Annotated in this window: 103 protein-coding genes and 1 pseudogene (2 of these 104 cut by a window edge); 42 read left to right on the top strand and 62 right to left on the bottom strand. The window is 40.6% G+C overall.

From position 1 onward, the window contains the following. On the top strand, nt 1–213 hold the final stretch of the coding sequence (locus DS2_RS01045; RefSeq protein ID WP_035012722.1) for a DUF2062 domain-containing protein. 315 nt of this gene lie to the left of the window's left edge; the window shows 213 of its 528 coding nt (coding positions 316–528); its start codon lies off the left edge, out of view; its stop codon occupies nt 211–213. A 1-nt stretch (nt 214) separates the two neighbouring features. Here the strand turns inward: DS2_RS01045 and xerD are convergent, their stop codons facing one another. Both xerD and DS2_RS01035 read right to left on the bottom strand, forming a co-directional pair. Beyond that, nucleotides 215–1,126, bottom strand: coding sequence for a site-specific tyrosine recombinase XerD (gene xerD, locus DS2_RS01040; protein ID WP_035012721.1), 912 nt, complete (start codon nt 1,124–1,126; stop codon nt 215–217). Beyond that, nucleotides 1,095–1,586 (bottom strand): methylated-DNA--[protein]-cysteine S-methyltransferase, encoded by a 492-nt coding sequence (locus DS2_RS01035; RefSeq protein WP_035012720.1) that lies wholly within the window; start codon nt 1,584–1,586, stop codon nt 1,095–1,097. The genes xerD and DS2_RS01035 overlap by 32 nt, the downstream gene beginning before the upstream one ends. A gap of 69 nt (nt 1,587–1,655) precedes the next feature. Between DS2_RS01035 and fldB the strand changes: the two genes are divergently transcribed. The 3 genes from fldB to DS2_RS01020 are packed head-to-tail and all read left to right on the top strand — an operon-like array spanning nt 1,656 to nt 3,722. Beyond that, a complete protein-coding gene (gene fldB, locus DS2_RS01030) occupies nt 1,656–2,168 on the top strand; it encodes a flavodoxin FldB (protein ID WP_035012719.1) in 513 nt (170 codons plus the stop codon). A gap of 39 nt (nt 2,169–2,207) precedes the next feature. After that, nucleotides 2,208–3,224, top strand: a complete 1,017-nt coding sequence (locus DS2_RS01025) for an ATP-dependent 6-phosphofructokinase (RefSeq protein WP_200870104.1) — start codon at nt 2,208–2,210, stop codon at nt 3,222–3,224. A 12-nt stretch (nt 3,225–3,236) separates the two neighbouring features. Continuing rightward, nucleotides 3,237–3,722, top strand: coding sequence for a YchJ family protein (locus DS2_RS01020; protein WP_035012718.1), 486 nt, complete (start codon nt 3,237–3,239; stop codon nt 3,720–3,722). Here the strand turns inward: DS2_RS01020 and DS2_RS01015 are convergent. The 3 genes from DS2_RS01015 to DS2_RS01005 are packed head-to-tail and all read right to left on the bottom strand — an operon-like array spanning nt 3,719 to nt 9,439. Continuing rightward, entirely contained in the window at nt 3,719–6,826 is a 3,108-nt protein-coding gene (locus tag DS2_RS01015) for an efflux RND transporter permease subunit (protein WP_035012716.1), read from the bottom strand. The genes DS2_RS01020 and DS2_RS01015 overlap by 4 nt on opposite strands. Further along, nucleotides 6,823–8,040 carry an efflux RND transporter periplasmic adaptor subunit gene (locus DS2_RS01010; protein ID WP_035012714.1) on the bottom strand — a complete coding sequence of 406 codons (1,218 nt, stop codon included), beginning with the start codon at nt 8,038–8,040 and terminating at the stop codon, nt 6,823–6,825. Before DS2_RS01010 ends, DS2_RS01015 begins: the two co-directional genes overlap by 4 nt. Further along, nucleotides 8,033–9,439 (bottom strand): TolC family protein, encoded by a 1,407-nt coding sequence (locus DS2_RS01005; protein WP_051479499.1) that lies wholly within the window; start codon nt 9,437–9,439, stop codon nt 8,033–8,035. The genes DS2_RS01010 and DS2_RS01005 overlap by 8 nt, the downstream gene beginning before the upstream one ends. Before the next feature lie 342 nt (nt 9,440–9,781). Between DS2_RS01005 and nhaD the strand changes: the two genes are divergently transcribed. Both nhaD and DS2_RS00990 read left to right on the top strand, forming a co-directional pair. Continuing rightward, complete coding sequence (gene nhaD / locus DS2_RS00995) at nt 9,782–11,245, top strand: sodium:proton antiporter NhaD (RefSeq protein ID WP_051479512.1); 1,464 nt, start codon at nt 9,782–9,784, stop codon at nt 11,243–11,245. A gap of 97 nt (nt 11,246–11,342) precedes the next feature. Then, on the top strand, nt 11,343–12,374 hold the full coding sequence (locus DS2_RS00990; protein WP_035012707.1) for a succinylglutamate desuccinylase/aspartoacylase family protein: 1,032 nt from the start codon (nt 11,343–11,345) through the stop codon (nt 12,372–12,374). 40 nt (nt 12,375–12,414) lie between these two features. On the opposite strand, the gene parE is transcribed toward DS2_RS00990, so the two are convergent. From parE to nudF, 5 genes are read right to left on the bottom strand one after another with little or no spacing between them, the layout of a single operon-like run. Then, complete coding sequence (gene parE, locus DS2_RS00985) at nt 12,415–14,316, bottom strand: DNA topoisomerase IV subunit B (protein WP_035012706.1); 1,902 nt, start codon at nt 14,314–14,316, stop codon at nt 12,415–12,417. A gap of 21 nt (nt 14,317–14,337) precedes the next feature. Beyond that, nucleotides 14,338–14,925 (bottom strand): YqiA/YcfP family alpha/beta fold hydrolase, encoded by a 588-nt coding sequence (locus DS2_RS00980; protein WP_035012704.1) that lies wholly within the window; start codon nt 14,923–14,925, stop codon nt 14,338–14,340. 12 nt (nt 14,926–14,937) lie between these two features. Continuing rightward, nucleotides 14,938–15,708 carry a metallophosphoesterase family protein gene (locus DS2_RS00975; protein ID WP_035012703.1) on the bottom strand — a complete coding sequence of 257 codons (771 nt, stop codon included), beginning with the start codon at nt 15,706–15,708 and terminating at the stop codon, nt 14,938–14,940. Beyond that, nucleotides 15,709–16,149, bottom strand: a complete 441-nt coding sequence (locus tag DS2_RS00970) for a DUF1249 domain-containing protein (RefSeq protein ID WP_035012702.1) — start codon at nt 16,147–16,149, stop codon at nt 15,709–15,711. It abuts the gene before it with no gap. Continuing rightward, on the bottom strand, nt 16,150–16,791 hold the full coding sequence (nudF, locus tag DS2_RS00965; RefSeq protein WP_035012701.1) for an ADP-ribose diphosphatase: 642 nt from the start codon (nt 16,789–16,791) through the stop codon (nt 16,150–16,152). A gap of 145 nt (nt 16,792–16,936) precedes the next feature. Between nudF and DS2_RS00960 the strand changes: the two genes are divergently transcribed. Further along, entirely contained in the window at nt 16,937–18,223 is a 1,287-nt protein-coding gene (locus tag DS2_RS00960; protein WP_035012700.1) for a TolC family outer membrane protein, read from the top strand. On the opposite strand, the gene DS2_RS00955 is transcribed toward DS2_RS00960, so the two are convergent. The 16 genes from DS2_RS00955 to hemA all read right to left on the bottom strand — a co-directional run bounded on the left by DS2_RS00955 (nt 18,201) and on the right by hemA (nt 40,835). Further along, nucleotides 18,201–20,084 carry a response regulator gene (locus DS2_RS00955; RefSeq protein ID WP_051479498.1) on the bottom strand — a complete coding sequence of 628 codons (1,884 nt, stop codon included), beginning with the start codon at nt 20,082–20,084 and terminating at the stop codon, nt 18,201–18,203. The genes DS2_RS00960 and DS2_RS00955 overlap by 23 nt on opposite strands. A 67-nt stretch (nt 20,085–20,151) precedes the next feature. Continuing rightward, on the bottom strand, nt 20,152–21,099 hold the full coding sequence (locus DS2_RS00950) for a diguanylate cyclase domain-containing protein (RefSeq protein WP_051479497.1): 948 nt from the start codon (nt 21,097–21,099) through the stop codon (nt 20,152–20,154). A 6-nt stretch (nt 21,100–21,105) separates the two neighbouring features. Further along, on the bottom strand, nt 21,106–24,495 hold the full coding sequence (locus tag DS2_RS00945) for a response regulator (protein ID WP_160168526.1): 3,390 nt from the start codon (nt 24,493–24,495) through the stop codon (nt 21,106–21,108). A gap of 89 nt (nt 24,496–24,584) precedes the next feature. Then, nucleotides 24,585–26,798 carry a TonB-dependent receptor gene (locus DS2_RS00940; RefSeq protein WP_051479495.1) on the bottom strand — a complete coding sequence of 738 codons (2,214 nt, stop codon included), beginning with the start codon at nt 26,796–26,798 and terminating at the stop codon, nt 24,585–24,587. Nucleotides 26,799–26,898: 100 nt separating this feature from the next. After that, on the bottom strand, nt 26,899–29,070 hold the full coding sequence (locus DS2_RS00935; protein ID WP_035012697.1) for an NAD(P)-binding protein: 2,172 nt from the start codon (nt 29,068–29,070) through the stop codon (nt 26,899–26,901). A gap of 8 nt (nt 29,071–29,078) precedes the next feature. Next, nucleotides 29,079–30,029 (bottom strand): acetoacetate decarboxylase, encoded by a 951-nt coding sequence (locus DS2_RS00930; RefSeq protein WP_035012696.1) that lies wholly within the window; start codon nt 30,027–30,029, stop codon nt 29,079–29,081. A 184-nt stretch (nt 30,030–30,213) separates the two neighbouring features. Then, nucleotides 30,214–31,086, bottom strand: coding sequence for a protease HtpX (htpX, locus tag DS2_RS00925; protein ID WP_035012695.1), 873 nt, complete (start codon nt 31,084–31,086; stop codon nt 30,214–30,216). A gap of 218 nt (nt 31,087–31,304) precedes the next feature. Continuing rightward, nucleotides 31,305–32,735 carry a deoxyribodipyrimidine photo-lyase gene (phrB, locus tag DS2_RS00920; protein ID WP_035012694.1) on the bottom strand — a complete coding sequence of 477 codons (1,431 nt, stop codon included), beginning with the start codon at nt 32,733–32,735 and terminating at the stop codon, nt 31,305–31,307. Further along, on the bottom strand, nt 32,735–33,688 hold the full coding sequence (locus DS2_RS00915) for a YbgA family protein (RefSeq protein ID WP_035012693.1): 954 nt from the start codon (nt 33,686–33,688) through the stop codon (nt 32,735–32,737). Before DS2_RS00915 ends, phrB begins: the two co-directional genes overlap by 1 nt. A 115-nt stretch (nt 33,689–33,803) precedes the next feature. Further along, on the bottom strand, nt 33,804–34,352 hold the full coding sequence (locus DS2_RS00910) for an NAD(P)H nitroreductase (protein ID WP_035012692.1): 549 nt from the start codon (nt 34,350–34,352) through the stop codon (nt 33,804–33,806). Nucleotides 34,353–34,361: 9 nt separating this feature from the next. Then, on the bottom strand, nt 34,362–35,108 hold the full coding sequence (locus tag DS2_RS00905) for a BPSS1780 family membrane protein (RefSeq protein ID WP_035012690.1): 747 nt from the start codon (nt 35,106–35,108) through the stop codon (nt 34,362–34,364). Nucleotides 35,109–35,126: 18 nt separating this feature from the next. After that, nucleotides 35,127–35,897 (bottom strand): tetratricopeptide repeat protein, encoded by a 771-nt coding sequence (locus DS2_RS19545; protein ID WP_051479494.1) that lies wholly within the window; start codon nt 35,895–35,897, stop codon nt 35,127–35,129. A gap of 68 nt (nt 35,898–35,965) precedes the next feature. After that, nucleotides 35,966–37,507, bottom strand: coding sequence for a DUF3369 domain-containing protein (locus DS2_RS00895; RefSeq protein WP_035012689.1), 1,542 nt, complete (start codon nt 37,505–37,507; stop codon nt 35,966–35,968). 82 nt (nt 37,508–37,589) lie between these two features. Next, entirely contained in the window at nt 37,590–38,471 is an 882-nt protein-coding gene (gene prmC, locus DS2_RS00890) for a peptide chain release factor N(5)-glutamine methyltransferase (RefSeq protein ID WP_035012688.1), read from the bottom strand. Between the two features lie 12 nt (nt 38,472–38,483). Further along, nucleotides 38,484–39,569 carry a peptide chain release factor 1 gene (gene prfA, locus DS2_RS00885; RefSeq protein ID WP_035012687.1) on the bottom strand — a complete coding sequence of 362 codons (1,086 nt, stop codon included), beginning with the start codon at nt 39,567–39,569 and terminating at the stop codon, nt 38,484–38,486. A gap of 9 nt (nt 39,570–39,578) precedes the next feature. Next, nucleotides 39,579–40,835 (bottom strand): glutamyl-tRNA reductase, encoded by a 1,257-nt coding sequence (gene hemA, locus DS2_RS00880; RefSeq protein ID WP_035012686.1) that lies wholly within the window; start codon nt 40,833–40,835, stop codon nt 39,579–39,581. A 75-nt stretch (nt 40,836–40,910) separates the two neighbouring features. Here hemA and lolB point away from each other — a divergent pair, with 75 nt between their 5' ends. The 4 genes from lolB (at nt 40,911) to DS2_RS00860 (ending at nt 44,281) form a co-directional block, all read left to right on the top strand. Then, the gene (gene lolB / locus DS2_RS00875; RefSeq protein WP_035012685.1) at nt 40,911–41,540 is read left to right on the top strand and encodes a lipoprotein insertase outer membrane protein LolB; all 630 of its coding nucleotides are present in this window, start codon (nt 40,911–40,913) and stop codon (nt 41,538–41,540) included. After that, nucleotides 41,537–42,391 carry a 4-(cytidine 5'-diphospho)-2-C-methyl-D-erythritol kinase gene (ispE, locus tag DS2_RS00870; RefSeq protein ID WP_035012856.1) on the top strand — a complete coding sequence of 285 codons (855 nt, stop codon included), beginning with the start codon at nt 41,537–41,539 and terminating at the stop codon, nt 42,389–42,391. Before lolB ends, ispE begins: the two co-directional genes overlap by 4 nt. A 67-nt stretch (nt 42,392–42,458) precedes the next feature. Beyond that, the gene (locus DS2_RS00865) at nt 42,459–43,406 is read left to right on the top strand and encodes a ribose-phosphate pyrophosphokinase (RefSeq protein WP_035012684.1); all 948 of its coding nucleotides are present in this window, start codon (nt 42,459–42,461) and stop codon (nt 43,404–43,406) included. A 128-nt stretch (nt 43,407–43,534) separates the two neighbouring features. Then, nucleotides 43,535–44,281, top strand: coding sequence for a substrate-binding periplasmic protein (locus tag DS2_RS00860; RefSeq protein WP_035012683.1), 747 nt, complete (start codon nt 43,535–43,537; stop codon nt 44,279–44,281). A gap of 16 nt (nt 44,282–44,297) precedes the next feature. Here the strand turns inward: DS2_RS00860 and DS2_RS00855 are convergent, their stop codons facing one another. After that, nucleotides 44,298–45,410, bottom strand: a complete 1,113-nt coding sequence (locus tag DS2_RS00855) for a PilT/PilU family type 4a pilus ATPase (protein WP_035012682.1) — start codon at nt 45,408–45,410, stop codon at nt 44,298–44,300. Nucleotides 45,411–45,419: 9 nt separating this feature from the next. Then, entirely contained in the window at nt 45,420–46,454 is a 1,035-nt protein-coding gene (locus DS2_RS00850; RefSeq protein ID WP_035012681.1) for a type IV pilus twitching motility protein PilT, read from the bottom strand. 165 nt (nt 46,455–46,619) lie between these two features. On the opposite strand from DS2_RS00850, the gene DS2_RS00845 reads away from it, so the two are divergent. The 4 genes from DS2_RS00845 to DS2_RS00830 all read left to right on the top strand — a co-directional run bounded on the left by DS2_RS00845 (nt 46,620) and on the right by DS2_RS00830 (nt 49,537). Then, complete coding sequence (locus DS2_RS00845) at nt 46,620–47,297, top strand: YggS family pyridoxal phosphate-dependent enzyme (RefSeq protein WP_035012680.1); 678 nt, start codon at nt 46,620–46,622, stop codon at nt 47,295–47,297. A 32-nt stretch (nt 47,298–47,329) separates the two neighbouring features. Beyond that, on the top strand, nt 47,330–48,160 hold the full coding sequence (gene proC, locus DS2_RS00840; RefSeq protein ID WP_035012679.1) for a pyrroline-5-carboxylate reductase: 831 nt from the start codon (nt 47,330–47,332) through the stop codon (nt 48,158–48,160). 17 nt (nt 48,161–48,177) lie between these two features. Continuing rightward, complete coding sequence (locus DS2_RS00835; RefSeq protein ID WP_035012678.1) at nt 48,178–48,720, top strand: YggT family protein; 543 nt, start codon at nt 48,178–48,180, stop codon at nt 48,718–48,720. Between the two features lie 334 nt (nt 48,721–49,054). Continuing rightward, a complete protein-coding gene (locus DS2_RS00830) occupies nt 49,055–49,537 on the top strand; it encodes a DUF4426 domain-containing protein (RefSeq protein WP_035012677.1) in 483 nt (160 codons plus the stop codon). A gap of 1 nt (nt 49,538) precedes the next feature. Here DS2_RS00830 and dinB read toward each other — a convergent pair whose 3' ends face one another. From dinB to ccmA, 12 genes are all read right to left on the bottom strand, one after another. Then, entirely contained in the window at nt 49,539–50,615 is a 1,077-nt protein-coding gene (gene dinB, locus DS2_RS00825; protein ID WP_035012676.1) for a DNA polymerase IV, read from the bottom strand. 68 nt (nt 50,616–50,683) lie between these two features. After that, on the bottom strand, nt 50,684–51,478 hold the full coding sequence (locus tag DS2_RS00820; RefSeq protein ID WP_035012675.1) for a VacJ family lipoprotein: 795 nt from the start codon (nt 51,476–51,478) through the stop codon (nt 50,684–50,686). 17 nt (nt 51,479–51,495) lie between these two features. Further along, entirely contained in the window at nt 51,496–51,765 is a 270-nt protein-coding gene (locus DS2_RS00815; protein WP_051479493.1) for a hypothetical protein, read from the bottom strand. Nucleotides 51,766–51,873: 108 nt separating this feature from the next. Further along, the gene (gene ccmI / locus DS2_RS00810) at nt 51,874–53,103 is read right to left on the bottom strand and encodes a c-type cytochrome biogenesis protein CcmI (RefSeq protein WP_035012673.1); all 1,230 of its coding nucleotides are present in this window, start codon (nt 53,101–53,103) and stop codon (nt 51,874–51,876) included. Beyond that, complete coding sequence (locus DS2_RS00805) at nt 53,100–53,573, bottom strand: cytochrome c-type biogenesis protein (RefSeq protein ID WP_051479492.1); 474 nt, start codon at nt 53,571–53,573, stop codon at nt 53,100–53,102. Before DS2_RS00805 ends, ccmI begins: the two co-directional genes overlap by 4 nt. Then, nucleotides 53,570–54,160, bottom strand: coding sequence for a DsbE family thiol:disulfide interchange protein (locus DS2_RS00800; RefSeq protein ID WP_035012672.1), 591 nt, complete (start codon nt 54,158–54,160; stop codon nt 53,570–53,572). Before DS2_RS00800 ends, DS2_RS00805 begins: the two co-directional genes overlap by 4 nt. Further along, a complete protein-coding gene (locus tag DS2_RS00795) occupies nt 54,157–56,151 on the bottom strand; it encodes a heme lyase CcmF/NrfE family subunit (protein WP_035012671.1) in 1,995 nt (664 codons plus the stop codon). The genes DS2_RS00800 and DS2_RS00795 overlap by 4 nt, the downstream gene beginning before the upstream one ends. Further along, on the bottom strand, nt 56,151–56,633 hold the full coding sequence (gene ccmE / locus DS2_RS00790) for a cytochrome c maturation protein CcmE (protein ID WP_035012670.1): 483 nt from the start codon (nt 56,631–56,633) through the stop codon (nt 56,151–56,153). The genes DS2_RS00795 and ccmE overlap by 1 nt, the downstream gene beginning before the upstream one ends. Further along, on the bottom strand, nt 56,630–56,839 hold the full coding sequence (ccmD, locus tag DS2_RS00785) for a heme exporter protein CcmD (RefSeq protein ID WP_035012669.1): 210 nt from the start codon (nt 56,837–56,839) through the stop codon (nt 56,630–56,632). Before ccmD ends, ccmE begins: the two co-directional genes overlap by 4 nt. 3 nt (nt 56,840–56,842) lie before the next feature. Further along, entirely contained in the window at nt 56,843–57,577 is a 735-nt protein-coding gene (locus tag DS2_RS00780; protein WP_035012668.1) for a heme ABC transporter permease, read from the bottom strand. Nucleotides 57,578–57,581: 4 nt separating this feature from the next. After that, the gene (gene ccmB / locus DS2_RS00775) at nt 57,582–58,256 is read right to left on the bottom strand and encodes a heme exporter protein CcmB (RefSeq protein ID WP_035012667.1); all 675 of its coding nucleotides are present in this window, start codon (nt 58,254–58,256) and stop codon (nt 57,582–57,584) included. Next, a complete protein-coding gene (ccmA, locus tag DS2_RS00770; RefSeq protein ID WP_081754142.1) occupies nt 58,256–58,855 on the bottom strand; it encodes a cytochrome c biogenesis heme-transporting ATPase CcmA in 600 nt (199 codons plus the stop codon). The genes ccmB and ccmA overlap by 1 nt, the downstream gene beginning before the upstream one ends. Nucleotides 58,856–58,984: 129 nt before the next feature. Between ccmA and DS2_RS00765 the strand changes: the two genes are divergently transcribed. Both DS2_RS00765 and DS2_RS00760 read left to right on the top strand, forming a co-directional pair. Further along, complete coding sequence (locus tag DS2_RS00765; protein ID WP_035012666.1) at nt 58,985–61,324, top strand: flagellar hook-length control protein FliK; 2,340 nt, start codon at nt 58,985–58,987, stop codon at nt 61,322–61,324. A 2-nt stretch (nt 61,325–61,326) separates the two neighbouring features. Further along, nucleotides 61,327–61,629: an EscU/YscU/HrcU family type III secretion system export apparatus switch protein gene (locus tag DS2_RS00760; RefSeq protein ID WP_035012665.1), complete on the top strand. Its 303-nt coding sequence runs from the start codon at nt 61,327–61,329 to the stop codon at nt 61,627–61,629. 3 nt (nt 61,630–61,632) lie between these two features. Here DS2_RS00760 and DS2_RS00755 read toward each other — a convergent pair whose 3' ends face one another. Together DS2_RS00755 and glnS are read right to left on the bottom strand one after the other, a co-directional pair. Continuing rightward, complete coding sequence (locus DS2_RS00755; protein ID WP_035012664.1) at nt 61,633–62,190, bottom strand: YaeQ family protein; 558 nt, start codon at nt 62,188–62,190, stop codon at nt 61,633–61,635. Between the two features lie 134 nt (nt 62,191–62,324). Beyond that, nucleotides 62,325–63,998, bottom strand: coding sequence for a glutamine--tRNA ligase (glnS, locus tag DS2_RS00750; protein WP_035012663.1), 1,674 nt, complete (start codon nt 63,996–63,998; stop codon nt 62,325–62,327). A gap of 213 nt (nt 63,999–64,211) precedes the next feature. Between glnS and DS2_RS00745 the strand changes: the two genes are divergently transcribed. Then, complete coding sequence (locus tag DS2_RS00745) at nt 64,212–66,302, top strand: EAL domain-containing protein (protein ID WP_035012661.1); 2,091 nt, start codon at nt 64,212–64,214, stop codon at nt 66,300–66,302. On the opposite strand, the gene DS2_RS19540 is transcribed toward DS2_RS00745, so the two are convergent. Both DS2_RS19540 and DS2_RS00735 read right to left on the bottom strand, forming a co-directional pair. Then, on the bottom strand, nt 66,299–66,739 hold the full coding sequence (locus tag DS2_RS19540; RefSeq protein WP_051479490.1) for a hypothetical protein: 441 nt from the start codon (nt 66,737–66,739) through the stop codon (nt 66,299–66,301). The two genes, DS2_RS00745 and DS2_RS19540, sit on opposite strands and share 4 nt — an antisense overlap. Then, a complete protein-coding gene (locus DS2_RS00735; protein WP_035012660.1) occupies nt 66,727–67,929 on the bottom strand; it encodes a hypothetical protein in 1,203 nt (400 codons plus the stop codon). Before DS2_RS00735 ends, DS2_RS19540 begins: the two co-directional genes overlap by 13 nt. Nucleotides 67,930–68,132: 203 nt before the next feature. On the opposite strand from DS2_RS00735, the gene DS2_RS00730 reads away from it, so the two are divergent. From DS2_RS00730 to DS2_RS00715, 4 genes and pseudogenes are all read left to right on the top strand, one after another. Then, nucleotides 68,133–68,723 (top strand): peptidylprolyl isomerase, encoded by a 591-nt coding sequence (locus DS2_RS00730; RefSeq protein ID WP_035012659.1) that lies wholly within the window; start codon nt 68,133–68,135, stop codon nt 68,721–68,723. A gap of 45 nt (nt 68,724–68,768) precedes the next feature. Continuing rightward, nucleotides 68,769–69,092 (top strand): hypothetical protein, encoded by a 324-nt coding sequence (locus tag DS2_RS00725; protein ID WP_035012850.1) that lies wholly within the window; start codon nt 68,769–68,771, stop codon nt 69,090–69,092. 84 nt (nt 69,093–69,176) lie between these two features. Next, on the top strand, nt 69,177–70,013 hold the full coding sequence (locus DS2_RS00720) for a hypothetical protein (protein ID WP_051479488.1): 837 nt from the start codon (nt 69,177–69,179) through the stop codon (nt 70,011–70,013). 118 nt (nt 70,014–70,131) lie between these two features. Beyond that, nucleotides 70,132–70,806: pseudogene (locus DS2_RS00715) on the top strand (MFS transporter permease); the annotation flags it as partial. Nucleotides 70,807–71,119: 313 nt separating this feature from the next. On the opposite strand, the gene DS2_RS20515 reads toward DS2_RS00715, so the two are convergent. Further along, entirely contained in the window at nt 71,120–71,278 is a 159-nt protein-coding gene (locus tag DS2_RS20515; RefSeq protein ID WP_160168524.1) for a hypothetical protein, read from the bottom strand. 447 nt (nt 71,279–71,725) lie between these two features. Here DS2_RS20515 and DS2_RS00710 point away from each other — a divergent pair, with 447 nt between their 5' ends. The 9 genes from DS2_RS00710 to DS2_RS00670 all read left to right on the top strand — a co-directional run bounded on the left by DS2_RS00710 (nt 71,726) and on the right by DS2_RS00670 (nt 79,508). After that, on the top strand, nt 71,726–73,051 hold the full coding sequence (locus tag DS2_RS00710; protein WP_035012658.1) for an alkaline phosphatase: 1,326 nt from the start codon (nt 71,726–71,728) through the stop codon (nt 73,049–73,051). 275 nt (nt 73,052–73,326) lie between these two features. After that, nucleotides 73,327–74,232 carry a transporter substrate-binding domain-containing protein gene (locus tag DS2_RS00705; protein WP_081754141.1) on the top strand — a complete coding sequence of 302 codons (906 nt, stop codon included), beginning with the start codon at nt 73,327–73,329 and terminating at the stop codon, nt 74,230–74,232. Between the two features lie 58 nt (nt 74,233–74,290). Next, a complete protein-coding gene (locus DS2_RS00700; protein ID WP_035012656.1) occupies nt 74,291–74,950 on the top strand; it encodes a ceramidase domain-containing protein in 660 nt (219 codons plus the stop codon). 82 nt (nt 74,951–75,032) lie between these two features. Next, entirely contained in the window at nt 75,033–75,866 is an 834-nt protein-coding gene (locus DS2_RS00695; RefSeq protein ID WP_035012655.1) for a mechanosensitive ion channel family protein, read from the top strand. A 53-nt stretch (nt 75,867–75,919) separates the two neighbouring features. After that, nucleotides 75,920–76,927: a protein-methionine-sulfoxide reductase catalytic subunit MsrP gene (msrP, locus tag DS2_RS00690; protein WP_035012654.1), complete on the top strand. Its 1,008-nt coding sequence runs from the start codon at nt 75,920–75,922 to the stop codon at nt 76,925–76,927. Further along, nucleotides 76,927–77,511 carry a protein-methionine-sulfoxide reductase heme-binding subunit MsrQ gene (locus DS2_RS00685; RefSeq protein WP_035012653.1) on the top strand — a complete coding sequence of 195 codons (585 nt, stop codon included), beginning with the start codon at nt 76,927–76,929 and terminating at the stop codon, nt 77,509–77,511. Before msrP ends, DS2_RS00685 begins: the two co-directional genes overlap by 1 nt. 94 nt (nt 77,512–77,605) lie before the next feature. Beyond that, nucleotides 77,606–78,025 (top strand): hypothetical protein, encoded by a 420-nt coding sequence (locus DS2_RS00680; RefSeq protein ID WP_035012652.1) that lies wholly within the window; start codon nt 77,606–77,608, stop codon nt 78,023–78,025. Nucleotides 78,026–78,067: 42 nt separating this feature from the next. Beyond that, nucleotides 78,068–78,895: an SDR family NAD(P)-dependent oxidoreductase gene (locus tag DS2_RS00675; RefSeq protein WP_035012651.1), complete on the top strand. Its 828-nt coding sequence runs from the start codon at nt 78,068–78,070 to the stop codon at nt 78,893–78,895. Between the two features lie 166 nt (nt 78,896–79,061). Continuing rightward, on the top strand, nt 79,062–79,508 hold the full coding sequence (locus DS2_RS00670; protein WP_326979536.1) for an FKBP-type peptidyl-prolyl cis-trans isomerase: 447 nt from the start codon (nt 79,062–79,064) through the stop codon (nt 79,506–79,508). Nucleotides 79,509–79,597: 89 nt separating this feature from the next. Here the strand turns inward: DS2_RS00670 and DS2_RS00665 are convergent, their stop codons facing one another. Beyond that, nucleotides 79,598–82,609, bottom strand: coding sequence for an EAL domain-containing protein (locus DS2_RS00665; RefSeq protein ID WP_051479485.1), 3,012 nt, complete (start codon nt 82,607–82,609; stop codon nt 79,598–79,600). A gap of 299 nt (nt 82,610–82,908) precedes the next feature. Here DS2_RS00665 and ettA point away from each other — a divergent pair, with 299 nt between their 5' ends. Both ettA and DS2_RS00655 read left to right on the top strand, forming a co-directional pair. After that, nucleotides 82,909–84,576, top strand: a complete 1,668-nt coding sequence (gene ettA, locus DS2_RS00660; RefSeq protein WP_035012845.1) for an energy-dependent translational throttle protein EttA — start codon at nt 82,909–82,911, stop codon at nt 84,574–84,576. An 87-nt stretch (nt 84,577–84,663) separates the two neighbouring features. After that, entirely contained in the window at nt 84,664–85,038 is a 375-nt protein-coding gene (locus DS2_RS00655) for a PilZ domain-containing protein (RefSeq protein ID WP_035012649.1), read from the top strand. Nucleotides 85,039–85,097: 59 nt separating this feature from the next. On the opposite strand, the gene grpE is transcribed toward DS2_RS00655, so the two are convergent. After that, complete coding sequence (grpE, locus tag DS2_RS00650) at nt 85,098–85,700, bottom strand: nucleotide exchange factor GrpE (RefSeq protein ID WP_035012648.1); 603 nt, start codon at nt 85,698–85,700, stop codon at nt 85,098–85,100. A 208-nt stretch (nt 85,701–85,908) separates the two neighbouring features. Between grpE and nadK the strand changes: the two genes are divergently transcribed. Beyond that, the gene (nadK, locus tag DS2_RS00645) at nt 85,909–86,790 is read left to right on the top strand and encodes an NAD(+) kinase (RefSeq protein WP_035012647.1); all 882 of its coding nucleotides are present in this window, start codon (nt 85,909–85,911) and stop codon (nt 86,788–86,790) included. A 95-nt stretch (nt 86,791–86,885) separates the two neighbouring features. Here the strand turns inward: nadK and DS2_RS00640 are convergent, their stop codons facing one another. Genes DS2_RS00640 through DS2_RS00625 form a run of 4 tightly spaced genes read right to left on the bottom strand, consistent with a single transcriptional unit; the run spans nt 86,886 to nt 91,906 of the window. Then, nucleotides 86,886–89,666: a DUF349 domain-containing protein gene (locus tag DS2_RS00640; protein ID WP_081754139.1), complete on the bottom strand. Its 2,781-nt coding sequence runs from the start codon at nt 89,664–89,666 to the stop codon at nt 86,886–86,888. Next, nucleotides 89,653–89,931: a YeaC family protein gene (locus tag DS2_RS00635; RefSeq protein WP_035012645.1), complete on the bottom strand. Its 279-nt coding sequence runs from the start codon at nt 89,929–89,931 to the stop codon at nt 89,653–89,655. The genes DS2_RS00640 and DS2_RS00635 overlap by 14 nt, the downstream gene beginning before the upstream one ends. Further along, nucleotides 89,928–90,257 (bottom strand): zinc ribbon domain-containing protein, encoded by a 330-nt coding sequence (locus tag DS2_RS00630; protein ID WP_035012644.1) that lies wholly within the window; start codon nt 90,255–90,257, stop codon nt 89,928–89,930. The genes DS2_RS00635 and DS2_RS00630 overlap by 4 nt, the downstream gene beginning before the upstream one ends. Further along, nucleotides 90,257–91,906 (bottom strand): alanine/glycine:cation symporter family protein, encoded by a 1,650-nt coding sequence (locus DS2_RS00625; RefSeq protein ID WP_035012642.1) that lies wholly within the window; start codon nt 91,904–91,906, stop codon nt 90,257–90,259. The genes DS2_RS00630 and DS2_RS00625 overlap by 1 nt, the downstream gene beginning before the upstream one ends. 131 nt (nt 91,907–92,037) lie before the next feature. Between DS2_RS00625 and DS2_RS00620 the strand changes: the two genes are divergently transcribed. Then, entirely contained in the window at nt 92,038–93,714 is a 1,677-nt protein-coding gene (locus DS2_RS00620; protein ID WP_035012641.1) for a GGDEF domain-containing protein, read from the top strand. On the opposite strand, the gene DS2_RS00615 is transcribed toward DS2_RS00620, so the two are convergent. After that, nucleotides 93,711–96,263: an EAL domain-containing protein gene (locus DS2_RS00615; RefSeq protein WP_081754138.1), complete on the bottom strand. Its 2,553-nt coding sequence runs from the start codon at nt 96,261–96,263 to the stop codon at nt 93,711–93,713. The two genes, DS2_RS00620 and DS2_RS00615, sit on opposite strands and share 4 nt — an antisense overlap. Before the next feature lie 292 nt (nt 96,264–96,555). Between DS2_RS00615 and pheA the strand changes: the two genes are divergently transcribed. From pheA to DS2_RS00595, 4 genes are read left to right on the top strand one after another with little or no spacing between them, the layout of a single operon-like run. Continuing rightward, nucleotides 96,556–97,713, top strand: a complete 1,158-nt coding sequence (pheA, locus tag DS2_RS00610; protein ID WP_035012640.1) for a prephenate dehydratase — start codon at nt 96,556–96,558, stop codon at nt 97,711–97,713. A gap of 27 nt (nt 97,714–97,740) precedes the next feature. Continuing rightward, nucleotides 97,741–98,847, top strand: coding sequence for an efflux RND transporter periplasmic adaptor subunit (locus tag DS2_RS00605; RefSeq protein WP_035012639.1), 1,107 nt, complete (start codon nt 97,741–97,743; stop codon nt 98,845–98,847). A 15-nt stretch (nt 98,848–98,862) separates the two neighbouring features. Beyond that, nucleotides 98,863–101,901 (top strand): efflux RND transporter permease subunit, encoded by a 3,039-nt coding sequence (locus tag DS2_RS00600; RefSeq protein WP_035012638.1) that lies wholly within the window; start codon nt 98,863–98,865, stop codon nt 101,899–101,901. A 2-nt stretch (nt 101,902–101,903) separates the two neighbouring features. Next, nucleotides 101,904–102,554: an RluA family pseudouridine synthase gene (locus DS2_RS00595; protein ID WP_035012637.1), complete on the top strand. Its 651-nt coding sequence runs from the start codon at nt 101,904–101,906 to the stop codon at nt 102,552–102,554. 15 nt (nt 102,555–102,569) lie between these two features. Here DS2_RS00595 and DS2_RS00590 read toward each other — a convergent pair whose 3' ends face one another. Continuing rightward, nucleotides 102,570–103,457, bottom strand: a complete 888-nt coding sequence (locus DS2_RS00590; protein WP_035012636.1) for an aspartoacylase — start codon at nt 103,455–103,457, stop codon at nt 102,570–102,572. A gap of 277 nt (nt 103,458–103,734) precedes the next feature. On the opposite strand from DS2_RS00590, the gene DS2_RS00585 reads away from it, so the two are divergent. Then, nucleotides 103,735–103,962, top strand: a complete 228-nt coding sequence (locus DS2_RS00585; RefSeq protein WP_035012635.1) for a hypothetical protein — start codon at nt 103,735–103,737, stop codon at nt 103,960–103,962. A 47-nt stretch (nt 103,963–104,009) separates the two neighbouring features. Next, entirely contained in the window at nt 104,010–106,400 is a 2,391-nt protein-coding gene (locus DS2_RS00580) for a PilZ domain-containing protein (RefSeq protein WP_035012634.1), read from the top strand. Between the two features lie 12 nt (nt 106,401–106,412). Here DS2_RS00580 and DS2_RS00575 read toward each other — a convergent pair whose 3' ends face one another. From DS2_RS00575 to DS2_RS00560, 4 genes are all read right to left on the bottom strand, one after another. Then, complete coding sequence (locus tag DS2_RS00575) at nt 106,413–106,781, bottom strand: rhodanese-like domain-containing protein (RefSeq protein ID WP_035012633.1); 369 nt, start codon at nt 106,779–106,781, stop codon at nt 106,413–106,415. 11 nt (nt 106,782–106,792) lie between these two features. Further along, entirely contained in the window at nt 106,793–107,131 is a 339-nt protein-coding gene (gene glnB / locus DS2_RS00570) for a nitrogen regulatory protein P-II (RefSeq protein WP_035012632.1), read from the bottom strand. Nucleotides 107,132–107,148: 17 nt separating this feature from the next. Then, nucleotides 107,149–108,747, bottom strand: coding sequence for an NAD+ synthase (locus DS2_RS00565; protein ID WP_035012631.1), 1,599 nt, complete (start codon nt 108,745–108,747; stop codon nt 107,149–107,151). Between the two features lie 137 nt (nt 108,748–108,884). Beyond that, nucleotides 108,885–109,082: a DUF4250 domain-containing protein gene (locus DS2_RS00560; protein WP_035012630.1), complete on the bottom strand. Its 198-nt coding sequence runs from the start codon at nt 109,080–109,082 to the stop codon at nt 108,885–108,887. Nucleotides 109,083–109,282: 200 nt separating this feature from the next. Here DS2_RS00560 and dnaB point away from each other — a divergent pair, with 200 nt between their 5' ends. Then, entirely contained in the window at nt 109,283–110,686 is a 1,404-nt protein-coding gene (gene dnaB / locus DS2_RS00555) for a replicative DNA helicase (RefSeq protein WP_035012629.1), read from the top strand. 57 nt (nt 110,687–110,743) lie between these two features. On the opposite strand, the gene DS2_RS00550 is transcribed toward dnaB, so the two are convergent. The 5 genes in view from DS2_RS00550 to DS2_RS19535 are tightly spaced (at most 40 nt apart) and all read right to left on the bottom strand, a layout consistent with a single transcriptional unit that may run on beyond the window. Then, entirely contained in the window at nt 110,744–111,151 is a 408-nt protein-coding gene (locus DS2_RS00550; protein ID WP_035012627.1) for a globin family protein, read from the bottom strand. A gap of 10 nt (nt 111,152–111,161) precedes the next feature. Continuing rightward, nucleotides 111,162–111,497, bottom strand: coding sequence for a c-type cytochrome (locus DS2_RS00545; protein WP_035012625.1), 336 nt, complete (start codon nt 111,495–111,497; stop codon nt 111,162–111,164). A 40-nt stretch (nt 111,498–111,537) separates the two neighbouring features. After that, nucleotides 111,538–112,104 carry a Tll0287-like domain-containing protein gene (locus DS2_RS00540; RefSeq protein WP_035012624.1) on the bottom strand — a complete coding sequence of 189 codons (567 nt, stop codon included), beginning with the start codon at nt 112,102–112,104 and terminating at the stop codon, nt 111,538–111,540. Nucleotides 112,105–112,131: 27 nt separating this feature from the next. Beyond that, nucleotides 112,132–113,448, bottom strand: a complete 1,317-nt coding sequence (locus tag DS2_RS00535) for an ammonia-forming cytochrome c nitrite reductase subunit c552 (RefSeq protein WP_035012623.1) — start codon at nt 113,446–113,448, stop codon at nt 112,132–112,134. A gap of 12 nt (nt 113,449–113,460) precedes the next feature. Next, nucleotides 113,461–115,343, bottom strand: partial view of an FAD-dependent oxidoreductase gene (locus DS2_RS19535; protein WP_051479483.1) — the 3' portion only. 52 nt of this gene lie beyond the right edge of the window; the window shows 1,883 of its 1,935 coding nt (coding positions 53–1,935); the start codon falls outside the window, past its right edge; it ends in the stop codon at nt 113,461–113,463.

Genomic DNA, 115,343 nt, shown 5'->3' with positions numbered 1-115,343 from the left:
GGACAAGAAACTCAAAATTTCAAGTTTGAATTGAGTTGGGATTTTTTAGCCGAAAGTATGTCGACCATAGGCCCAGCACTGATGACCGGCAGCTTTATATGTGCGGTGACCTTTTCGACATTAGGTTATTTAGTGATGAACGTCATTTGGCGTTCCACAGTTAAATCCAACTGGCAAAAACGCCTAGAAACACGCCAACAAAAGCAAGATTAACTCAGGCCCTAGGATGATGCTGTTGATGCAATTGTTGCAAGCGTAACTTAGCAACATGGGTATAAATTTGCGTCGTCGACAAATCGCTGTGCCCCAACAAAGACTGAACCACGCGCAAATCAGCACCATGATTGACCAAATGGGTAGCAAATGCGTGGCGTAAAGTATGTGGAGACACTTCAGAGCTAATCCCCACTTTTAAACAATAGTGCTTGATTCGATGCCAAAAGGTTTGTCGGGTCATCTGACCACCGCGTTTACTTAAGAACAAAATCTCACTGTTATGTTTATTTAATTCAGCGCGTGCATAATTTAAATATTGTTCAATTAAATCTTGTGCCAACTCCCCCATAGGCACTAAACGCTCTTTATTGCCCTTACCGATAACCCTAACAACACCTAACTCGATATTGACTTGCTGAAAGGTTAAGCTAACTAATTCAGTTACCCGAAGCCCAGTTGCATACAGTAACTCAAGCATGGCTTTATCACGCAACTCAATTGGGTCATCTTCACAAGGCGCATCAAGTAACGAACTTACGTCCGCTTCAGACAAAGTTTTTGGCAGATATACGGATAGCTTGGGCGGTTTTACAAACTGACATGGGTCTTGTTGAATAAGTTTTTCTGCCAATAAATATTTAAATAATTTTTTAATGCTGCTAAATTTCCTCGCAGCACTGCGCTCAGAAATTCCTTGGTCTATTAAATCAGCAACATAGGCAGTAACAAGTTCTTGCGTTACCTCAACAAGCGTTAGTTGCTGGGCACCACAATAACGCGCAAACTGAATGAGATCGGATTGATAGGCCTGACGAGTATTGTCGCTTAACCCTTTTTCAAACAATAAAAACTGTACAAATGTTTCGATGACAAACAAATCATCTTGATTGACGTTCTTCACTTTGCTCATGCTTTAACAACCAGCGTTTAATATCTACTTTTCGACCCAATCGCCATTGCCCAGAATAACCACCAATACCGTTTGCTGCAACAATTCGGTGGCATGGGATCACAATTGGAATTGGGTTATTTCTGCATGCTCCGCCAATAGCGCGAGCACTTGTTTCAATATGCGTGGCTAATTCTCCATAAGTCAAACATTTGCCAAATGGAATATCGCCCAGAGCTCGCCAGACTTTTTCTTGAAATTGAGTGCCTTTAACATCTATCGGCAATTCAAAAGTTTCAATTTCTTTCGCAAAATAAGCATTAATTTGCTCAACTATTATCGAGGTTAAGCTATTTGCTGCCGCCAACTGGTAAGGTACACTCTGTGCTTGCAAGTCAATTTGAGTTAAGGCTTGCTCTGTATTCATCACGGCAATTTTGCCAATTGGTGTCATGATTATCGCTTGAGCTATTGGTCGCATATTATTGCCCTATTCTCCCTTTGAGTTTGATACTATAGCGCGAATTTTATTATCGGGTTATGAAATAATATGAAAATAGGTTTATTTTACGGCTCCACCACATGTTACACCGAAATGACCGCTGAAAAAATTCAGCAATTTATCGGTGAAGACATAGTCGATATATACAATATTAAAGACGTAGCATTAAGCAACTGTCTAAACTATGAATACATCATTTTTGGTATTTCAACTTGGGACTTTGGCGAATTACAAGAAGACTGGGAGTCGATTTGGTCTGACGTTGCCGAGCTTGATTTAACTGGCAAAACCATAGCGTTATATGGCCAGGGAGACCAAGAAGACTACGGAGAATGGTTTCAAGACGCATTGGGCATGTTGTACCAAGCTATTATCCACAACGATTGTAACATAATAGGTTTCTGGCCCAATCAAGGTTATGAGTTTATTGCATCAAAAGCGCTAACAGAAGACAAAAATCATTTTGTTGGACTAAGCTTAGATGACGAACGTCAGTTTGACCTAAGCCAACAGCGTATCGAAGATTGGTGTGTGCAAATATTGCAACAAATAGCCGAGTAAACTTGATACCTAACGCCTACTTGTTAACGGATGATGAATATGAAAAAAACAATTGCAGTAATAACCAGTGGCGGTGATGCCCCGGGGATGAACGCATGTATCAGAGCGATTGTATTAACCGCGAATCGCTTTGGCCATCAAGTAATTGGTTTTAAACATGGATACAATGGTCTTATCGAAAATGAAAAAGTTTTGCTTTCACCATTTGATGTACAACACACCATTCAATTAGGCGGCACGATTTTAAAAAGCGCCCGCTGTCTTGCTTTCACCACAGACAAAGGCCTGATAGCTGCAGTAGAAAACTTAAATAAAAATGAAGTTGATGCTTTGGTGGTGATTGGTGGTGATGGCTCACTGCGAGGGCTAGACCGCTTACAAAAACACTGGGACGGACAAGTTATTGGCGTACCTGGCACAATAGACAATGATTTAAACGGAACCGACAACACAATAGGTTACCAAACCGCAATAGATACTGCATTAGACTCAATTGATAAATTACGCGATACCGCAGACGCATTTGAACGCATCTTTTTGGTTGAAGTAATGGGTCGTCACGCAGGTTTTATTGCATTAGCAAGTGCAGTGGCAAGTGGCGCTGAACAAGCCTTATTTCCAGAAAGCATTGACGACCCACACACTGAATTAGAAAGTATTGTTCAGCATGTAGAGTGTCTGCGACAAGTTAAAGGCAAATCAAGCATCATTATGGTAATTGCTGAACACTTATGGCCAGGTGGCGTGTCTGATTTAGCCGAAACCTTAACCAACCAAATTGGCATTGAGTGTCGGCCGTGTATCCTCGGGCATATTCAGCGCGGTGGAGCTCCGGTTGCTTATGATCGCATTTTAGCTACAAAACTGGGCAGCTATGCTGTAGAAATTATTAACGAAGGTCAATCAGGTGTAATGGTGGGTGAAATTAACAACCGTCAATGTGCCCACAAGCTCAACTATGTCTATTCAGAGCAAAAGGAACTTGACCCCTACTTGGTAAAAATTCAGCAAAATCTGTTCGACGTTGTACAATGCTTAAATCTTAGTAAAAAATAACCACACTATTAAATGAATAAGATTGAAGGCAAAAATAAATGCCCTTGTGGCAGCGAGCTTAGCTTTGAGCAGTGCTGCCAACCGTTTATCAGCGGCAGCAAGCTTGCACAAAATGCCGAACAGCTGATGCGCTCACGTTATAGCGCCTATGCCACCCAAGCGGTCGACTATATCTACCAGACTCAAGCGCCTGCTACGCGTGAGCAAAACTTAAAACAAGATATTCAAACGTTTGCGCAACAATCAAAGTTTGTTCAACTAACTGTACACGAACACAAAATTCTCTCTGACCAACAACAGCAAGTAGCATTCACTGCAATATACCGGGTAGAAAATCAATTCCATTTGCTTAAAGAGTTGTCTGACTTCGTGTATCTGCAAGGACGTTGGTATTATCAAAGTGGGTTGAGTGAGTTTCAGACTTTAAAGCTAGGCCGCAACGATCCGTGTCCGTGCCTATCGGGGAAAAAATTTAAAAAATGTTGTGGCGCGGCTTAAGCCTGCGCCCACATTTGTTTTTGTTGGGTAAACCACTGTTTAATTTGGTAGCTGGCTAAGTAGTTAACAGGCACCAGTAACAAAGTAATCAGAGTTGCAAATATAATCCCAAACGCCAACGACACTGCCATAGGGATCAAAAACTGTGCTTGGGTCGATTTTTCGAACAACAAAGGCAATAAGCCAAAAAAGGTTGTCAAAGACGTTAATATAACCGGTCTAAAGCGCGCTGCGCCAGCAGACAAAACCGCCTCATATACATCTACACCTTGTTTTCTAACTTTGCCGATATAATCAACCAAAACCAGTGAATCGTTAACCACAACGCCTAACAGGGCGAGCAAACCTAGTATACTCATAATGGTTAAATCCATGCCCATTATCCAATGGCCAACCATGGAGCCAATCGCGCCAAATGGAATAATAGACATGACCACCAAAGGTTTTGCGTAAGATCCTAACGGAATAGCTAATAATGCATAAATGGCAAAAAATACCCCAAACAAACCAATCGCCAATGAATTAAATGATTCAGCTTGTTCTTTGGCTTCCCCATCCATTACGTACGTCACACTTGGATACTGATCGACTAAACCTCTAATGTATTGGTTTAAGTCGTCAAACAATACCGTCATATTCGTTTGTTCTTTGTCCACATCCGCTAAAACATTCAATACTCGGTTGCCATCAATACGATAAATTGCCGTCGGGCTTGTCCCTGGCACAAAATACGCAACATGCGACAATGGAATCTGTTTACCTTGATTAGTGGTAATCAACATCGAAGATAACTGTGCAATGGAATCACGCTCTTCAATTGGAAAGCGCACCATTACTCGAATATCATCACGGCCTCGTTGAATACGCTGTGCTTGAATACCAAAAAAAGCTTGTCGAACTTGACGAATCACGTCAGAGCGACTAATTCCCAACAAATGCGCCTCAGGTTTAAGTTCAATTTGCAACTCCTCTTTGCCGTCGGCCATTGAATCACGAATATCAAATACGGTTGGATAAGTTGCCAGCCTGTCTTTAATTGCTTCCGCTACTTTATTCAATTGAACAAAATTATTGCCACGTAACTGAATGTCAATTGGATCGCTCGAACGACCAATCTCTGATCTAAATGTTAGTTCTTCCGCTCCAGGAATTTCGCCAATTAAACTCCGCCATTCACGTGCTAAGTCTTGACTCGAAATATCCATTGAACGTTTTTCTGGTGGTGTGATTTCAAAGCGGACACGGCCATTTGCAGCGCTGCCTCCATTACCTGTTTGTGACAATATATGCACCACAATGCTTTCACCCGTATCTGGGTCGATGTATTTTTCTTGCAATTGCCGCGCTAGTTTAGTCATGCGATCAATATGTCTATCTGTCACTTCAAATGGTGTACCACTTGGCATCACCACAGAGGCGGTAACGGTTTCAGAGGGCACACGTGGGAAGAAAGTAAATTTAGTATACCCTTGGGTCGCGGCAACAATAATAATTAATAACACGCCAACAAAACTGACAACTGTGGTCAATTTATTGGATAAACACTTAGTCAGTGCTGGTTGGTAATATTTTAAAATACCAGCTTCAAACCCATCGGCAAACCTTTGCTGGAACTTAGCAATTCGACCCGAATTATTTCGCTGAGAGCGCACTCGCAAATATTTAAGATGCGCAGGCAATACAAACTTAGATTCAATTAACGAAAACAATAAAACCGGAATAACCACGGCCGGAATTTGCGCAAATATTTTACCTCTGCCCCCTTCCATAAATAATATCGGTACAAACGCGACCACAGTCGTTAACACCCCAAAGGTCACAGGAACAGAAACCTCTTGCGTACCACGAATAGCAGCTTGCAAACCGTTTTCTGCTTTTTCTAAATGTTTATACACGTTTTCGCCGGTCACTATCGCATCATCAACAACAATCCCGAGCACAACAATAAAGCCAAACAAGCTAACAATATTTAACGTCACCCCTAATAGCGGCATCAAAGAAAAAGCGCCTAAAAAACTAATAGGTATGCCCAAAAATACCCAAAAAGCTACCGACGGACGTAAAAACAACCCAAGCAAGATTAAAACTAAAATACCACCTTGTACCGCATTGCTAACCAAGGTTGAAATACGATTCTTAACAATCACTGAGTCATCATCCCAATAACTCAATTTTATGCCTTGCGGCAATTTATCTTGCATTGAATCTATGTACTGTTTAACTTTTTCAGCTACTTCGATCGCACTTTGATTACCAACGCGAGACACGCCAATCATGGCAGCAAGCTCACCATCAAAGCGAGTTCGCAATGAAGTTTCTTCAAAACCATCGGTAATTTTAGCTACATCACCTAAGGTTAAAATAGAACCGTCAGCATGTTGCTTCAGGACGATTTTAGCAAAATCATCTTGCTGATAGGCTTGGCCTTTCGAACGAATTAGAATATCGCCACCCAAGGTTCGAATATTACCAGCTGACAAATCAAGAGAGCTGCTTTGTATCGCTTGAGAGACTTGGCTTAACGTTAAGTTATAGCTGCGTAAAGTATCTTGAGTTAATTCAACCGCAATTTCATAATTGCGAACCGCTTCTAATTCAACCTGAGTAATACCATCAATACGCAATAAGTCATCACGCACACGCTCACCGAGTTGACGGATTTCTCGCTCAGAAACATTGCCGGAAATCGTCACGTCAATGACATCTCGCAAACGAACGGCAAGAGAAATAATCGGTCGTTCAGCTTCAACAGGTAAAGTATTTATTGCATCAACACGCATCTTAACGTCATCGAGCAAGACTCTTGGGTCGTAGCCATCTTCAACTTCAACAGTGACCGACACGCCACCTTCGGTACTACGACTACGGATTTCTTCAATACCTTGCAAATCCATCAAAGATTCTTCGATACGGCTAGCAACCGACAATTCTGAATCTTCAGGGGTTGAGCCGCGTAATGTTACCTTAACATTAATGGTATCAGCCGAGAAAGTAGGAAAAACCTCAAGTGGAATACGATTAAATAAACTAAACAAACCCGCTGAAGCAATACAAATCAGCAAAATATTTGCAGCAACATGATTTCGAGCAAACCAAGCTATCATTGATTTTCTCCAACTTGTTTACCTGCTTTACGTTTGCCAGCTTTCCCTTGCTTGTCAGAGCTCAATTTAACCTGAGTGCCTGAAGGTAATTGACCTAATGAAGTGGTCACCAACAAATCGCCTCGGTTTAAACCACTGCTGATCACTGACACATCTGCATTTTGCCACAGTATTTCAATTGGTTTGCGTTCTATGGTTCCATCTTGGTACACGTAAACATATTGGCCTTGATAAATTACTTGGTTATCAACAACTATGGCCTGTTCAATCGTATTGCCATAAATTTTAGCTTTGACATATTGAGCTATCTTTAGCGGCATTTTACCCTGATGCTGCTCAGAAAATGGTTGAGCTATTTGTGCAACCACATTCAACTGGCGGCTTTCACTATCAATCGCCGCTGCGGTACGGACAATTTGCGCTGACCAGCGTTGAGGATTCTTTTCACTAACCAAGGTATTCAAAATGTCAGCTTGTATCGGCTCGCTTTTAACTGAATTTGGCTCGGGTAAATCAAGCAACGCTATCTCATTATTTTTAATTGGTAGTCTAACTTCATAAACATCTGTGGCATAAATTTCCGCCAGCGCTGAGTTCGCGCCAACGACTTTTGCGATATCCACATTCAAGCTCAGAGCCCGACCATCAAATGGCGCGGTAATTTTGGTTCGTGCTAAATCAAGTTGTGCTTTTTTATGCATGGCAGCAGCTGAATTTAATTTAGCTTTTGCTGCTGCGAGTTGTGGCTTTCTCAACACTAAATCCGACGGCTCGCCTGCTTTGCCTAATCTTTGCCAATCGAGCTTAGCTTGCTCGGCCAAAGCGAGTTGTTGTTGATAGCTTTGTTCGGCTTCAATGAAACTTGCATAGGCAGCCTGCAGTGAAGCTTGGTAATCAACATCTTCAATTTCAATTAATAAATCACCTTTATTAAAAAAGCCACCGCTGCGAATCGCATCAGCCACAAATACAACTTTGCCACTGACTTGAGAGGAGAGTTGCGTTTGGATACGCGGTTTAACTAATCCATAAGACTCAATTTCAATTCGATAGTTGGTCGGTTTAACCTCTAACACATCCACGCTAATATTCACATTAGCCGGCGGACGTCCACGTTTAGCAACTGGTTTGAACACGTTTAGACCGACAATGATCAGCGCAATCACAATGGCCAGTATCAATGGCAAAGCATACTTCTTAGAATTGTTAACCACCTAGATCCCCTTGTAATTTATCAATGGTATAGTCTCCACCTAAGGCTTGATGAAGCTTAATTTGATTTAAAATAATGTCTCGCTTTAAACTTATCACTTGGGTATTTGCATTAAATGCGCGCCGTTGCGCTTCTAGATAGGTTGAGTAACTACTAATACCCGCTAAATACTGTTCAAATGCCAACTGTTCTGCTTTTTCCGCATTAATCTTGGAGTTTTCACTATGAATCAATCGTTGGCGCAAACTCTCGTGCTCAGCTAATGCCAGCTCAACCGATTCGAATGCGTTATACAAAGCTTGTACATAGCGCACTTCACTTTGCTGCAAATTTAAATCGGCAATCATTTGTGCGGCCTTTAACTCGCCCGCCCTAAATAACGGCTGGCTCACCGAAGCCGCTATCGACCAAGCTAAGCTACCACTAAATAAATCAGCTAAACTGCTTTGTGAATCAGAAACCGAAGCGCGCAAAGAGATACTTGGAAAACGGTTTTTATGCGCAATCGCTAATGACGCATCATCAATTAATACATTTATCCAAGCCTGTTGCACATCAGGACGCGCTTTAATTAAATCGGACGGTAGTTCAGTTGGAAATTGATAATCAAGCTTGGTTAAGTCTATGTCGGTCTGTAGATATTTACTTGGATACTCACCCAATAATAATTGTAACCTGCGGTTAGTTGCTTCAATAGCTTGCTGCTGACTGACCAGTGTTGATTTTTCACTTTCTAAGCTATTTCGTGTTAAATACACGTCTAAAGCACTGTTTAAACCACTTTTATAACCATTTTCAATAATATCCAAATTGCTTTGCACATTGTCGAAACGCTTTTGTAATAATTGATAAGTTTGAACTTGCGCCGCTTTGGTAAACCAAAGTTGAGTTAGCTGACTCACCAAGTTCAGTTCGGCGTTTTGTAAGTCAATTTTGGCCTTTTGATAATTTAGTTGGGCAATTTGTTCAGCCCTTGACAACTTTCCCCAAATATCGACTTCATAGTTCGCATTTACCGATAGATTATGATTGGTAGAGTTACCACTATTACGGCTGCTTGAAAATGCCAAATTGACATCAGGCCACAAGTTGCTGCCAGCTTGCACTAACCTCTGCTGTGCTTTTTCTAACTCTAAACGCTTTAGCTGAACATCAAAATTATCCTGCAACGCCTTTGTCAATAAATCTTTCAACACTGGGGATTTAAGCCAATCGGCTAAATGTAAATAGGCTTGCGCATTTTCTTGTGCAGGCAAACTGGTCTGCCAAGCGTCAGGTTGATTAACTGTTTTAGATAATTGATATTCACTCGTTTGTTGGCAAGCAGCTAACACTGCACAAACGCCAATAGTGAGTAATTTTTTGGTCATTAAGTGGCACTTATCGATTTTTATTGTCATGTTGTAATTATCCTATTCAACCCTTGATTTTTTTAAACCCTGTCAGCTTAAGTTTACGCAATCTTTACATTTTTGCTGAGCTGTTTTTAATCGCAAATTCAATTAATTTACTTTACTATTTTGTTAACAAAATTAACGCACCAAAATCAAGCAAAGTAACATTAAAAACACAAATAAACTGAGTAAACTCATAACAATTAACCTTCTGGTGCATTGCACCAAAAAAGTGCCAACAAATTCATAAAAATGTCAAAATAGCCATACCGTGCCCTTAGTGAGTGTGGTAAAGTCGCGCGCCATACAAATAAGTTCAACTAAATGTTTGAGGCAGTAACATTCGATATGTCAAAGCACAATTTACATGATCAAACTTGGCGTAATAATTTGATATACGCTTTTGCTGCAATTGCAGCTTTTGTCTCTCCCAATCTATGGGCAGCCGCTGCAGGCCACGAACAAGCTTTAGACCTAACCAATCACACTATCGGTTATTTAGCCGTAGGCATATTTGTGTTGGCATACAGCTTGGTTATTGCCGAAGACTATTTACACATGCGCAAGTCTAAACCTGTGCTGGTTGCAGCTGGGATCATTTGGTTTATGTTGGGATGGATATATAGCCAACACGGCCTGCAAGACATCGCAAAAGAAGTATTTGAACACAACCTGTTAGAGTATGCTGAACTGTTGCTATTTTTACTTGTGGCAATGACCTACATAAATGCAATGGAAGAGCGCAGAGTTTTTGATGCTATTCGCGTGTGGATGATATCCAAAGGTTTGAGCTTACGTAGCCTTTTCTGGTTAACTGGAGTTATGGCATTTGCTATTTCGTCTTTTGCAAATAACCTGACCACGGCAATGCTTATGTGTGCCATTGTGCTTAAAGTCGCCAAAGGCAATAAGCAATTCATTAATATTGCCTGTATTAACATAGTTGTTGCGTCTAACGCTGGTGGTGCATTCAGTCCGTTTGGCGACATTACCACACTAATGGTTTGGCAAGCAGGAATCGTTCATTTTGAACAATTTTTTGTATTGTTTGTGCCTTCAGTCGTTAACTTTGTTGTACCAGCAACGATTATGAGTTTATTTATTAGCTCAGCACCTAGCCATGTTGTTTTAGAAGAGTTTGAAATGAAGCGTGGTGCAAAACGCATTACCTTCTTGTTTATTTTAACCATAGCCACCTCGGTGATGGCCCATAGCGCGTTCGGTATGCCGCCTGTGTTGGGGATGATGACGGGTCTTGGATACCTTAAGTTTTTTGGGTATTACTTGCGTAGAAGTTTACCAAGATCACTTGCGAAAAAACGAACCGAAGCGGAAAAACGCAAAGACGACAAAGCACTCAAGCGCTTAGGTCAAGTTGTGCCTTTTGATGTTTTTACCAAAGTTGCTCAAGCAGAATGGGATACGCTGTTATTCTTTTTCGGTGTTGTTATGTGTGTTGGTGGCTTAGGCTTTATTGGGTATCTATCGCTTATTTCCGAAGCTATGTATACCAATTGGGATCCCACTTATGCCAACATAGCAGCAGGTGTATTATCTGCTATCGTCGATAACATTCCTGTTATGTACGCTGTTATTGCCATGAACCCACCAATGGATGTTAGTCAATGGTTATTAGTTACTATGACTGCAGGTGTAGGTGGTAGCTTATTATCAGTAGGCTCAGCTGCTGGTGTTGCATTAATGGGACAATCAAAAGGCAATTATTCATTTTTTGGACACCTTAAATGGAGCTGGGCGATCGCGCTGGGTTACATTGCATCAATATTTGTCCACCTTTGGATCAACGGATAATAAAAATCTACAGCGCATGGTAAAAATTCCATGCGCTTTTTTAATTATTTCTGCTATAACGTCATAAGTATTAGTTATAGAGTAGAATTAAACCTCGATGTCAAACTCACTCCAAATAGGCGAACACACTATTGGTTTAGGTCAACGCGTAAAGCTTGAACTACCAGTTGCGAGCCTTTATTCAGATACCAACCTGTCAATGCCTGTTGAGGTGATCCGCGCCAAAAAACCAGGGCCAACCTTGTTTATTAGTGCAGCAATTCATGGTGACGAACTCAATGGGATCGAAATAATTCGCCGTTTGTTACTGCAAAAGTCGTTTAAATTGAGCAAAGGCACACTAATCGCAGTGCCGGTGGTAAATGTATATGGCCTATTAAATCAAAGTCGTTATTTGCCCGATAGACGCGATTTAAACCGCAGCTTTCCAGGTTCACCCAAAGGTTCACTGGCTGGACGACTCGCACACATGTTTTTACACGAAATTGTGCATAAATGTAATTATGGTATCGACTTGCATACGGGCGCAATTCACCGCAGTAATTACCCACAAGTACGCGCAAACTTAGCGGATGAAGAAACACAAATGTTGGCGCGTGCTTTTGGTGTGCCAGTATTACTCAATTCGGATTTACGCGACGGTTCACTTAGGCAAGTCGCTGCTGAGCAAGGCACTAAAATTCTGTTATATGAAGCAGGCCAAGCGTTAAGGTTTGATGAGTTATCTATTCGAGCGGGCATTAAAGGTATTACCAATATATTGGCTGAGCTCGGAATGATCAGCAAACGCAGTAAAGCGAGCAAGATTGAACCTTTCATCGCTTATTCTAGTAGCTGGGTACGTGCTAGTACCAGTGGTATGGTAAGAGACGTGAAGAAATTGGGTCAGTGGGTTAGGAAAGGAGAAACCTTAGCGGAAATATGCAGCCCAAATGGCCGTTTTGTTGAAAAGCTGTTAGCGCCTAGAAGCGGCGTGATTATCGGCAAGCAGAATATACCTTTAATTCAAGAAGGTGAAGCTATGTACCACGTCGCAAATTTTGAAGCGCCAGACGAAGTCGTCGAACATATTGAACAAATGAATGACGATTTACAAATAATAGACGACCCAATCAACCCAAAAGAATAAAAGCTGAAAATGTAATCAGCTTTTATTCATACAGCTTTAACTATAGCTGAGCTGCTAACAACTCAGCTTGGTCACCTTTTTGCTCCAACCAAGACTTTCTATCGCTACTGCGTTTTTTCGCCAGTAGCATATCCATTAACTCAAAAGTGGCTGGGCTTTCATCTATGGTTAATTGCACTAAACGACGAGTGTTTGGATCCATAGTCGTTTCACGCAATTGTAATGGGTTCATTTCACCTAAACCTTTAAAGCGCTGCACGTTTACTTTACCACGTTTTTTCTCGGCTTCAATGCGGTCTAAAATACCGTTTTTCTCATCTTCATCCAGTGCGTAATAAACTTCTTTACCGACATCAATACGGTATAACGGTGGCATAGCAACATACACATGCCCTGCTTCAACCATAGGTTTAAAGTGTTTTACAAATAACGCACATAAAAGGGTCGCGATATGCAAACCATCCGAGTCAGCATCAGCTAGAATACAAATTTTATCGTAGCGCAAACTAGACAAGTCCGTGCTGTCTGGATCCATACCGATAGCGACAGAAATATCATGAATTTCTTGTGAAGATAATATTTGCCCTGAATCCACTTCCCAAGTGTTCAATATTTTACCGCGCAATGGCATGATTGCTTGAAATTCACGATCGCGCGCTTGTTTGGCTGAGCCACCCGCAGAGTCACCTTCCACTAAAAATAGCTCAGAGCGACCTGAATCTTGCGAGGTACAATCGGTTAATTTACCCGGTAATGCTGGGCCAGAAGTGACTTTTTTACGCACCACTTTTTTCGCGGCACGCATACGTTTTTGCGCATTAGAAATAAACGACTCTACTAGCAACTCAGCAACATCAGTGTGTTCGTTTAGCCACAAGCTAAAGGCATCTTTAACGACACCAGATACAAAAGCCGAACATTGGCGAGATGATAATTTTTCTTTAGTTTGACCGGCAAATTGCGGATCTTGCATTTTGACCGACAGAATATAACTACATCTGTCCCACACATCTTCTGGCGTAAGCTTTACACCACGTGGAATTAAGTTTCTAAACTCACAAAATTCACGAACTGCATCTAACAAACCTTGGCGCAAACCATTAACGTGTGTACCGCCTTGTGCTGTTGGTATCAAGTTTACGTAACTTTCGTAAACCCCTTCACCACCTTCAATTAACCAAGTAACCGCCCACTCAGCACCTTCGGTTTTACTCGCAAACTCACCAGTAAATGGTACTTTTGGTTGGGTTTCAAAACCTTCTACTGAGCTGGTTAAATAATCGCGTAAACCATCTTGGAAACACCATTTATGTGTTTCTTTGTTCACTTTGTCGTTAAATTCAATTTCAAGCCCAGGACATAAAACCGCTTTAGCTTTTAGTACATGAATTAACTTGCTAACGCTGAATTTAGCTGAGTCAAAAAAGCTCGCGTCTGGCCAAAAATGTACGCTGGTACCTGTATTACGTTTACCACATGTGCCGATTTCAGTCAGGTCAGAAACTTTGTCACCATTTTCAAAAGCGATTTGATAAACTGTGCCATCGCGACGTACGGTCACTTCAACCCGAGTTGATAATGCGTTTACAACCGAAACGCCAACCCCATGCAAACCACCAGAAAATTGATAGTTTTTACCCGAGAACTTACCACCAGCATGTAGTTTAGTTAAAATAAGTTCAACGCCTGGTACACCTTCTTCTGGGTGAATATCAACTGGCATACCTCGGCCGTTATCCAAAACCTCTAACGACTGGTCTTCATGCAAAATAACCTTGATTTGGCTGGCATGCCCCGCCATAGCTTCATCAACCGAGTTATCAATAACTTCTTGCCCTAAATGGTTTGGCCTTTGGGTATCTGTATACATGCCTGGACGACGGCGTACAGGCTCTAAACCACTTAATACTTCAATTGCTTCTGCGTTATATTGTTGAGACATATGATTATCTTCTGGTGATTATTATTTAACGAACTGATGGTTAAATAGGTACTGCAACATGGTTGGCAAGCATTCTAAATAGTTATCGAATGCATGCGAACCACCCGCCTGAATGTTCAGTTCATTGTGCTTATATTTTTCTTCGGCTTCTTTATAATTTAACGTTTCATCTTCGGTTTGTAACCATACTGAAATTTTTAAAGCTTGCAACTCTTGAGTAGTGACATCAAATTGACGAAGTGCAGCATTAAATTGCTCATCGATAACAAACTTTTCATTCGTATAAGGATGCTGATGCTCACCTAAATAATCAGACAATAACTGGTATGGATAGGCAGCAGGATTAATTAATACCGCAGGCAAAGCCGTTTTAGCCGCGCAATAGCTGGCTAAGTACCCACCCAAAGAACTGCCAATAAAACCTATGATGTCTTGCTCGCGCAAAATCTTGGCTAATTGTATCGCCACTTGCTCAGGCGTGTTGGCCAGTTGTGGTGCCACTATTTCAATGCTATCTGGGTAATATTGTTGGCAATACGCGACCGTTTGTTGCGCTTTCACCGATTTGGGTGAGCTTAAAAAGCCATGTAGATAAACAATTTTTTTCATTCGATGTACAACTTACAAATAAATGGCTTGAGTGGTTACCTGCCCATCTTCGTATAAGGTAACTTGGGTTAAACCATACTGGCAACTGTTAATCTCGCCAGTTGAATGCTCAAACTGCACTGAACTTGCGATACTGCCATATACAGGGATTAAATCTAAATAACGACATTTGTGCGCATGAACATGACCATGCACAACCGCTGTTAATTTATTGCGAGCGCTTTTTGCTTGTTCGACCGCCCAACTATAGAAGTATTCTGAGTCGCGTAATGGATAATTATCAATAAAACCGCCATAAGGCAACAAATGATGGTGCAGCACAGCCAATAAAAACTGGGCAGAAGATTGATTAAGCAATTGATAGATGTAGTCGACTTGCGCTTCGTCTATGCGTCCACCACCATGGCCGTTTTCATCAAAACTATCAAACAGCGCTATTTGCCACTGTCCTAATTCGAGCAATGGCATTGAATAAGCACCAATGGCATTTTTTGCTTGGGCAAATAAATTTGGTTCGTCGTGGTTACCTGGGACTAAACAAATTGGCACAGACCACGGATATTGATTCACCAGTTCAACCAGCTGCTGATAACTGCTTTCAACTTCATCTTGAACTAAGTCACCTGTTAATAAAATTGCAGCTAATTCAGAGTTAGATTGTGTTTGCTTGTGTGCATAGGCCAAACAATTTGCCAAACGTTGGTATGGGTTAACATTGTGGAACAAAGTGTTTTTATCGGCTTTTAAATGGCAATCTGTAATTTGTAATAATTTACTGGGCATTTATCCAAATACCTGTTTATGCATGGCTAAACCACTGTGCAAACAATATTTTAGCCACTCGTTCAAAAACTGATTAATTTGCATTTTCTCGTCTGGCTGACGCATTTGAGGGTTAGGATACAGATAGCTTGGTTGAATGCGTGAAGCATTTTGACTAGACACAACTTCAGCCATTTTCGCATCATGATAAACTCTAATTAATACTTTCGGTTGCATGAGATCAGGCATACTTGCAGACAACTGACGCATTTCAACATGGGTCGTAAACTTACTCGCTTCTGTCACTTTTATTTGAAACACAGCAAACGGGCCGGTTTCAAACTGGCTGATAGCAGCAAGCTCCCACGATTGAACAATACGTGCCAACAGCATAAAATTATGCTCGCAAACGCGATTTAGCTCAGCGATATCTGGTACGTACTTCTTTCTGCGCAAACTCATTTAACCTTTTGATGCCCACTTATCTAAAACATTTTGTTTATGTAGTTTAAACCATTGTAGTGCAATTACGACAGCTGCGGCATCTATTATACCCTTGTCTAACCAATGAAACACTTGTTCCGTGCTAAACTGATGTACTTTAATGTCTTCGTGTTCGTAATCTAACCCACAAATATCACCACATTGAGTCGAGTCTACTTTAGCAACATATAAAAAAATACGCTCACTGGTCCCGCCGCAACTAGATAAATAACTTTGCATCGGGATTAAATCGGTTGCGTGCAGACCAGTTTCTTCTTCAGTTTCACGCAGTGCAACACTTTCAATACTTTGCCCAGGTTCAACCATGCCACCAACCAGTTCAAAAGCCCATGGGTGTGGTGCATTTTCCATACAGCCGACTCTTATCTGTTCCACCATAACGATTTGATCAAGTATCGGATCATAAGGTAAAACAACCACAGCATCACCACGCTCAAAAATTTCGCGCTCAACAGTATCAGACCAACCGCCAGCAAATAGCTTATGCTTAAACGAAACTAATGAAACATTAAAAAATCGCGAAAACAGGCTTTTTTTTGCCACGACCTCAACGTCTTGTTTGTTTAAACTGTAGGGAAAATCATCCAATAATTTCTTCATAAAACGGCGATACCTAAATTAATCTTTAAAAAACAGAATGAACCAAGGCATAATAGCTTGGTCTTAACACGAGCTTTTAGATAACAAGCATTTTGACATAGCCAAAATAATATAGCTAATACACAGGTTTAAACAGGGAAAAAACATGCGACTACGCAACACACTCATTACCAGCCTATTTTCAGTTCTATTGACGCCATTAGCTTGCGCCAACTCGATTATAGATATTTATCAAACCGCCCTTGAGCAAGACCCAAGCATTCGCCAGGCGCAAGCAAACTTTATGGCGCTCAAACAAGCTAATCCTCTGGCTCGCGCTAGTTTGTTGCCACAACTCAATGCAAGTTTAGCGCACAATCAAGACAATATTAACGACAGAACCACACAGAGTGCTGGCGTTAATTTGCGCCAATCATTGTACAAACATTCCAACTGGTTAAATTTATCTAAAAGCGAACAGCAGATTCAGCAAGGTCAGTTTACGTTAACTTTAGCCGAATTTGATTTAACCAACCGAGTTGTTTCCGCTTATTTAGATTTGCTAGAAGCCCAAGACACCCTAACTTTCGTGCAAGCTGAAAAGCAAGCGATAGAACGTGAACTCGAAAAAACCAAACAACAACTAAAAGTGGGCATATCAGCCATCACTAATTTACACGAAGCTCAAGCACAGTTCGACGCCGCGGTTGCACAAGAAATATCCGCAAGCAACGCAATTGAACTAGCAAAAGAAGCTCTGCGTGAAATTACCGGACAATATTATCAAACAGTTGAACCGCTCAATACTGAAAACTTTACCCCTCCAGCGCTAAACCCAGCCAAAGTAGATGATTGGCTCAACATAGCAGCAGCGAATAACCCAAGTTTATTAGGACAAAAAATCGCTGTCGCTATCGCTAAAAAAGATATAGATATTGCATCCGCTGGGCATTTACCAGAGGCAAATTTTGAAGCTGGCTATAATTGGCAAGACATTGACAGTCCAACCCAGCAAGGCGACGCAACTGGAGTAACTTGGTCACTGTCGGTCAGTGTCCCAATATACTCGGGGGGCGCAACCAGCGCGCAAAGTCGCCAAGCAAGACATCAGTACGTGTCGGCAAGCCAAGCGCTTGAACAAACTCAACGCAGTGTTATTAAACAAGTACGCAGTGCTTACAACGATGTAAAAGCAACACTAGCAAGAATAAAAGCTTTAAAACAATCGGTTGTTTCTGCAGAAAGTGCGTTAAATGCAACTAAGGCAGGTTTTAATGTTGGCACCAGAACCATAGTTGACGTGCTGAATAGCACTAAAGTAGTTTATGACGCTAAAAGAAACTTAGCCAGTGCTCGTTATCAATACATTAAAGCGATAGTAGGTTTAAAAAGTGCTGCAGGCAACTTGTCTGTACAAGATATTCAAGCAATCAGTCGTTTAAGTGCGGCTTAGTTCGATTACCACTCGCTTTATTTACTGTACTGACTAGCTCAGCTAACTTGCCAACATCGTCTGCTATACTTTGCCAGTTATGGCCTTGTATAGTAGACAGCTCAATTTTGCTTGCCAACGCGCCAATTTCATTATAGTTAAAAGTAAAAGCTGAACCTTTTAATCTATGAGTCACTTTACTGATAGTTTGCAAATCCTTATTGTCGCAAGCCTGCGACAACTCGACAGACATACACGGCAAGTTACGCAAAAACTCATCAACCAACTGCTTTTCAGCATTCGCAGGCAAACGAATATCAAATTGCTGGGCTTTATGCTGATGATCAGTTGCCAAAAATTTAATTAACACGGCTAATAAGTGCTTGCGTTCAACCGGTTTTGCGACAAAGTCGTCAAACCCAGATTGATAATATTTGTCAATTTCATCACGCACAACATGTGCGGACAGAGCGACAATAGGTAAATGCTCATAACCCAATTGTCGAACGATTTTAATCGTTTCAAGCCCTGACATAACAGGCATTTGCACATCTAAAAACACCATATCAAAATGGCTTTCGATAATCTTCTCAAGCGCCTGTTCACCATTTTCAACCATAGTAACGGTTAAACCAAGACGACTTAACAAGACTTCAATCAATTTTTGAATAGATGCATCGTCTTCAGCGACCAATATGTTACCAGTCAGATTTTGTTCAACATCCGTCGAATAGCTATCAGCGGGTACTTGCGCTTTTTCCAACAGTAGTTCGTTTTCTTCTAACTCAGTTAAATTGAGTTCAAAGGTAAATACACTGCCTTGCTGTGGTTCACTCTCAACAGACAAAGTGCCAGCCATTTTCTCAGCTAAATAAGCACTAATGCTTAAGCCTAATCCCGTACCACCAAATTGGTGCTGTATATTCGAATCAGCTTGAGAAAAGGGTTTAAACAGCTTTTCTTTACAGACTTGCTCGATACCTACTCCTGTATCAATCACTTTAAAGCACAGTAATTGCTGTTGCTCATCGAATGAAACGTCCAAAGTGACCTGCCCTTTTTGGGTAAATTTAAATGCATTAGACAATAAATTAACCAACACTTGGCGAACACGCATTAAATCCACCCAAATCAGTTTCGGCAATGGAAAGTGCGTAACCAACTCAAACTCGACAGCATCACTTTTAGGCAAACCTAAGACTAATGTTTGTATATCTTCGAGTAGATCAAACAACAACACTCGCGAAGGCATGAGCTGCAACTGGTCTGCTTCAATCTTTGAGAAGTCGAGTATATCGTTAATTAAACTCAATAAATGGCGGCCATTTCGGTCGATATGGCCAATCACCGAATGCATTTCACTTTGGTTTATATCACCATGTTTAAGGGCTTCGGCAAAGCCAATAACTGATGTTAGTGGCGTTCTAATTTCATGGCTCATATTCGCCACAAAACGACTTTTAGCTGCGTTAGCACGTTTAAGCTGATCAGTTAAATTATTTAAATTGCGTTTTTGATTTTGCAACGAGATGTGTGTTCGAATGCGCGCTTTTAAGATAGCGGAATTAAACGGTTTATGCACATAATCGCAAGCCCCTAGATTTAACCCTAACTCCTCTTTGTCAGAGTCTGTTGTACCCGTTAGGATAATCACTGGAATATCAGCGGTTGCAGGATTGGCTTTTAATCGTTTTAGCACTTCAAAACCATCCATGCCAGGCATCACGATATCCAGCAAAATAAGTTCTGGTTGGTACTTTTCTGCTTTGGCTATACCTTGCTCGCCATTTTTTGCCAAAATGGCGACATATTCGCGTTTTAACAACGCACTTAAAGTTTTTAGGTTAAGCTTTTCATCATCAACAATCAGAATCGATTCCACTGCAACAAACCTCTAACTCATTCCACTTATGCGCTATACCACAGGTGCGCAATGCACAATACAAAAACTACACTATGTGTAAGTTTGCACTGTGTTCCAAATTAGAGTGTTGACTATGAATCTGGTTTCGTCCACTGTCTTTCGCAAAATATAAGCATTTATCTGCCATATCTAATGCCTCCAGCGGATTTGAGTTTTTGTCGGGGAAATCTGTGTAACAGCCAATACTGATGGTTACACAAGACTCACATTCAGATGCCGCATGCGCAATATCAAGCTCACGTACCGCATTGATACAATTGTGTAAAACATCTTCCGCGCGGCGCGGATCAGAATCAGCCAACACCACAACAAATTCCTCACCACCTAAACGCGCAACAAAATCGCGATCACGCACCATTTGACTTTTTAATGCTTGAGCGACCGCTCTTAAAGTTTTATCACCCGCTAAATGACCATATGTATCATTAAAGTTCTTAAAAAAATCAACATCAATGACAGCAATGGTGATGGCTTGCTCTGTTTGTAGACAATTCCGCCATTCACTCGCAACCACATTATCAAAATAGCGGCGGTTAGGAATACCGGTTAATGCGTCATAATGAGCTAATTCATCCAGCATTTTACGATGGGCAGAAAACTGTAACTGAGTGTGAACCCGAGCCTGCACAATACCTGCATGAAAAGGCTTAGAGATATAGTCGACCGCGCCCAATCGTAAACCTCTTTCTTCGGCTTCAATAGAGGTGTTGCCAGTGATAAATATAATGGGAATATGCTGGGTTTCGCGTTTTTTCTTGAGCGACTCGATAACAGCAAAGCCGTCCATATCTGGCATGACAATATCGAGAATAATTAAATCTGGTACAAATTCGACTGCTTTTTCAATCGCCTGCGTACCATTTTTAGCCAACAAAACTTTAGCTTCATCTTCAACTAACTCTTTAAGAATACGTCGGTTAGTTTTGTCATCGTCTACTATTAAAATACTAAAATCTTGTTTAATCTTATTCATAATCCACTAAGTTGACAGCTCAAAGACCTGTCTATTCTCCCTTATTAAAGCAAGCGCATCATCGTATTCTATATCGTCAATATACTCGATTAGTTTAACTATCATATTGCCGTTCTCAACATGATACTGCAACTGCTCTAGTTTGGGTATAAAATCTTCAACATCAGCATTTGACTCTTCCAATAACTCAGTTATCTGCTTAAGCAATTGCTCTACTTCAACTTGAGTGAACGAACCTATATCAATATCCTGCTTAAAAAATTGTTGAGCAAATGGGTCAAGCTGCTCCATCAAGCTGTTTAGCTTATTGCATGTTTTTGCCAACAAGGCTTGATAGTCTTGCTGGTTAGTAATGGCTTGTTCTAACTGAGCAGCCGCATTCGCCAATTCTTGCGCGCCAATATAAGCGGCATTAGACTTCAACGAGTGAACTTTTAAATAAAGTTGTTCAGTGTCATCTTTATTGTCAGCCACTTCAAGTTCTTGTCTAGTATGCTGGTTCTCTTCAACAAAAGTTTTGATTAAGTCCAAATATAAGGCTGTTCGCCCCTGCATTTGTTTAAGTGCGTTAGATACATCCAATAAACTGAGTGATTGTAACTCAGATAATTCTGAACTCGCCGATACTTCGCCTGATTGAGCATTCTTTGTTGCATGGGCGTTGGTTTTATCAACCCATTTATAAATCACCCGATACAATTCGTCTGGATCAACTGGTTTAGTTAAATGGTCATTCATGCCAGCACTTAGGCTTTTCTTTGAATCTCCCGCCATAGCATGTGCTGTCATGGCGATAATCGGTAATTTTTCAAATTTGGGTAAACTTCTAATTTCACGAGTTGCTGTTAACCCATCCATTTCTGGCATTTGAATATCCATTAATACTAGGTCGTAGTCATTTTTCATAACTTTATCGATTGCTTGAATACCATTTTCAGCAATATCTATTTGAATGTTCGCTTCTTTCAAAAAGCCAACCGCAACTTGTCGATTTAATTTGTTATCTTCAACCAATAGGATATTTAAATGTGATAAATCAACCGACTGCTCTGACCATGGAGACTCAGGTATGACCGACTGTTTTATGTCTATATTTAAACAGGTTTGCAACGTATCAAACAAAGTAGATTGGCTAACCGGTTTTTCAATAAACCCATTAATTCCAACCCCTTCACTGGCAGCTTTTGCTTCGTCTTTATCGTATGCCGAGACCATTAAGATAGCCGGCATATCTTTAACCCCTAAATCTTGACGAATTAATTTAGACGCTTGAATACCATCCATTTCTGGCATGCGCCAATCCATCACAATTAAATCAAATTTTTGTTGGTTTTTTATTGCCTCCTGCACTTTATCGATAGCTTGAATACCGTTCTCAGCTTCCACTACATCAGCACTATGGTGAACGAACATATCAAGTATTACTCGTCGAGCAATTGCGTTGTCATCGACTATCAACACACGTAAGCGCCGATTTTCAATGGTGATGGCTGAAGTTGAAATATCTTCATGCGTTTTTTTGCAATTTACCGAAAAATGAAAAGCGGAACCAAGGCCTTCTTTACTATTTACCCAGATGTCACCACCCATTAATTCAACCAACTGTTTGCTAATAGCTAAACCAAGCCCTGTCCCACCAAATTTACGCGTTATAGAATCGTCGGCTTGAGAAAATGGTTTAAACAATGATTTTTGCTGCTGTTCTGTCATCCCCATCCCTGTATCAACAACTGCAAACTCAATTAAAAACTCATCATCTTCAAGCGATTTGGCACTAATGCGAATATTAACATGCCCGTGTTCAGTAAATTTGACCGAGTTAGAAATCAAGTTGACCAACACTTGTTGAATTCTTAGTGGGTCTGATTCAATAAATTTTGGTACATCAGGTTTTATATCAACAATGAGCTCCAGCCCTTTTGCATGAGCTTTAAGCGAACAAATATTGGTTGCGCGTTCGATTACACGCTCTAAATTAAATGAAACTTTTTCGATATTGAGCTTACCTGCCTCAATTTTTGAGTAGTCTAAAATATCGTTAATAATACCGAGTAATACATCACCTGAATGATATATTTTTTGTAGATAGTCTCGCTGTTCAAAGTTTAAATTGGTTTTTAATGCAAGTTGACTCAAGCCAATAACAGCGTTCATTGGCGTGCGAATTTCGTGGCTCATTTGCGCAAGGAAACGGCTCTTCGATTCATTTGCGCGTTCAAGTTCACTCGAGGTTTTTTGCAGCTCAGCCGTGCGCTCAGATACTTTCCTCTCTAAGTTGCTATTTAGTGCAATATTTTCTTCGTTGAGCAAACGAACTTTGTCAGCCATAGCAAAAGCCAAAAATAATGCATCTAATGTCGAGCCTATCAAACCTAATAGATAGATATTGACATTCATGCTTGGAATAATCCCCAAATTCATCAAGTTACCAACCATATTTGGCGCGAGTAACATCATGTAAGCGAGTAAGAAATATTTTGCGGGCTTGAACCCTTGTCGAAGAGAAATAACACCGAGTATAAAACCAGTAAGTAACATACCGCCAGTTGTGATACTTGCCAGAATCACCCCCCAACCAGGGCTCATCATAGCAATGGGTATCCCTGCTAACCCCAAGTAACCAAATGCAAGTGCAGAGTAACGCAATGACTTGTGTTTATTTGCATCTATCTTCAAAAATTTTAGAAAAAACAATGTATTAAATATTGGAAGAAGCAAAAAGCCAACCATTAAGTATTCAGGTGTTCGAATACCAAACCATTCTTCAGGTAAGTTAAGTGTATGTCCCCATCCCCAGATCCAAGAAAATACAAAAGCTGAATAATAAAGGTACATACTTTGGCGCGTACCTAAATAAATAAAAAGATTATAAAATCCTAGTGCAAGCCCGACCCCAAAACATAACAATATTAACGAGTTTTCAAACTTTATCTGGTTTTCAAATAATGGCTTTTCTTTTAGCAATAGTCTGATGGGCGCGAAAAAATAATCGCTTTTAAAATTAATTAACAAATAGTAACTTTCACCAGGCGTCAGCGCGAGGCTATTGCCATAGTGATACATAAACTCATGCTCACGCTGGTAACCTGTCTTAAAAACGTTTAGGTTAGATTTTGAAACAAGATAAATATCAATATTGTCAACCGCTGTTCCATAAGGGTACAAAACCCAGTTTTGTTTGAACGAGTCGTTATGTATATGGATGGCAAACCAATAGTTGTCGCCATTGAATTTAGGGGTATCAACTTGAACCGAATTTTGCACCCAATCAGCGATTTCACTGAATGCCTTGGGTAGCCCGTCAGACGGTTTAAATGTTTTGCCAAGCGGCATTAAATTTTGGTTATTGATATCCGTTAATAAATGGCCTTTATTGAAATCACTTGCTAATGTCACTGACGAAACACATACAAACAACGCTACAATAACAAGCTTCCAATAAATCGCTAGCCTAGAAACACAATCCACCATCACCCCTTAAGTTATTAATTCCACGTGTAACTAACTGAAAAACCAAACTGTCGCCCTTGCCCTTTAAAGTCTTCATACATTTGTAAGAAATTGCTTAGGTCAAATATCGACGTAGAATACTCCTCGTCAAATAAATTTGTTGCCCAAATAGCCAATTGCCAGTTTCCCGCCACGCGCTGCGAAATGTCTAAATTAATCAGTTGATAATCCTTTTGTTGACTATAAGGGTTTTCGTTTTGATCAAAATAGATTGCAGACGTATATTTCCAACCTACAGATGTCGTCAATTGACCTAGACTATTTTCGCTTTTATAGCGTGCAAATGCATTTAAGTTTAATTTTGGCGCAAAAGGCTGTCTGTTACCAGTAACCGTTTCACCTAGTGCATTTACAAACTCTCCTATTTCAGCTTGGGGTAAATATCCAATGCCAAAATCTATCGTTAAAGATGGCAGGGCTTTCCAACTTACATCTGCTTCGGCTCCATACACTTTAGAATCTTGAACATTGTCCAATACCTGAGCAGGCGCGGTTAAGTCATGTTCTGATTTTTGGTTCATAAATACTTGTTGGTTTTCGTAATCGTAGTAGAAAATCGCCGTATTTAAGCGCAAGTTATTTGATAAAATGCTTTTATAACCTAGTTCGTATGCAACTAAATGTTCAGGATCGTACTCAGCCCTTTTAGCTTCTTCTTCAGTGAATGCAAAGCCGCCATTGTATCCACCACTTTTATACCCTCTGGATATACTAAAGTAACTATGTGAATATTGGTCTAGTTGAAAGTTTAGTGCAACTTTTCCTGACCATGATTGAGAGTCAATGTTATTTGCCAGAGACCACCCCGGCACATCCACACCAGTAAAATCACCAACTTCAGTTGGTACGTTAATCGTTGACTTAGCACTGTATTGATTGCTTTCGTCTGTATAGCGACTTCCCACTAACAAACTAACCGTATTGGACAATTTGACATCCACTTGAGAAAAAATCGCTTTTGAGTCTATTTCTATTTCATTGTCATAATAAAAATCAGCAGGCCCAGCGGTAGTTAGTGCTCTAAAATCTCTAAAAATATCTAAATTATTATTTTGCTCAATTTTCTCGTTAAACAGATATAAGCCGCTAATCCAATAAACAAAGTCGTTGTTAAAATGGAATTGAAGTTCTTGAGACCAAGCCTCACCATCTAGCCCAAGGTAACCTTGGCACAGACGATTTGTGCTGGCATCACAATTAAAACTATGAAGCCTCTCACTGTCAGAAAGCCCTGCAAAATATTTCAAACTCGTTGAACTAGACAGCTCACGAGAATAACCCAGCTGAAATTGCTGAGCGTCTGTTGTATGAGGCGCATCGTTATCAACTTTAACTTTCCAGAAATCATTGGAGCCCGAATTGAATCCTGCATAGTCAGCGCAATTGGTTGAACCTGCAAGAGATGGTGGGCAAATAGTGCCAGGGTTTTCTAGTGAGTTAATACCGATATTGCCTGGTGGGTTGGGAAAACCATCCCATTTTTCTTTGTTATACATCAGGTTAAGCGTTTGCACTCCATCTTCATATTTAAGTGAAATACGAGCGATTTGTTGCATTAGGCCTGGCTGTGGTGAAGATTCATGCAAATTTTCGGTAGAATAGTCGTAATCTAATTGTTTAACCGCAAGTCTGGCTGCAATTTTGCGACTAAAATCATAATTAAAAACACCTTCAACAGAAGAGTAATTATTATTGCCATACTTAGCTTGCACGTAAGCTGATTTGTCAAAATCTGGTTTACGCGTTTGCACTAATACCGCACCACCCGTTGTATTTCTACCAAATAACGTTCCTTGGGGGCCTCTTAAAATTTCTACGTCAGCTACGTCGAATAAACTTGGAGCTGAATAATTGGAAGAAGCACCACCTATGCTATTTACGTAAACTGAAACTGGCGCGGTTGTTGAAGTGTTGTAGTCGATATTACCCACACCACGTATACTAAACGCAGGCGGGGTACCTTCTGCAGTATTGACACTAGAAGTTAGATTGGAAACTAACATCGAAAGATTAGTTGAATCTTTAATGTTCAGTTCTTCAATTTCATGCCCTTCGATATGAGCAACCGACAAACTTACTTCGTGCTCTTGCTGAACTCTTTTTTGTGCTTCGATATAAATTGTTTCTATACTGTCCTTAGTTAGTTTTTGTTGTGCCATTGCGCTTGTATTTAAACCAAACAAACACATATAGCAAAGCCAAGTATAGGTTTTCACTACTGAACGTTCCAAATATAAGGTAGGGCTAACTATAAGATAGCCCTAAATGTTTTATTTTTAAAGCATGAGATTAGCTAAAATCGCTTTCACCCATTATTTTTTCTGGCAGTCCACAAATAACTTGTGACGTTTGCATACCTGCCATTGTAGCAGCTTCTACACATCCTGCATTCAAACCAGTTTGAATCCAGTCACCCGTGATCAGTAGATTTGAAAAAATTGTTCCATTAGTTGCTAGTCGATATTGACTGCTATTTTTGACAGAAAGTACATAGCGCTCAGATGGGTCGACATTGGATCGCCAGTACTGTTCGTCGAACCTAGCTTGACCGATTAAACCATCTTTTTTATTCAATAAACAATTCCAATCAAAACCGTCTTTAGTTGCGACTTCAGGCCATAACCAATGAATTTCTTTATCTAGTTGATTAACCGCCCCTTGTTTTGCTATTTCTTTCATTTTTGCAGGAAAATCAGTTTGGGTCTTAGGTGGGTATTCCGCCACAGGTAAAGCACTACAAAAATATCCGACATTTTTTGCTTCATGTCCCGGCGACCAAGCATTTTCCCTAATCAACAATTGGTTCATCGCCGCCCATGTATCATAAGGCTCAGTGAAACCACTCATAACTGGATCTTCACCTTGCGGTATTTCACTCCAACCAAGCTCTTGTAAAGTTTTGTTTGTCCATACTTGGTAAGCCTGTGTTGCAACCGCCTTAACTTTATCAGCAACAGCTGCTAAACCCGAGTCTAACTCAAGTAATTTCGGACATAAGTGAACCAAGGAGGCAACAGAAATACCGTATACGACAGTATCAAAATCTACACCTTTTTTTAGCACTTTAGTTGGCAGCGGTTTATTGTAGTATTGCTGATATACCTGTGGCCAGTCTGACCAAAATGATTCAAGGTTGATGTTATTGTCTTTAATCAATTTAGCCTGTTCCGGTTCAAAAAATTCATCTCTTGGTTGGCTTGGCCAACATGGTAAATCTTTAACTGGCACTAACGGCTCGTAAGGTTTAATCAGTTCAACCTGTTGAGTCATACGAATTTCAGCAATTTCATTATCTTGTGGGATAAGTTCATCAACCTGATGAAAAAATTCAAACTTAACGCCGCGACGTGCTAATACCTCGTACATAGGTGAAAAAATGGTATCGCCCATGCCCGCTTGCATTTTCCACATCACACCACCTTTGTAGAGTAGCGCAATTCTGAGCATGGCTCGAATAATGGTACCAGCTTCAACATTTGGTTTGTCAAAATTTCCATCTTCGTAAGCAAATACTAGGTCATAGAAACCTCTAACCGGAGCGGAGTCGACAGTAAAGTCTTCATTTGCGCCATGTTTAGCTAACCACTCCATATAATCATAATTATTGATAACGTTAAAGCCATGCTTAAGCACACCATCTTCCAGCATACCAATTAATATGGTTAAACCTAAATCAGCCACTATAAATAAACGGCGAATTTCATCATGAGAATCTAAAAATTGATCAAACTCTTTGTGTAACCACTTACGAATAATTTTTAGTAAATTGTGCAAAAAACCATGATGGCTATGATCAAGCTCTTTGGCTTTCTTTGGCATGCCATGGACAATGTTTTCAAGCATCTCTAAAGCTGATTTAGCATCTTGCGACAAAACAGAAGCGACATGCTCAACTTCGTGTTCAATCCAATGTTCAGCTTGTTTAAACCAAGTTTCGTGATGTAAATTTTGTGCAAAAATTGGCTGAGGCTGTGTATGCGGGTGATTTTCTAATTCGCCAATAAACTTTTTAATCCAAGCAAGAGACATTTTAACTATGTCCCACAAATCAATTTGCTCGTCACCGTCAGCTGGGTTGCCCGGCACTCTTGGAAAAACAATCGGCCAAGTTTTCCATTGCTCTTGGATGTTTTCTGACAATACAATAAAGTTGTGTGGCTTAAAAGCTTCATCCCAAGTTGCGAGTGGACTGCCTACTGGGCGCTCCCAAGCTGCATAAGCTTTTTGAATTGTTTTAAATGCATTTACATAAAAGCCAAACCAAATATGCAAACCGTGTTCTTCGATTCGATCACCATATTCAGCATTCCGGCCACTTGCCCCTTTCCCACCTAATCTCCAGCCTTGCTGGTATACCGTAATGTCGTATAAATCTTGCCAATTATCCTTTTCTGTTAAATAAAATGCAGTCGTCATTGACGACACGCCGCCGCCCAAAATAGCTATTTTTTTCTTCTTCATGTTAAACCTTATTTGTTTTCAGCTATGGTAAATGCAGCGTCTTGATTGAAATCAAACAATACGTTAAACGGTAAAATTGCTGGTTGTGTACCTAAGTCTATGCCAAACATTTCTTGTAGAGGGAACATGTCTACCTGGTTTAAATTAAATTCGTAACCACTAAAATGCATATGGATACTGTGAATTTTTTGTACCGTTGACGGTGAGTGGCAAACGGCCTGATATACAGCATTTTTTGCTTGGCCATCTGGTAGTTGTTTAAACAACAGCTGATCTACTTGCGGTTTCCAAAAACTATCAAAAAGCTGTTTAACCATGTCTAAATCCATCTTTAAGACATTTTTAAACATCTCTTCACCGGCTTCGAAAATTTCTGCTATTGCGGCAAATGATTTTTTACTATGAGCACTGGTTTGTTTGACGGAAAACAGTTCGACTGGTGCCATTTTTGTATCAGGCGAAAATTTAGTAAACGCATCAACAGTAATAGTAAAGTCAGTATTTGGCGCGTCTGCTGTTGGCATTGTGTAATCACACAAATATTTGTTGAAACCCCAAGTTTCACGGCCATTTACTAACGCATAAATGTTATTTACACAGATGAAGGCCGGATACCAATACAAATGATCCATTTTACCTTCGATCATATGTGCAACAGGGAGCCAGATGATAATATCCGTTTCTTGAAAATAACCTTGGCTGGCAAATGGCTCTGAAGTGGGTTTGATATTCTCAATATCGGTAAAGGTTAACATGCAAAAATCTGTGAGCGCTTGGTAATGGCCTTTTGGCAATTTCACTTGGTTTAGGGTTTGATCTATATATTTTTGTATTGAACTTTGTTTACCCTTAATAAAAAAACCGTACATATTGGCGTTTAACATTCTACAGGGTGGCGCAGCTATTACTTGACCAGGGAAACGAGCGTAAGGAATATTAGTGCTTTCGGGATTTCTCATTTTTTTCCTACCTTTTTTGTTATTAATTCCGCGACCAATAGTGACATTAGTTTAACATCCTACACAAGGCAAATTTATGAAAGAACTCTCTATTATCAATAAGATGCCATTCCAACAACTTTGAAGCACTTAAAAACAAAACTCCCCGAACTGGTCGGGGAGTTTTTCAACACCGGACTGATTATTAACGTGCGTCCTTTAGCGCTTGAATGCGCTCATCTAATGGTGGGTGGCTGGCAAATAAACTTGCTAGCTTATTTTTACCGTTAATGCCAAAGGCCATCATTGAGCCTTCCAAACGGCTTTCTTGTGAATGTTTTAATTTTTCAAGCGCAGCTATCATGCTTTGGCGGCTAGCTAGGTAGGCACCACCAGTGTCGGCGCGGTACTCACGTTGGCGTGAAAACCAAGCCACTACAATACTAGCGAGTATGCCAAACAATATTTCTAGCACAAACACTGTAGCAAAATAAGCTAAGCCGCCCATGCCTGACTCGTTATTATTACCGCGAGTTGCATTACTGATTATACCTGCAACAACACGTGCTAAGAATATCACAAAGGTATTCACTACACCTTGAAGTAACGTTAGGGTTACCATATCACCATTGGCGACATGGCTAACTTCATGACCTAATACAGCTTCGGCTTCTTCTTTATTCATGTTGTGTAGTAGCCCTGAACTTACAGCCACTAGCGCATTATTTTTGTTTGCACCTGTGGCAAATGCGTTCATTTCTGGCGAGTCAAAAATTGCCACTTCTGGTATGCCTATGCCCGCTTTTTGTGCTTGGCGACGTACAGTTTCAACCAACCACTGTTCGGTTGCATTGCGTGGTTGTTCAATTACATAAGCACCAGTTGAGCGTTTGGCGATCCATTTAGACATTAGCAACGAGATAAACGCGCCACCAAAACCAAATACTCCAGCCATTAGCAACAAGCCGCCCATGCTTTGGCTTTGTATCCCCAGCACAGACATTAAAATACTTAAAACAATACCTAGGGTTACCATCACTGCTAGATTGGTTAATAAGAACAGTACAATTCGTTTCATATTTTCTCCGCGAAACTTAATCTGAACTAACTTAAAGACATAATATGTCTAATTTAAACATTATCAAGCGAATATCGAAAATATTTTTTAACTGCATAGATACCCAAGCTAACTGAAGGTGGGTAATTTTCCCCTCGCCCTTGGAGGGCTTATTTTCGCTTTAATGACAGGTTTAGGTTAACGCAAAAAACGCCTGCATTTTTTATTAACTTGCCTGTTTAAGTAGCTTGAGAATACATTTGCAAGGTCAACTCGCGCGCTTGTTTGTGATCAACAATTGGTTTGGGGTAATCAATTGTTATGCGGTATTTTTTTGCATATTCATGCGGCTTGTGGATCCATTTTTCGGGAACATTTTGTAACTCAGGACAATACATTTTTACAAATGCTCCTTTAGGGTCAAACCTTTCACCTTGGGTAGTTGGGTTGAAAATTCTAAAGTACGGTGCTGCATCATGGCCGGTTGATGCACACCATTGCCAGCCACCATTGTTGGCTGCATAGTCACCATCAACTAACTTTTGCATAAAATAGTCTTCACCCCAACGCCAATTAATATGCAAGTCTTTAATTAAAAAGCTGGCGACTATCATGCGAAGGCGGTTGTGCATCCAGCCTAGCTCGTTTAACTGGCGCATGGCGGCATCGACAATTGGATATCCGGTTTGCCCTTCACACCATGCTGCAAACTTGTCTTGGTCGTTGTGCCACTGAATATTTTGGTACTGGGCTTTAACAGCTTTGCCTTTACTAATATCCGGATAAAACCAACTGAGATGTTTGTAAAATTCACGCCATATGAGCTCGCTCAGCCATATTTCTGGGCCACTGCCTTTTTCAAACACTTGTTGTTGGTGTTCGAGGATTATTCGGTTCAGTGCTTGCCGTGGGCTCAGGACACCAATTGCAAAGTATGGCGATAATCGGCTAGTACAATTTGCAATTGGATAGTCTCTTTTTTGTGCATAGTCAATTACATGCTCTCGGCTAAAGCCACGGAGTTGGTTAATGACATCTTCTTCTTGATGCGGCCAGCATTTTAATTTTTCTAATGTCTGATTCGATGCTGTGTATTTATGATAAAGGCGATCAAAAATAAGTAGATTATCTGTCTGAGCAGTTGGTTTTGCATAACTGTAAGGTAAATTAGCTTGCAATTGATTAAGCCATTGTTTTTTAAATGGCGTAAACACTTTATAAGGTTCACCATTTTCTTTAACTACACTTGCAGGTTTTAAGATTAAACTATCGTGGTAGCGCTGTAGTTTGGTGCCAGTTGCTTGTAAAGCTTGTTCTAGCACTTGATCACGTTTTTGTTCGTTTAGTTCGTATTCTTCGGTGATATGGCAGTGGCTAACCTCATGCGTTTGGCAAAACTCGGCAACCCATTGGGCAGACTGCTGATATGTATCGCAATGATGAATAACCAATGGAATGTGCAATCCAGCCAATTCTTGCTGCAACTGCATCACACGCGCTTTAATTAAAGCGCGCTTAATTTCAGCCATATGTTGCTGTTGCCATTGCTTTTTAGTGAATACAAATACACAGGCAACACCTTGATTTAATGCCTGAGCCAATTCGCAGGCATGGTGAAGCGCTGAGTGGTCATAGGTTCTTAAATCGTTTCTATACCATACTAGTTGCATTAGCCATTTAACCCCATTTGTAGTGGATACGGACTAAAATACGTTTGCTGACTTAAATACTCATTAGGATATTTTTTCAAAAAGTGTTTAATTAAAGTCAGTGGCGCCAACAAGGGTACTAAACCAGATCGATATTGCATTATTAAGTCAGTCAGCTCTTGCTTATCGTGAGCCGTAAGCTGCTTTTTAAAATAACCTTGAATATGCTGCATTACATTGCAATGCTTTTTCCGACCTGCAATGTTTTTTAACGCAACCATCAATTGATTGAAATATTCCGCTTTCAGTTCCTCTAATGGTCGCTTATCTAAATTGGCAACAAGTTTTCCTAAGCTTTTATATGCCTGGTAGCTATGAGACATTATTTGGTATTTGTGCTGACTATGAAATTTTACCAAGTCGGCCATTTTGTCACTGTTGGCGACGTGTTTGTGCCAGTCAGCGTGAACATAAACGCGCGCAATAAAATTTTCTCTTAGTTGGGAATCGTTCAAACGCCCATCTTCTTCGACTGGTAAGTTTGGATGCATTTGCATTAACTGCTGGGTAAAAATACCAACACCATCTTTGCGGATTTGTTTCCCTTCAATATCGTAAACTTTCATCCGCTCCATACCACAACTGGGAGATTTTGACGTGACGATAAAGCCGTTTAATCCACTATATGCTGCGCATTTTTTTTCTGAAAATTCGCGCATCTGCTGAGTATAATCGATACTGGCATCGCGGCTATCTAACAATAATATTTGCTCGTTGTGCTCAACCAATCGAATTGGTTTGCGTGGAATAGACATGCCAATGCCGACTTCAGGACAAACCCTGTGGTAGTTGGCATAGTTAATTAAAACTTGGTTGGCAAAATAAAGGTTTTTGTGTCCACCATCAAAGCGGACGTTTTCTCCTAATAAGCAGGCGCTTATACCAATATCAACTTTTGGAAATTGCTTGTCCATATCTACCCTTTTGATCGTTTACCTAAAATTAGGTTTATCTGATTCGTACGAAGTTAAGGATAGATTAGATCATTAAAATTTAAAGAAATTTATTTAATTTAAACCTTCAACATTATTACCAATACTGAACAAATTGTGCTGGGTTGGGCCGTTGTTTTTTCGGTACTTCACCATCTGGCGTGCCTAAATACAAATAACCCACTATTTGCTCGTTATCGCCCAACTTGAGTTGTTGTTGCACATATGGGTGGTAAGCATAAGCCCCTGTGCGCCAAATGCCTTGAAAGCCTTGCGCAACAGCCGCCATTTGCATTGCATGAACGCTACAACCAGCTGTAATAAGTTGCTCACTTTCAGGAATTTTATGCTCTGGGGTAATTTTGGCGATCACCGCGATAATAAGTGGCGCTCGCAATGGCATATTTTTCGCTTTGGCAATTTGTTCATCTGTCGCTTGGTTTTGTTCGGCCGCTTCGGCAAAAATTTCGCCTAAATCCGTCAGTGATTCATCTTTAAACAGAATAAAGCGCCATGGCATAAGGCCACCATGATCAGGCACATTACAACCAGCCTGCAATATGTTGTTCAGCTGCTCTCCCTGTGGCGCTGGATATAACAATTTGTTGTAGGAAACTCGGTTTAATAAAAGGTCGATTGCGTTCATTAAGATATCCTATACGTACATGCTGTCTTCATCATCTGGCGATTGTTCTAGTTTAAATGGTTTGCGGCTATGGAATATATCTTGAAAGGCAAAATACAAAGTGCAATGCATTATCGGTAAAACAAATATTAGCCCTAATCCACCTAACATAATTGCTAACACCATAGCGAATATGATGACTAACCCAAATACAGCCATACTCATACTATTTTTAAAACCACCAACAAACGACATCTTAATCGCTTGCCACGGAGATATTTGATGCAATATCACCAATGCAGGTGCAAATAACATTGCCAACAGTATCGGAGCATACAAAATTAACAACACTAAACTCAAATGGTAAACATCCACAATATTAGGTGTACTTAGGGAGTTAAAGCCAGTCATGTTAGCTGCAACTTCATAACAGAATAATGCACCTATCATATTGACTAATGTCAGCACTATCATAGGCACTAAACTGTTTTTAAAACCATCAAATACTTTTTTATGTTCAAATTTCTGGGTGTGGTAAGCGGTAAATGCTAACGGGTACAAACCAGCCACTAAAATATTGCCAATTAGTTGCCCAACAACTGGAACAATGGCCAGCGCAAGCATCAGGATATAAACCGCTAGCGTTGTGCCAATCCATGCAAGTTTGTTTTGATTAAACAAGTTAAACCCTTGTTTAAACCAGTCAAATGCTGACTTTGCTGGCCTAACTCGAATAACAACTTGCTGATCTGAATTATTTGAAGAAACTGGTTGCATAAAATAACTGTTATCGTATTAATGAATTGAACTTGTATTATTGCTGATGTCGTCTAACTGCAATTTAATAATTTGCGCAAGTGGATCAGCAGGACACTGTTCAATAAAAAATTTGTAATCGTCGACTGCAAACGAGTCACAGTTCAACTGTTGCAATACAAAACCTCGGTCACGTCGTTCGTATGGGTTATCTGGTTCGTGGCTAATTATCAGGTCGACAACTTCAAGCGCTTTGGCAAATAAACCTTTGTCCATGAGTGCGGTTTTGTACATACTCAATAGTAACATGCCAACAGTTTGTGCGTCTGGCAATTCAATCTGGGCTTGTTTTTTATCTTTGATGTTTAAATATTCTTTTACTTCGCTCCACTCCAAGCTAGTGCCAGTTGAGGCTTCGATAAACACATATTGGTTTTCTTCAAGTTCAATACGGACTAACACTTTATGTTTAGCAATAATCGGATGAGCATTTAACCTTGCCGCACTAAACAAGTCGGCTAGTATGATAGCGAGTACAGATGAAGCGGCGGTATGCGTATTCAGGGCAGAAACTAAGTCGTAGTCTTTTGCTTGCACGGGTGCATTTGGCAAACCAAAAATGCTTTGCGTATAGTAAAAGTCGAGCACAAAATGAATTCGCTCAATTGGATCATCCATGTCTAGTGTAGCTAATTCAGCAGTTTGATATAAAGTATCATGTTGCTCTAGCGCCGAGTTAAATTGCGCAGTTGGTGATATTGGCTCAAGTAATTCTAAGCAATAGCCGACGATGGATTGATGTTCTAACAATTTAGCCCCTACAAATTTTGAATACCGCGTTCATTTTATGGGGGCTTAATGGTGTTTTTCAAGGGGTATTAATCAGGGTATTGCTGCAAGACCTCTTCAAACAGTTGATACTTATCTATAAATATATCGACCAATTCGGGGTCAAAATGTTTACCACTTTGAGATTTAATTTCTGCCATAGTTTGCTCTGGGCTCCAAGCTTCTTTGTAACAACGTTTGCTTCGTAGTGCGTCATACACATCAGCAATCGAAACAATTCTGCCATACAAGTGTATCTCCTTGCCTTTTTTACCTTCTGGGTAACCAGTGCCATCCCAACGTTCGTGGTGATCTCGGGCTATTAGGGCGCCCGCTTTAATAATAGGTCGCTCACTCCCAGCTAAAATATGGTAACCCATAGAGCTATGTTTGCGCATTATGGTCATTTCATCAGGTGTCAGCGGCCCCTGTTTATTTAAGATTCGGTCAGGTATGCCAATTTTTCCGACATCATGCAGCGGTGATGCTAATACCAGATTGTCTGTTTCTTCTTCAGGCAGGCCTAGATGCTCAGCAAATAATCGGCAGTATGCTGCAACTCGTTTTACATGATTACCTGTTTCTTCTGAGCGACATTCAACTGATTCACTCAAGCGCATGACAATTTCTCGCTGCGTGTCTTCTATGTCTTGAGTCAAAATTACATTGTCGTATGCGATTTGCACATTCTTAGTAAATAACTCAATTAGGTGCTTATCGGTTGCAGACAACTCTTCTGATATATTTGCGATATACAGCAGTGCCCTATGGTTTGAATGGCTTTCACAGTAAGCAACTATAAAATCATCACCATAAACGATGTCTTTGTCGTTTATTGCATCTTCAAACGCATCTTTCATATTCGGTTGAATAACTTCAAATACTTTTTTGCCTTCAAGGTCAGCAAATTCGCCCTGACCTGTTACAACAACGAGTTCGCCATCGACTAAGTGATCATCTGCCACCAATGAAGTTACATACATGGCTTCATTGGTACAGTTAATAATAGAGGTTAATTGGCGCAAAATCCCATTAATGAAAGTGTCCATGGAGTGATTAGAAAACAAGTTTGCCGACGCTTTTATAATGGTTTCTAACCCCATACGGTTTTTTTCTATCGACATAATGTCGCGATATGAACGCAAACTTGCCATGATGACAGTAAAGAGTTTTTGTGCGGTTAACTCTGTTTTAGATTTATAGTCATTTATATCATAGTTAACAATTACATGTCGCTCTGGTGCCTGACCTGGTTGACCTGTACGCAAAATAATTCGAACAAATTGGTTATTGGCTTCTTGGCGGATAAATTCAGCAACACGCAGCCCTGCGTCATCCGTTTCCATAACTACGTCGAGTAGAATAATTGCAGTATCTGGATGTTCAACAATTAATTCCTTGGCTTCAGCGCCTGAATAGGCACTGATAAATTCCAAGCTATGATGTTGAAATGTGAAATCACTCAATGCAAGTTTGGTCACTGCATGAACTTCGGGCTCGTCATCAACAATTAACACTTTCCAAGTTTTTTGATAGCTAGTTTCTTCTTCTGTTGTTGTATCGTCGTCTGTAAATAGAAAATCATCGTTCATGCACTAATTCCCCAAAAGCGTGCGTTTACACCACTCTTAAAAACTAGTTCACAGATATTAAATTGACAAGTTTGATGAATATTTATTGTTTGTAGGCGAATGTGATGCGATCTTGTTGGGCTATGTCTTTGACTGTTTGTATGTTTTTATAGCCAAGTTCGGATAACAATGCAGTTACAGCGGCAGCTTGGGTGTATCCGTGTTCAAATGCCAATAAGCCACCTGTGTTTAAATATTGCAGCGCTGTTATGGCTATGTGCCGAATATCTGCCAGCCCTTGGTCTTGGGCTACCAATGCGGATATCGGCTCAAATCGCACATCACCAGTGTCTATATGCGGGTCATTTTGTTCAATATAAGGTGGGTTGGATACAATAATGTCAAAACATCTATCGGTATTTGCAAAAGGCTCAAACCAGCTGCCTTGATAAATCTCTATCGGTAATGCGAGCTTGAGAGCATTCTGCCGCGCAAGTTCTGCTGCCTGCGGATTATATTCAACGGCACTCACCTGCCAATGCGGAAACTCCGACTTTAATGCAAGTGCAATCGCGCCTGTACCCGTGCCTAAATCAACTAACTTGACAGGTTGCTTAGACCAAGTTGACTGCTGGTCGACTTGGTTAATCACCACTTCAACCAAGGTTTCTGTATCTGGTCGCGGAATCAAGGTGCTTGGATTAACTTTAAGCGGCAACCCCCAAAATTCACGTTCACCAATAATATGGGCGATCGGATGCCCGTGCAAACGTGTGTCTACCAATTGACAAAAATGCTGAATTTGCTCGGTAGTTAGCGATTTATCAGGCCAGGTCAGCAAATATACGCGATTGTGCTGCTTTAAAACATGCAACAATAATAGTTGCGCATCAAGTTGCGCTGAATCTGATTCAGTCAATAGACTAGCAGCCCAACGCCATGCAAGTTCTATGGTGTTGGGACAATTTTGCGTTATATTTGCCATCAATTATCGAGACTAACCGTCGGACAGTGCAGCTAATTGATCAGCTTGATATTCATGGATAAGCGGCTCTACGACAGCATCTAAATCACCTTCTACCACTTCATTTAATTTGTATAACGTAAGGTTAATTCTATGGTCGGTAATTCGCCCTTGAGGATAGTTATAGGTGCGAATACGCTCTGAGCGATCACCACTGCCCACTAGATTACGACGAGTAGACTCTTCTTCTAAACGGCGTTTTTCATCTTCTGCAGCTTGAATTCGCGCAACTAAAACAGACATTGCTTTGGCTTTATTTTTATGCTGTGAACGCTCGTCCTGACACTCCACTACAACACCTGTCGGTAAGTGAGTAATACGTACAGCAGAGTCGGTACGGTTTACGTGCTGACCACCCGCCCCCGATGCACGGAATGTATCAATACGTAAATCAGCAGGATTAATTTGAACCGCTTCTGATTCTGGAACCTCTGGCAATAAAGCAACGGTACAGGCAGATGTATGAATACGCCCTTGTGATTCAGTTTCAGGTACACGTTGCACGCGGTGACCACCAGATTCAAATTTTAAACGGCCATATGCACCATCACCAATAATGCGTGCTACAACTTCTTTATAACCGCCTTGCTCACTTACATTCTCGCTGACTAATTCAACACGCCAGCTTTTGCGCTCGGCGTAACGCGAATACATACGGAATAAATCACCGGCAAAGATACCCGCTTCATCACCACCAGCGCCTGCACGTATTTCAATAAAGCAGTTGCGGTCGTCATTTGGATCTTTTGGTAATAACAATATTTGTAAGTCTTGACGCAGTTGCTCTAAAGTTGCTTTGGCCGCTTTCATCTCCTCTTGAGCCATTTCTTTTAGCTCTGGGTCATCTTCATTTAACATTTCTTCAGCGGTGGCGAGGTCTTCTTCTGCTTGCTGATAATCTTTAAACGCCTTAACAACTTCTTCTAATTGCGAATATTCTTTAGACAAGGCTTTAAATTTATCTTGGTCAGATATTACGTCACCATCGCTTAACAATGCTTGAACTTCTTCATAGCGCTCATCTAGCGCTTCGAGTTTACGTATAATTGATTCTTTCATGGGTAAAGTTTACTCAGATTCTATGCCTAAATGCTCGGCTAAAAATTCTATATTAGATTTATCTTCAGCTGTCGCCGCTTGCCTAAGCGCAACAGTTGGTGGATGAACCAATTGATTGGTTAATTTGCTTGCTAATTCAGTCACCACTTTGTCGGCATCTACACCTTGCGAAAGTTGGTTAAGTGCTCTGTTTAACAATAATTTTTTAATGTCGTCCGCTTGGCTGCGATAACTTCTTACATAATCAACCGACTGGCGTGAGGCAAGCCATTGATTAAATTTAGCAACGTCAGCAACAATCATTTGTTCTGCTTTTTCTGCCGCTTTTACTCGTTTTTGTTGATTTTTTTGCACTATGCCCTGCAAATCATCAACTGTATATAAATAGACGTTATCAACATCATTAACTTGCGTTTCTATATCTCTTGGTACCGCAATATCAACCATAAACATAGGTTGATTGCGTCGCTGATGCATTGCACTTTCCACCATACCTTTGCCAATTAACGGCAATGTACTGGCTGTCGAGCTCACGACAATATCTGCATTGACTAATAACTCGGGTATTTGCGACAAAGTAGCGGTATTCGCATTAAAAGCTTGAGCCAACGACTCGGCTCGCTGCTGACTTCGATTTGCCACGGTAATCTTATTCGCACCCGCTTCGGCAATATGTCGGGCAACCAGCTCAATTGTTTCACCCGCCCCTACCAACAAAACATTCACTTTGCTTAAGTCATCAAATATGTGTTTCGACAAACTCACTGCCGCAAATGCCACGGAAACGGCCGCTTCACCGATTTCGGTGTTTGTACGTACGTCTTTAGCAATGGCAAAAGCACTCTGAAATAACCGCGACAAAATGCCACCAACAAAATTGTGTTGTTCAGCTATCGCATACGATTGTTTGAGCTGACCTAAAATTTGTGGTTCACCTAACACCATCGAATCGAGACCACAAGCAACCCGCATCAAATGGTTAATCGCGTTATCATCTTGATAAAAATAAACATGTTCGGCCAAGCTTGCTTGCTCGATACCATGCACCTCAGACAACCATTCAATTGCAGTGTGCTTGCTATATTGGGGCGCGTTCAGATAAACTTCGGTGCGGTTACAAGTAGAAACAACAACAGCTTCGGTAACTGAATAGATTTCTTTTAACTGAATGACTGATTCGACGATTTGCTCTGTCGAAAAGGCAACTTTCTCCCGTATACTTACTGGAGCTGTTTTGTAGCTGATACCGAAAGAAAATAATGCCATTGATTCTGTTACAGTTTGTCGTTGAACGTTCAGTTAAAATGGAAAGACGCTAATTTTACGAGATGGACGAGCAGATTGAAAGCTTTTAACTATAGCATTCGCGGTTATTTATTAAGTTTGGTGGTATTTTTAAGCGGTTGCGCACTAAAACCTGACTTACCTCAACTTAAAGATATTTATTCAGCAAAACAAATCAAAAGTTTTACAGCCGAAGGGAAAATTGCATTTATTCGAGGTAAAGACCGCGAGTCGGTTAACTTCTTTTGGCAACAACAAAGTGATAACTACCAAATAAGTTTAAATACTTTTTTAGGCATTCAAGTTGCAGACATTACTGGTTTCACTCCCCCAAAACGTGTAGCAAGCAAACAAAAACCAGCGCACATTTCAATTAAAGCGGACGGTAAAAGCTATCAATCTAATGCACCAGAGCAGCTATTAGAACAAGTTATTGGTTGGCCGATTCCGATTAATAAAGTGGCAAACTGGGCTAAAGGTGATCACCAAGGTGTGGTTATGAATCGGCACGATAATGGTTTAGCCAAAGAAGTATTTGTCAGAACTCAATTTGACCAAGAGTGGCGGTTGCAATATTTGAGCTACCACAGTTTAGGTAACGTTCAGTTGCCGAAAAAAATTAAGTGCCAGTACTTAGATTTCACCTTAATTATGCAAATAAACGAATGGAAAGAGATAAACCAATGAGCCAAAGTTATACCTGTTTAGCCCCAGCTAAAATTAATTGGTTTTTGCACATAACGGGCAAAAGAGACAATGGCTACCATGAACTCAGCACACTTTTTCAGTTTGTCGACTTAGCTGACGAACTCATTTTTACTAAAATTGAATCAAAGCAAATTGAGCTATCTGGTGATTTGTCCGGTGTGGCAGCTGAAAAAAACCTAGTTTACAAAGCAGCGCAGCTTATGCGCAAACATTTTGCAGTAAACTTAGGCATACACATAGAGATTAAAAAACGCATTCCTTCGGGGGCTGGATTAGGTGGAGGTTCGTCTGATGCGGCAACCACTATGTTAATGCTGAACAAACTTTGGCAAATCAACGCAACCGAACAACAATTGCTTGAACTCGGGGCAAAGTTAGGCGCTGATGTCCCCATTTTTATTTATGGCCAAACCGCGTTTGCTACTGGCATAGGTGAAAGGTTAACCCCAAGCGAACAACCCGAAGTTGATTTGCTGTTAGCGATACCAGCAGATTGCCATATATCCACCCCTCTTATGTTTTCTCAACCTCAACTAAAACGAGATAGTGAAATAGTTGCGCCGGCTGACTATCAATTTGCAACAACTCGGAATGATTTCCAACCTGTCGTAAAGGAAATGCAACCTCAGGTTGCCAAAACCTTACAGTGGTTGATAGAATACGCGCCATCCAGACTGACGGGTACAGGTGCATGCTGTTTTTCTGTTGTTTCATCTAAACAACAAGCGGAAGAAATGGCCCGCCATGCTCCAGAAGGCATAAATACTTTTGTTGTAAAAACCCTGAAGAATTCGCCTGTTCATCTATATTTAGCCGAACAGTTTTCGTAATTAGCTGAGTTAAACTAAGCTAATGTTTAAATTAAACGATTAATCAAATTGCCTGAGGTTCACCACCGTGCCTGATATGAAAATATTCACAGGAAACGCTACCCCTGAGTTAGCACAAAAAATTGCTAACCGTTTGTATACTAAACTTGGATCTGCCGTTGTTGGTCGCTTTAGCGATGGTGAAATTAGTGTGCAAATTAATGAAAATGTTCGTGGGGCGGACGTTTTTGTGATTCAATCTACTTGTGCACCGACTAACGACAATATAATGGAATTAATTGTCATGATTGATGCATTGCGCCGCGCTTCGGCTGGCCGTATCACAGCCGTTATTCCATATTTCGGCTATGCCCGACAAGACAGACGCGTGCGTTCTGCGCGTGTGCCAATTACTGCTAAAGTTGTCGCTGATTTCTTATCTAGCGTTGGTGTTGACCGTGTTTTAACGGTTGATTTGCATGCTGAGCAAATTCAAGGTTTCTTCGACGTGCCGGTCGACAATGTATTTGGTAGCCCAATATTGATTGAACACATGTGGGACCAAAAATTTGAAAACCCAGTAGTTGTATCCCCCGATATTGGTGGTGTCGTTCGCGCAAGAGCAGTAGCTAAACAGTTTAATGATTGCGACTTAGCCATTATTGATAAACGTCGCCCACGTGCAAACATTGCACAAGTCATGCATATTATCGGTGATGTTGAAGGCCGCGACTGTATCATAGTTGATGACATGATAGATACGGGTGGCACTTTATGTAAAGCGGCCGCCGCACTGAAAGAAAAAGGTGCGCGCCAAGTTTATGCTTACGCGACACATGCTGTATTCTCTGGCAATGCGGTACAAAACATTTCTGATTCATTAATTGATAAGTTGGTAATTACCGATTCAATTCCATTAAGCGATGAAATGCGCCAAGTAGATAAAGTTCATCAATTGACTTTAAGCTCTATGCTTGCTGAAGCAATTCGCCGTGTCAGCAATGAAGAGTCAATCTCTGCAATGTTTGATGGTTAGTTAACCCCAGACACCTTATACAATAAAGCCGTTATTGTTTTGCAATAACGGCTTTATTTACGCTAAACGTTTATAAGTGTCCTATGCTTTATATGTTGTTGGCTGAATAACATATTGGTTAAGTCGCTATGAGATACATGTTGCTACTGTTAATTATAATTGCCCATGCAAGCTGTGCAAAAACGGTAGTAGTGCTGTATACATATTATGAAAAACCACCGTTTATAATCGATCTTAAAAATAACATAGGTTTAAGTTTTGACCTCGCATCCGAATTAAACCATTTTGCCCAAAACTATCATTTCGAATTGGTTTATCTACCCAAGCAACGGGCAACCAACAAAGCGATAGAAGCCGGTGCCCTGCTGTGGGTTAATCCGAGCTGGGTCAATGGTACTAATACACAAACTTTTCTATGGACAAAGCCGGTGATGTACGACCGAGAGCTTTATGTGACTAATGATAAATCGTTAATATTTTCTGACAACTCATCACTGTACAATAAAACCTTGGTTGGCGTGCGCGGCTATCACTACTTCAACTTGAATGAGTTAATCAAACAAGGCAATGTTTTGCGCCACAATGTTGATAATGAAACCACTATCGCCAAAATGCTCGCCAATAAACGTGGTGATTTTGGCGTGATGGGATTGCAAACTTACAGCTACATAATTAAACAAAACCCTGAGTATAAAAACCAACTCTATATACTTGAAGGGTATGTTAAACCTTTTACACGTAGCATTGCGGTTTCATCATCTTCTCCGGCAATATATCAAAAACTTATACAATTTTTTCAATCAGATAGATGGATAAAGCTAAAAGATAGATGGCTGATACATCGAGATGATACAGCACAACTATCCAATCGCTGATACAAAGGCGGTTTATTTAATCAAAGTCAACTGTGACCCCATGTAGTGAACCTGAACTATTTTGTTCATTACTACGCAATTTAATTTTCAAACGTAAGTCGTTAGGTGAATCAGCGTGATGCAATGCATCAGCAAAGGTAATGACTCCTTTTTCGTACAAGTCAAATAAGGCACCATCAAAAGTTTGCATGCCAAGTTCCTTAGACTTTTCCATCACCTCTTTAATGCCACCCAACTCATTCCGGGCAATAAGATCAGAAATCAATGGTGAATTAAGCAATATTTCTATCGCGGCAACCCGGCCGTTACCATCTTTAGTGGGGACAAGCTGTTGCGCAACGATTGCTCGCAAGTTTAACGAAAGGTCAAACAATAGCTTTTCTTTCATATCTTTTGGCACCATATGCATAATACGGTCGATTGCTTGGTTAGCGTTATTGGCATGCAAGGTCGCCACACATAAATGCCCCGTTTCGGCAAAAGATAACGCATATTCCATTGTTTCAGCTGAGCGAACCTCACCTATCATAATGACATCTGGTGCTTGGCGAAGTGAACTTTTAAGTGCCGCGTCAAAAGATTCAGTATCTACGCCCACTTCACGCTGAGTAACTATCGACTTTTCATGTTGATGAACAAATTCAATTGGGTCTTCAATGGTTAGAATATGCCCACGGCTATTCCGATTTCGATAGCCCATTAGCGCAGCTAGTGCAGTTGATTTACCTGTGCCTGTCGCACCTACATATAAAAATAAACCACGTTTTGCCATAATGACGTCTTTCAATACGCTTGGCATGCCCATTTTGTCGACATCTGGAATGGTGGTATTAATTTTACGAATCACCATACCGGTTTGCTCGCGCTGAATAAAAGCATTGCAGCGAAAGCGTCCAACTCCATCAACGGCAATGGCGTAGTTGCATTCTTTGGTTTGTTCAAACTCTTGTTTTTGTGCGGCATTCATCGTGCTATGAACTAAGTCTATACTTGCCTGATTATCCAGCACATTCTCGTCTAAAGCGGTCATTTCACCGTTAATTTTTGCACTTGGTGGACGGCCAACCGTAATAAATAGATCGGACGCGTCTTGCTGAACCATTTTTTCTAAATAAGGTTGAATTAACATAAACCGCTCCTAGAATTGGCTTTTATTAACCGCTTTAGTTGCTGCCACTTGACGTGTCACCATGCCACGACTAACTAAATCAGCTAAACACTGATCCATAGTCTGCATACCAAATCCCATACCGGTTTGAATGGCAGAGTACATTTGTGCAACTTTATCTTCGCGGATTAGATTTCGAATAGCAGGCGTGCCGACCATAATTTCGTGAGCAGCAACACGACCACCACCAGAACGTTTTAACAATGCTTGTGAAATAACAGCTTGCAACGACTCTGACAACATTGAGCGCACCATAGGCTTTTCTGCTGCGGGAAATACATCAACAATACGGTCAATGGTTTTCGGCGCTGATGTTGTATGCAAGGTTCCAAAAACTAAGTGACCCGTTTCTGCTGCCGTCATGGCTAAGCGAATGGTTTCTAAGTCACGCATTTCACCAACTAGAATAACATCAGGGTCTTCACGCAGTGCTGAACGCAATGCATTGTTAAATGATTTAGTATCTCGGTGAACTTCCCTTTGGTTGATTAAGCTCAGTTTATTTTGATGAACAAATTCAATTGGGTCTTCAATAGTGAGTATATGATGATGTTTGTTTTGATTGATGTAATCTATCATTGCTGCCAGCGTGGTACTTTTACCTGACCCCGTAGGCCCGGTAACCAATACCAAACCACGTGGTTTGTCGGCAAGATCTTTAAATATATCGGGAGCGTTAATATCTTCCAGTGTTAAGACTTCGCTCGGAATGGTTCGAAATACCGCAGAAGCCCCGCGGTTTTGTACAAATGCATTAACACGAAAGCGTGCTAAGTTGGGGATTTCAAAAGAAAAGTCAGCTTCCCAGTTTTCTTCGTACTCTTTGCGCTGCTTATCATTCATAATGTCGTAGACTAATTGGTGCACTTGTTTATGATCCAATGCTGGTACATTTATTTTCCTTACATCCCCGTCGACCCGAATCATAGGCGGTACACCCGCTGATAAATGTAAGTCGGATGCTTTATGTTCAACACTAAATGACAAAAGTTCTGTAATGTCCATCTGAGGTACTCCGCTTTGTTCGCTTGGCTAAGCGCTTAATTGTTATTTTTAAAAATAGCAGAAAGTTTTAAGCCTGTTTCAATTATTCTGCAAAAATCGCTTTAGTTAACTGAATGATATATCATGACACCAGCCTCAACTGGAGCCAACCAAAAATTTTGATAAATGATAGATATACAACAAAATTTAACCGATATTAATCAACAAATTGCGAATATTAACCGCAATACACCACAAACGACTCAATTACTGGCCGTCAGCAAAACCAAACCGGCCTCGGCTGTTGTCGCAGCTTATCAAGCAGGACAACGAAAATTTGGTGAAAACTACGCGCAAGAAGGTGCAGATAAAGTTCAACAACTTGCTGATTATGCAGATATTGAATGGCACTTTATCGGCCCTATTCAGTCGAATAAAACCAAATTGATTGCCGAAAATTTTAACTGGGTGCAAAGCTTAGATAGAAACAAAATCGCTAAACGTTTGAGCGAGCAGCGCCCAAAAGATATGCCGAATTTAAATGTGTGCATTCAGGTAAATATTTCGAATGAAGCGAATAAGTCGGGTTTAGCAGCAAATCAAGTTATTGACTTTGCTGAGCATTTAACTCAATACAGCAATTTAACTTTGCGCGGCATTATGGCTATTCCACTGAATACAGACGATAAAGCCGAACTCAACAAAATGTTTGGCCAGTTGCACGATTTATATCAGAACTTGAAAAACAGCTACCCGGCTATAGATACATTATCAATGGGTATGTCGAACGATATGCAAACCGCGATCGAAAATGGTAGCACTATGGTACGGATTGGCACGGCTATTTTTGGCGCAAGAACCTAATTAACCCTTTACACTTTTTGTAGAAACACAATATGACAACATCAAATAGAACAGTCGCATTTATTGGTGCTGGCAATATGTCTGCTAGTATCATTGCTGGATTAGTTAACAGTGGCTATGAAGCCAATAAAATTATTGCGGCGAATCCTTCAACTGGCAAGTTGGATGCGCTAAAGCAAAAATATGCCATCCAAACGACGCAAGATAACAACAGCGCAATAGCACAAGCTGACGTTGTTGTATTAGCCGTTAAACCTCAAATTATGGCGGATATGCTCAGCGCTGTAACACTAGACCCAGCACAATTGACGAACAAACTTTTTATTTCAATTGCCGCAGGTATTCCTGTTGCCCGCTTCCAGCAGCTGCTTGGCCCTGAAGCAGCGATTGTCAGAACCATGCCAAACACTCCGAGTTTACTCGGTTTAGGCTTAACTGGTGTCTATGCAGCAGACTCAGTATCTCAAACGGATAAAGACTTCACCGATACCTTAATGAGTGCAGTTGGCAAAACAGTTTGGGTAGATGACGAAGCTGGCATTAATAAAATCACTGCGCTGGCCGGCAGTGCCCCCGCTTATTTTTTTCGCTTTATGGAAGCTTTGGTCCAGCAAGCACAAGCTCTCGGTTTTTCAGACACAGAAGCCAAACTTATTGTCGAGCAAGTTGCCAATGGTTCAGCACAAATGGTGCAACAGAACTCTGATAAAACCATTACCGAACTGCGCCAACAGGTTACCTCGAAAGGCGGTACGACTGCGGCAGCCATCGCCAGTTTAGAACATAACGATTTAGATTCAGTAATTCAACAAGCTGTTGAAGCCTGTATGAAACGCGCCGAAGAAATGGCCAAACAATTGTAAAAGCACGGAGTTAAAACATGAATGCACTGCACTTTTTAATCACCACATTATTTGGCTTGTATTTAATGGCGATCGTTTTACGCTTTTGGTTACAGGCAGTTAGAGCGGATTTTTATAATCCTCTGAGTCAATTTATTGTAAAAATTACCAACCCGTTAGTTAAGCCATTGCAGACTATTTTACCGAATGTAAAAAATTGGAATTTTGCTGCTTTAGTGGCAGCGATTATTGTTGCAGCGGGCAAATTTTTTGTTTTAGCTTTAGTTTTTTCACAACCGGTTAATCCAGCTGGATTTGTTATAGTTGGTGCAATATCTGTAGTTTATGAGTTTTTAAACATCGCTTTTTGGGTATTGATTATTCGCGCCATTTTAAGTTGGTTTAGCCAAGGTGGTTATAACCCTGCGGAACAAATATTAGTCCAATTAACTGAACCTTTGGTTTCTCCCATACGTAAAGTTTTACCACCTATGGGTGGGTTAGATTTTTCTGTGTTGGTAGCGATTATCGCTATTCAGTTTGTTAAATTGTTGTTGTCTGATTTATTTGGTGGGTTTTAAATATCGCTATCAAGATACGTGTGTGCTTTTGGCTAGTAGAGTGTTATTTTCGCAAAAACGCTGCAAGTACGTCCTTGTAAGCTTCGCTTTTTCATCCCTGACAAAGAGATTTTGCTCTAAATATCACTCCACTAACCAGCGCATCAGACATCTTAATTTTCAGCGATAACATACCAAGAAGGTGGATGAGTGTGTTGCGAACAAAACTTCATAAGGCATGGATGCCTTATGCAAGCGACTCAGGATGAGCTTGAAGCATTTTTGTGAGTAATACCTCATATACCTTTATACCTTCTAGCAAAAGAATAAAGAGCCCAAGCAACTAAGGAATAAAATGAACACTATAAAATTTTCTAAGATACTCCTGTTAACAACATCACTACTTTTTGCTTGTACAGCCTTAGCCAATGGCGAATTTATCGACGACGGTAAAGGTGGCGCCAACCCAAATATGACAGAAATCGGCAGTTGGCAAATTCACCATATCGCCTTTCCTTCCACCTTTATTCAAGCAGAAACGGCCAAAGCAATAGGTTTAGATCGACGTGGTAACTATGGTCTACTCAATATTAGCATCTTAGATTTAGCCAATAATAAAGCGCCACTAAAGCTAAAAGTGACAGGTTATGCACAAAACTTAGTTGGTCACCGCAAAGACTTGGAGTTTAAGGAGGTAGACGAAGGCAATGCGGTTTATTACTTGGCCCAAGTGCGCCATGCAAATGAAGAAACTTTTCGCTTTTACATCACAATTAAAGACCCGAAAACAGGTCACAGTGAACAATTTAGATTTCAACAAAAAATGTGGGTTGATTAGTTCATTCGCCTAAATCCAATTTAAGCTGAACAGCTGTGCGCTGTTCACTTAAACCCACTTGCACTCCCAACAAGCGCACACCTTTTTTCTGCGCTTTGCCATCAAATCTATTGAGTCCTTCTTGCAACAAATAACGTAAAACTGTGTGGTCGAGCGTTTGGCACTGTTGCTCTTTAGTGGTTAATTGAAAATCAGAAAATTTAAGTTTGATACCAATTTTTTCAATTTGCCGACTAAGCAAATATGGCTCCAATCTGCGGTTGAGCTCTGGCAATAATTTTTCAGTTAAAATTTGGTTTAGCTGCTCATAACTATAAAAATCTTTATCAAAAGTGCGTTCTACCCCTACCGATTTACGTACTCGCTCGGTTTCCACTTCGCGTTCGTCTATGCCGTGGCAACGTCGCCATAATACTTGGCCATATTTGCCAAAATGTTGTTGTAAAAATTCAAGGTTAGAGTTGCGTACATCTAAACCTGTATTTAACCCGTAGTTTTGTAACTTTTGCCAAGTGACTTTGCCCACACCAGGAATTTTTTTTAGCTCTAGTTCGTCAATAAAATCTTGTACTTGCTCAGGTTTAATTGTGTATTGGCCATTTGGCTTATTTAAATCAGAGGCTATTTTCGCGAGGAATTTAATTGGCGCTATCCCTGCCGATGCGGTCAACCCCGTTGCTTGGTAAATCTGCTGGCGAATGGTTTGTGCAATTAGAGTTGCAGATCCATTGTGCAATGGGTTATTGCTTACATCCAAGTATGCTTCATCCAAGGAAAGTGGTTCGATTTTATCTGTGTGTTGAACAAAAATATCACGTATTTGCTGGCTAATCTCTTTGTAGGCCTGCATTCTGCCTGGCAATACAATTAGATCTGGACATTTTTTCAATGCCAACGCGGTAGGCATAGCGGAGTGCACGCCAAATTGGCGTGCAATATAATTGCATGTCGATAAGACACCGCGCCTGTTCGACGCACCGCCAACGGCAACAGGCTGCCCTTGTAATTTTGGGTTGTCGCGAATTTCGACTGATACATAAAAAGCATCCATATCGATATGGACAAACTTTTTATTCATGCAAAATTCCTCAGCTCACATCTGTAAAATCTGTAGGAAATTTACCACATAACTGTATATTTAGACAGTTAATTCACATCATTTAAGAAAGCTTCAAAATCTTCTTCTTCTTGCTCAGTGATTTGAGGTTTTGGCACATTACCATCATACAAGTCATATAAACTGCGCTGAAAGTAAGCTTCACGCACAAATAAATAAGGGTCTAAACTATCATCTAATAGTTTTTCTTGATCCATTAACCGAATGCGGCCTTCCACTGCTTTAATACTGATACGCAAGGCTTTGACCCATAGGGTCAAATCGTCTAATGGAAAATAAGCTGAGTCAATAATATCACCAGTAAAATTTCGCGCATCCGTTGGCCCCATCGCTGGTAACATTAAATATGGTCCAGTATTGAGCCCCCATTTTCCCAACACTTCACCAAATTCTTCGTTGTGGTCTTCTAAACCCATGTAACCAGCCACATCAATCAAACCTAACAAACCAATAGTTGAATTAACTAAAAATCGTCCTGTGCTTTTTGCAGCCCCTTCGCCTTTGCCTTGCAATAAATTATTAATTGCGGATGAAGGTTCTTCTAGATTTTCAGCTGCATTTAATAAACCCGTTCGGGCAAATTCAGGCATAATGATCTTATAACCAACTGCCACAGGTCTAACGAGATACTTGTCTAGTATCTCGTAGTTGAAATCCCAGATTGCTCGGTTGACCCCTTCTAATGGATCTGGGATTTCTTGTTGTACTTCTTTGGGTAAATTGGCTTGCTGAGCCGCCGTTGCTTGTGTATCTATATTTTTATTGCTAGCACAGCCAGCTAACACAAGCACAGCTGAAGCGAATAATAAATTAATCTGTTTCACGTTTTCCGTTCCGAAAATTATTCACCTGCAAATTGAACTTCTAATTTGACGCCTGCAGGATCATGCAAAAAAATTTGAGTTGGCCTATCTGCATAATTCATTTGATGATATTCAATTGCCAGTTGGTTTAATTTGTTTATAAAGTTGCTCATATTAGGCATAGTAAAAGCCATATGATCCAAAGCCTGATTGGATCCTGGCGTATAAACTGCATTCACATCAACTATCTTATTCAAATGCAATATTGGCTGGTTGCCTGAATATAACCAATAGCCAGGCCGGTTCATCTTTGGCCTATACCCTTCTACTAGACCAAAAAGATCACAATAAAATTTCTTCACTTTTAAGATAAGGTCGGGGGCGACATTTAAATTAAAATGATTAAATTGCAATTTCTAAAGTTCCATTGTGACTTGGGTATTTTGTTCTAATGTAAGGGCATCACTATTTTTTTCAATTTCACCTTCAGATAAACCAACATCTGCATCTTTAGACAAACGCACAGTGATATACGCATTGGCCAAAGACGACAAATTAAAACCTTGCATCATCGCATTTTGATCGGTCAAAGTAACTGTATCTGGCAGTTGTCCATTTTCTATTGGCAAACGTAATACAGCTGCAGGTGGGCCAGATAACTGGGGTCGGGCAAATACCACTAAATATTGAAAGTCTGCTACTTGTGCTTGAGTTTGTTGTGAGACATTAAATTTAATCACAACGGACTTTGCATCAGCAGTTGGCTGCGCTGATTGTTGCGCAGCGGCGGCATGGGCACTCACTTGGGGCAAAGTTTGTTCAATCGCTTTGCGTCTGCTGTCGTCCTCAGGTAAATAATTCAACGCTAACTGCCAGTATTGCGCAGCAACTTGATTGTTTTGTAGCTGAAACGCTGTATAACCAGCCATAGTTAGTGCTTCAGCATCAGCTGGATTTTGTTGTAACACTTGATTATAGATACGCCCAGCTCGCTTCATCATGCTCTCGTCGCCACTGGCTAATAAACTTTGCGCTAAGCTCATTCGGCTAGGGTAATGCTCTGAGTCGATTTTTAGCGCTTGTTCAAATGCGGCAATTGCATCAGATAAATTGTTTAAACTATATGCAACACGCCCTAATAATAGCCAGCCAGACGCATCTGGCGTTTGCTCAGCTAATTTACTACGCAATCCCAAGTAAAACTCGTTTAACTCTGCTTTAGTAAAGTTTTCATTGCCTTGCATGAGTTTTTGCCCGAACTCTGCTGTTTTGCTTTGCGCGGCTAACCATTGTTCCATTTGTGCTGGCTTGCCTTGAATATAATATATCGCACTGGTCACAATTAGCGTTACCACTGGGAGCAGCCACATGGTGTTTTTCGAGATGTGCAGTCCACTGGTAACCTTAGCTTGTGATAACTCACTAGCAAGCTGCACAGTTAAATCTTCTTTAGCAGCCTTGTAGGCTTGCTCTTCAATATTACCTTGCTGTAAGTCTTGCGCTAGCTCTTGCAATTTTTCAGCGTATAAATTTTCAATGCGCTGGTGATCTTGTTTCCAGTTATGTTGTTTTGCCATCCAAGGTAGCAGGACCAATGTGCTCGCGATCAATGCAAACCCAACTAAAACTAATATTAACTCGTTCACGATTTACCTTTAGATTCTAATTTATCAATAATGGCTTGAGCTTGATCTAAGCTATTGGCATCAACTTCTGAGCCAAGCTTTTCTCGACGACCTTTTTTCAACACAAACACCACTAAAATCAGCGCAATAGCAATCGGCACTAACCACAGCCAAATAGTTACCATGTTTATTGGTGGATCGTAATGAACAAATTGTCCGTATCTTTGCACCATAAAATCAATAACTTGGTCTTTGCTTTGCCCTTGTTTAACCAACTCATAAGTCTTATTTTTAAGATCGATGGCAACCATAGCGTTTGAGTCTGCGATATTTTGGTTTTGACACTTAGGACAGCGCAACTCTTCAACCAACTCACCAAAGATTTTTTGCTGTTGTACATCATCAAATGGATAACTTTCTTCAACCGCATAAACAAAACAACTGATAAAAGTTAGACCCAAACTAATCAGCGTTATAATTGATTTGTTCATTTTTGCTGCTCCGACAGGTTTGAACCGTGATTATTTGGCAACAAAGGGGCAAACTCGTTTTGCCACACCCTATGGTCAATTGCCCCGCGTCGATGCGCAATAATTGTACCTTTATCGTCAATTAAAAAGCTTTCTGGCGCACCTGTGACGCCTAAATCTAACGACAAATCGCGCTTTTCATCGTAAATATTAAACTGAAAAGGATTGCCTAATTGAGCTAACATTTCAGTAACTTCTCTACGGGTTTGTCGTACATCAAGTTCACCAAAAGCAGCTTCTGCAGCATTGTCGTAATAAACGCCAACAATCTTAACGCCTTGCTGGCGAAGTTGCGTCATAAAAGGTAATTCAACACGGCAGGTAACACACCAAGTACCCCATACATTGATTAAGGTATATTCACCTAACAGATCTGCTTTACTGTATAGGCGATTTTCATCCATTAAATCTGCCAATTGAAACTCTGGAAAAGGTTTGGCTAAATTGGCATTTTCAATGTTAGTTGGATCAGAATATAAACCTTTGTACAAAAAAATACTGACCAACAAAAATGCAACTATTGGAATGAGCAGCTTATAATTTTTCATTCAAATTTAACCTTTTGCTCTATAACTTTGTTTGCTGATACTGATTCAACAGGCCCAGCCTCACTTGGCTGTCGCTGTGCTCTCCAAGATAAAATTTTACGATAGCGTTTATCTAAAATACACATAATCGAACCTAACACCATTAATACACCGCCTAACCAAATCCAACGGACAAATGGCTTAACATTAGCAGTAACCGCCCACGCATCACCATCTAACTGTTCGCCTAAGCTAATATAGATATCGCGCCACAAACCCGGGTCGATACCAGCTTCAGTCATAACATTTGAGTGCATTTTGTAATAGCGTTTCTCGGCTTTAAGTGAAAAACTGTCTGAACCATTACTAACGTCAAACAACGCGTGATAGGCTGAATAATTGGGCCCTTCAAATTGCTCTACTGCGGTAAATTTAAATTCATAATTGTTGACCGTGACACTCTGACCTGGTGAGATTCTAACGCTTTTGTCAACACTTGCGACCTTAGTAATTGCAATGCCAATAACCAGTGCTGCAAAGCCTAGATGGCCTAACGACATGCCCCAGTGTGACAAAGGCAATGGATTCTTTTTCCCTGAGGTAATGAGCTCGTATACCACTAATGCGGCCAGCCAAGTTGCTAAAACCACACCAAGCAAACTGAAAAATGTATTAATTTGCAGCATTAAATAACAGGTAATGGCAACAATCGCAGCTGGCACGGCACCAACAAATAACTTAGTTTTGATGCGAGAAAACCTGTCTTGTTTCCAGCGGACAAATGGCCCAATAGACAAAGCGATAATAAATGGAATAAACCAGATAGAAGAAACACTATCAAAAAAAGGCGCCCCAATTGAAATTGAACCCAAGCCAATTTCTTTGTGCACAAGAGGCAATAAAGTGCCAAGCAAGACGACAACCAATGCTGCAACCAGCAGAACATTGTTCACAAATAGCAAAACTTCGCGAGAAAACAGTTTGTATCTGTGGGTACTCACCACTTTGTCGGCACGCCACGCATATAAAGTAAGCGCGCCACCAATTACAATAAGTAAATACACCAGGATAAATAAACCACGTGTTGGATCACTGGCAAATGCGTGTACTGAGACTAAAATACCCGAGCGAACCAAAAAGGTCCCTAATAAACTTAACGAAAATGCCGAAATTGCCAGTAGTACAGTCCAGCTTTTGAACGCGCCGCGTTTTTCTGTGACCGCTAAACTATGGATCAAGGCAGTGCCCGCTAGCCAAGGCATAAATGATGCATTTTCAACAGGATCCCAGAACCACCAGCCACCCCAGCCAAGTTCATAATAAGCCCACCAGCTACCGAGTGTAATACCTGCAGTCAAGAAGCCCCAGGCAGACAATGTCCAAGGTCGCGACCAACGCGCCCAAGTTGCGTCTAACTTTCCACCAATTAATGCTGCAACCGCGAATGCAAAAGCAACCGAAAAGCCAACGTAGCCCATGTACAACATAGGTGGATGAATGATTAACCCTACATCTTGCAGGAGTGGATTCAAATCTCGTCCATCTATCGGAAACATTGGAAAAGTTCGTTCAAATGGGTTTGAAGTAAAAATCACAAATGCTAAAAAGCCAATAGCAATAAAGCCCATAACTGCTAATACTCGAGCAACATCATCGTCATCTAGACTTGAACTAAAAAACGCAACCCCTGCTGTCCATAAACTGAGTATCCACACCCACAAAAGCAGCGAGCCTTCATGTGCGCCCCATACTGCAGACAACCGATAGTACCAAGGCAAATCTGAGTTTGAGTTCATCGCAACATAAGTGACCGAAAAATCGTTGTGGTAAAACGCCCAACTCAAACAAAAGAATGCCACCGATAACAAGGTGAAGTTTGCGTAAACCAGTGGTTTAGCAAGCGCGACAAATTCGACAATTTTCTTTTGCGCTCCGATTAGCGGAAATATCGCTAAACACACAGAAAACACCAAACTGATAAGTAATGAAAAGTGACCTATTTCTGGTAACATTATTGGTATCCTAGTTCTGGGTTTTCAGACGGTTTAACATGTTTGATACCTTTCATCGCTTCAGCTAAATCTGGTGGCATGTATTCTTCATCATGTTTAGCCAATACTTCAAAAGCTTCGATAACATTGCCTTCTCGAAGATAGCCATTGGCGACAATGCCCTGCCCTTCACGAAATAAATCAGGCAAGATGCCGTCGTAGCGAACAACGACTTTAGGTCCTGTATCTTGTAATTCAAATTCGACCATTAAGCTTTCAGGGTCACGTTTGACGCTACCTTCAACAACCATGCCGCCAATACGCAAACGCTGGCCAACTGTTGGTTTTACCCCTGTTTCTTTCTTGCCATGGATAATTTCGCTTGGTGTATAAAATAAATCGATATTTTCGCTTAATGCATACAAAATTAAACCGACTGTTACCGCTAATCCAACCAATAAACTTAAACCAGCGTACAATCGTTTTTGTCGTCTAGTTGTCATAACTTCATCTCCGAATTAACTTGCTGCTGCCGAATATTACGCACTTGCTGTTGTTGAACAATTTCTTGTTCAATCGATTTTCGTTGCCATTTTGACCATAAAAACAATGCAACTATCAGCAAAAAAGCCAATCCATACGAAAGCCATACATAGAAGGCGTACCCATTCATTGCGAGAAAATCTGCAAAAGATTCAAATGCACCCATAATTTATTTACCTAAAATTTCTAAAACCCACTTACGATGACTTTCAGCTCTAAGCAACTCTGTTGCAAAACGGTAGCAAGTGAAGGCAATAAACAAACACAGCACAGAGACAATGTTAATCAACAAAGGCCATAACATAGATGGTGCTATCGACGGCTTGTCTAGTTTAGTAATACTCGCACCTTGGTGAAGTGTATTCCACCACTCGACAGAGTAATGAATAATTGGCACATTAATCATGCCAATCACGGCTAGTATACAAGCTGCTTTCGCACCCGTACGCTTGTCATCAAAACTTTGAAATAGGGCAAACACACCCATATATAAAAACAATAAAATTAATTCAGAGGTGAGTCTAGCATCCCATACCCACCAAGTGCCCCACATAGGTTTGCCCCATAATGACCCGGTAAATAACGCAATGGCGGTAAAAGCTGCACCAATCGGGGCCATTGCCAAGACACTAATTTCTAATAGTTTAATCTGCCAAACCAATGCACAAAAGCCAGCGATTCCCATCGACATATACACTCCCATCGACCAGATAGCTGCCGGCACATGAATATACATAATGCGTGCTGAATCACTTTGTTGATAGTCTGTAGGGGCAAATACTAGCCCCCATATACAACCAACAATTAATCCACAAATAGCCAATGGCATAAAGAATCGCTGAAATGCCAACGATAATTGATAAGCTTTTTCTGGTTTTGCGTAAGGATGTAACCATTTAAACATTGTTTTAACCCATATTTAGTTTGAGCGCTTGTGCTGTCGCCAGTGGTGCAATAGTCAAAGAAAACACCGCCAGTGCAGCCAATATTGTTATAGGTGCCGTATACGGCAAACTTTGTTGCGCGGCATCCATAGCCGCACCAGCAAAAATCAGTGATGGTACAAGCAAAGGTATTAATAACAAAGCCATAACCCCCCCGCCTTTACGGCTAGCAACCAATAGCGCACTTGCAACAGCACCTAGACAGGCTGTTAATATACTACCAAGCAGCAAAGTTTGTACCAAGACTGACCAAAGGCCAACTTCCATCGACATAAAAGGTACGAGTAAAAAGCTGCAAAAGACCAAAGGCAAACAATACAGCAACCAGAAGCTGACAATTCGAGATAAAACAATCAGGCTGTGTGGCACACCTGATAGAAATACCTGCTCCAACCAACCGTTTTCAAAATCTTCGGCAAACATTCGAGGTAGCGCTATCAGCATAGACAAAATAAGCGCAATCCATCCGACGGCACTTGCCAAACGTGAAAGCATGGTCCCATCAGGGCCTACTGTAATAGGAAATAACACAATTACGAGTATAAAAAATAATACAGGCAGTATAAATTCGTGTTTCTGGATGGCCGCAATTTGAAAATCACGTTTAATCGACTGGATAAAAAACGACGAAAAAGACATTAAAACCTGTACTCCAGGGATAATACTTCATCAACCACATTTGTGGGTAAGTCTTGATGACTGGTTACCATAACCATACCGCCTTGACTTTTATGGCGGGCAAATAGCGCATTGAGCACCTCAACACCTTTAACATCTATGGAGGTAAATGGTTCGTCTAAGACCCACAGTTTGGCATTAGAGTTCCATAATCGGCTTAACGCAACACGACGTTTTTGCCCAGCAGACAAAAATTTTACCGGGACATCATGTAAACCAGCGAGTCCAACTTTATTGATGAGCGCAAGTATATCAATTTGTTGATTCTTTAAATTACACCAATGCTGCATATTTTGTTCGGCACTAAGCCATTCATTTACTGCTGGTTTATGTCCTAAGTACAAAACATTATCGCCACAATCAGCGATGGGTTGTTGATCTAACTCAACTTTTCCTTGTTGTAATTGATTTAAACCAACTACACTGCGCATTAATGTAGTTTTACCAGCACCATTTGGTCCCTTGAGATAAAGTAGGCTACCCTGATTAATAGAAAAGGATAAATCTTCAAATAAAATACGCTGATTTCTAATGCATGTGAGGTTGTTGGCCGATAACAAAATACATGACCACAAGGTTGATTTAACTTGATTTCGGATACTAACATATTCTGAATGTTTAGCTACACCCTAATCGAACTAACCGCCGAAATGATGTGCAACAACAACCTTTAAATACTTTCGCAACTTATGCCTATAGAAAGCTTTAATAATAAATTAGACAAAAATATCCTAAACAAGCTGAGCACAGAGCCATATGCTCGCATTGCGTTACAAAATCAACAAGCAGCGCTCGTGAAAGTCAATGAAGTGATGGCTAGCTTACAATTCCCTCTTGGGCAAAAGCTCAATATTTCGCTTGCATCGTTACCGCAAGCACACCCTCTCAGGCACATTATCAATCAACCACAAAATAACCCTCAAGTTGCGCCACAAACTAATAAGGTGATGGTGAGTTTAGTCAAGGATCAACTTAAGCTAACCCCTAAACAAATTTCGGTCGGCGATATTGGCTTGTCCACGGATAACAAAACAGCACTGGTTAACTTAGCTTTGGCTAAAGAAGCTAGTCAAGCGATTAAAGGGCAAATGCTGGTCGCGAATGCAAAGTTAAACACTGTCGAATTTTCCTTAAACCAGCAAGAGTACACTTTGGACAAAAACCAGTTAAATTTACCGAAAAATTATACTGGCGCAGTTTTACTCAAGCTTGTTAATAAAGGTGAGGCCACAGGACTATCATTCGAAGTATTGTCACCCAAAAGCACAAATAGTGCGATAGAGCTGCGCCAAAGCAAGTTGGTCGCGCAAGTAATAAATGAAAAAATTAGATTGCCTGCTGGTGACGTTGAAGTTAAATCCATTGCAAGCATGCCAGCTAAAGCGAACGCGCCTGTAACCATTCAATACAACCCAACTCGTCAAACACTAACGCTTACATCAGCCGATTTAAAGTCGCCTCTATTGTTGGAGTTAAAAAATTTACCCGTTGCAAGTCGAAACATTATTGAAAAATCATTTAGTCCGCCGCTTGCAGGTATAAATTGGATAAAGCCCGTGACCACAGAGTCGGCAGAGGAGCAAACTGTCGCAATCGCAGGTATAAAATTTAAAGTAGCGACTGCCAATCTAAACGAAAAAAAGATCCCTTTTGCAAACATAGCAGTCGCAAATAACTTGGTTAAAATAGCGTCTGTTGGCGGGGAAAAGAGACAATTTATTTTGCCTGAAAAAAATATTGTACAAAATTTAATTCAATCACTAAACGGGCCGAATGGTAGAAGCGCACCAGAGTTACTTGCTCAGGTGAAAAATCTACCTATCGAGTTAGCAAAACCAATCGAGCAAGCGGTTCAACAAGCGATCAACAAACAGTTTTCTCAAACTAGCTCTGCATCAAATATTAAATTTACCCTGTCAGTCAGTCCTGATGGTCACAACATTCGTATCCATGCAAGTTCAGCAGGGCAAATAAATTTACCCGTCAACAAAGACTTGCTTGCGCAATTAACTGAGTTGGGTTGGGTTTCACAACAAAATGAAGCAAAACCAGCTAATTTACCCACAGCAAAAATATCAGATTCAGCGCTTTTAAATCAGCTACAAGCTAGCTTGCAGGCAAACGCCAAAGAAATTTCCCCTGCAATTAGTCAACAAATTAAACATTTACTTAGCCTGACCAATCATAAAAATGTTTCATTAGATGCGCCGCTCAATCAGCTGATGCAGATGTTAAACGAACAAAGCCCAGAACTACCTGGATCATTAAAATCAGCACTCAGTCAAATATCCAATACAGTACAACAACCCAATGCGAATCAATTAAAACAGCAAATACTCGAGCAGGTCCACTTACCAAGCATTACCCCATCTTCGCCGACGTCTACGGTCACAAGCAATTCGGGTTTAGCCAATGCATTAGTGTCGGCACTGCAGCAGATTTTCTTAGCGAAAGCCAAGCGTGCTCAACATCCGCAGTCACAGCAAGTAAATAAAACCACCAGCAAAACGCATGGTGCAAATAGCTCAGTTCAGGCTCCAGCAGATGCAGCCAAAGGCTCTGCTAGTTTAAAGCTCACACAGGCCCTCGCACAAAGCGTACGTAATCTACAAAACAACCAACTACATACCGCTAAATCACAACTTGATAATCAAAATCAAATATTTGCCAGCCTGCCTATACTCGGCAATCAAACACTGCAACAATTAGATTTAGCCATCCAAATCGACCCTGATTCAAACAACGCAGCCAACGAAGCGGTAAAAATGTGGCGCTTTTCACTAAAATTTAATATGGGAGAGCTTGGAAATATGCTCGCTAAGGCGGTTTATGTTGAAGGAAAACTGAAAATTAACCTATACACTGAAACTGAAACGCTACTAAACTTAGGCCAAGAAAATATTCTACAGCTTAAAAAAAGCTTAGCCAAACTGGGGATCACTTTAGATGAGTACCATTTTAACTTGGGCAAAATTCCTAACCAACTCTGGAATGAGTCTGCATTATCAATGCAGTATAGGATGATATAGCGATGTCAAATGACGAAAAAAAAGCAGTTGCACTAACCTATGATGCGCCCAACACACCAAAGGTGACGGCAAAAGGATTCGATGAATTGGCTCAATCGATTATCCAGCAAGCACAAGAAGCAGGCGTAATGGTTCACGAGGATATAGAACTTGCGAACTATCTAGCCAAATTGGATGTTGGCAGTGAAATACCCGAGGATGTGTACATCATTATCGCTGAAATTATCGCTTGGTCATACTTATTAAAAGGCATCACCCCTGCTGATTTAGGATTAGCACAAAAGCGTATCAATACCCAAGCTTAGGCGCTAATGTATTAAATCTAATGCTGGTACGGTTAACGGGTGAAACAAGGTGAGTTTTGATTGAAAAAATGCATCACCCGCCGCAACAGTCAGCAAATCGTGATCTATCATCACACTCCAGGATAAGTTTTTCGAAACAAGTTGACTCAAACTTTCTACCAGATCGGCGTCATATTCAACCAACTGCAAATTAGGGTGTTTGTTGATAAGTTTATGCAGTTTTTGCGCTTTTTGTTGATCGCAATAAAATAACCAAACATGCTCAGATTTCGCTTCTGCTTTTTCTAAACGGTCAAGTGACAACTGATCAACTTCAATCCAGTGCTCAAACTGAACGTCATTACGTTTAACAAATAAATCTGGCTCATCACCAATACAGATGGCTTTGCTCATTTGCAATTGTTGATGACGAAAAATCGCCCACGCCAATATACGTTGTACCAAATGCTGATTTGACTCAGCTTGATGTACAGCCAATATTTCACTGCGTGTTAGAAAGTCTTGTGAATCAATATGCGATACATTGATATCGGCTTTGATAATTGTTGAACCATCTGCCATACGCGCCTCCACAGACGCAATAACTACTCAGTTAAGTATTAACCAATTATTAACAAATAGCCAATAAAATAATTGCAGGCTTAAAATACCTGATGTTTTTAAGCCTGCTGAATGTCAGAACTGGTTTTATTCGTTTAGTTTTTTTCGGTTTTAGCCCAACTATCACGCAAACCGACTGTACGATTAAATATCAGGGTTTCATCGGTTGAATCTTTGCTGTCTTTAACAAAATAACCTGTTCTTTCAAATTGGAAAGGCTGAGAAGCTTTAGCGTCAACCAAGCTCGCTTCAACTTTGGCGTTTGCTACCGTGACTAAGCTCTCTGGGTTTAAAACTTGAGTAAAGTCTTCTTCTGCAGCTGGGTTGGCAACAGAAAATAATCTATCGTACAAACGAACTTCAGCTGCTCGTGCAGTTTTTGCATCAACCCAATGAATAACACCTTTAACAGAACGACCATCTGCAGGCTTTTTACCCAAAGTATCCGGATCGTATTGGCAATAAACAGTTTCAATATCACCGTTAGCATTTTTATCCACTCGCACCGCTTTAACCACATAAGCACCGCGCAACCTGACTTCTTTGTCTAACACTAAACGCTTATATTTTTTATTTGCTGACTCTCTGAAGTCTTCTCTTTCAATATAAACTTCTCGAGAAAACGACACTTCACGTGTACCAAAATCTGGGTTTTGCGGATGATTAGCAATGTTTAAAGTTTCAACCTTACCTTCAGGGAAGTTCTCTATCACTAGTCTAATTGGGTCTAATACTGCCATAGCTCTAGGCGCATTTTCGTTTAAGTCTTCACGAATACAAGCCTCTAACATTGCCATTTCGACCATATTATCCATTTTTGTAACCCCAATTCGAGTACAAAATTCACGGATAGATTCAGGCGTGTATCCTCGTCGTCGTAAACCAGCGATAGTTGGCATACGAGGATCATCCCAGCCTGATACATGGCCTTCAGTAACCAATGCATTAAGCTTACGCTTACTCATTACCGTATATTCAAGGTTTAAGCGCGAAAATTCATATTGATGCGGCCTTGCTTCAATTGAAATGTTATCCAATACCCAATCATATAAACGACGGTTATCTTGGAATTCTAATGTACACAAAGAGTGCGTAATATCTTCAATCGCATCCGAAATACAGTGAGTGAAATCATACATTGGATAAATGCACCATTTATCACCCGTTTGGTGATGATGGGCGAATTTGACTCGATAGATAATCGGGTCACGCATACACATAAATGGCGATGCCATATCGATTTTAGCACGCAACGCGCACTCGCCTTCTTTAAATTCACCGGCCCGCATTTTTTCAAATAGCGCCAGATTTTCTTCGGCAGAAGTATCACGATACGGACTGTCTTTACCGGGCTCGGTTAGCGTGCCTCGGTATTCACGAGTTTGTTCGGCATTTAAAAAGCACACATATGCCTTGCCAGCTTTAATCAACTCAACAGCATAAGCATATAATTGGTCAAAGTAGTTTGAGGAGTATCTAGGTTCACCAGACCATTCAAATCCTAACCATTTAACATCTTCTTCAATCGATTTTACATAATCAATATTCTCTTTTTCAGGATTAGTATCATCAAATCTGAGATTACATGTGCCTTGATAGTCCTGAGCAATACCAAAGTTTAAGCAAATAGATTTAGCATGGCCTATATGTAAGTATCCATTTGGCTCGGGTGGAAAACGTGTATGTACATATGTGTGTTTTCCAGAATCTAAATCTTGGTCAATAATAGTACGAATGAAATTGCTTGGGCGAGCCGATGAGTCGACCATAAAAATACTAATCCTCTTTAAATCGATTTGCGCAAATATTGTAACTGAAATTTGCCATTAACAGTATTGTTGTTAGCAACTAACGTGTTTTAATGTTGTAAATTATGCCACTTTATATCATAGTTATCAGCAACACTTAGTAAAAATTATCCGCTGCGGTGATTCACGCACAGGGGCTAAGTAAAAAGCCACAAGTTTGGACAAGGATTTGGTATGTTCATAAGCATTCGTACAAAACTGCTGCTCATGACACTGTCAACAGTTGTTATACTGTCAAGTGCTATTCTGTATATATCAATTAATGAACACAAAAGACTGTATATTGAAACATCCGAGCGAGACTTTTCGGCATTATCACAAAATATCTCCGAAGACTTAGTTGAATATTTTGCCGCCAATAAAGCGGACGAATTTACTTTGGGTACCCGCTTACTCCAACTAGACAAATATCCTTTTGTAAAATTTGCCGCTATTGCCAATAACAATGGCGAGTTAGTGCAAAGCTACATCAACCCGAATTACTATTCAGATGAACTAAAACAAACAATTCCTTTTTTAATTAACTCAGCGGAACAATCGGCTAAAGCAGACAATAGCTTAATACTGTCTAGTCAGATTGGCGATGAACCTTACAATGTTGGTCACTTTTATCTAGCGATTGACATTGAAAAGCAACTTGGCCAAAGTCAAGGAGCATTTATTGAAAAGCTAATACCCTTGGCAATCGCATCATTAATCTTTGCCTTTTTATTTTCCAACTATTTACAAACTACCGCGATCAGCCCATTACTAAATTTAATTAAAATGGTGGAAAAAGTTGAAAAAGATCAAGACTACCAAAGTGTTCAAAGTATAAAAACGCAAAGCAATGATGAGATTAAACAACTGACAGAAAGTGTTCGCGATATGCTGTTAACTATAGATAAACAGCAGCAAGCGAATAAGTCTTATACCCAAACATTGGTAAAGCAACAAGCCGAGTTAATTCAACTAGCCAATTACGACCAATTAACAGGTTTGCCGAATCGCAAAATGTTTATGGATATTTTATCGCGCTACATTAAGCAAATTGAACACCAGTACCATTCAATTGCGGTGATATTGCTCGATTTAGACGACTTTAAAACAGTTAATGAAGCAATTGGCCACAAAAATGGTGACAAGTTATTACTCGAAATTACCAATAGATTAAAAGCCTTATTGACCGAAGATCAAGTGATCGCACGAATTGGCGGGGACGAATTTGGCATTATTTTGCCTGAAGACAAAACGCAAAAACAAGCGGTACACCTATGCGATCAGATTGTGTTAAAACTTAATAAAAATGTTTATGTTGATAGTTGGTCCTTGCAAGCGACCGTTAGTATGGGCATAGCCTACGCCAAACCAGCCAATTTCGACAGTGGTTTAGTACTATCTAACGCCGATGTGGCATTATATAAAGCCAAACAAAGTGGCAGAAATCGTTATATTGAATTTGTTGATGCGATGACAGCGCAACAGGAGCGACGATTGCAAATTGCAGCGGCGATAAAAGATGGCTTAGCCAACGATGAGTTTTATTTATTATACCAGCCCAAGGTTAAACCGAATGAAGGCGTGGTCGGTGTTGAAGCTTTGATCCGGTGGAATAGCCCATCACTTGGGATGATTTCACCAAACGAATTTATCAATATCGCTGAACAAACAGGCAGAATAAATGATATTACCCGTTGGGTTATCGAAAAAGGTTTCCAACAACTTATAACTTTCCAAGCGCAGTTTAATACTCAGTTAAAGGTATCATTTAATTTAAGTTCATTAGATATATTCAGACCTAATTTTGTTGCTTATTTAGTCAAGGCACTTAGCAATCCAAATATCAATACTCAGCTCATTCAATTTGAAATTACCGAATCGGCATATATTGAAAATTTCGATACAGCACAAACCTTTATCGGCAAAATTAAACGGTTAGGTTGCAGCGTTGCACTAGATGATTTTGGCACGGGATATTCATCTTTAAGTTATTTAACTCAAGTGCAAGCCGACACCATTAAAGTTGATCAATATTTTGTGCGTAATTTGTTTAATTCAGAAAAAGATCGAAAAGTAACAGATGCAATCATCTCTTTAGCTAAAAAGCTGGGGATGACGATTTGCGCCGAAGGTGTTGAAACTCAAGCACAATACGAATATTTACATCAGTCAGGGGTTGACCAAATCCAAGGTTATTATTTTTCTAAACCCGTCGCGATGGAGCAGCTAGCAGGTACACTCAAGCGGATTGACAAGCAACTAACCACCATAGCGAAAAAAGCTTAATCACTAAACTGATATATAATCTGATATTTATCTAATTGAATCGACTCTATGCTCGCAACACCAATTGTCCCTTTTTGGTTATCAATGATTTGCAGCATTTGAGCAAAATCATCAACTTGCAATGGCGGTTTACGTTTACCCGTGAACTTAACTTGTGCCCAATAAGACTGTAGTCTAGATTCAGTTAACCCCATAACACGAATGTTAAACACTGTGCGCCATGGATGCCCTGGCGCCAATACAATGGGCTGCAGTATCTCGCCATTTTTTTCTAAACGAGCACCTAGAAACACCTGCTTAATCTGTTGACGAGACAACTTGTACGGGGTCTCCAGTTGGGTAAATACCACAAATTCATCACAAACCGCTTTAGTCGTTAGCAACAGTGGGACTATAGCGACAGCTAGGTATTTAGCTGCGTACTTTAGAATACCCACTCTACTCCCCCTAACATTAACAAAGCAGAGCCATCAAACGTCAATTGCACTGCTGAAGGTAAACCGATGAACGGCTGTCCCCAAGTTTTTCGTAAGTCGATTTTAAGAGCGACTTTAGGTGCAACATCGTAGCGCATGCCCAAGGTTATACTTTTCGCATCGGCATCAGGCCGTGTTTGTAAAAATTCGTTGTAACTTGATATTGCAAAATCTAGCTGAGCATCCCCTGTAGTCAACTCTAATTTATCTAATCCAGCCAAATAACCTGCATGCCTGCGACTGTAGGTAAAATGAAAAGTGTACTGATTAATGTGTTTACCTAAAGTCAGGTAATATGCCTTCAACAGGGACAATGCTTCTATGTTGTGATCAACCTTTATAAACTCAAATTGAAAAAAATGTTCGAGCATTGGATAGTGAAAACTAAACTGATTAAATTTAATATCACCATCTATCGTTAGTTTTTGTGCCAAATCTGTAAACAATGGATTTGTTTGGCCTGCAATACTAAAACCATCTATTAACGGGGTTAATTCATTTTCAACGATCCTATAGTCACCTTTCGTTTGTGACACCCTCACGACAAAGTCTAGAAAACTCAAGTTAATCGCCGCGCCTTTATACACATCTGACTGCGCCCTATATACTGACTTATTAACCTGAATATTTTGGTCTACTTTGCCTAAAAAACCTTGAAAGCTGACGGTAATATCCTCACCCAGCCACTCGTATTCTGCTAAACCGCCTTCAAATTGGCGAAAAAAGTAGGATGAATAAATTTCATCGGGTGGTGACACCCAGTGATAAGCATAACCGACGTCCAAGACATCACTATAATGAAAAAATGGCGTATGCAACTTACCCACTTTAAACTGCCAACTATCACCCAGTTGATAGTTTAAATAGAGCCAGCCCAATGATGAGCGATTACGATTAGAGTGAGCGAGCAGTTGTGCAGTTGCAGATAAGTTATCAGAAATGTTGGCATCTAGCTGTAAACCAAATAAACTGTTTTTCGTAAGTGAAACCGCTTGACCATAACCCTCTAATTCGGCGTCATCGCTTAACACTTTACCTGCAATAAGGCGACCAAAACCAGAATACTCGACAATCGATGATTCGTGCGCCACCGCTGAAAAATTTAATGTACTGAAAACGAACGAAACAATCGGCCAAAAATTTTTATTCAAAATACCTTCCTTGTGGAATACGTGCTGCACTAAGTATAGCGTCAAAATCCACTAGTCCGCCACTTGCAAATGTTAATCAATTCAATATAGTAGCGTGTTCAAATTGTTTTACACTAGGACCTAGTTGAACTTTACAGTTCAATTTTGCAGCAGTTGGTCTTAGTATTATTGTTGAGCAAAGCATAACAGGCCCCAAGACTATGATGAAAAAACTTTTTAGCTTACTGATAATCACACTCAGCTTGTCTTTTAGTATTTGTGCTAAACAAGTTGATACTCAGGACTCTAATTTATACCCAAGAGTACAACTTGAAACCAATTTAGGCACAATCGTTTTGGAGTTGAATCGTCGTAAAGCACCGATTACGGTAAAAAACTTTATTAGCTACGTGGTCAAGGGTGAATATAACAATACAATTTTTCATCGTGTTGTACCTGGCTTTGTTGCTCAAGGTGGTGGATATGATACTGAATTTAATGAACGTCCTTTGGGTGACAAAATATTTAACGAAAGTGGCAATGGATTAAAAAACGATCGCATGTCAATTGCCATGGCTCGAATGAGTGACCCACATTCAGCAATACGTCAGTTTTATTTTAATCTAAGCGACAACAACAATCTAAATCCAGGCAGAGATTGGGGTTATACCGTGTTTGGTTATGTAGAAAGTGGCGAAGAAGTGATCGAAAAAATCGCACAATCAGAAACGCACTATTCTTCAGAATTCGGTTCTGCTGATGTGCCAGTTAAACCAATCGTAATAAAAGTTGCAACTTTACTACCACAGAGCTAATTGCCGTCTATACTCAAAGAAATAGCAGCTAATGAGCCGAGTGTTGTGAAAGTCGAGCAATTCATTGAAATAAAATCTAAACAACTTGTTTTTTACGTTCGGGCGTTTTTAGCCCGACAAGTTGAATATGCTGAACTTGATATCTTTATTTGGGATATGCTCGAAGAATGGTCACAAGTCAAAGTTGAACAAAACGAGAGTTATTCTGAAAAAGAACGCGTTTTTTGGCACCTTATTCACCAAATTAGTTTTTGGCCAAAAGACACCCTGCTTACGGATACATTATTAATAGATGAATTAAGCATCTGTGCTGACTTTATCAATGGCCAAGGCGGTTTCCCAATGGATTGCATTGGCGTTCGCCCGTAAAGTTTTTTATTTTATAAACAGCACTTTGCACCGTCCCACATGTTTGATAGGCTTATATAATTACTGCCTTTCAATTAGATTTTAATGACATCTAACCAAACACTCAAAACCAGTTTAAATTACTTTAAAGACCGCAGACTGATCACAATCTTCTTTTTTGGTATCGCCAGTGGGTTTCCGTGGGTCCTAATTGGTTCAGCAATGAGCAGTTGGTTGAAGGAGGAAGGCTTCTCGCGCAGCAGCATAGGCTTATTTGGTTTAATATTTGTTGCCTATAGTATCAACTTTTTATGGTCACCGTTAGTCGATAGAGTCAAACTATATATCATTACGGCCAAACTCGGTCAACGCCGAAGTTGGATATTTTTAACTCAGTGCCTGTTAGTCTTGTTAACATTTCAGCTCAGTCAAACATCAATGCAACAAGATTTATCTAGCATCGCATTAATAGGTTTTTTGCTTGCTTTGTCTGGAGCCACCCAAGACATCGCAATTGATGCTTATCGAATTGATTTGCTCCAAGATAAAGACAGTAACTATATGGCGTCTGGTTCAGCTATGGCCACCTCTGGTTGGTGGACTGGCTATGCTGGCATTGGTGCGATTCCGTTTTATTTGGTTGACCATGCAGGTATTGGCTGGCAACAAGCATACTTATTTTTGGCTATCGTGATGGCGGTGTTAATGCTTAATACCTTGTTCGCACAAGAGCCGATGACCAATCGTAACCAAGTGCAATCTTCAATTCAAAACCAGTATCAAATGTCCATGCAAAACATTGGGCATATCAAGTTACTGTTTCCAATAATGTTGCTGTCAATTATTGGTTTAGTGTTATATGCAAATTTTGGTTACCCTGGATGGCCTAACAACGCTTTATGGCTGCCGCGCTTTATGGCTGCCGCCACTTGCCAGCGTTAGTGTGCTTATTGGTGTCATTATATGCATGTTAGTCATGTTGTTGAGTAAACTCAACTCCATCGCCAATACAACAAAGTTCGCCGATATAGCGCCATCACAGCCTAGTGGTGCGTTAAACCACATGTTAGCTTGGTTACTAACAACTATGGTTGCGCCTATTCAAGAGTTTTTCTCGCGCAATGGCTTTAAATTAGCATTAAGTTTATTGCTATTTATCTTTCTATTTAAGCTCGGTGAAGCTTATTTGGGGCGCATGTCTATCGTCTTTTATAAAGAGTTAGGTTTTAGCAATTCGGATATCGCAACCTACTCTAAAATGATTAACTGGTCAGTTACCATTATATTTTCACTTATTGGCAGTGTTTTCACTATTCGATTTGGTATTTTCAAAGGGTTATTCATCGGTGGTATTGCAATGTCTGCAAGTAATCTGCTATTTGCAGCTATGGCAATGGCTGGACCTAACAAAGCACTGTTTGCTTTTACTGTAATTGTTGACGGATTTACCTCTGCATGGGGCTCAGTCGCGTTTGTCGCTCTGTTATCAGTTTTATGCAATAAGTCATTTACAGCAAGCCAATATGCGCTGATGGCTTCTTTAGGTACTTTGGGACGGACACTCCTTGGTTCTTATTCTGGTGTTGTTGTCGACTGGCTAGAAGGCAATTGGGCAATATTCTTTGTCTTGACCTCTGTTATGGTGATACCAAGTCTGCTATTTTTATATTTAATCAAAGATTCAATTAATCAAATGATTGCATCGAATGAGCAACAGAATACAAATAAAATCTAAATACCCCTAACTATGGACAATCAGCCAGCTAAGTTTATGGGTTACAGAATAGAGTTGAGAAAATATGATCAGACTTTTCGCACTATTGCCACTTATCACTTTCGGACTATATTGGCTTTACCTTCGTAAAAGAGGCTACTCAATCAAACAAGGGAAAAAAGGGTTTTTGACCATATTCTGGTTTAACTTTGTTGTACTCGGATTTTTTACTCTAATGTATTTTGTAACCCGCATTGAATAGGGGTTACACAATGCAAAAAAGCCACTGAAAAGTGGCTTTTTTGTTGTGCTAATCGAGGTGCAATTCTAGCAGTTACTCTCGATTCGCTTCTAACTGTTCCGCTTGTCCAGTACCCGACGCAACCGTTTCGCCGTTGTGAGCGGTAGCAGTATTGAACATAGCTGTAATAGCCATAACTAATACAGCAAAAGCGACAGTTGTTAAACTAATTCCACGCGATGAATTATTCATTGCCTCACACCCAAATTATACAGCTAGTTTATTGTTATTTTTAGATTACAAGGTTATCCACAAGAACTATTAATAGCATCTAATGAACGACCCTCATGTTAGCTCACTTTTTAAGCGACAACAAGTATAAAAACATAAAAAATCAAGGATTTTTTACGCTAATTTTATCAATTATATCATCCACAGTTTTTCAAGAATGAATTTTAAACAACAAAGCTGCAAGCAGCTGTCATGTAAATACAATGGCGAATGTCGCACAGGTTAGATAGCAAATCACCACAATCGACAGATTTCAATATGCAAAGTTGGCATATCAGCATCTGCAAAAGCATTTACCTACTCAAGCTAGTTCAAGCTCGCGAAGGACAAGGCTAAAATCTCGCATCTTCAAGTGGTTTGGGTATATACTCTTCATAATGACGCAAACTCAGTAAACAAACACACTTTATGCGCTTAATACACTATACCCTAATAGGCATATTAATCGGTTTATTCGCCTTATCTATGTATAAATCAGATAACCCTCCCCCACCGAAAAACATTATTTTGGTTATAGGTGATGGCATGGGAGACAACTACTTATCGGCTTATCGCTATTGGAAAGCTCAATCAGCAAACAATGTATCCCCGACAATTTTTGACCAGTTATTAGTGGGTAAAAGTATGAGCTACCCAGACGATGACACCTTTGTAACCGACTCGGCAGCTGGCGCAACGGCATTCGCTGCGGCACAAAAGTCTTACAACGGGGCAATTTCGGTCAATAACGCTGGTGAAAGATTGGCGACCATACTTGAACAAGCGAAAAAACTAAACAAAACAACCGCAATAGTTGCAACATCAGAAGTCGTGCATGCAACTCCAGCCACTTTTTATGCACATCAAAAACACAGAAAGGACTATCCACAAATTGCCGATCAAATTGTTGATAACCAAATAAACAACCGACCAATCATAGATTTATTGTTAGGTGGTGGTCTTAGTTACTTGGCTCGAGAAGATAGAAACATTTTACAGGAGCTCGAGGCATTCGACTACCAGGTAAAAACCCAATGGGCAGAGCTCAATAGTATTACTCGTTTACCTGCTATCGGCGTATTTGCCAACAAGGGTTTGCAGTATGAAATTAATAGCCGACAACAAAGGCTACTAAACATGACTAAACTTGCTTTACAACGGCTTGAAACCGATGCTAACAGTCGTAAAAATGGCTTTTTTATGATGGTAGAAGCAAGTCAAATTGATTGGTGTGGCCATGCAAACGATATTGCTTGTGCGATGCACGAAATGCAAGATCTTGAAAGCACCCTAGCGATTCTCAAATCGTTTGTCGATGATAACCCAGATACGTTATTGGTCGTGACTGCGGATCATGAAACAGGTGGTTTGTCTGTTGGTGCAGATGGTCATTATAATTGGAAACCACAACTCATCAGTAACATTAATCTAAGCATAGATAAGTTAGCGGAAGCACTCGTGGAAAGCGAGCCTGACGAGATTTACCAAGTTTGGTTACAACACACTCAGTTGGAATTAAATTTTGCACAAATCGAAGTTTTAAAACGACTACACCAGAAAGATTTGGCGGCATTAGCTCGCTTTAGCCGACAAACGATAAATCGTATGAGTTTGACTGGGTGGACATCCGGAGGGCATACAGCAGCAGATGTGCCAGTTCTAGCCTACGGCGCTGGTGCCAATCAGTTTGCTGGATTTAACGACAATGCCGAAATTGGCAAAATTCTCCTAACTATCCTCAACACCAATGACTAGAGGTTAACTAAATTAGACATATTTCCTTTGTGAGATATGTCTAACAAAGTTTGTAATTCCGTTCTGCTATCTAGTTAAGTAAATACACCCATCTTTGTTTTCTCTAATACCATTAGCTAAAAAATTGACTAACAAAATCATATAGCTCCCTGTTGATAGGTTAAATATATCCGAGTCAGTAGCCCATTTATCTGACCCGTCTATTTTATCTTAAACACCATTGGCTAAATTAGCTTTGCACTCTTCTTCTTATAAACCTAACACGGGAGGTTAGCATGTTACGAAGAATCAGATTAACAGCATCCGCGCTAATAACGTTAATGGCGTGCATCACAACAACTCAGTTTACCTTTGCTCAGGCAGTTAAAGTTAATTTCAACCCAAACAGTGAGTTGTCACAATTTACCCAAGTTTTATTAACCGCAGCTTTAGATAGTCATCCGAAATACTCGGTAAATGGCCATTACACCAACCACCCAATTAAGCGTGACCTCGACATGCTCAGATTCAATGAACTGGATATTGTCTGGCACCCGACCAACCATGAACTGGAGCAAGAATTTTTAGCCATCCGAATTCCAATTACCCAAGGATTATTGGGCTTCCAAAGCATTGTAGTGAAAAAACAGCGTTTACCTGAATTCAATTTAACTAACCAAAGACGTTTGCTTGCCAGCTTAGTTTTTGGAGCGGCTCGTGGCACTGGCGACCACCAAATATATTCTTCAGCAGGTTTAACTGGCGTGTACTCGAGTAATGAAAATACCCTAGTGCATATGCTGGAGGGTGACCGCTTTGATTATTTGCCAACCAGTACACACAGAGCACATAGACTTGTTGCAGATAACCCCGAGTTAAATTTGACCATAGTGCCAAATTTAGTTGTGTCGTTTGTTAAACCTATTTATTTTTTTGTAAACCGAAACAATCCTAGATTAGCCAGTGTACTCGCAGAGCAAATCGAAACCCTGATCACCAAGGGTGATTTGGATGAGCTACTTCACCAACAGGCATTTGCGGCACACACGATTAATAAGCTTTCAAATGAAAAATTAGTCGCCATAGAACTGGTAAACCCAGCGCTACCCGAAGAAACACCTCTAGCAAATAGTCGTTATTGGTATCAATTCAACAGCGACACGAGCACTGACAAAGCGGAAACGTTATTGAGTTCGTTGTAATGTAATTACTTTTCTTTAAAATGCACTGACACAAACAGACGAACAACAGAGCAGACTGATGATAGATTTATACTGTGAGCGCACCGACTCCAGCTTTTGGTCAGAGCCACTTAACGCATTGACTAACTTTGCATTTATCATCGCCTCTGCGATTGCATTAAACTTGTGGCGGCAATGCAAGGCTCAGATAAGTCAAAGCGACAGTATTGTTTTGGCTGCCATGGCAATCAATATTGGCTTAATAGGATTAGGTAGCTTTTTATTTCATACCCTTGCGACGCAATGGGCCATGTTTGCCGATGTGATACCAATTTACATCTATAAAGTTGCTTTGCTACTGCTCTACCCTTGTATCGTTTTAAACTATAGCTGGCGCGCTTCATTAGGTTTGTTTGTATTGTTTATCGCTTCTACGTATGCGGTAAAATTTTTACCGCTTGATCTCAACGGTTCGCAAATGTATCTACCAGCAATTACTATGCTCGTTTTATTTGCACTGTTACATAAACATAAAAGCCAAAAATATGATGTTCCTTTGTTATTAGCCAACCTGTTTTTTGTTATCTCTATAACGCTGCGCAGCATTGACAATTTAATTTGCCAATATTGGCCGGTCGGTAGCCATTTTGGATGGCACTTATGCAACGGTTTTGTATTGTTTTACACGTGGAAAAGCATCTATCAAGCAATTATGGCTAAACGAGCGGCGGATATTTAACTAAATCTCTTCATTGTTATCAGTTGTTGTTCTAGTATTAGAAGCAAACTCTAATTTAACTGCCCCATCCCAAGGAAACTTGATGTTTGTAGAAGATATCGAAAAACTGGAGAAATTTTACGATCTTGCAATTGAATATTTAGTCACCTACAGCTTTCAATTGCTTGCAGCTGTCATTATATTTTTGCTCTTTCTTTTGCTTGCAAACAAAGTAGGCAAATTACTCAACCAAACCTTAGTCAGCAAAAAAGTAGATATAACCCTCAGTCAATTTTTAGCCAATTTGGTTAAATTCATTATATTGGCAGCGGGTTGCATAGTCGCTTTGGGCAAAATTGGCATTAGCATTACCCCATTTGTAGCGGCAATTGGTGCTGCTTCTTTAGGCGCTGGTTTAGCCTTGCAAGGTATGTTGTCGAATTATGGTGCAGGTTTAGCCATCATTCTAACTCGCCCATTTACCTTAGGGAATACCATAACAATACGAGATATCACAGGTGTAGTTAAAGAAGTTAAGCTGGCGTCAACCATATTGGTCAACGAAGAAGAAGAGGATATTATTATTCCAAATAAATTTTTGATCGGTGACGTTTTACACAACTCGTATCAAAACAAGTTAGTTGATACCCGCATTGGCGTCAGTTATGACTCAGATGTCAAATTAGCAATAAAATTAATTTCAGACATACTTGAAGAATTTTCAGGTGTCGATAACTCCAAACCAGCTCAAATCGGCATCGATGAATTCGCCGACAGCTCTATTAATATAGGCGTGCGTTATTGGGCAACAACTCAAAGTTACTACGACATAAAGTATCAAGTGAATATGGCAATATTCGAAGCTTTAACACTACATAATATAAAAATTCCGTTCCCGCAAAGAGAGATAAAAATATTAAATGGTGAACTGAAATAAACTTGGGTTGGTATAGGTCTATATATCAACAAGGATTTCGATACGGTTACATTATGAAAATACGCAGGTCTAATCGAAGTCAGTTCAAAGACTGGCAAATCACTGACGAACATACGTTCAATAATAGACGTTTGCTACTAAAAAGTTTGGGTATTGGTAGTAGCGCACTACTTGCTGGCCAAGCCCAAGCTAGTTTATTTGACTGGCTTAAAGATGAGCCTACGGCAAAAAAGCAGCGCAAGCTACAAACACTCAAATACAGTAAAAGTCGCGAGAGTGAGTTGATTTTAACCCCAGAAGAAAAGGTCACGACGTACAATAATTTTTATGAATTTGGCACGGCTAAACAAGACCCAGCTGAATACGCACACACGTTGACAGTTAACCCTTGGCAGGTCGAAATCACCGGACTCGTTGAAAATCCGCTAAAACTTAATTATGAAGATTTGTTTAATACGTTTGATTTGGAAGAACGCATTTATCGCCTAAGATGTGTAGAAGCCTGGTCTATGGTCATCCCTTGGGTTGGTTTTTCGTTAAACAAACTGCTTGAAAAAGCCCAGCCAAAATCCACCGCTCAATACGTAGCTTTTGAAACTTTAAACCGCCCCAGCGAAATGCGCGGCCAATCAAGTCGGTTTATCGGTGGCAACATAAGTTACCCATACATTGAAGGCTTGCGTTTAGATGAAGCCATGCATCCTTTAACCTTAATGGCCGTCGGTTTATATGGCAAAGCCCTACCCAATCAAAATGGCGCGCCCATTCGTTTAGTGGTCCCGTGGAAATATGGCTTTAAAAGCATCAAATCTGTTGTCAAAATTCACTTAACGGCGACGCAACCACAAACCACGTGGAATCTTGCAGCGGCTAACGAGTATGGCTTTTATGCAAATGTAAATCCGAAGGTCGACCACCCAAGGTGGAGCCAAGCACAAGAGCGAGTTATTACCTCAGGTGGCATTTTTAACCAACAACATCAACCAACACAAATGTTTAATGGTTATGCACAAGAAGTCGCTCACCTATACAAAGATATGGATTTAACCAAGTATTTCTAATGATAGTTAAATGCGCAATTCACCTAATACTGTTAGGGTGGGCAGTTTCAGTATTTTGGTTGGCGAGCCAAGACGCGTTAGGCGCCGATCCAGTTAAAGCGATTATTCATTTTTATGGTATTGGCGCTCTCAATTTACTTGTTTTAACGTTAGTGATTTCACCTGCTGCTCGCAAATTTAAACTGTCGGTGCTGATGCGCCAGCGTCGCCTGATAGGCCTTTATTGTTTTGCTTATGCTTGCATGCATATCATTTGTTACTGGTGGCTTGAACTGAATTTTTCGCCAGCATCTTTTGTCGATGAATTAGTTAAACGCCCATATATTTGGCTAGGTATGTTGGGGTTTGTTATTTTACTCACGTTAGCCGCCACTTCCCCACATAAAGCTAAATTACGCTTAGGTCGCAGGTGGCAAACCGTGCATAACTTTATATATTTAGCCAGTATTCTAGTCTGGTTGCATTTCTTTTTATCACGCAAAGCCGATATTCTTGAACCTGGCCTATACGCTTTAACAATTCTATTGCTACTCAGCTTTAGATATCGCAAGCTACAACGCTGGTATAAAAATAGACCTAAGTAACTCGCTAAAGAAAACCTCCTACTAACCGATAACAGTGTAAAGGTCGCAGCTGACCAATCTGTTGTGTTTATTTCAAGGTTGTAGGAGAAATAGAATGGAAAAAATAAAAATACTGTTCACTGCCATTATTGTATTAATTTCGGCTAGTCACCTATCAGGTTGTAAACAAGCTTCTGCCTATACACAAGTGTCTAACAATCCTCCTACTGAGCAGTTATCTAAACAAACTATCAATCAGGTTAAGCATACTTTTCATGCCAGCTTTGTTTATGGAGATTGGCGCTTTCAAGGTGTACAAGTTGTTAAAGACAGTATCAATGCATATATTCAAATCCCAGACAAACTCGATATGGCGGAAAAACAACAAAAGGCCTACATCCAGCAAGTTATTTGCCCTTCAGCCCAACATGCACAAATGTGGTTAAGTATTAAAAACCATCCATTGTGGGTTCACCTGTACACCCATGATAAAAGATATGGTGTTTACGCTGAGTGCACTAACCCTCACGCATAAAAATTGCTAAACTTGCCCCATCATTAAACCCATGGAAATATGATGGCAACAAAAGCAATTCTGATAACAGGCTGTTCATCCGGCATTGGCTTACATTGTGCGTTAGAGCTGCAACGTGAGGGCTACCAAGTATTGGCTACCGCACGGCAAACTCAAGATGTTGATAAACTAATAGAACTTGGGTTGACCGCCCATCAACTTGATTTGGCCGATCCTGCCAGCGTTGAGGCTGGGTTTAATTGGGCAGTCAATCAAGCTGAAGATGGTATTTACGCATTGTTTAACAATGGAGCCTACGCCTTACCTGGCGCGCTTGAAGATGTTACACGAGCCCAATTAAAGTGCTTATTTGAAACCAATGTGTTTGGCTGGCATCAGTTAACCAATCTCTGCATCGAACACATGCTTGAACACAAACAGGGAAGAATCATTCAAAATAGTAGTGTTTTAGGGCTAGTCGCAATGAAATTTAGAGGTGCTTATAATGCGTCTAAATATGCAATTGAAGGGTTGTCAGATACACTTAGATTGGAATTGAGGCATACCAATATTTACATTAGTCTCATCGAACCTGGACCAATCTTAAGCAAATTTAGAGCAAACGCATTGATGCAATTTGAACAAAATATTGATGTTAATAACAGCCGTTTTGCACAGACTTATCAAAAAATGCTCTCTCGACTAAAAAAAGAAGGCCCGGGTATGGCATTCACTGAAGGTCCAGAATCTGTGTTAAAACGAGTCCGGCACGCACTGAACGCTAAACAACCACAAGCACGTTATTACGTAACTAAACCAACCTACTTTATTGGTTTGATGCGCCGAATTTTACCCACAAAATGGCTAGACCAGCTAGTTAAGAATTTCTAATAAACCTGGACTCTGGATAACAAGTTAGCTAACACACTGTAAGTAATAGAAAAGTCTATTTGTAATCATTCTAGGGAGATAGTTATTCTTAGAACAAGGCGAATTCAACGCAGTTATGAGGATAAATAGCCTCTAGAAAGCAAGTAGTTATCCAGAGTTCAGGTTAATAATCAAAGGTATCACGCAGATGGCAAAGAAAAAGTCTAAAGGCTCAACAGGCCTAAACCGCAAAAACACTGAAAATTTTATCGAAAAATATCAAAGCAAGGCTGATGTGGTGTTACACGAATCTGGTTTAATGTATCGTGTAATAGACACATCAGCACAAACAAACAAGACATCCCCTACCGCGGATTCGTATGTTAAAATCCATCAACGTATATTGCTTGCTGATGGCTCAGTTATTGCTGATAGCTACAAAGCAAATTTACCCGAAGAATTATATGTCGCCGAGGCCATTGCGGGTTTGCAGATTGGGCTGCTCTTAATGAAAGTCGGAGAGCGATTTGAGATAGTCGTTCCACCTGATTTAGCTTGGGGTAAAAAGGGAAATGGCGGAAAAATAGGCCCAAATGCGGTGCTGATTTTTGACGTTAGATTACTTGCTTGTTAGCTGCTAATGTTTGCGTTTGAACACCTGAACACTGGTTAAACTCATTGGTAACAGTATGTTTCATTAACCAGAGTTCAGGCTGAGAGGCACTATTTAATTGCGGTTGGCTTTTCAAATAAATGCATATAAGGCTTGGTCGAATTATCTATAAATTTATACAGCGACTCTTCATCAATCGGCTGACTAAATAAATATCCTTGGCCAATTTGACAATGATTCTGTACTAAAAATTCGACGTGCTCAGCAGTTTCAACCCCTTCTGCAATTACTTTCATATTTAATTTATGCGCCAACGCGATAATAGCATCTGAAATTGCCATATCATCAGTATCATCTGGAATATCTTTAATAAAAGCCCTATCGACTTTCAAAGTATCAACTGGGAATTTTTTCAGATAGCTCAACGATGAATATCCTGTTCCAAAGTCGTCAATCGACATTTGTACGCCCAACGCTTTAATGTCATCTAGTTGATGTAACGCCTCGTTTATATCGCCCATTAACATAGATTCGGTGATTTCGATATCCAACCACTCTGGTTTTATTCTTGCGTTGATAATGCTGCTTTTTATCACTTTAGCAACGCTTTTATCTTTAAACTGGCGAGCAGATAAATTAACAGCAACGGTATAGTTTTCGTTGTATCTATGGTTTAGTCTCGCGATAAACATACTGGCTTCAGCTAAGACCCACTCACCCAATTCAACAATTAAACCAGATTGTTCTGCAACAGGAATAAATATAGCTGGTGAAACCATCCCTCGCTCAGGATGATTCCAACGAATTAGTGCCTCAAACCCAAACAGTTTCCCTGTTTTTAAATCAATTTGCGGTTGGTAGAATAATTGGAATTGGTACTCTCTAAGGGCAACTCGTAATTCACTCTCAATCAGCAGGCTTTCTTGCACTGCTTTATCTAAATCATCAGTGAAGAAATAGTGGGTACTTCGTCCAGCCGCTTTGGCTCGATACATAGCCAAATCAGCATTACGCAATAAAGTTTCAATGCTCATGGCATCTTTGGGCGACATGGTAATACCAATACTGGCACTCACCAACACTTCAGCACCAGACAATTGCACTGGTTCACGAATCACATTTTGTATGTCAGTGGCCATCGCACTGGCTCGCTCTACCGTTGCAACGCCACTTAAAATAACAGCAAACTCATCGCCGCCTAATCTTGCAATTGTATCTTCTGCTCTTAATCGTCTAACCAAGCGACGAGCAATTTCAATAAGCAACTCATCTCCGGCTTCATGGCCTAATGTATCGTTTACCCGCTTAAATTGGTCTAAATCAAAATAAAATAATGCAAATGCAAAATGTCCACGTTTGGTCATTTCTAACGACTTGGTGAGCTGAGCTTTGAAAAAGGTGCGGTTATATAAATCAGTCAGCGGATCATGATAAGCAAGTTTCTCCATTTCCCGCTGGTTGTCTTTCATCATTGAAATATCTTGGGTGGCTGAAACAAAATGCTTACCACCATTAACATCTTCGGTCATCGGCGAAAAAGTCTGAGCCACCCATACTTCGCTACCGTTTGAGTGAACCATAAGAAGTTCACCTTTCCATGCATGGCCAAGTTGCAATTGCTCAAAAGCTGCGTCTAACATCCATGCCATATGTTGATCAAAAACAATCTTAAGGTGATTACCAATTAACTCGTCTTCTTCACGACCACACATTTCGACAAATTTGGGGTTAACAAACTCAATCTCAAATTTATCATTAGTGATAGCGATAGCCGTTTCACTGTGCTTAACCGCATTAGAAAGTTTTACAGCTGCAAGCTCGGCCAATTCTTTTTCTTTTATTTTTTCATTTAACCCATCAATTAAGCTATTAACCTCTCCCGACAACGCATTGATTGAACGCGCTACAACACCAATTTCGTCTTTCTCTTCAAGCAAGTGTCCTAAGTCGATTTGTCCCTGTTGATGTTTTGACAACGCCTGGGTAACAGTTTTAAGCCGCTTTAAAATGGTCTCGTTTAATAGCCAATAAATTAGCAGCGCAAACACAAACGCCGCGGCCGCGAACCCCAAATACAACTTTTTATTATAACTGGCTAAATAACTGTTTACTGAATCTGAAACATCCACCACTGCTATGTACCAGTTCAAAGAAGCAATATTGCCAACCGCTACGGGAAATTGATGATCAACCATAAAGACTTTTTCACCGCGAAAGCGCCCATTCACTAGCGCTTCTCTGATAATTTTTTGGCTAAAGTCTGGCGCATTCTGAAAATTATTTAATTGAGTACTCAGACGAGCATGCTGAGAGGTTATAACTTTATTAAACTTGGGGTGAAAAATTAGGTTGCCTTTATTGTCAAAAATAAACACCTCTTGACCAACTAACCCTCGAACATTTTGACTCACTAATTGAGTAACGTTATCCAATACGAAGTCAGCGCCAGCAACCCCAACAAAATTTCCATCAAGGTAAACCGGAATAACCAGCGTTGTCATCCAAGTATTTTGAATATCGTCATAATAAACTGGTGTCCAAACAGGTTGGCGTGTTGGGTTATACGTGGGGGTGCCAACTTTATAAAATATGTCTTTATCAAAAGAATGTTTGGCGGGCAAATCTGTTGCTAGTTTAGCCGGATAAGTCACCGCAAATTGCTGCTTGCCAATAAAATAGTATCCACTAAATTGCGCTGCAATTGGCGTCGCCAATCTAGGCCAATGCGCGTTTAAAAAATTGGCTAAAGCAATCAGTTGTGCATCTAGTTTACTTTTGTCTGAGTAGTAAATGGCTGAATCTATACTCGCGTGAATGCCAGTTGCAGATGCTGGCTCGGTGGCACTGATATCTTGCGCATAAAAATCGGCTATCAATTGACTCAATTGTTGATGGCTATATGAACCCAATGACACCAGGTGCGCCAAATGTTGATTTAGCATATCTGCTTGAAGCAGCGCTATTTGTCTTGCCTCGTCGTGTGCACTTTGACTTAAATAGCTATTTTGGTCTTTTGACAACAAAAAACCACCGACCATACCAAGTGCTAAACATGACACCAGCACAGCCAATGTAGCTTTGATCGAAAGCGAATGAAAAACCTTAGCTTTAATCCATTGCATGGAAAGCCGAAACCTCTTATTGTTATTGAGCATTCCGTTACTCTGGTTGTACCAGTCTAGTTTGATAAACTTTACTAGACCACCCCATGTTATTAATAATTATATGTTAGTGTAGCCTAACGGATTTTTCCGCCAATTTGTGACTCTTATAGCATTTTATCGGCTAAAAACGCTAATTATTTATATTCATTGTTGATTTATCAAGTAATAACCACTTGGTATTTGTTTAATCAATGCTAACACTGCTAAAATTAGCAGCAAATTTTATCCAGCAACGTTTAATCAATCTAGGAATTTATATGGCTCAGTATGTATATACAATGAACCAGGTGAGCAAAATTGTGCCACCAAAACGTGAAATACTAAAAAACATAAATTTGTGCTTTTTCCCAGGTGCAAAAATTGGTGTTTTAGGTCTGAATGGTGCGGGTAAATCAACCTTACTACGTATCATGGCAGGTATAGATACAGAGATTGAAGGTGAAGCAAGACCTCAACCCGATCTAAAAATTGGATATTTGCCACAAGAGCCACAACTTGACCCATCTAAAAACGTGCGAGAAAACATTGAAGAAGCGATTGCCGAAGTTAAAGACGCAATTAGCAAACTTGATCAGGTTTATGCGGCTTACGCTGAACCAGATGCTGATTTTGATGCACTCGCAGCAGAGCAAGCAAAATTGGAAAACATCATCCAAAGCCACGACGGACACAACATAGAAAACATGCTCGAACGCGCCGCTGATGCGCTTAGACTGCCACCTTGGGAAGCAGAAGTAACTAAGCTGTCAGGTGGTGAAAGACGCCGAGTTGCGCTTTGTCGTTTATTACTTGAAAAACCAGATATGTTATTGCTGGATGAGCCAACTAACCACTTAGATGCAGAATCGGTAGCTTGGTTAGAGCGCTTCTTGCACGACTACGAAGGTACTGTTGTGGCCATAACCCATGATAGATACTTTTTAGATAATGTTGCTGGTTGGATATTAGAGCTTGATAGAGGCCATGGTATTCCATGGGAAGGCAACTACTCTTCTTGGTTAGAGCAAAAAGATGCGCGTTTAGAGCAAGAAGAACGCGCTGAAAATGCGCGCAAACGTTCAATTAAACAAGAGCTTGAATGGGTGCGTAGCAACCCGAAAGGACGCCAAGCAAAAAGTAAAGCGCGTATGGCTAGATTTGAAGAGCTTAACAACCAAGATTTTCAGCGCCGCAATGAAACCAATGAATTATATATTCCACCTGGAGAGCGTTTAGGTGACAAGGTCATTGAAGTACAGAACCTGAAAAAGTCTTATGGGGATCGCGTATTAATTGATGATTTGTCTTTCAGCATGCCAAAAGGCGCAATTGTTGGCATTATCGGTCCAAACGGCGCGGGTAAGTCGACTTTATTCCGTATGCTATCTGGCACAGAGCAACCAGACAGTGGCGAGATCGTCTTAGGTGACACGGTAAAACTATCGAGTGTTGATCAATTCAGAGATGATATGAATGACGACAACACAGTCTGGCAAGAAATTTCAGAAGGACAAGATATCATTACTATCGGTAGCTTTGAAATCAATAGTCGTGCCTATGTCAGTCGATTCAACTTTAAAGGAACCGATCAACAAAAACGTATCGGCGAACTATCTGGTGGTGAGCGAAACCGTGTTCATTTAGCCAAGCTGTTAAAAGCCGGTGGTAATGTTTTATTACTGGACGAACCGACGAATGACCTCGACGTTGAAACACTACGTGCGCTGGAAAATGCCCTACTCGACTTCCCTGGGTGCGCCATGGTAATTTCGCATGACCGTTGGTTTTTAGACCGTATAGCCACACACATTCTCGATTATCGAGATGAAGGTAAAGTTAATTTCTATGAAGGTAACTACACAGACTATGAAGCTTGGTTGAAAGAAACCTTAGGCGAAGAGGCTGTGCTCAACCCTCATCGTATTAAATACAAAAAAATTAACTAATATTCCAATAAACAACGGCAGTAAGACTGCCGTTTTTTATTTTATAAGCTATATTAACAGCATAGTTATTTAATCAGAGCGGTTTATATGGACGAAAGAAGGCATTTCACACGTATTTTTTTTGCTATTCCAGCACAATTGAGCAACAAGCAAAATTGCTGGGATGTTAATTTGATCGATTTGTCCTTAAAAGGTGCGCTGGTTTCGTTACCTGAAAATAACCAACAAGCCAATCTCCAATCGCAATCAGAGCAAACGAATTTCGAGCTGATTTTTGAACTGCCTAATTCCGATGTCACGATAGAAATGCAAGTGACAATTGCCCACATTGCACAAAGTTATATTGGATTGGAGTGTAAGCAGATCGACATTGATAGTGCAGCTCATCTAAAACGATTACTGCAGCTGAACATGGCAGATGAGACTTTACTTAGCAGAGAGCTAGAAAATTTGATTCATTAAAGTTCAGACGGCTCACGGCCAGTCTGAACTTAGTCTTTACTTCAAGCTTATCTTTAGATTTAAGCTTGAGTATCTACGCTAGAAGCAGCAGATACAATCACCATAGCAGGTCGCAATAAACGACCGTTTAAAGTATATCCCTTTTGTAAACAATCGATAATTGCGTTTGGTGCTACATCTGGGTTAGGAATCATTGACATTGCTTGGTGTAGTTCAGGATTTAATGCTTCACCTTGTTGTGGCGCAACGACTTCTACACCAAATTTAGCTAGCGTTGCATCAAAGCTCTTTAACGTAAGCTCAACACCTTCAATCATAGGGACCAAAGCTTCGTTTTCTTTGTCGGCGGCTTGTAACGCTCGCTCTAAGTTATCAGCCACTGGCAATAACTCGTTAGAAAATTTCTCTAATGCAAATTTGTGTGCCTTTTCTACGTCCTGCGCTGCACGACGGCGAACATTTTCAACTTCAGCTTTTGCTCTGACAACTGAATCTTGTTGCTCTTGGATTTTTGCTTGGGCTGCTGCTAACTGAGCTTCAAGCTCTTGAACTTGACTGTTATCACTAGCCTGTTCTGATGCTTCACTTGCTTGCGCCTCTACTTCAGCTTCATTTTGTTCATTTACGTCTTCTACTTGAACATCTTGCTGTTCATTGCTCATACTATTACTCCAAAACAGATTGTTAGATCGGGCCAAGGCCGTAACACTGCTTTGCAATATAAGGGCAAATAAATATGAATCAAGCCTTTAATCACCAGTTAATCAATAAATTTATTAAACAATTTACCAAATCGGCGATATTTGTACTTGTTGATATTTACGACTGAGTTAGAATTTACAAAAGCTTACAATATCTTAGAGCAAATTAATGACGTCAGTTTTCAAAAAAGTCGGCCTAGTTGGCAAAGCCAACCATCCTGATACAACAACAACTTTAATCGGCGTATGCCAATTTTTACAGCAGCAAGGCTGTCAGGTATATGTTGAACAAAAAGTCGGGCATGATGTTGAATTAGACAATGTTGAACAATTAACCCTGTTAGAACTCGGACAAATATGTGATTTAGCCATTGTGATTGGCGGCGATGGCAATATGTTGGGTGCCGCTAGAGTTCTTTCACGTTTTGATACTGCTGTGATTGGAATCAACCGAGGCAACTTAGGTTTTTTAACTGACATAAACCCAGAGGCATTTGAGAGCGCCCTAACCCAAGTATTAAAAGGTAATTTTTCAATTGAAGAACGCTTTTTATTAGAAGTGACAGTGCATCGCCATGGTGAAGTTAAAAGCGTCAACAGTGCAGTAAACGAGGCGGTATTGCACTCAGACAAAGTCGCACACATGATAGAGTTCGAAGTCTACATTAATGACAAATTTGTCTTTAGTCAGCGTGCGGACGGCTTAATCATGTCAACGCCAACTGGTTCGACTGCTTATTCATTATCTGGTGGCGGCCCCATTCTAACGCCCAACCTAAATGCAATATGTTTATTGCCTATGTTTCCACACTCTTTAACGAATCGCCCTTTGGTTGTGGATGCAAATTCTACAATTCAGCTAGTTGTACCAAATCGCTCGCAGGCACAGCTAGGTGTTACTTGTGATGGCCATGTAACTTTGCCGGTTTTACCAGGTGATGAAATACGCATTCAAAAACACCCTGACTTGCTCAAATTGCTTCATCCTAAAGACTATAATTATTTTAACGTATTGCGTCGTAAACTGAACTGGGGCAGTAAACTATATTGAGGTAGAGGTTGGGCTCAGCCGCATTAAGCGCCAATAAGCAATGGGCATAAGAACAAAGAAGCACCTGCATGCAAGTGCTTCTTTTATTAGGTTAGTTACATAGCTAATAAAGCTTTAGTCACACGTTCAAATAACGCTTTGTCTTGTGCTTGCACCGGCCCTAAGCTCAGCCAATCGTGTAACAACTGTATGCCCGAAGGGGTTTCTCCATCATTAAGCTTTTCAGACAACAATTGCACCTGAATTTCCATTTTTCGATTGGCGTCTTGCACGGGCGGCTCAATGCCTGCAATGATCTCCATTCGAATCGCTAAATCTCGACGCTGCTCGCTGGCATCACCTGTAGCTGGGCTATTTTGTGCCAGTTCAATCGCATTAACCAACAAACTTGGTAGTTGATTTAGCGCAGCTTCATCCACTGTGCCTGAGTTGACATATCCCTCAAGACTCACCAGCCAGTTTTGCAAATTTTGCTGTTCAACATTTTGCTTCAAATCGGCAATGCGCTTCTGGCATGAATCGATTAGTTGATTGATTTGCTTGTGCAAACGTTTAGCTTGGCCAGGGCTGCACTGCTCTACCGACACAGCTTTAACTTGCTCTAATTTGCTATAACAGAGTTCAAGCGTTGCACCATCTAACTCGCCAGCAATCGTATCAAGCTCAGATTTGATTGATTCAAAAGCGACTTGCTGCTTATCTTTTTCCGCTTGATAATCAGCTTGTTTTTTATTGAAGACCGTATCGTTAATTGCTCTGAACTGACCCCAGAGCTTATTCTCGGTATTCGCACCCGCAAAACCAATATTTTTCCATTGTTGCTGTAGCGCTTTAAGCTTTTCGCTCGCTTGGTTTAAATCTTCTGATTGTGCACATTCTTGTGCCTGTTCAATAAGCGACTTTTTCTGCTGCGCATTGTCATTGTGGAAGGTATTTATACGGGCTCTAAGTGGTCGGATAATATCAAAAAACGCCTGACTGACTTTGGCATATTCGCTACGCTCAACACTGCCAGCTTTGTTCCAGGCATTTTGCAATCGAGTCAACGCTTTGGCCAATTCAGCATAATCACCATTATTTTCAAAAGCTTGCTTAGCCGCTTTGGCATCATCTACCAATTGATTTCTGGCGGCTAAATTTGCTGCGCGTTGTGCTTCTAACTCTGCAAACTTCTCACGACATGGTGCGAATGCTTTTTCAACAACAATATCAAAGGCTTCATTTAACTGGCTATTTTCTTCAGAATCTGTATTACCCAACAACCGCCAAGTGTGTCTTGCCAACTTAATTTGTTTGGCACGCTCATGCACGTCTTGCATTGGTTGTGCAACTAAAGCGTCCATCTCTGCGACGAGTTCACGTTTACGTGGCAAACCAATGTAAGACTTCCAACCTTCCAATTCATTAATTTCTTCGTTTAACCGCTGATGTTCTCGTTCTATTTTGCTATAGCTTTTGCTAGTTAGACCGTCAATACCTTCAGAAATTTTTCTAAACAGACCTAAAGCAACGTTATAGCGACCTGATTTAATCAGCCTATCGAGTTCACGCATTTGCCCTTTGAGCTGTTTAATCGCAGAGTTTTGTTGGCTACTAAAGGATTTTAATCCATTCTTCCACTCGTTAATCAGCGTTTGACTACTTTCATTCAGCTCTACTGGCAGATCGAATAACATTGATTTTCGCAGCTTTTTCCAATCATCAAACCAGCTGTCGAACTGCTCTTGCGCTTGGTCAAAGTCGCCGATTTCTTGTGGCAATGTCCACTGATTTAATTGAGTGACAGCTCGAGTCGCAAGGGCCACTTGCTCTGCAAACTCAGGCAAATGCGCCGCATTTTGCTCAATACCATTCAACTGATTGAATAATTGCTCAGTTACTCGTCCGCCAATATGGTCTTGACTCAACAAACTTTTTGCATCACTGATAAGTTTAACAATGTCGTCTAGTTCAGCATCACCTTCATTTGCGATTGCATTTGCAACTTTATCTTGAATAGTTTGGATTGCTTGCTGAACTTGCTGTTGAATTTGCTGTTGTTGAGCAAGCGCGGCTTCGGCTTGTTGTGCTTTGTTATATTCCACTTCAAGTTGAGCCAAACTAGATTGGAACTTATCTGAAATTTGGGCAAATTTATTTGTCAGAGTTAACTGCTCTTCTTCAGGCAAGCAGGTTAATTCTGTGCTAACTAACTGCCATTGTTGCAATAACGCTTCACCAGTAGATTTTACTTGCAGGTAATCAGTTTTGTCTTTTAACGCCAACAGCTTACTTAATAATAAGCTCGCGTCTTTACGTATTTTCGCTGGTTTTTCCGCTGCGGCTTTTAGTTCTGCTAGTTTTTCACTTGCCCAAGATTTAACTTTTGAATGTTTGGCTTTTTGCGCTATTTTTTCCAATTGCTTGCTATCAGCAATAGATTGGGCACATATTAAAGCAACTTCTTCATTGTTATCTCGAATTGCTAAATCATAATTTAAACTGGCTTTGTCTAAACGTTTAATTACTTGAACTCTTAAATTGTGATCATCGCCTCGGCGCGCATAATCCTCGAGTAAAGGCATATGATTGCACTTGGCTAGGTATTGCTCTTTGTCATTTTGACTAAGGTCGACACCTTGATTAAACAGCATCAACTTAACTTTTTCTAACGCCAATTTTTGAAGTTTGACATCACTGTCGTGGCGCATCGCTTTATCCCAACTCGCAAGTGTATTGAGTTTTTCTAAAGCGTGTTTTCTTACATCGGTATCAATGTCTTTCGCGGCCACCTGTTCTAAAATAGATGAGTCGGCTAACTTTTGAATTGCTTGTAAACGCACTTGTGCATCTTTGTGCTGCCATTTAGGCTGGAATAATTGTTTAAATATCATCATGCTTAAACCGTACTATAGTATCTTCTGCAAAGCTTTTTTTGAGTTCTGAACGTGATTTTTCAACAACGTTTCCATCAGCCCCGACCGTAAACAGCTGGTCAGAATTTAAATGTTTTGCTTGCCAAGCCATAATGGCTTGCAACATATTTTCTCGCTGGGCACTGTCAACGACTCGCCCATCTTGCCACTTACCCGTTTCTACCGCTTCACATAGTGACTGGTAGACAGTTTCTGGCATGTTATCAATCAAATCTAAAAAGTTCATACTTGCTTTTCACGTTTAAACATCATAATTCGAATTCGGGTGACAACGTACCACACCAAACCCACTAAAGCGACGACTTGAGAGGCGATTTTATCATGCCCCATGCCAGATTCAGCATACCAGCTTGAATACGCAAGCCCGCCAATAAACAGAATTAAAGCTAAAAACGAATGGGTTATAAGAGAGGAGCTTTTTTTAATTCTATGTATTCTTCGCTGCGTTGATAACTTTTCTGGATCATCAACCAATACATGCTCGCAGTGCTGGCATGTTTGAGCTTTGTCTGAAATGCGTTTCCCACACTGGGGACAAGGAACTAACGCCATCAATTCACCTTTTGTTCACTTTTTTGTTGAGTTTGTTTTATATCTTTGTGTAGCAGCAAAATTGCAAATAAATTTGGTAATGTCATAAATGCGACTGCGACTGCAGCTAAATTCCATATTAATGTTGTGTCTGCTATCGCCGCTACGAAAAAACCGAGTATATAACTAATTCGAAAATAAATGACAGAGCCATTTCCGAATAAATATACCATAGCGCGGTCACCATAATAACTCCATGATATGGAGGTAGAGAAGGCAAATAACAAGATCGAAAATGTCACTATATATTGCCCCCAGTCACCAAACCATCCTTGATTAAATGCTTTGGCTGTCAGTGCAGTTGAGTGAATCAGCGATAACCCATTGATATCAACATGGTTAGGGGTTATTTTGCCTGCTTTAACTTCTATTTCACCTGAGTATAACTGACCACTTGGGTTAGAAAATGTAACAGCCTCGGCAATTGATCTGGCGTGAATTAACGTCACACTGTCATTAACCAGCACACCATTTTCAACCTGTAGTTTGCCTGAATAAAGTTCAACCTCACTGTTTTGTTGGTTTAACCAAGCAAATAATTGTTGTTTATCTTTTGCATCATTTTCAACATACTTTTGCGACAATACATAGGTATCCGAGTAGGCAAATTTATTTTGATGTTTTTGATGCCATACATTAGATGACAAAATAACCAACCCCGTGATTGTGCATAAAATAATGGTATCGATAAAAGGCTCTAATAAAGCGACCTTACCTTCATCAACTGGCTGAGTTGTTTTAGCGCTGGCATGGGCAATTGGTGAAGAGCCCGCGCCAGCTTCGTTCGAAAATAACCCTCTGTTGACACCCCGACTAAACGCAAAAGCAAAACTTGCGCCTAAAAAGCCACCTACAGCAGCACTACCGGTAAAGACCCCAGATACGATTGCTTGTAAGCTAGGTAGAATATTGTCCGCCTGATAAGTTGCTACAGCTAAACCACCAATAATATATAAAGCTGCCATAAAAGGGACTATTTTCGCGGTTACTTTAGCAATACGTTGAATGCCACCAATAATCACCAAAGCCAACAAAATAGCTAATACTCCACCAGTCACAGCTGGTTGCAGCGCAAAAGTTGCTTGCATCGCTTGTGCTATATTATTTATCTGCGGCATTGCGCCAATACCAAACGCACTGACAACCGCTGCAATAGCAAAAATAATCGCTAGCCATCGCATGTTTAGTTTACGGTCCATATAATACATAGGGCCACCCGCAAAACTACCGTCCGCAGTTTGCACTCGATACTTATGCGACAGTGTTACTTCAACATATTTAGTCGCCATGCCAACAAATGCTGTCATCCACATCCAAAAAAGCGCAGCAGGCCCACCTAAATAAATGGCCAAACCGACCCCACCAATGTTACCAGTCCCGACTGTGCCAGACAGTGCCGTAGTTAATGCTTGAAAATGAGAAGTATCACCAGGTGTGTTTTCTTGGCTGCGACGAAATAAACACTGCCAACTAGAACGGAAATAACGCAGTTGTGGAAACTTAAGATAAATGGTGAAAAATGCACCAACACACAACAACACATATGGGAAGTATGCTGCACTGCCCAATAGGCTATCTAATAAAAGTAGAAATTGATTTAAGCTTTCCATAATAAGTGTTTAACCTTGTTATAATTTTCTCTTAGCAAAGTATACCCGAGTTTTAGAGATTATTTGTCAATATAGTTGTACTAACCAATAAAAATAGATTAGCCTTAAGCAAGGAGCTCGGGGGTTATAGCATGACCAAAAGACAACGAATAGCAATCTTGTTCGCAGTTTTTTTGACTATGCTTGGTTGTACTAGTTTACCAGCCAATGCCAAGTTAAAAGACATTTCACTGCAACTACGCTGGAAGCATCAATTTCAGTTTGCTGGATATTATATTGCTAAAGAAAAAGGCTTATACGAGCAATTTGGTCTCGACGTAAGAATTATTCCGTACAGCTCAAATAGCCCTGCGCCCGTGGATGCTATTTTAAATAACCAAGCTGATTTTGCGATTAGCAGCTCAGCAGTCGCCATTCATCGAATGCAATCTAAGCCTATCGTTGCATTAGCTGCGCTGATGCAATCGTCGCCACTGATTTGGCTTACATTGAAAAAGAATGGATTTTCCACACCGCAAGATATCGTAAATGAGCCTCTGCCGATTTTACCCCAACCAGAAAGTGCTGAGTTACTGACGATATTTAGCAAAGAAGGCTTTAATATCGACGCGTTAAATTTAGTAACGGCACACGCCAGCGTCGATGATTTGATTGTAGGCAATGTGGCCGCATTAAATGCCTACCAATCAAATGAGCCCTATCAAATACAACAAGCTGGTTATGAGTACAATGTAATCAAACCCAAAGACTATGGGGTAAACTTTTATAGTGATGTACTGATTACCCATGAACATTTTGCACACGCGAACCCAAGAGTGGTTGAAAGATTTAGAGATGCTTCACTCAAAGGTTGGCAATATGCTCTGAACCACATAGACGAATCCGTTAAAATTATTCACGAAAAATATGCAACCGATAAAAGCTTGCAGCATTTACAGTTTGAAGCTCAGCAACTAAAAAAGCTTATCATGCCCGAACTGGTACAACTTGGGCATATGAACCCAGACAGATGGAAAACAATTGCCAACGACTATATCCAACTGAATATGGCTGGATACAATCCAGATATCAGCGAAATTGATAACTTAATTTACCGCAAACCAATAGAAAATACCCGAATACTCATTCATACAATTATCATTTCGTTATTTATTATTTTAGTGCTATCAATATTAGCTTGGCGCTTCTTTTATTTATCAGCTTCACTCAAACGCGAAATAAGCAGACGTGAGTATGCCGAAAAGAAACTCATCAAAGCCAACAACGAGTTAAAAGCTCAAGCTCTAACTGACCCGCTAACTAAAATATATAATCGCCGCGCATTTTTTGAAAAAGGTGACGCGATACTAAAGCTTTCGATGCGAAAACAACTAGATTGCGCCGTGATCATGCTTGATATCGACTACTTCAAAAAAATAAATGACACTTATGGGCATGACGCAGGCGATGCTGCGTTAATTCAAATCACTCAGCGCATTAGCCAATCTATCGTCAGAAGCCATGATATATTGGCTAGAGTTGGCGGCGAAGAGTTCGCAATTTTGATGGTGGACTGCCATATAGATGATGCATCAGCTGTCGCGCAACGGATTTTAGACATCATCACCGCAGAAAAAATCTTTCTACCGAATGGTTCGTCAATTGATTTGACCGTAAGCTTGGGTATCAGTGAAGTTGAATTAGATTTGAGTCAAGCACTTACGCATGCAGACATTGCACTCTATCAGGCAAAAAACCAAGGTCGGAATTGTTATTGCCTATTCGATTCAGAACAGGCGACAACACAACATGATTCAATTTCAGCTTAAGTTTCTACTTCAGCCTCATTGAGCACTTGTTCGATTGGGATAAAACTGGCTAATTCAGCGGGCTTTTGAATGCCAAAACCTTGCGCATAATCAACACCAATTTCGCGTAACGCTTCTAGGATAGAATCATCTTCTACATACTCTGCTATGGTTTTCATACCCATAACTGCGCTGATTTGATGAATAGAACGGACAATTTCACGATCTCTGACATTCTCAGTCATTTGTTTTACAAAACCACCATCGATTTTTACGTACTCAGCCGGCAAGTTTTGTAGGTAACTGTAAGACGAGAACCCCTTTCCGAAGTCATCTAAAGCAAACGTAAAGCCATGAGCTTGCAGTTTAGTTATCAGCTCACGACCGACTACTAAATTGGCAACAGCAGCTGTTTCTGTCACTTCAAAACAGATGGTCTCTGGTGGAAAACCAATCTTTTCGTGTAAATCGATAATATAAGAAAACAACTTCTCATCGTTAAGTGATTCACCTGACAAATTAACCGACAAAGTTACTTTTTGCCAAAGTTGTGGCCGAGAAGAAATCCATCGAAAAACTCGTTTAATCACCCAGCGGTCAATCTTAGGTGTTAATCTAAAGCGTTCGGCAGCAGGCAAAAACATATTAGGTGATAACAAAATGCCATCTTTGTCCTGCATCCTTAGCAATATTTCTATATGTTCACGTTCGCTTTTACCACAAGTTGGATTAATCCGTTGAAAGAACAATACAAATTTGTCGTTCACCAACGCATCGTTAATTCGTGCAGCCCAGCGCGGCGCTTGATGATGGTTATTCAATTTTTCGTTATTCACATCAAACACACGTAGGTTGTTCATGCCGATATTTTTTGCCATATAACAAGCGGCATCAGCTTCACGCCTTGCTTCGGCTGCATTATGTGTATCAGACGTTATTTGCGTTATCCCGAAACTCGCCCCGATAGAATGAATTTTTCCGCCCCAAATAAAGCGGTATTCTTTAATTTGCGAGAGTATTTTTTCAAATATGGTTAGACCATGTTCCAAATGAGCATCAAATAAAATAATGCCATATTCGTCACCGCCAATCCGCGCACATACGTCGGTTTTGCGTAAGTATGAACGAAAGATACTACCTACTTCATATAGCAGTTGATCACCTGCAGCATGGCCAGCACTATCGTTAATCAACTTAAATCTATCCAAATCAATCAAACACAGCACATGTGAGCGTTGCTCCATTTTTGCGTTATGTACAGATTCATTCAGCATTTCTTCGAATTTGTGTCGATTTAACAGTTTAGTCACAACATCATAGCTAGCTTGAAAGTTAAGCTTTTTACGTAGGCGCTCGCTTTGCGTCATATCACGCAACACCATAACAGTTCCAACCAATTCCTTCGCAGGGTTGCGTAAGGTCGTGATGTGCTTTTCTATATATAAAACTTCAAGCTCGCGATTAATCCTATGCATACAGCGTTCACTAGCACCATCAATTTGCTCGGCATTTTTCACCAAATCTCTTAACGCGTGACGCAGGCGTTTAGAATCTTCAGGCTCAACAAAAGGTAAAACATCCGCAATATGTTTACCCACAATATCAGTTTCAGCTGCTTTTATAATCTTAAAGGTTGTTGAGTTGCAGTAAGTGACAATGCCATTTAAGTCCGTAGTGATAACGGCATCGCCGATAGAGTTTAATGTCACTTTGTTAAACTCTTTGGCAGCAAATAGCTCTTCTAACATGCCATTAATCGACCCTGCTAGCTCACCCACCCCTTCAACTTGATAACTACCAACTTGTTGAGTTGATTCATCATTCGCTTTGATGTTTGAAACTTCAGCGGTCAAGCGGTTAAGGCTTTGACGTGATTTTTTATAATGTGTTAGATAAATATAAAAGCTCATTAATGCTGAAAGCAAACATATCAAGCCTGCCAACCAAACAACGGGCTGAGCGTAAAATGAAAAGGGTGCAACAGCAACTGGAATCGCCCATTTTGCTTGCGGGTTAATTAAATCCGCGGTGACGTACGCATTGGTATGAACGCCTATTTGAAACGGTTCAACAGTCACGTCAGCACCTTGATGCGGTAACAGGTATCCTTGGATAAAAGCTTGTTCGTTTTGATAACTCATTGCAACAATCGCGATTTGCTGCTTGGCTAGTTGTACAATACCGACTTTATCAGTGTTGTAACGGTCAACAACTTGAATCAATTTTCTCTCTAACTGTTGAGAATCGAACTGTGCGGGCATGCTTGTAGGTGAAATCGCACACTTAGTGCGCTCAGGCTGGCTAAAACACAAGGTGAAATCAGCTTCTAAATGGGCAGGGTTGTAGCTTGTGACTTGCTGGCGCAAAAACAGACCATGTTGATACTGAGTATCAACCAGTAATTTATCGAACACTTGTTGAACATATTTGGCCTGACTATGGACGATTTGTAAACGATAGGAATTCTGCCACTTATCAAGTGCGTGAAGTGACGCCAGCCCAAGCAGAATAAAGAAAATCACCCCACCGATGGCGGCAAAGATTATGTGTCTTTGCAATGCTTTCATCATCAGCTACCAAAAATTGTTCAATATTATAAGAATTATACAGCTCCATTACCGCTTTTTACCGACTATTAGTCAAGCATTTTTTTCATTAATACTCAGTACAAGCCAACAAAGTAATCAATTTTCTATCCATAATTTTGCAATATTGACCCATGTAAGCTATGTCGCACATAAAAACTGACGGGGGTTAAAATCGCTCTACAGCGTCAAGGCAATATTTATTTTATTAAATGTGTGGAATTCGCTATAGTTAGCGCAATTTCTCGACCTTACAAAAGTTTTGAACGTTCAAACCATGGAAAAAATAGATTTAGATAAAATTAGAGTTGATATAACCAACTTAGACGAACAGCTATTGTCTTTATTGGCACAACGCCGAGCATTGAGTATTCAGGTTGTAAAAAGTAAAGTTCAAGATCAAAAACCGGTCCGAGACAGCTATCGCGAAACTCTGTTGTTACAAAATTTGTCAAACAAAGGCAAAAAGCTCGGTTTGAAAAGCGACTATATCCATAGTGTCTACCGCACCATTATTGAAGATTCGGTTGAATTGCAACAAGACTATTTAATGCAATTAAACAACCCGAATCTAAAAAGTGCCGACTATAAAGTTGCTTATTTGGGTAGCAAAGGGTCATATAGCCATTCTGCGGTTGAAAAATATTTAACAGGTTTAAACGGCGGTTTAATCGACGTTGGTTGCAAAAGTTTCGACGACATTTTCGCTGCGGTTGAAGATAAAGACGCGGATGTTGGTGTATTACCAATAGAAAATACTTCATCTGGCAGTATCAATGAAGTATACGATTTACTCCAAACCACACGACTTAAAATAATCGACGAACTATATATCCCAGTAAAACATAACTTACTTGTTGCCTGTGAGAGCGACTTGTCAAAAATTACCACCATATATGGCCATCATCAACCTGTTGCACAATGCAGTGACTTTTTAAACGAGTTAAACGATGTCGAAATTGTGGTAACAGACAGCACTTCAACTGCCTTATCTGAAGTCAAAAAAATAAACGACCCTAGTGTTGCAGTGCTGGGTAGCGCTGAAGCTGGCAAACATTATGGTTTACAATCGATCCGAGCGGACGTTGCAAACCAAAAAGACAATCAAACGCGCTTTATTGTGGTTGCGCGAGAGCCAGTCACAGTGCCTATGACCTGTGCGGCTAAAACATCGTTAATCTTATCAGTTGGCCAGCGCCCCGGCGCTTTGGTAGACGCTTTGATGATATTTAAGCAGTTTAACATCAGCATGTGTAAAATTGAGTCACGGCCAATTAAAGGACGCCCTTGGGAAGAAATGTTTTATATTGACGTAACCGAAAATCTTCAGTCTGAAAACATGCAATCAGCCATTCGCGAGTTAAAACCAAGCGTGTCTGATTATACTGAATTAGGCTGTTACGTTAACCGTAGTAGCCATACCGAGGAATCGTAATACGCGATTAGAACAGGCGGAGTGATTATGTCAAAACCAATACAATTGATTTTTGCGCTACTAATCCTTTTACCCGCTTGTTCTGAACCGCCTAGCGAACATGCGCCCATTATCCGCTCGATTGCTTGGCAAAAGGTAACCCTTGAACCCATTCAACAAGTTAGAAATTTGCCCGGTAATATAGTACCAGCAGAAACCGCACCTTTAAGTTTTCAAGTTGGCGGTAAAGTACAAGCTATTCAAGTCAGATTAGGCGACCAAGTTCAAGCTGGTCAACTATTAGCTCAGTTAGATACCAGCAATTATCAATTGGCTTTACAAGCAGCACAAGGTGAAGTAAAAAAAGCACAAGCTCACTATTCTGAGCGCCAAGCTGAGTATTTGCGCTTTCAACAATTGCTGGAGCAGCAGCTTGTATCTAAATCACAGTTTGACAATGCTAAATCTCAGGCTCAGACAGCCCGGTCGTCTTTAGAAGTGGCCACCACACAGGCTAAAATAGCACAAAAAAATCTTGCAGATACTCAATTGTTGGCACCGTACAAAGGACAAATAAGCAAACAATATGTCGAACCCTCTCAGCAAGTGGCCAGTGGTCAAACTATTTTTGAGATAGAGGGCCAGCACGGTTTTGAAATTGAGGTGTTTGTTCCAGAAACTATGATCCGCTATATAGATGTTGGACAAACCTTTACAGTAACCAGCCAAGTGGCTAAAGACCGAGCGCTTAATGCCAGTGTCATAGAGATAGCCAGCCGAGCGGAAAACGCCAATTCATTTAAAGTGATTTTGCAATTTAACCAAACACATCCAAATTTACGTGCTGGCATGTCAGTTGAAGTGGAGTTTGTCTATCTTTCATCAGAACGCAACAATGTAACAGGCAATGCTGTTCGAGTGCCTGTATCAGCAGTTTTAGCTGGAGCTAACCAAGAAAACTTTGTGTTTGTATTTAACGCGCAAAATAATAGGTTGGAAAAGCGCGCAGTTTTAACCGAAAACGTGATTGAAAATAAAATTTTGATAACCCAAGGGTTGTCTGCAGGTGAAATCATTGCAACGGCTGGCGTGCATTTCTTACACGATGATCAACAAGTCACTTTGTTACAAAATCAAATTAATATCTTCAACTAAACCATAGGGTAAGTTATGAATATTGGCAGCTTGTCATTAAAATATCAAAAACCTATCCTAATGCTGTTGGTGCTAATGACCCTGTATGGTTTAGTGAGCTATTTTTCACTGCCTGCCCGCGAGGATCCAGAAATCACCATTCGCGAAGCGATTGTGGCCACGCAATTTCCTGGCATGTCCCCTACTCGGGTTGAAGCATTAATTAGCAAAAAGCTCGAAGAATCCATTCGAACCATATCTGAAGTTGAACGTATACGCTCAACTTCGACAACCGGCTTGTCGATTATACACGTTGAAATTGCTGACAAATACTTTCAACTAGACGATATCTGGCAAGATTTACGCAATAAAGTCAGCGAAACGCAAGCACGTTTGCCACAAGGTAGTCATCCATCGGTCGTCAATGATGATTTTGGCGATGTCGCTATTTTAACCTTAGCCTTGACCGCTGACGGTTTCTCTATGGCGCAACAGCAGCAGATGGCTGAGCATATTCGTGATTCACTCTATCGGGTCAATGGCACAAAGAATATTGAAATACTCGGGATCCAACCACAGCGCATATATATCCAAGCCACCAATGCAAAGCTTGCGCAATTTGGCGTATCCCCCGATCATATAGCTAGACAACTGCAAGCGCAGAATATTATTCAGCCAGGTGGCAGCATTGATACCGGCTTGCGCACAATTACAATAGAACCAAGCGGCAATTTTGACTCAGTTGAGGCGTTAAAAAACACCTTAATTAGCATACCCAAGCTACAGCAACCTGTGGTTTTACAAGATATTGCCGAAGTCAAACTTGACTATATCGACCCTCCACATCACAAAGTTTATCACAATGGCCAACCGGCTTTGGTATTTGCCATATCCATGCTGTCTGGATTTAACGTCTTAGAATACTCTCCTCGCTTGGAAGCTGCGATAGACGATATTCAACAAACTTTACCCATTGGCTACGAGCTTTCAATTGTCACCCGCCAAGCTGAACAAGTAGAACAAACCGTCTATGGCGTATCAGCTAACGTGCTACAAACACTCGCAATTGTTTTGGTGGTTGTGATGCTGTTTTTGGGCATGCGCACTGGCTTAATTGTCGGCAGTATCGTGCCAATAGTGATGTTAATAACCCTAGCTGTCATGAGTTTTATTGGCATTAACTTAGAACGAATGAGCTTAGCAACCCTGATTATTGCGCTTGGCCTATTGGTTGATAATGGCATTGTGATAGCTGAAGATTTTAAACGCCGTTTAGAGCAAGGCCAATCAAGGCGTGAAGCTTTGTCGCAATCTCCGACAGGTTTGGCGATTCCACTGTTAAGCTCTTCCGTCAGTACCATATTATTTTTCCTTCCTTTGATGTTAGCTCAGCATGCTGCAGGTGAATACACCCGCTCAATCTCACTGGTTATCCTTATCAGTCTGATGGCAAGTTGGTTGCTCGCTATCGTAATCACGCCACTGCTGTGTTATCACTTTCTAAAAGTAGACAATACCGATACAACCAAAGGATTGGCATTTTACCAAAATGCTTTACAAAAGAGTTTCCAATATAAAAAATCAGTGATCATGCTGGTGTTGTTAATGTTTGCACTTGCGATTGTTGCAATGTCTGGGGTTAAAAAACAGTTTTTTCCCGATTCCGACCGAGCACAAGTGCTGGTTTATTTAGAACTAGAACCCAGTGCCAGCTCAAAAGCAACAGATACTGTATTGCAACATGTATTTACTTGGTTGCAGCAAAATAAAACCGAATTAAATTATACCACCCATGCTGCTTACGTGGGTTTTGGTGGGCCACGATTTGTCCTGTCACTAACCCCCAATGATCCCGCTCCAAATAAAGCCTTTATGGTTATAAACTATGATTCGGCTGAAGAGCTTGATACAGCTATCGAAAAACTCAGAACAGGCTTTGCGCAACATTTCCCTTGGGTGAGCGCTAGGGTCACCAAAATGTTTTTAGGTCCATCAGATTCGTCAGAAATTAAAATTCAGGTGAAAGGCCCAGATGAAGCGGTTATTTACGATACCGCCCAGCAGATCAAAGCTTATTTATCTGGTATAGACGGCACCATTGACATTAGAGATGATTGGCAAGGCAGAATCACTGCGATAAAAGTAAAAATAGACCAACATAAAGCCCGTCAAGCTGGGGTCACTTCAACTGACGTTGCCGAACGACTACAAGGCTATTTTGATGGCGTGGTTTTAAGCGAGTACCGCGAGCAAGATACTATTATTCCTATCGTCTATCGAGCAACACATAATGAGCGACATACTTTAGACAGGCTTAGAACAGCAAGCGTATACGCGAGCAACCAACAACAATATGTCCCGTTATTACAAATTGCCGAATTTGAACCTATGGTCCACTTTGCGAGCATTCAAAAAGAAGATTTGTTTAAAACGATATCAATCGAAGCTCGGCATCTTACGCATACAGCTGAAGACCTCAAACAACATGTAAATGAAAAACTCAATCAACTAAAACAAACGCTCCCTTTGAACCATACTATTGAGTACGATGGTGTCATTAAAGAGTCTGCTGAAGCACAAAAATCGCTAGCAGCCAATATGCCAATTGTACTTGCTGTCGTTGTTTTGTTACTAGTGCTCCAATTCAACTCATTTCGTCGACCATTGATCATTATCCTGACCATTCCGCTATCTTTTATTGGCGCAGTTATCGGCCTAATCATAATGCAAGCGCCTTTTGGTTTTATGGTATCGTTAGGCCTATATAGCCTTGCGGGAATTATTATTAACAACGCGATTGTTTTAATTGATAAAATCGACCAGCTTAGAACGAATGACACATCTTTAGAAAGCGCCATAATCAAGGCTTGTAGCAGCAGAGTTCGACCCATATTAATGACAACAGTCACGACTATCCTCGGGTTAATGCCACTGATATTGACTAAAGACCCTCTATTTTATGGTTTAGCTTGCGTGCTTGCATTTGGTTTAGCAATTGGCACGCTACTAACCTTAGGTGTGGTGCCAATTTTGTATAAAATTTTGTTTAGCGCTCAATTGACCAACCAGAAGTAACAATGGAAAAATTTATTTACAAACCGCCTCACGGCTTGCCGACAATTCTCTTTCAAGATAAAGATATCTTAGTGATTAACAAACCAAGTGGTTTATTGTCTAACCCTGGGCGTGCTATTGAAACACATGACTGTGCGTTAAGCCGACTACAAATAAAGTTTCCGACGGTTATATTAGTGCATAGGTTAGATTGCGAAACATCTGGTATTATGGTGTTTGCTTTAAATAAACCAGCGGAAAGTCATTTAAAAAAACAGTTTGAAGCCCGCACAACTGCTAAAACATATCTAGCTGAAGTTATTGGTCACCCATCACAGGATTCAGGTTGCCTCGATTGGCCTCTTACGGCAGATAAATCGAATATTCCAAAACAAATGGTTGCTGAATCAGGTAAAGTTGCCGTCACTAACTTTGAAGTCTTAATTCACAAACAGCAGTCGAGCATTGTAGCACTCAAACCCGAAACAGGCCGAACTCATCAACTTAGAGTACATATGCATCACTGGGGCCATACAATATTGGGTGACAATTTCTATGCGCCAGCTAGCATCAAAAATATGGCGCCTAGGCTAAGATTGCATGCTTATCGATTAGGCTTTACCCATCCATATAGCAACAAATATATAGAATTTAGCACCCCAGCCGACTTTTAGCGGGGTGCGGCAAATTTATTCAACTTCTAAGCAAATTTTGCGCATCAATGAGGTTGCCAAGTTATTGTCATAATAAGCTGCTTCATTGACAAATGCAGTATAGAGCGTTTCATCACCGTCCAAGCTAACCGTTCCACCATCAAATAACTGGAAAATAGGCTCACCCGGCTTAACAGGCTTAAAGTCACCATCTTGAATATTTTTGTGAACCATGCCAATGCGTTCACCATCAGCATCTAACGGTAGTTTTAAGCTTTTAACAAATCTAAACGCTTCAATACTGCTAGGTAATTTAGGCAAAGCATCCGTATTAAACAATTCTACAAAATCAAGAATATGCTGAGTTAATTGCTCACTTTGCTCAAAAACATCGTGACGTAACACAGATTGCGGCACAGGCCCAACTTCAACAATCACGCCATATTTACCAACTGTGCATAGCAGGTGATGTTCTTCATTCTTTTTATGATCTTCATCGCAAAACACCACAACCTCTGGCATTTTCGATTTTACGTAGGCAGCTAACCTTGAATAAAAAGGCCCTTTTTGTGGCATTAACAAGGTTGGCCCCATATTACTGGTAGTAGTGTGAAGGTCGATAACCAAATCCGTTTTCGACTTGCCTTTAGGGCCAAGAATTTGATTAATACTTTTAGCGCGCAAAGCTTCGTAATGCGATAGTTCTGGGTTCTCTAAATCTTTGCTCGCAAACTGTCGATTTAAATCCCTATCTACGTAACGACGATTAATCTCGTATGCTTTTGGGTTTCCTTGCAGTAATTTAGTGCTAAAGCTGGCTCGCGATATTTGCTCAAATGCTTTCTGCCATTTTTTCATCAAGTACACACCTGTAATTTCATTGCCATGTGTACCACAAACAACAGCGACATTTTTAATCGACATACAAAGACACCTTTCAATTCAATCAAGTTATAGTTTTTCAAATTGCCGTGCTAATCGCATGCTCAGAATAGACGACAAGTTAAATCTAGCAGAATAAATGATAGTTTTTTAATTACGAATAGGAATAAGTTAGCAGAATTAGCACAGCACTGAAACAAACTTGTTGTTTTAAGCATTCATACACCTTGGTACAGAATTTGAATAACCTATACCAAGACACAAATAATGCCAACACTGCCAGTTTTTTGGCGCTAAATAGCCATTTATGAGGTGATATATGATCAATACAATCAATTCGAACCCGTTTTCTACAACCACTAAACTACAGCCGAATGACACTGCCAAAGATGTTCAATCGCAGCAAAATACCAGCACCACAAATATAAATTCCAAACAAGCAGAACAATTGGTTGGTTCACTGCTGTCCGCTTCTCCTGAACAACTATTGGCATCGGTTTCAGCCAGTAAAATGAACGTTGCTCACGCGTTGTCCTTGGTAGATTAGTCCAGCTATGCTAATGTTCTGCTATTGCATGTAGATATCTGTGTGTTATGCAGCCAAAAAAAACAAAAATAGACCAAGCAATTCAGAACATTATTGAGCAGTTAATCAAGTATTATCAAAAAGCCAATTTTGATAAAAATTACCACGCATTAACAGAGCAACTACCGACACAGAAAAAGTTCTTGATCAAACAAGAGCTTGCACGTTTATTTAAGCCATTCGATCGCAGTATCGATATGTCTCGAGACTCCTCTTACCCTGTCAAAGAATTCACGTGGCAAGGAAAACGCTTTTATTTAGATGAAATTGGCAGAAGGATTTTTCTACTCGAAGTTGAAAAATTTAACAACCAATATACCGAAGGTGTATACGAAAGAGTCACTGATGAAAAGATCTACGCCAAATTCGAAAAGCAATTTGCCTTCGAACAAAAAATAAAAGAGTTTGAGGTTGAAATTTCTGAACTCGGGCGCACAACTCGGCGGTTAGAAGAAAGGTTACACTGCGCCAAACCCATCACCATACACAGACAAAATGGGCAAACGCTAGAGTCGATAACATCAAATATATCTCGAAGTGGCTGCTTGCTTAGGGTCAAACCGTTCGCGGCTTTGTTGCAAGACGAAATATTCAATATCGACTTTTCGTCAATGACCGCACAGTTTAAATTTAATGGCGAACCCAAAGCGACCTACCAGGTTAAATTTTTGGCGAATACACCCGACAAAGATGGTAGCCAAAGAGTCGGCGTGCAGTTATGTGATAACAATTACGAATGGACACAATTCTTAGACAAATATGTACTAGAAAACCGCGCTCAATATAAAGTAGATATTAGCAATGCAAAAAACTTGGCGGAAACGAGACTACTTGAAGCGCACTTGCTTAATAGTAGTAACTGGATGTGCATTTTTGCTCGTACCGACCAGCAACAACTTAAACAACTCAAGTACGTATTAACCAATCCTAAAACCGAACAACTATACAAGTATTTTGTCGATGAACACAAACTAAACCGTCTAAACGGGGTACTGGTACGTTTGTGGCCGCATTTAAAAGCACCTTCAGAAGCAGTTGCCATAGTCAGGTTTGAACAACAAGGTAAGATTCAATTTTTAGCCGCCACATTAAACAAACTTATCGCCGAAAAACAACTTGCCAGCTTTGTCGCATTCGCCCGGCAAAAAGGTGTGCTGCGACTCTTTATGCTGCGAAAGTATCAAATCAGCCAAGAGGAGAAAGACGACATTAAGTTTAGCTGGTTTGATAACAAACAAGAGGCAGACAAAGCATTAGCTCCACTTAGCGACGTCAATCAATTAATCAGTTTGTACCCGCTCAACCAGCAGGAATCTGCCCTAGAATTAGATAAAAGCTACAAACTTATCGGTGAAAAAGTTAAAGCTTTAAGTCAATATTTAGCGCCAAGTATAAAAAATCATAGTATTGGTCACTTTAATGTACAGCCTAAAGATGCTCGAAGTGAGAGCCGTTATTTCTATAAAACCTTAGTGAAGCTTAAACAAATTGATAGCAAAACTAGTTTCGAAGGTGTGTTAATCGACCTATCGCAAAACGGTTTAAGCGTGACAATAAACAATGCGGCGGAACATTTTGAAGTATCACAAATCGTTTCCTTGACCATTGCCAAATTTGAACAATTTGGTGAAAGAAATGCCATTCACAACGCTTTTTATCAGGTTGTGGGTATAAATCCCAAAGCGAACAGTTTGCATTTGCGCGTATTCGAAGATGGTAATGCGGATAATATTCGCCAGTTTATGGCTCTACTAATCAAAACCAATCGAACATTACTTTCGATTAACGACACTTATGATAAGTTTGTTATTTTGCAAAAAGCGTTATGTATCGCTTTTATGACTTTTTATCCTGCAATAGCTTTTGGTTTAACCACGCCAGCTAAAAAAGCATTTCATGTTGCTAGGCTTCTGACAGCAAATTATCAAACGACTGAGCTCGTAAGCTTGTCGGATCTGCAGTCTCCTATTCACCAACAACATATTTCGGTGTTTCAGCTCATATATGATGAAAAACGTAACCCACCGTTTCTGCGCTCGATCAGCCGTTTTTTGAAAAACCAAGAAGCAATTGAAGATGAGGTTGCATTTAACTATATTTCGGGTCGAACGGACATTCGCAAACAAGCACGAGCAGGCGCGAACCCTAGGCTTCAGAATCAATTTATCCGTAAAGCCTTAAGTCATGATGAGCTGAAGGTATTTGCGCTAAACATCCAGCCAAGTGCAAATAACTTGATCAATGAAATTAACCAAGAGCTTAGCTATATTGCCCGATATAACAAACATCAAGCAGATAAAATTAAGCAGCTTGCCAATCAGATAAACGCGATAATTGAAGTGGTCGATACCTCTTGTTTTTGGCATGCCGTGGGCAAGATAGATATCAACAAATTTTAATCAAAGTTATATCTAACTTTCTAAGGGTAAATTCAAACTACACCAACGACGATAACCACCGTCTAGGTTAATAACGTTCTTATAGCCCATTTTGCTTAAGCTATCTGCCGCCAATGCGGAGCGATAGCCTCCCCCACAGTACAAAACCAACTTAAGGTCCTTGTTTGGGTATAAAGTTTCAATATCTCGCTCAATCACGCCGCGGCCAAGATAAACAGCATTCGGAAGGTGATCCTTTTGCCATTCATCTTGTTCTCGCACATCAACCAACAGCAGCTGTTGGTTGCTTGCAACCATTTGTAAATAAGTTTCGATATCTATTTCTTTGATTCGGCTACGCGCATCATTCACTAAAGCCAAAAATTCAGGACTATGTGACATAACTAGCTAGACTAGATAGCGTCTTCGTTTTCTTCACCTGTGCGAATGCGAATAACGCGTTCAACGTCAGTAACGAAAATCTTACCATCACCAATTTTGCCACTTTGGGCAACTTTAACGATTGTATCCAAACAACGTTCAACTTGATCATCACTCAATACAATATCTAAACGCACTTTAGGTAAAAAATCGACGTTGTACTCAGCGCCACGGTATAGCTCAGTGTGGCCTTTCTGACGGCCAAAACCTTTAACCTCTGTAACAGTCATACCTGTAATGCCAATCTCAGCTAAAGCTTCACGTACATCATCAAGCTTAAAAGGTTTAATGATAGCTTCTACTTTTTTCATAATTATATCCCCTAATTTTAGTGCTCTCTGCCAAAGCCAGATGTAATTGGATATCGTCTGTCTTTGCCAAAATTGCGTTGTGTAACTTTTGGACCTATGGCTGATTGTCGGCGTTTATATTCATTTATATCCACTAGTCTAACAACCTTCCTAACTACAGCCTCCTCGTAACCTAAAGATACGATATCTGCTATAGATAAGTCATTTTCAACATATGCTTCTAGTATTGCATCTAAATCATCATATGGAGGTAAACTGTCTTGGTCAACCTGATCCGGGGCTAATTCAGCCGAAGGTGGTCGGGTAATCACCCGTTCGGGTATGACCTTTCCTAAAGTATTGCGGTAATTTGCCAATTTGTACACCATTGTTTTAGGTACATCTTTAATAACAGCAAAACCACCCGCCATATCTCCATATAAAGTGCAATAACCAACCGCCATTTCAGATTTATTACCTGTGGTTAAAACGATGCGACCTTTTTTGTTCGACAACGCCATTAGTATCACACCGCGACTACGCGCTTGTAGATTTTCTTCAGTGGTGTCTTTAGCGCTTCCAGCAAACATCGGCTCTAGTGCTTGCATAAATCCATCAAACATAGGTTCAATGGAGACGATATCAAACTCTATACCCATTGCCTGCGCTTGCGCTTTTGCATCTTCGACACTCATTTGTGCTGTATACTTAAATGGCATCATCACAGCTTGAACTCTTTCAGGCCCCAATGCATCGACAGCAACCGCCAAGGTTAAAGCTGAGTCTATACCACCAGATAATCCTAACACCGCACCTTTAAAGCCATTTTTATTGACATAGTCTCGTGTTGCGAGCACAAGAGCTTGATATATTTCAGCTTCTTCACTATCTGCGACAGATTCGATGCGTGATGGCGCAAAATCATTTGCATAATTGAGTGTTAGATAGTCTTCTTGGCACTGTCGTAACCGACAGACTAATTCACCTTCACGATTAACCGCAAAAGACCCGCCATCAAACACAAGTTCGTCTTGTCCACAAACTTGGTTGACATACACAATCGACACAGCATGATTTAACGCCCGCTTCTTTACTAATGATTCGCGCTCTAACTGCTTTTCTAAATTAAACGGTGATGCGTTTAATGAAACGATTAAATCGACATTCTTCGCGTCATAATGAGCGATAGGTGCATCATCCCAAAGATCTTCACATATCAACAGGCCAATCTTTTTACCTTGATAATTGAAAGTTGTTGCGTTTGCACCTGCGGTAAAATAGCGCATTTCGTCAAACACCCCATAATTGGGCAAAGCTTGCTTATAGTATCGTGCAAGCAACTGGCCATCACTATAAACGCTTGCTGCATTATAGGTGAATCCATTTTCTTGATGTGGATGCCCCACTACAATGGCCTTGTGATGACTTGCTTGAGCAATAAGCTGCAACGCAGAATTGAGTCGCTTATACAAATCAGGGCGAAGTAATAAATCTTCTGGCGGATAACCTGTTAATGCGAGCTCAGGAAATACAAGAATTGAATCTTTCGGTGCTTTTTCAATATCGGCTAAAATTTGTTGGCAGTTTTTTTGAATCGCGCCAACGGTAAAGTTGCTTTGTGCAATGACTAATTGCATAGAATTCCAACGAGTCTAAAAAATTTCAATAGCGCAATAATATACTGATTGACGTACAAAATATACGCCAAAACAACATTTGATCAGCTGGTAATTGAGCTTTTTAACTGAGCTGCGAGTTATAAGCTTTAATTTATTTACAGATCAGGGCTAAATTGGTTCAAGTCCGCTTCATAATGATAGCCTATGCGTGCCATTTTATCTTCAAGGGTAAATTCATCAACGTCCATCATCATTGCTAAGCTGTGCAGATCTTTGCACTCATGCCGCAGTTGATCATTAACAATACCCAACAATATGTTTGGATCCATATTGGTTGCTTTATGTAAATCCATCTTGGCCTCCGAAGCTCAAGTTAAGTTGTCAAAAATGCTAAACCGCATTTTTAACCATAGTTCAATTTAACCCGAGTTCAACTTTTAAAAATATTTTGAAGCAAAACAATTTGAGGCTTTGTAAACTTTAATTAACGTTATCATTCAATCTTTATCGGTTTATTGGCATAATAGCCAGTTCAATCACAAGGTAGAAAACTATGGCGCAAAATATTACTTGGCAAGCAAAAAAGCCAGCTCAATCTGTTGAAGATATAAAATCATCTCCTCACTCATTAGAAGCAGAACAATCGGTCGTAGGTGGTTTATTATTAGACAATGAAGCTTGGGACCGTGTTGCTGAACGAGTTGTTGCTCAAGATTTTTATCACCATGCCAACAAAAGTATTTTTGAGCATATGGCTAAATTGGTTGAACAACATCAACCAATAGATTTAATCACACTATCAGAGTCGTTAGAACAAGCAAAACTGTTAGAAGAAGTTGGCGGTTTTGCCTATTTAGCTGAAATCGCTGACAATACTCCAAGTGCAGCCAATATTACCGCATATGCTGATATTGTGCGCGAGCGAGCGGTTATTCGCGAAATGATAGCAGTCGCAAATGAAATTGCCGAAGCAGGTTACGATCCACAAGGACGCAGTAGCAGCGAATTACTTGATTTAGCTGAAAGCCGTGTGTTTAAAATCGCCGAGGCTCGCGCCAATGCCAATGAAGGGCCTAAACAGTTAAAAGACGTACTCGCCTCGACCATCACACGTATTGAAGATGCAATGAAAAATGGTGCCGATGGCGTAACCGGCGTAACAACTGGGTTTAACGACTTAAACGATATGACGTCGGGCCTACAACCTTCTGATTTGGTCATAGTAGCGGCTCGTCCATCTATGGGTAAAACAACATTTGCGATGAATCTATGTGAAAATGCTGCGATGTCGTTTGACAAAGCTGTGTTGGTTTTCAGCCTTGAGATGCCTAGCGAACAAATTATGATGAGGATGTTAGCCTCACTCAGTCGAGTTAATCAAACCAGTATTCGTACTGGTAAATTAGAAGATGAAGATTGGGCACGTATTTCATCCACCATGGCGCTGCTTGCTGAAAAAAATAACATTTACATTGATGATTCTTCGGGTTTAACACCGACAGAAGTGCGCTCGCGTGCACGTCGAGTTGCGCGCGATCACAAAGGGGGTATTGGGCTGATTATGGTAGATTACTTGCAGTTAATGCAAGTGCCAGGGCTGTCGGAAAATCGTACGCTCGAAATAGCCGAAATATCGCGTTCACTTAAAGCGCTCGCAAAAGAACTTGAAGTACCCGTTGTCGCACTTTCTCAGCTAAACAGGAGCTTAGAACAACGTGCTGACAAAAGACCTGTAAACTCAGATTTACGTGAATCGGGCTCTATTGAGCAGGATGCTGACTTAATCATGTTTATTTATCGTGATGAGGTATATTACCCAGAGTCGGAGCGAAAGGGTATTGCAGAAATTATTATCGGTAAACAACGTAATGGTCCAATTGGCCATGTAGATGTTGCCTTTTTAGGTCAGTTTTCTCGATTTGATAACTTGGCTCGTACTGATTATCAAGGTTATTAACCGCAAAATTGGCAAAGGGGCATCTTGCCCCTCCATTGCCTCCAAATCCCTCGTCAACTAATCGTAAGCTGCGTCAATCATAACCGACGACAACAAACCATATACATCAACCCAAGCTTGTTTGACTTCTTCAGTGAATGCATCCCCCAAACCTTGTTCTAAGGTCCAGATCAATGCAGCACCAACAACAGCATAATGCTCTTTCTTCACGCCATAATCAATGTGACGTTTGGCCAAATCTTGCGCTACAGGCACTAATGCGTCTAAATTTGTTAAACTTGCGACCGCTGTCCCAATCATTTGCATCAACTTAGCACCTTGCTCGGTTAAATCCGCTTTAAATAACGGTCGGACCTCTGGAGCAATTTCAAATAAGCGCGCGTAAAACAGCGCAGCGGCTTTATCCGCAATTGGCGCGACTTGGGCAAACGTATTTTGTACTAACTCTATTGATCTATCATTCATAGTTTTTTCCTCATTGGCTTTGACTCACCATGTATTTAACGGCCAATTCAACTTGGTGGTCGGTCAAATCTTCATTTCCACCACGTGGTGGCATTAAACCTGTTTCTCCTGAAAATCCATTCTTGGCATGCTCAAATAAAACAGGTAATCCTTTTTCAATTCGCTTGGCCCACATTTTTTTGTTACCAATAGGTGGTGAGCCAGCCAACCCCTGTGCATGGCAAACAGCACAGGTACCTTCCCAAATTGCTTTGCCTTGTTCCAATGCAACTTGCTCAGGAGATTCAGAGCAAGCGGATAACAATATGGCAACCACAGCAATAGATGGATAAGCACTTATTTTCATATACTTACTCCTATACTCAGCAAAAGTGAGCTTGAAATACTTAACCCAGTGGGACGCGAATAACCACACCACCCATTACATCACCAACCTTAAAGTCTGTTTTTGGTGAATCTTTGTGATCGTTATGACATGAAGCACAAACTGGTGCGACCGCTACATCCGGATAAATAGCAGTAAAATAGTTTTTACCACCAAGCGTTTCTTCCTTATAAAAATTCTTGCCTGGGTTATCCACTATAAACTGTAAGCCTTCCTTCTCAACCGCTGTAACGGGCGCATTCTGGCTATTTATTGGCCAAAGAGACTGCAATGAATAAGTAAATTCATCTGTCTTTTCTGCAACTGTTTCAGCGCCAAAACGGAACATCTGTGCTGGCAATGGCAGCGCTTTATCATCCATAAAGTGCTCTGAAGCTTTAATCACTTTTTCTTCCTTAGTTAATCGACCGACAACCTTTTTGGTATAAACAGCTCGGTCTGAATCCATAACTAAGTGCAATGCATCAGTAAATTGTTGTGGTGAAATACCTGCTTCTTTATCACCGCCACAAGCAGTTAAAATTGCAATGCTTGATGCAGCTAGGGTCATTTTTAAGGTGTTTTTCATAGTGGTTTCCTCGTTGGCTTGGTTAATTTATTTCAGTCTTTCTAACGCCATATCTATGCTTTCAATATGCACAGATGGTGCGTGTAAAAAGTTATTTTTAATCAAATCTTTATCTGCTAGTGCATCAATTGAAAAAGCTAAACCATGGCAATTCATACACACAGTGCGGAGCATTTTTTCGTTTGGACGTAGGTTATGATTTACGTTATGCATAACTTGATGTTGTTTACCCTGCTCTACAACTGGCATGTGGCATGTCGCACAACTAACGCCTTCACCTTTATTTATTTCGCCTGCCAGCTCCTGTTGCCAAAGCTGCCCATGTGGACTTTGCTCAAAAGCCAAACTATGTTCGTCAGCATGACAACTTAAACACGATTCACTGGCCGCTTTTTCAACATTCAATTCATGTGGACCATGGCAAGTAGAACAGGTCATCTCTGCAGCTAAGCTAGAGGGTTGAAATGCTAACCGTCCCTGGGCTGGCGTCATTGGCGAAAGCGTTTGGGTTAATTTATCTGACAAACGCATACCATGATGACTCTGGGTAAAATTCTCCCACTCTTGTTGGTGGCAGTTTTGACATAGTTGAATTTTAGGTTGTTGCTGCCATATTCCGTCGGCAGATTGATGACAATCGTTGCATGCGATGCCAACAGTTGCGTGCGTGCTGGCTTGCCAATGCTGATAGACCTCGCCAGGGGCCTGTTCAACAAGCTCAATATCCGCTACTGTTAATGCTTTAGTGTTTGGATTATTCGCTAAATATTGTGTAACCGCTTCGCGTAACGGTCGTTTTGCCGACATAAACACGTCCGCTTCGTTAGCATGTTTGACTAAAAAGTTTTCATACAAGGCTTTATTGTCGTGATAATTGTGGCAGCCGGCACTTGCACAAGTATCAAACTCCATACCTTCATGGCTGGGACGCTCAGCAGCAACGTCTTGATGGCAATGCCAGCAAAAATCGTCCGCTAAGGTCACCCCCATCGCACGCGTTTGTTCATTTTGGTGCTCTAAGTGGCAAGTTACACATTCTGTTGCATCTAGCACGGCCAGACGGTCAGCATTTCGGGGATCTGTAAATTTAGCTTTTGGGTGGGAGTCTTCAGCGCTAGCCAGTTCTTGTCCGTGACATCCAACACAAGCATCTTGAATTACTTCACCACCACCAAATGGCGACGTGTGACAAGTGGCACAAGCTAATTCAATTTGATGATGTCCATGGGTTGCTTCGCCAATCAGAAAGCTCGACTTATCTTGCGACCAGACAAGTTCAAACAGCAAGTACGCTGCTAACGCTAAACTAGAAACAATCCAAATTATCCAAGAAATCGTCTTCAAAATACTTACCCACTAAAAATAATAAACAGAGACAATATGAAAACTTAACAACACTGGCAGCGGCCACACCGCAAGAATATGCCCCCACAAGCTCGCCTTCCTCAGCATTTTTGCTTGCGAGATTGATAACTTGTGCTCCAATGAAATAACACTTGCCAACACAATGCCCAAAATGGCCGTCGCAACAAAACTAATCATCAATGCTTGATTTAAGTTAACCCCAAAGCTCAATCCGCTATGCAGTAACAACGCAAACAAGGCAACAATTGCCAGTGATGAATGAACAACCCGCCAAGTTGGAAAACTTAACCAAGTGAATTGTTTTACCCGCTTTCTCAGCGATACAATCGCAAGCAAAATAGACAAAGCCAGCAAGGTGAAACCAGAAATTTGTTTGTAAAGAGGGTCAGTCCACAAGACCTCAAACGAAAAGGTTTGCACTGAATCAGCAACTGCTATAGCTGGCATCAGCAACAATAAAAACGACAAAATAAGTGAAACAACAGAAGTATTTAGCAGAGCTTGCCAATATTCAGAGGCTTGGGTAGTTTGACTACCACAAAGCTCAGCAATAAGTGGTTTACATGAGCCACAAACCGTACCTGCGCCCGTTTCGGAAATTACCTGAGCTTGCGTGCAACTTGTTCGAGCATTTACACAATTGACAATGGTTGACTTAGGCACTGCCATACATTGGCAAACTAATGCTTCATTTGGCCAATCAAGCACACCTGAATCAGCATCACTGAATAATTCACCAGATTGTCGAAACTTCCATAAATGCCAAGGCCATATTGATCGACCTGCGACCACATGTTCCTGCACCCTTCGAGCTTCCGACCATGCACCTATCGCCTGAGCACCAATAATTTTGCCACTTTCAATAATTACTTTTCGATATAGATTGCCTTGTTGGAAAACCCACTCGTCAGCTCTAGGGCGGCGCGGTTTTTCCACTTCCCCGATTGAAAATACTTGTTCACCTACCACTTTTAATTCGGTGGCTGTTGTGCTTCCTAAATAAGCGGCTGCTTGCCCAGATAAAAATGCAGCCAATACCGCAGCTTGCTCAAAGCCAGGCGCGACCAAGCCATAAGTAGTATTTTGATATTCAGCACATTCACCTATTGCATAAATATGTTTTTGATTTGTCCTTAAGTGATGGTCGACTTTAATCGCGCGACCAACGTGAATGCCTGATTTAAACGCCAGCTCTTTGTTAGGAACTATGCCCGCGGCAAATACCACAGTGTCACACGCAATAATTCGCCCATCTTGCAGTTTAATTGCTTCAACACGTTGTTCGCCGAGAAGCTCAATAACCCCTTCCCCGCACTCAACATTAATGTTCATTTGCTCGACACTTTGCTGCAACATTAAACCTGCAACGTCATCCAACTGGTTATTCATTAAATGCCCTGCACGCTGAACAACCGTGATTTGCGTGTGAAATTTTCGAAGCGCTTTTGCAGTTTCCAAGCCAAGTAACCCACCCCCCAATACACAAACATGGCGAGCTCGAACGGTTCGAGCGAGCAAAGCTTGCACATCATTCATATCTCGAAAAGAATACACACCAGACAACTGGCGGCCTGAAATGTTAGGAATATAGGGACGAGAGCCTACAGCCATAATTAATTCACTGTAACTATGCTGCTCGCCATTTGCGTCTAATACAGTTTGATTTGCAGGATCAATTAAATCTATTGGGCAATTAAGATAAGTGCGAACGTTTTTATCTTGAGTGATTTTTTGCCATTCAATGCTCTTCAATTCATCCCAATTTGCATCCTTAGCCAGCAATGAAGACAACTTAACTCTGTTGTATGGCGTCCATGGTTCATTACCAAATAACTTAATTTCGACAGAAGGCTGGTGCTTGCGCAATTCAGCGA

The sequence above is a fragment of the Catenovulum agarivorans DS-2 genome, assembly GCF_000568405.1.
Taxonomy (GTDB): Bacteria; Pseudomonadota; Gammaproteobacteria; order Enterobacterales; family Alteromonadaceae; genus Catenovulum; species Catenovulum agarivorans_A.
Note: the sequence above shows the minus strand (reverse complement) of the source record. Positions and strands in the feature narration are given on the sequence as shown.

Bases quoted from the DNA above. Each gene is read 5' to 3' on its own strand.
- DS2_RS00805 (WP_051479492.1), bottom strand. From the start codon at position 53,573: ATGAACAAATCAATTATAACGCTGATTAGTTTGGGTCTAACTTTTATC.
- ccmD (WP_035012669.1), bottom strand. From the start codon at position 56,839: ATGGGTGCATTTGAATCTTTTGCAGATTTTCTCGCAATGAATGGGTAC.
- DS2_RS00940 (WP_051479495.1), bottom strand. From the start codon at position 26,798: ATGTGTTTGTTTGGTTTAAATACAAGCGCAATGGCACAACAAAAACTA.
- DS2_RS00680 (WP_035012652.1), top strand. From the start codon at position 77,606: ATGGAAAAAATAAAAATACTGTTCACTGCCATTATTGTATTAATTTCG.
- DS2_RS00765 (WP_035012666.1), top strand. From the start codon at position 58,985: ATGCCTATAGAAAGCTTTAATAATAAATTAGACAAAAATATCCTAAAC.
- DS2_RS00655 (WP_035012649.1), top strand. From the start codon at position 84,664: ATGGACGAAAGAAGGCATTTCACACGTATTTTTTTTGCTATTCCAGCA.
- DS2_RS20515 (WP_160168524.1), bottom strand. From the start codon at position 71,278: ATGAATAATTCATCGCGTGGAATTAGTTTAACAACTGTCGCTTTTGCT.
- nhaD (WP_051479512.1), top strand. From the start codon at position 9,782: ATGTCAAAGCACAATTTACATGATCAAACTTGGCGTAATAATTTGATA.
- DS2_RS00895 (WP_035012689.1), bottom strand. From the start codon at position 37,507: ATGAACGATGATTTTCTATTTACAGACGACGATACAACAACAGAAGAA.
- DS2_RS00935 (WP_035012697.1), bottom strand. From the start codon at position 29,070: ATGAAGAAGAAAAAAATAGCTATTTTGGGCGGCGGCGTGTCGTCAATG.
- DS2_RS00705 (WP_081754141.1), top strand. From the start codon at position 73,327: ATGTTACGAAGAATCAGATTAACAGCATCCGCGCTAATAACGTTAATG.
- DS2_RS00720 (WP_051479488.1), top strand. From the start codon at position 69,177: ATGACATCTAACCAAACACTCAAAACCAGTTTAAATTACTTTAAAGAC.
- DS2_RS00580 (WP_035012634.1), top strand. From the start codon at position 104,010: ATGCAGCCAAAAAAAACAAAAATAGACCAAGCAATTCAGAACATTATT.
- dinB (WP_035012676.1), bottom strand. From the start codon at position 50,615: ATGAATAAAAAGTTTGTCCATATCGATATGGATGCTTTTTATGTATCA.
- DS2_RS00550 (WP_035012627.1), bottom strand. From the start codon at position 111,151: ATGAATGATAGATCAATAGAGTTAGTACAAAATACGTTTGCCCAAGTC.
- DS2_RS00625 (WP_035012642.1), bottom strand. From the start codon at position 91,906: ATGGAAAGCTTAAATCAATTTCTACTTTTATTAGATAGCCTATTGGGC.
- msrP (WP_035012654.1), top strand. From the start codon at position 75,920: ATGAAAATACGCAGGTCTAATCGAAGTCAGTTCAAAGACTGGCAAATC.
- DS2_RS00845 (WP_035012680.1), top strand. From the start codon at position 46,620: ATGATAGATATACAACAAAATTTAACCGATATTAATCAACAAATTGCG.
- ispE (WP_035012856.1), top strand. From the start codon at position 41,537: ATGAGCCAAAGTTATACCTGTTTAGCCCCAGCTAAAATTAATTGGTTT.
- proC (WP_035012679.1), top strand. From the start codon at position 47,330: ATGACAACATCAAATAGAACAGTCGCATTTATTGGTGCTGGCAATATG.
- DS2_RS00640 (WP_081754139.1), bottom strand. From the start codon at position 89,666: ATGATGATATTTAAACAATTATTCCAGCCTAAATGGCAGCACAAAGAT.
- xerD (WP_035012721.1), bottom strand. From the start codon at position 1,126: ATGAGCAAAGTGAAGAACGTCAATCAAGATGATTTGTTTGTCATCGAA.
- DS2_RS00915 (WP_035012693.1), bottom strand. From the start codon at position 33,688: ATGGACAAGCAATTTCCAAAAGTTGATATTGGTATAAGCGCCTGCTTA.
- DS2_RS00600 (WP_035012638.1), top strand. From the start codon at position 98,863: ATGAATATTGGCAGCTTGTCATTAAAATATCAAAAACCTATCCTAATG.
- ccmE (WP_035012670.1), bottom strand. From the start codon at position 56,633: ATGACAACTAGACGACAAAAACGATTGTACGCTGGTTTAAGTTTATTG.
- glnS (WP_035012663.1), bottom strand. From the start codon at position 63,998: ATGGTCGACTCATCGGCTCGCCCAAGCAATTTCATTCGTACTATTATT.
- DS2_RS00635 (WP_035012645.1), bottom strand. From the start codon at position 89,931: ATGAACTTTTTAGATTTGATTGATAACATGCCAGAAACTGTCTACCAG.
- DS2_RS00860 (WP_035012683.1), top strand. From the start codon at position 43,535: ATGAGATACATGTTGCTACTGTTAATTATAATTGCCCATGCAAGCTGT.
- DS2_RS00745 (WP_035012661.1), top strand. From the start codon at position 64,212: ATGTTCATAAGCATTCGTACAAAACTGCTGCTCATGACACTGTCAACA.
- DS2_RS00960 (WP_035012700.1), top strand. From the start codon at position 16,937: ATGCGACTACGCAACACACTCATTACCAGCCTATTTTCAGTTCTATTG.
- DS2_RS00800 (WP_035012672.1), bottom strand. From the start codon at position 54,160: ATGAAAAATTATAAGCTGCTCATTCCAATAGTTGCATTTTTGTTGGTC.
- DS2_RS00730 (WP_035012659.1), top strand. From the start codon at position 68,133: ATGAAAAAACTTTTTAGCTTACTGATAATCACACTCAGCTTGTCTTTT.
- DS2_RS00605 (WP_035012639.1), top strand. From the start codon at position 97,741: ATGTCAAAACCAATACAATTGATTTTTGCGCTACTAATCCTTTTACCC.
- DS2_RS00630 (WP_035012644.1), bottom strand. From the start codon at position 90,257: ATGGCGTTAGTTCCTTGTCCCCAGTGTGGGAAACGCATTTCAGACAAA.
- DS2_RS00835 (WP_035012678.1), top strand. From the start codon at position 48,178: ATGAATGCACTGCACTTTTTAATCACCACATTATTTGGCTTGTATTTA.
- glnB (WP_035012632.1), bottom strand. From the start codon at position 107,131: ATGAAAAAAGTAGAAGCTATCATTAAACCTTTTAAGCTTGATGATGTA.
- DS2_RS00950 (WP_051479497.1), bottom strand. From the start codon at position 21,099: ATGAATAAGATTAAACAAGATTTTAGTATTTTAATAGTAGACGATGAC.
- pheA (WP_035012640.1), top strand. From the start codon at position 96,556: ATGGAAAAAATAGATTTAGATAAAATTAGAGTTGATATAACCAACTTA.
- DS2_RS00710 (WP_035012658.1), top strand. From the start codon at position 71,726: ATGCGCTTAATACACTATACCCTAATAGGCATATTAATCGGTTTATTC.
- DS2_RS00665 (WP_051479485.1), bottom strand. From the start codon at position 82,609: ATGCAATGGATTAAAGCTAAGGTTTTTCATTCGCTTTCGATCAAAGCT.
- DS2_RS00695 (WP_035012655.1), top strand. From the start codon at position 75,033: ATGTTTGTAGAAGATATCGAAAAACTGGAGAAATTTTACGATCTTGCA.
- DS2_RS00755 (WP_035012664.1), bottom strand. From the start codon at position 62,190: ATGGCAGATGGTTCAACAATTATCAAAGCCGATATCAATGTATCGCAT.
- DS2_RS00545 (WP_035012625.1), bottom strand. From the start codon at position 111,497: ATGAAAATAAGTGCTTATCCATCTATTGCTGTGGTTGCCATATTGTTA.
- DS2_RS00905 (WP_035012690.1), bottom strand. From the start codon at position 35,108: ATGCAACCAGTTTCTTCAAATAATTCAGATCAGCAAGTTGTTATTCGA.
- DS2_RS00700 (WP_035012656.1), top strand. From the start codon at position 74,291: ATGATAGATTTATACTGTGAGCGCACCGACTCCAGCTTTTGGTCAGAG.
- DS2_RS00615 (WP_081754138.1), bottom strand. From the start codon at position 96,263: ATGATGAAAGCATTGCAAAGACACATAATCTTTGCCGCCATCGGTGGG.
- dnaB (WP_035012629.1), top strand. From the start codon at position 109,283: ATGGCGCAAAATATTACTTGGCAAGCAAAAAAGCCAGCTCAATCTGTT.
- ettA (WP_035012845.1), top strand. From the start codon at position 82,909: ATGGCTCAGTATGTATATACAATGAACCAGGTGAGCAAAATTGTGCCA.
- DS2_RS00930 (WP_035012696.1), bottom strand. From the start codon at position 30,029: ATGAGAAATCCCGAAAGCACTAATATTCCTTACGCTCGTTTCCCTGGT.
- DS2_RS00990 (WP_035012707.1), top strand. From the start codon at position 11,343: ATGTCAAACTCACTCCAAATAGGCGAACACACTATTGGTTTAGGTCAA.
- prfA (WP_035012687.1), bottom strand. From the start codon at position 39,569: ATGAAAGAATCAATTATACGTAAACTCGAAGCGCTAGATGAGCGCTAT.
- DS2_RS00560 (WP_035012630.1), bottom strand. From the start codon at position 109,082: ATGGATTTACATAAAGCAACCAATATGGATCCAAACATATTGTTGGGT.
- DS2_RS00675 (WP_035012651.1), top strand. From the start codon at position 78,068: ATGGCAACAAAAGCAATTCTGATAACAGGCTGTTCATCCGGCATTGGC.
- DS2_RS00850 (WP_035012681.1), bottom strand. From the start codon at position 46,454: ATGGACATTACAGAACTTTTGTCATTTAGTGTTGAACATAAAGCATCC.
- grpE (WP_035012648.1), bottom strand. From the start codon at position 85,700: ATGAGCAATGAACAGCAAGATGTTCAAGTAGAAGACGTAAATGAACAA.
- DS2_RS00855 (WP_035012682.1), bottom strand. From the start codon at position 45,410: ATGTTAATTCAACCTTATTTAGAAAAAATGGTTCAGCAAGACGCGTCC.
- DS2_RS00685 (WP_035012653.1), top strand. From the start codon at position 76,927: ATGATAGTTAAATGCGCAATTCACCTAATACTGTTAGGGTGGGCAGTT.
- fldB (WP_035012719.1), top strand. From the start codon at position 1,656: ATGAAAATAGGTTTATTTTACGGCTCCACCACATGTTACACCGAAATG.
- DS2_RS01035 (WP_035012720.1), bottom strand. From the start codon at position 1,586: ATGCGACCAATAGCTCAAGCGATAATCATGACACCAATTGGCAAAATT.
- DS2_RS00795 (WP_035012671.1), bottom strand. From the start codon at position 56,151: ATGTTACCAGAAATAGGTCACTTTTCATTACTTATCAGTTTGGTGTTT.
- htpX (WP_035012695.1), bottom strand. From the start codon at position 31,086: ATGAAACGAATTGTACTGTTCTTATTAACCAATCTAGCAGTGATGGTA.
- DS2_RS00585 (WP_035012635.1), top strand. From the start codon at position 103,735: ATGATCAATACAATCAATTCGAACCCGTTTTCTACAACCACTAAACTA.
- nudF (WP_035012701.1), bottom strand. From the start codon at position 16,791: ATGAAGAAATTATTGGATGATTTTCCCTACAGTTTAAACAAACAAGAC.
- DS2_RS00565 (WP_035012631.1), bottom strand. From the start codon at position 108,747: ATGCAATTAGTCATTGCACAAAGCAACTTTACCGTTGGCGCGATTCAA.
- DS2_RS00980 (WP_035012704.1), bottom strand. From the start codon at position 14,925: ATGAAAAAAATTGTTTATCTACATGGCTTTTTAAGCTCACCCAAATCG.
- DS2_RS00970 (WP_035012702.1), bottom strand. From the start codon at position 16,149: ATGAGTTTGCGCAGAAAGAAGTACGTACCAGATATCGCTGAGCTAAAT.
- DS2_RS00620 (WP_035012641.1), top strand. From the start codon at position 92,038: ATGACCAAAAGACAACGAATAGCAATCTTGTTCGCAGTTTTTTTGACT.
- DS2_RS00760 (WP_035012665.1), top strand. From the start codon at position 61,327: ATGTCAAATGACGAAAAAAAAGCAGTTGCACTAACCTATGATGCGCCC.
- DS2_RS00575 (WP_035012633.1), bottom strand. From the start codon at position 106,781: ATGTCACATAGTCCTGAATTTTTGGCTTTAGTGAATGATGCGCGTAGC.
- parE (WP_035012706.1), bottom strand. From the start codon at position 14,316: ATGTCTCAACAATATAACGCAGAAGCAATTGAAGTATTAAGTGGTTTA.
- hemA (WP_035012686.1), bottom strand. From the start codon at position 40,835: ATGGCATTATTTTCTTTCGGTATCAGCTACAAAACAGCTCCAGTAAGT.
- DS2_RS01020 (WP_035012718.1), top strand. From the start codon at position 3,237: ATGAATAAGATTGAAGGCAAAAATAAATGCCCTTGTGGCAGCGAGCTT.
- DS2_RS00975 (WP_035012703.1), bottom strand. From the start codon at position 15,708: ATGCCCAGTAAATTATTACAAATTACAGATTGCCATTTAAAAGCCGAT.
- DS2_RS00590 (WP_035012636.1), bottom strand. From the start codon at position 103,457: ATGTCGATTAAAAATGTCGCTGTTGTTTGTGGTACACATGGCAATGAA.
- DS2_RS01025 (WP_200870104.1), top strand. From the start codon at position 2,208: ATGAAAAAAACAATTGCAGTAATAACCAGTGGCGGTGATGCCCCGGGG.
- DS2_RS01005 (WP_051479499.1), bottom strand. From the start codon at position 9,439: ATGACAATAAAAATCGATAAGTGCCACTTAATGACCAAAAAATTACTC.
- DS2_RS00830 (WP_035012677.1), top strand. From the start codon at position 49,055: ATGAACACTATAAAATTTTCTAAGATACTCCTGTTAACAACATCACTA.
- DS2_RS00595 (WP_035012637.1), top strand. From the start codon at position 101,904: ATGGAAAAATTTATTTACAAACCGCCTCACGGCTTGCCGACAATTCTC.
- DS2_RS00815 (WP_051479493.1), bottom strand. From the start codon at position 51,765: ATGAACCGGCCTGGCTATTGGTTATATTCAGGCAACCAGCCAATATTG.
- DS2_RS00780 (WP_035012668.1), bottom strand. From the start codon at position 57,577: ATGTTTAAATGGTTACATCCTTACGCAAAACCAGAAAAAGCTTATCAA.
- DS2_RS00910 (WP_035012692.1), bottom strand. From the start codon at position 34,352: ATGAACGCAATCGACCTTTTATTAAACCGAGTTTCCTACAACAAATTG.
- phrB (WP_035012694.1), bottom strand. From the start codon at position 32,735: ATGCAACTAGTATGGTATAGAAACGATTTAAGAACCTATGACCACTCA.
- DS2_RS00540 (WP_035012624.1), bottom strand. From the start codon at position 112,104: ATGAAAAACACCTTAAAAATGACCCTAGCTGCATCAAGCATTGCAATT.
- prmC (WP_035012688.1), bottom strand. From the start codon at position 38,471: ATGGCAAATATAACGCAAAATTGTCCCAACACCATAGAACTTGCATGG.
- nadK (WP_035012647.1), top strand. From the start codon at position 85,909: ATGACGTCAGTTTTCAAAAAAGTCGGCCTAGTTGGCAAAGCCAACCAT.
- ccmB (WP_035012667.1), bottom strand. From the start codon at position 58,256: ATGTCTTTTTCGTCGTTTTTTATCCAGTCGATTAAACGTGATTTTCAA.
- DS2_RS01015 (WP_035012716.1), bottom strand. From the start codon at position 6,826: ATGATAGCTTGGTTTGCTCGAAATCATGTTGCTGCAAATATTTTGCTG.